This is a genomic window from Sulfitobacter aestuarii, from assembly GCF_042685005.1.
Taxonomy (GTDB): domain Bacteria; phylum Pseudomonadota; class Alphaproteobacteria; order Rhodobacterales; family Rhodobacteraceae; genus Sulfitobacter; species Sulfitobacter aestuarii.
In genome coordinates this window covers 1-114,562 of sequence record NZ_JBHUMP010000012.1, presented here as the reverse complement: position 1 = coordinate 114,562, position 114,562 = coordinate 1, and the positions used below count along the sequence as shown (strand labels likewise).

Sequence of the window (114,562 nt, the reverse complement as noted above, 5' to 3'; positions counted from 1 at the left end):
AATGTGGTCGGCACCGGCGTCATTACCATCCCGTTGATCAAGAAGCGCGGATTCTCCGGCCGGTTCGCCGGGGCGGTCGAGGCGGCGGCGTCGAGCGGCGGCCAGATCACGCCGCCGATCATGGGCGCGGTCGCCTTCATCATGGCCGACGTGACCGGGGTGCCCTACCTCACCATCTGCGCCGCCGCCGCCGTGCCGGCCATTCTCTATTACGGCGGGCTGTTCATGGCGATCTCCAGCTCCGCGCGCCGCATGGAGCTGGTGCAGGAGCCGCAGAAGCGGATCGCCTTCGACTGGCGCGAGATGGCGCAGGTCGCTGTCTTCCTGCTGTCGCTCGCCGCGATCGTCGGCATGATGATCGGCGGCGCCTCACCGGCCTATGCCGGTTTCGTCGGCGTTGCCGTGGCGGCGCTGCTCGGCTTCGCGCTGCGGCCCGAATTGCTGGTCAACGTGGCGGCCTGGCTCAAGTTCATCCGCTCGGCCGGGTTGATCTCGGCGCAGCTCATCGTCATCGTCGGCGCGGTCGGGATCGTGATCGGTGTGCTCAACCTCACCGGCGTCGGGCTGCGCTTCGCCTCGCTGCTGTCCGGCCTTGCCGAAGGCCAGCTGGCGCTGTCGCTGCTGCTGATGGCGCTGGCCTGCCTGTTGCTCGGCATGGGGATGCCGACGGTGCCGGCCTATCTGATCATCGTGCTGGTCATGGGCCCGTCGCTGCAGCAGCTCGGCGTGCCGATCGTCCATACGCATATGTTCGTGCTCTATTTCGGTGTCCTGTCTTCGATCACCCCGCCGGTCGCGCTGGCCGCCTTCGCGGCGGCGCCGATCGCCGGGTCGCGGCCCATGGCGACGGCGCTCGAGGCATCGCGGCTGGCGCTGCCGGGTTTCGTGATCCCCTTCGCCTTCGTCTATCAGCCCGCGCTGCTGCTCGGCACCGGCTACGGCTTCTGGGCCTCGATGCAGGCGATGCTCTTCGTCTTGCTGGCGGTGCTGCTGATCTCGCGGGCCTGTTACCCGGATCGCGGGCGGCTCTACATGACACCCGTTGCGCTGGCGCTGGCCGCGGCGCTGCTTTTCTTCGGTCCGCTGGTCGGCTGGGTGGCCACCGCGGCAACCGTGGCGCTGACGCTCTTCGAGCGCAGCCAGAGGGCCCCCGGCGGCCTGCCGATCGAAAAATCATGAACGAAAGGGAGAACAAGATCATGACAGACACGACATTGACCCGACGCAACCTGCTGGCCGGGACGGCCGGTGCCGCGGCGCTGGCGCTGCTGCCGCGCGCCGGCCTCGCCAAGGAGTTGCTGCGCATGTCGACGCTCGGCCCGGGGTCGAGCCCCAACCTGGTGATGACCACCTTCGCCAATATCGTGAACAAGCGGCTCGATGCCTATGAGCTGCAGATCAACGCCACCGGCGCGGCCACCCGCCATGTGCTCGAAGTGGCGGCCGGAAAGACCGATTTCTGCATGTCCTCGCCCGCGATCCATGCGCTGATGCGCGAGCAGAAGGCGATGTATGCGAAGATCAAGCAGGCGCCGGAGATGGTCGAGCGGCTGCGCACGGTGCTGAACTTCCCGATGGGTGTCTATCACATCGCGGTCTATGGCAGCTCGGGCATTACCTCGATCGACGAGGTCAAGGGCAAGCGGGTCTTCCTCGGCCCGCCGGGCGGCGCGGCCTATGCGACGATGGAGCGACTGTTCAAGGCGGTCAGCGGGCTGGAAGCCGGTACGGATTACGAGGCGGTGAAGCTTGGCTGGGACGCGGCGGCGGCGGCGTTTCAGGACGGCAATCTCGACGTCTATTGCAACCCGACCAACGCGCCGAGCCCGGTGCTGACGCAGATCGCCGTGACCAACGAGATCCGCTTCCTAGGGATTCCGCAGGAGCGGCTGGAGAGCGAGGAGGTCGGCGTGCTGGTCGGGCGTCCCGGCTTCGGCATCGCGACGCTGCCCGCGGGAACCTATGGCGACAATCAGCTCAACGAGGAGGACGTCAACACGCTCTCCGTCACGGTCGGGATCATCACCAATGAGAACGCCGACGAAACCATGGTCTACGAGATGACCAAGGCCTTCTATGCCGGGGTTGCCGAGATGGGCGAGGGCGCACCCTGGCTGCGCGAGATCACTCCGCAGGCGGCGGTCGCGGATATCAACCTGCCGCTGCATCCCGGCTCGATGCGGGCGCTCGAGGAACTGGGCGTCGATATCCCGCAGAAAGCGCGCAGCTGAACGGGCGGGCCGGGGCAGGGCGCCCCGGCCGATGCCTCCCTCTTGCAGGAAGACCTTTGATCATGTCCAAGAACGTTCTCTTCATCATGTGCGACCAGCTGCGCTGGGATTACCTGTCCTGCACGGGTCATCCGCATCTGCAGACGCCGCATATCGACCGGCTCGCCGCGCGCGGCATGTTGTTTGACCGGGCCTATGTGCAATCGCCGATCTGCGGCCCCTCGCGCATGTCCTTTTACACCGGGCGCTATGTCAGCTCGCATGGCTCGACCTGGAACAACATCCCGCTGAAGGTGGGAGAGATGACGCTCGGGGATCATCTGCGCCCGCTCGGGGTGCGCACCGCGCTGTGCGGCAAGACCCACATGACCGCCGATGCCGAGGGGATGCGGCGGCTTGGCCTGGCGCCGGACAGCGAGATCGGCGTGCTGGTCTCGGAATGCGGCTTCGAGCCCTATGAGCGTGACGACGGTCTGCATCCCGACGGCGGGCGCTATCCGCGCAACGCCGCCTATGATGCGCATATGCGGGAACGCGGCTGGAGCGACGAGAACCCCTGGGACTCGGTCGCCAACAGTGCCGAGGACGATGCGGGTAACATCCTCAGCGGCTGGTTCATGGATCACGCCGACAAGCCCGCCCGCGCCGCCGACGAGGACAGCGAGACCCCCTATATCACCGGGCGCGCGATGGATTTCATCCGCGAGGCCGGGGAGGCGCCCTGGTGTCTGCACCTGTCCTATATCAAGCCGCATTGGCCCTATATCGTGCCTGCGCCCTATCATGACATGTACGGTCCCGAGACGCATCTGCCGCTGCTGCGCAGCGAGGAGGAGCGCCGCGATCCGCATCCGGTCTATGGCGCCTTCATGCAGGAAAGGGTCTCCCAAGCCTTCACCGATGACCGGGCGCGCCGCAAGGTGATCGGCGCCTACATGGGGTTGATCAAGCAGCTCGATGACCAGATCGGCCTGCTGATGGACTTTCTCGAGGAACAGGGTCGGGTCGAGGATACGATGATCGTCTTCACCTCGGATCATGGCGATTACCTCGGCGATCACTGGATGGGCGAAAAGGAGCTGTTTCACGATCCCTCGGCCCGGATCCCGCTGATCCTGGTCGATCCGCGCCCCGAAGCCGATGCGACGCGCGGGCAGAAATCCTCCGCGCTTGTCGAGGCGATCGACGTCGCGCCGACCATTCTCGATTACTTCGGCGGCGCGGCGGTGCCGCATATCCTGGAGGGTCATTCGCTGTTGCCAATCCTGCAGGGCACGCGCGAGGCGCTGCGCGATTTCATCGTGTCGGAATACGATTATTCCATGCGCGACGTGCGGCGGCGGCTCGGGGTCTCGGTGGCGGATGCCAAGCTCACGATGGTGTTCGACGGACGCTGGAAATACATCTTCGCCGAAGGGTTCCGGCCGATGCTCTTCGATCTGCAGAACGACCCGGACGAGCTGCGCGATGTCGGCGGCGACCCGGAGTTCGCGGCTGAGGCGGCGCGGCTCGAAAAGCTGCTGTTTCATTGGAGCAGACGCACCAGCCAGCGCACCACCATCGCGGATTCCACCATCGCCGCGCGCAATGCCAGTATCGGCGAGGCCCGGGCGGGCATCCTCATCGGCTACCGCAACGAGGAGGAATTGCGCGCCGCGCTGGCCGAGGCGGTGGAACAGGGGCTTTGAGCATCGGCGGGGGGAGGGGCCTGACGCTTCCCCCGCCGAGCCTTCGATGTCAGCCGCGGCGCAGGGATTGGGCCATGCAGTGAATGCCCCCGCCGGTCTTGGAGATTTCGGCCGTGTCGACCGCGGTGACCTCGAAGCCGCGGGCGCGGAGCGCGTCGATCAGGCTGCGTGAGCGTTCGGGGGCGATCACCCGATCCTTGCCGAGGCTCATCACGTTGCAGCCGAGGTTCATCGTGTCGCGGAACGGCACGTCGATGATCTCGTGCCCCTTGCCCTCCAGCCATTCGACGATCCACGGGGCGGTGCAGTCGCGACAGACGGCCGTGAGCTTCTCGGCGATGGGGACGACCATCAGGTCGATATGCACGTAATATTCATCGATGAAGGCGAGCTTCACCTCCCAGCCCTCATCCTCGAACCAGCCCGCGACCTGTCGCGCGCCGGCTTCGTTGGTACGCGCACCGCCGCAGCCGATCAGCACGCAGCCTTCCTCGATCACGTTGAAATCGCCGCCCTCGAACGTACCGGCGGTCACCATGTCATAGATCGGGATGCCGAGCGCCTCGTATTGCCGGATCGCCGCGTAATTCTCGCCGCGGCGCCACCATTGCGCCATCGCCGTGATGATCGCGCCATAGGGGGTCATCACCGAGGAATCGCGCGCATAGACCTGCATCGGCAGTTCCGGCTCGGGGGCGAGCATATGGACCTTCACGCCGAAACTCTCATAGGCGGCGACCATCTCGGCGTGCTGGCTCTGGGCGAGCTGGATGTTGCAGGGGTTCTCGCGCAGGTGTTTGCGCGACAGGCTCGACGTCGCCAGATGTTGAAGATACGCGGGCGAGCCGAGCAGCACGTCGCTGAGCGGCGCGGTCTCGTTCGGCAGCTGCCAATGCGTCATGGGAGCGGTGCCGCCTCCCTTCCTGCGGGCCTGCAGGGTGAAGTCTTTGCGGGTCTCGTCGAGCATGGTCTGTCTCCTTGGGTCAGGCGCCGGGCATGGCCGACGGTATCCACCAGTCGCGCCCGCGCGGGGTTTCGACATATTCCGGCCAGCGGAAATCGATCGGCGGGTCGTAATCGCACAGGGGGGCGATCCAGCGATCCCCGCCCACGCCGCCACCGGTACGCTCTGCGAATTCGGCCCGCGCGGTGTTGCGGGCGTCTTCGTCTTCCAACAGGCGCAGGGCCGAGAGCGACAGGACCTTCGCGGCACAGCGCACCATGGGATCAATCGTCGCCGGGATGCCGCCAAGCGCGTTCATCACCCAGTTCGGATAGGGTCTCCCGGCCGGTTTGAGCGCCGGGCGCGCGATATAGAACCGGGCCAGCGGGGCGTGCCAGCTCATGTCGGTATAATCGTCGGAGGTGCTGTTGATCTGGCTGGGCGGCAGATCGCGGCGCAGGATCGCTTCGGCCTCGCGCGGGTCGATCAGGCGGCTCATCTCGTCGATGAACGGCGCCTGCATCGGATCGTGCCCGAGGTTCGACTGGATTTCCCGCGCGATCCGCACCGGCTCTGCGCCCCATTGCGGCGCGCCGACCCCTTGCATGGCGTGCCATACCACCTCTGCCATTGCGTGATTGGCAAGACCGGGGCGCGACTTGCAGACCCAGTGCCGTTCCCAGCGGCAGCCGGTCATGGCCGCCACCGCCGCGGCGTTGCGGTCGAGCGCCGCCGTCACCTGTTCGGCCATCGCCACTGTCGGCGTACGCATCATGTATTGCAGCTCGGCCAGCCCGGCGGGCTGGTTGTCCGCCGTGGCCTGTCCGGCGGTGAGGATCGCTTCGGAGATCGACCAGCCGCCCTGATGCGGCAGCATGGAATCGCGCAGGGATTTCGACATCTGGAACATCGCTACCAGCGCCTCGGATGCCCCGGGCGCGCGGATCGCGGAATGCGATTGCGGGATCGGCGCGCCGTCGCCTTGTCCCCAGTTTTCGGGCGCGTCGCAGATGAAGCGATAGATCATTGAATAGGCGGCGCCGCAATGGGTGTCCCAGCGCACGGTATTGCACATCGGCAGCATGTAGAACGGGTGGAAGGACAGCATCGCGGCGAGCCCGTCGTAATAGCCCTTCGCGGCATGGATCGGCTTGGAGCCGCGCACCTTCTCGGCCGGCTCGCCGGTGAAACGCAGGCCTCCCCGGATGCCCTGCGCCTGCATCGCCGCCTTGGTGGCCAGCAGCCCGCCGAGCGCGCCGATGCCGAGCCCGGAATGCGGGTCCGTATGTCCGCCGGCCTGGAACCCGAGACCCTCGCGCGGAGCGCGCCGCGTGTCGGCCGCCTGGCAATTCCCCGGGATGGCGTCGTATTCGGCATACATGCCGATCACCGGCCCGTCGCCGTTCGACCATTCGGCGCAGAATGCCGTCGGCATGCCGCCCGACCCTTCCTCGACCGTGAAGCCCTCGGCGCGCAGGCGTTTCACGTACCAATCCGCCGAACGGTACTCGCGCCAAGCCGTCTCGCCGAAATCGAAGATCGTGGCGCACCAGTCGGACAATTCGGCCATGCGGGCGTCCACATGGGCCAGGGCTTTGGTCTGCGCAGCGCTCAGGGTCACGGGGGGTCTCCTTTGTCGCTGCCAGTTAGCCAGCGAAACGCGGCGCGCCATAGTGAAACCTTTTCCCGCAGTCGGCAAAAATCGCTCACCATCCGCTGGACCGCGGGCGCGAGCGGGATAAGGTGAGGGGGCAAGGAGAAAGGCCCGGCCATGTCCCGAATCCCGTCCACCCAGGCGCTGCGCGCGCTGGAATGTTTCGCGCGACACGGGACCGTCCGCGCCGCGGCGGAAGAGCTGAGCCTGACGCGCAGCGCGGTGAGCCACCAGCTGCGCCTGCTGGAGCGCGATCTGGGCTTTGACCTTTTCAACCGCGTCGGCACCGGCATCGAGCTGACGGCGCGGGGACGCCAATATGCGCGCGATGTGCGCGCCGCGCTTGTGGCGATTTCAAGCTCCGCCGCGCGCAATGCCGGGCGGGGATTGTCGGGTCGGCTGACGGTCAGCTGCACGCCGGGCTTCGCCGCCTTCTGGCTGGCGCCGCGCATCGGGGCCTTTCGCGTCACCTGCCCGGATGTCGATCTGCGCATCGTCACACCCGGCCGACTGGACGATGTGTCGAATCCCGAGGTCGATGTTTTCATTGCCTTTGGCACAGATGCCATGGCGAATGGCGAGGTCGAGCTGTTGCGCGAGGTCACTTTCGTGCCGCTGGTCAGCCCGGGCCTGGCCAACCGGCTCGGGGGGATCAAGTCGCCCGAGGACATCCTGCGCGCCGACCTGCTGCATCTGGGCGATACAGAGGATTGGCAACGCTGGATGTGCGCGGCGGGTCGGGCTCCGCACGAGGCGAAACGGGGGCCGGTCTTTGCCGACATGAACCTTGTCTATGCCGCGACGCTCGCCGGGCAGGGCGTGTCCATGGGCGATGAATTCATCTGCACGGCGGCGATGGAAAGCGGCCAGCTGATCCGGGTCACGGAGATCGAGATCCAGTCGCACAATGCCTATTACCTCGCCATCCCGGCGCGCAGGCAGGACCTCGCGCCCGCCTCGGCCTTTCGCCGCTGGGTGCGCGACGCGATTCTCGGACAACAGGGATGAGCCCGGGATGACAAATTCCGTTTGTCGGGTTCGGTAAAAGATTTCGATTGCGCGGCCCCGGCACCCGCCTCTAGGCTCGCCCTGCAGGGAGGAGCATCCGATGACGATCAACAGCCGTGCCGCCGAGATCGGCGTTAAGGACATCGGCAAGGATTTCGGCGGCTTCACCGCGCTGCACGATATCTCCCTGACCATCGGGCGCGGCGAGTTCCTGACCCTGCTCGGGCCGTCGGGATCGGGCAAGACGACATTTCTCATGCTGCTCGCGGGGTTCGAGGATCCGAGCCGGGGGCGGATGACGCTGGATGGCACCGACATGACCCATGTGCCCGCCGAGAGACGCGGGTTCGGCATGGTCTTTCAGGGCTATGCCCTCTTCCCGCATATGACGGTCGAGCAGAACATCGCCTTTCCGCTCAAGGTCCAGAAATGGGCGGCATCGCGGATCAGGTCGCGGGTGGCGGAGATCATCGAAATGGTCGGGCTGGCCGGGCATGAGCGCAAGCGTCCCGATGCGCTTTCCGGCGGTCAGCAGCAGCGCGTGGCGCTGGCGCGCGCCCTGGCGAGCGAACCGCCGGTGATGCTGCTCGATGAGCCGTTCTCGGCGCTCGACAAGAACCTGCGCGGACAGATGCAGGACGAGGTGCGGCGGCTGCATCGCGAGACCGGCACGACCTTCGTGTTCGTGACCCATGATCAATCCGAGGCGCTGGCCCTGTCGTCGCGCGTGGCGATTTTCGAGCGTGGCCGCCTGCAGCAGATCGCCCCGCCCCGGGACGTGTACGAGCGGCCGCAAAACCGTTTCGTGGCCGAGTTCCTCGGCGACATCAACCTGCTGCCGCTGAGCGGGACCACACGCGACGGCACGATGCTGCGCGGCCGTTTCGGCGGCCGCGATCTGCGGGCCGAGGGGCGCGAGGGCGGACAGACGCTCGCCGTGCGGCCCGAATACATGGAACTGGCGCTGAGCGCGCCTCAGACGGGCAATGCGATCCCGGCGACAGTGATCGACCTGACCTATCTCGGCGCGCAGACCCGCATCGATCTGCGCGGTCCCGAGGACACGCCCCTGACGCTCAATCATATCACGGACCGGCTGCCGGCGGGATTGGCGCCCGGCAGCGACATCTGGGCCGCCTGGCCCGAACAGAAGGGTTTTCTCTTATAGGCCCCAACGACAAGGGAGACAGAATAGTGAAGAACAGAAATCATTTTGCCGAGGACCAGATCGAGATACTTGCGGAACAGGCACGGCGCGGCAGGATCTCGCGCCGGACCTTCGCGCAGCTCGGTGCGGCCCTGCTCGGCACCACGGCGCTCGGGCGCGGCACCATGGCGCTGGCGCAGAGCGGTCAGCTCGTCTTCGTCAACTGGGGCGGCGACGCGGTCGATGCCTATGACGAAGCCTATGGCCAGCCCTTCGAGGAGGAAACCGGCATCCGCGTCCGTCAGGACGGTTCGGGCCCGACCGAAGGCGCGATCAAGGCGCAGTTCGAGAGCGGCAATCCAACCTGGGACATCGTCGATGCGGATGCCTTCTCGGCCGAGGCCCTGGGCAAGCAGGGCATGATGGAACCGATCGATTACGACGTGGTTGACAAGTCCAGGATGCGCGAAGGCTTCGCATGGGAATACGCGGCGTCGAGCTATTTCTTCTCCTATATCATCGCCTATGACGCCAGGAAGTTGGGGGACAATCCGCCGACATCCATGGCGGATTTCTTCGACGTGGAGACCTATCCCGGCAAACGCGCCATGTACAAATGGGGGACGGGAATGTGGGAGGCCCTCCTGATGGGCGATGGCGTTGCGCAGGCGGACCTATACCCGCTGGATATCGAACGCGCCCACAACAAGCTCAAGGATTTCAAGGAACATGTAATCAGCTTCTGGGGCAACGGGGCGGAGAGCCAGACGCTGATGCTGGACGGCGAGGCGTCGATGGCGCTGATCTGGTCAACCCGGGCGCGGCTGCTCGAACAGGATACCGACGGCGAGGTGAGCTTCACCTGGCAGGACGGGGTGTTGTCGCCCGGCGCGATGGCGGTGCTGAAGGGCAATCCCGGCGGTGCCGAGGCCGCGATGAAATTCATCGCCTCGGCGCAGGACCCGGAACGGCAGAAGGTGATGTTCGACATGCTTTACCAGGGGCCGGCCAACCCCGAGGCGGATGCCCTGATCCCCGAGGACCAGCGCCGCTTCAACCCGGTGGCCGAAGGCAATTTCGAGAAACAGGTGCCGCTGGACGTGGGCTGGTACGAGGAAAACTACGGGGCCGCGCTCGATGCCTATCTGGGCATCGTCTCGTCCTGAGCCCTGCCGCTGCTCCGCGCCACGGGCCGGAGCAGCCTTCCCCCGATTGAGGACAGCCATGCCCAGACGTCTTCGTCCCCTGATCCTTCTGGCGCCGTTGCTGGGCTTTCTGGCGCTGGCCTATGCGCTGCCCTTTCTCGGCGTCGTGGGGTGGAGCGTGACGCGACCCGAACCGGGGTTGCAGAATTATCATGCGGCCCTGGCGGACCCGCTGGTCCTGTCGGTCTTCTGGCGCACGCTGCGCATCTGCCTGCTCGTCACGCTGATCTCGGTGACGATGGCGTATCTGCTTGCCCTGCTCTGGGTGCGGGGCACGCCGCTGGTGCGGATGCTGACCGAACTCTGCATCCTCATTCCCTTCTGGATTTCCGTGCTGACCCGGGCCTTCGGCTGGCTAGCCCTGCTGTCCAACCGCGGCATCATCAACGAATGGCTGACGGCCGCGGGCCTGCTGGAGGATCCGTTGCGACTGGTGCGCAACGAATTCGGGGTGACGGTCGGGATGATCCATTTCATGGTGCCCTTCGCCGTGTTCCCGCTCGCCTCGGCGATGCGCATGGTCGATGAGCGCGTGTTGCTGGCGGCGCGCGGCATGGGGGCGAGCCGCGCGCGGGTGTTCTGGCAGGTCTTCGTGCCGATGACGTCGGCAGGGCTGATGGGCGCGGCGCTTCTGGTGTTTGTCTTCGCCCTCGGCTTCTTCATCACCCCCGCGATCCTCGGTGGCGGACGCAGCGTGATGGTGGCCGAGCTGATCTATCTGCGCATCTTCCAGAGCCCCGACTGGGGCCTGGCCGCCGCGATCAGCGTCATCCTGATGCTCGCCGTTTCCGCGCTTCTGGCGCTGCTGTTGAAACAGCTCCGCCCCGGGGGCGAAAGGTGATGCGTCTGCGGCCCGGGCCGCTCGCCATATTCCTGACGGTGCTGATCGGGATCTTCATGCTGATGCCGCTGTTGGCGGTGGTGCCGGTGTCCTTCACGCCCAAGCGGTTTCTTTCGGTCCCCACGGACACGCTGTCGCTGCGCCATTACCGCACGCTGATCGAGGACCGCGAATGGATCGAAAGCATCTCGCTGTCGCTGCGCATCGGGGTGCTGAGCGCCGCCTTCGCTACGGCGCTGGCGACCTTCTTCAGCCTCGGCATGTGGATGTTCCGGCCGCGTTTCGCCGGGCTGCTGATGGGGATCGCGCTCCTGCCCATGGTGGCGCCGCCAGTGGTCTCGGCGCTCACGCTCTATTTCTTCCTGATTACGCTGTCGGATCTTAACGAGATCGTCGCCTATGACACCTTGTTCGGCGTGGCGCTGGCCCATTCGGTCATGATCGTGCCCTTCGCAGTGGTGTTGGTGAGCGTGTCCCTGGCACAGGTTGACCGGCGCATGGACCTGGCGGCACGGGCGATGGGGGCGGGGCTGGGGACACGGGTGTTCAGGGTGATCCTGCCCAATATCAAGTTCGGCGTGATCGCGGCCTTCATGCTGACCTTCGTCCTTTCCTGGGAGGAGATCGCGGTGACGATCTTCATCACGTCGGTCGATGCGGTGACTCTCCCGCGGCTGATGTGGCAGGGTCTGCGCGACAATATCGATCCGGCGATCGCCGCCATTTCTGTGGTGCTGATCCTGATCGTCATCACCATCGTCCTCGGGAAGACCTTCGTGCAACATGTGTTGAAGAAGCGCCGGGCCGCATCGCAGGGCTAGGATTGCCTTGCGGCGCTCCGTTTTGTCCGCCGGGCTGGGCGGTCGCCGCGGCGTCTCGCGCCCGCGAAATTTCCGGGTCCCTCCGTTTGCAGCTTGAACCCGGGCGGGATCTGCGCAATTATGCATATGTATAATTTCTCCAACCTCACGCAGAAAGCGGTCCGTCCCGATGAGTTCCGATCAGCCCAAGTTCACCCGCGAACAGCCCGAGCAGCGCCGCGAGCAGCTTGTTCTCGCGGCGCTGTCGCTGATCGCGCGCACGGGCGTGCGGGCGGCGACGGTGCGCGACATCGCGCAGGAGGCCGGGGTCACACAGGGATTGATCCGGCATTACTTCGGATCCAAGGAAAGCCTGATCGCCGCCGCCTATGATTATCACATGAACCGCATGACCGACGCGGTCTGGCAGGCGAGCGCCGCGCCCGATCCGCGCGCGCGTCTGGCTGCTTTCGTGGTGTTGTCCCTGTCGCCCCCGGTGATGAACCGCGATTGGGTCTCGCTATGGGCGGCGTTCCTCGGGCGGGCGATGCATGATCCGCAGCTGGTGGAGACCCATGAGCGAACCTATTGCCATTTCCGCGACCGGCTCGAGACGCTTATCGAGGCCGCGCTGCAACACGCCGGGCGACCGTGCCCGCGGGAGGAGACACGCCAGCTCGCCATCGCCTGCAACGGGCTCATCGACGGGCTGTGGATCGAGGGCGGCGCGCTGCCGCAGACCTTCGCCGATGACGAATTGATTGCGATCGGTCTGCGCTCAATCGGGGCGCTGATCGGTCTGCCCCTGGAAGATACAAAGGAAACATGAAGATGAAATATGCTGGAATTGTCGACCGCCTCGCCGGTCTGGGAGGGGCCAAATGGGATGTTCATTTCCGCGCCCGCCAACTCGCCGAGGAAGGCCGCGATATCATCGAGCTGACCATCGGCGAGCCGGACGTTCCGGCGCCCGAAGCGCTGACCGAGGTGGCCATCGATGCCCTGCGGCGCGGGCGTACCGGCTATTCCAACGGCCCGGGCGAGGACAATTTGCGCGCGGCGCTGGCACAGAGATATGCGCAAAGCACGAACACCCCGGTCACGCCTGAGCAGATCCTGTGTTTTCCCGGCACCCAGACCGCGCTTTTCGCGGTGCTGATGGGGGTGGCCGAGGCCGGCGACGAAGTGCTGGTCGGCGATCCCATGTATGCCACCTATGAAGGCGTCATCCGGGCAAGCGGTGCCGCGATGGTGCCGGTGCCGCTGTCGCCCGCCCATGGGTTCCGCATCCGGGCCGAGGATATCGCGACGCGGATCACGCCGCGCAGCCGGGCCATCCTGCTGAACACGCCCCATAATCCGACCGGCGCGCTGCTGACCCGCGACGATCTGGCGGCAATCGGTGAGCTGGCGCGACAGCACGATCTGTGGATCATCTCGGACGAGGTCTACGAGGAGATGGTGTTTGACGGCGAGACCTTCCAGTCGCCTTTGTCGATCCCCGGATTGGCGGACCGGGTGGTCGTCGTGTCCTCGATCTCAAAATCACATGCCGCGCCGGGGTTCCGCAGCGGCTGGGCCGTGGGTCCGGCGGAATTCGCCGCGCGGCTGCTGCCCCTGTCGGAAACCATGCTGTTCGGCAACCAGCCCTTCATCGCCGATATGACAGCGGTCGCCGTCAGCGAAAGATCCGAGGTCGCCCGGGGGATGCGCAAACGCTTCGCATCCCGGGCTGCGCTGCTGAAATCCCGTCTGGGCGATGAAGAGGGTCTGGAGGTTCACCAACCCAAGGCGGGGATGTTCGCCTTGATCAATGTTGCCGGGACCGGGATGACCGGGGATGAATATGCCAACCATCTGTTGCTGAAGGAGGGCGTGGCGGTGATGCCGGGCAGCGCCTTCGGGGCGGGGCTGGAGAACTGGGTCCGCGTCGCGCTGACGGTCGATGACGCGCGTTTCGATAGGGCCTGCGAGCGGATCATCGCACATGCCCGCCGCTACGCAGGAGAACCCGCATGAGCCGCACGACAGGAGAGACGCTGATACGTCGGCTCGAGGCGCAGGGCGTCGATACGGTTTTCGGTATCCCCGGGGTGCATACCGTCGAGCTTTACCGGGGGCTGGCTGCCTCGCCCATTCGCCATGTCACGCCGCGACATGAACAGGGCGCTGGCTTCATGGCCGACGGCTATGCGCGCGCCTCCGGCAAGCCGGGCGTGGCGCTGGTGATCACCGGGCCGGGGCTGACCAATACGCTGACCCCGATGGCGCAGGCGCGGGCGGACAGCGTTCCGATGCTGGTCGTCTCGGGCGTCAATGTTCTGCCCAGCCTCGGCAAGGGACTCGGGCATCTGCACGAATTGCCGGATCAATCGGCGCTGGCCGCCGGGGTGGCGCTGGACAGCGCCCGGGTGACGGCGCCTGAGGAACTGATCCCGGCCGTGGACGCGGCCTTCGCCCGCATGGCCGAGGGCCGCCCCGGTCCGACCCATATCGAAGTGCCGCTGGACATCGCCGGTCGGGAACATGACGGCCCGTTGCCCGCCCCGCCGGGCCCTGTCGTGCCGACACCGTCCGACGCGCAGATCGCCGCGGCCGCCGAGCGCCTGCGCCGGGCGGAGCGGCCTGTCATCCTGGCGGGCGGCGGCGCCACCGCGGCGGCGGAGGGCATCCGCGCGTTGGCCGAGCGGCTCGACGCGCCCGTCGTGCTGACCACCAACGCCCGCGGCATCATGCATGGCCATCCCCTCGTGATACCGGCCAGCCCCAGCCTGGATCCCGTGAGGGAGCTGATCGGCGCGGCGGATTGCGTTCTGGCCATCGGCACCGAGCTCGGCCAGACCGATTATGACATGTATTGCACCGGCGCCATGCCGGACTTCCCCGGGCTCATACGCCTTGATATCTGCGCCGGGCAACTGGCCCGGCATCCGGCGGAGCTGAAACTGCAGGGCGCCGCGGCCCCCGGGGTGGCGGCCCTGCTCGCGGCGCTCGCGGATCACACGGCGTCGCCGCGACAGAATGCCGAATGTGCGCGGCTGACCCGCGAACGGGCCTATGCCAGCCTCACCGGCGATCAACAGGCGCAGATCGCCTTCCTGAACGCCGCCCGCGACGCGCTGCCCGGCGCCTTGATGGTCGGCGATTCCACGCAGCTGATCTATGCCGGCAATCTCTATTACGATCACGACCGTGCCGGAGGCTGGTTCAACGCCGCCACCGGCTATGGCGCTCTGGGCTATGGCATCCCGGCCGCCATCGGCGCGGCGCTGGCCTGTCCGGACGCGCCGGTTCTGTGCATCACCGGCGATGGCGGCGCGCAATTCGTGCTGCCGGAACTGATGACCGCGGTCGACGAGAACCTGCCGGTGATCTTCCTCGTCTGGAACAACAGCGGCTATGGCGAGATCGCCGTCTCGATGGAGGATGTCGGGATCGAGGTCGTCGGATGCAGCCCGACCCCGCCGGATTTCGAGAAGGTCGCGGACTCCTGCGGCATGCCCTATGCGCTCTGTCCGCACGACTCCGCCGCATTGGGCCAAGCGCTGCGCAATGCCGCCGGTCGCAAGGGGCCGTCGATGATCGAGATCCGCACCGCCCGGATGACCCGCAAGACGGAGGCCGACCGATGAGCGACGGGTGCGGTCTGCTCCGCCATGCAACGCCCCGCTGACCTGCGGCCGATGCACGTGTCCCCGGTGGCCCGGTCCGCGTCCGGTCCGGGCGCGGGTCGGCCGACAGGAAAATCCGTCCAAACAACCGCCGACCGCGCTGCTTACGGCCTTGCAGCGCACGAAAGGATAGGCTAGCAACGCCCCACCACGGCTGGCGAGTTGGCGGAGTGGTTACGCAGCGGATTGCAAATCCGTGTACACCGGTTCGATTCCGGTACTCGCCTCCATTTCATTCTAAATCATAGGGTTAGCGGCTGAACGGTCGAGTGTGACACAAAGTGGGACACACGCCCTATGATGCTGTCATCCTATCTAAGCCCCTCAAGACATGGGATTTACTACTTCCGCTGGCCTATCCCCTCATCCTTAGAGGGAAAGCGGACTACGGTTCGCATCTCACTGCGGACACGTTGCCCGGATCGGGCTGGTGATTTGGCCCGCTATCTTGCATCCTGCGGACGAATACTACGCGAGAACAATGCATTGGTGGGACTGAGGCAGAGCGAGATACGCGAGAAGGTGCAAGCCTACTTCAAGGCGCAACTGGATCAGTACCTTGATTGGCTGGACCGTCGTGGCTTGTCACAGGGCGCACTATCGCATGCTCGCGAAGAAATGCTGGACCATGAAAGCTACATGGAGATTGACAGCGCCAGTGGACAATGGCTGCCGGTGCAACGCTTCAAGAGCAAGATGGATGTATCAGACGCGGAATGGGATGCCAGCCTGCCCCGGATTGCGACTGAGTTGAGAAAGGGCCGCCGGGACATGCTCAGGCGCGTTCTGGAAGCCGCTGAGCGCCTTGAGCATTATTCCTATGACGACGCCCCGACCATTGCTCCTGCCGCTCATGCGCCCGCTCTGCCAGCCTCGTCGCCCTTGGGCGCGGCGGTGGATGATTTCATTGCAGAGCATTCGCGCCAATGGGCGGGCAAAACCATCGGCCAGAACCGGGCCTACCTGAACATCCTTGTCGAATACTTCGGTCCTGACCGGCTGCTTGCCACGATCACCAAGCAGGATGCGAGCGAGGTCAAGAAGGTCTTGCAGGCGCTACCGTCCAGCCGGAATACTAAGCCGAAGTTGAAGGTCATGCCGCTGATGCAAGTCATCAAGGAACCCGGTCACAAGAAGATCGCGGCCAAGACGATCAACAGCCATATCCAAATGTTCAAGATGTTCTTCGACTGGGCGGAACGGCACGGACATGCGCCGCACACGCTCTTTGAAGGCATGAAAGTACGGAAGGACAAGGCCAGCGAGAGTGAGCGCAAGCCCTTCACACCGGATCAGGCGCGGTTGATCTACACCGAGTTGACGGAGAACCCGTCCGGGCTGGTGCGCAAAGACAGCCACAAGTGGGGGATGCTCTTGGGCATGTTCACCGGGGCGCGTCTGAACGAGATTTGCCAACTCGACATTGCCGATGTGAAGCAGGACGGCGATACATGGCTGCTAAACATCACCGACGAAGGCGACGACACCAAGAGCGTCAAATCGAAAGCAGGACGGCGCAAGGTACCGCTGCATTCCGAGTTGATCCACCTTGGCTTTCTCGACTTCGTGGACAGTCGCAGAAACCGCAAACGCCTGTTCCCAGACTACAGCTACAGCACCAATGGCGGCTACGGTCGCAACTTGGGCCGCTGGTGCAATGAGAGTTTCTTGCCCAAGCTGGGCATCAAGCAGCCGGGCCTTGTCTTCCACAGCCTGCGGCACACGGTGGTAACGCGACTGGGGCAAGCAAACGTGCCAGAGCCGATCATCCAGTGCATCGTCGGCCACGCCCGGTCAGGCGTGACACAGGAAGTCTATCTGAGGGAAGGCTACACGCTCGAACAACTCAGCGACGCCATCGGACGGTTCAAGATTTGAACCGGCCCGGCGCTCCTTATCGTTATCAGTATTGAGGGAGCGCCTTCAGGTGTGACCTCAGGTGTATAATCCCATTAATCCCTATAAGCCTTGATACCAAGACACTGATATTAAGATGATGTCTTCTAATCCCTCATACTTAGAGGAGGAGTGATGTGGGTGTTTCTGGCCTTGCTCCGCGCGTCCCAAAACGCCTGTAGTCGTGCTTCATATCCCACCGAGTTAAGCAACTGGTCTGGGTCTGGTTCGATTGGCTGGCCACTGTTTTCCGCCATTTCACCAATGCCGATATCGACACCCACCTTGCCGCTCAGACCGAACTCCGCTTCGAATGCCTCTCGCATGATCCGGTCTAACTCGTCCTGTAATCCGTGATGCACGATGAAGCTGTCGTGCACCGGCAAGCAGGCATAGCGCATGGCCGCGAACCTAAGCATGACCTTTTCCGCCAAGTCGCTATCCTTCCGTTGCAGGTGCAGCCCGACACCTGAGCCGAAGTGTGGCCTGAACTCTGGGTACTTGCTGACTATGTGCCATTTGAAATCATACCAACTTCGCCCGGTGATCTCTGGCGAGTAGTCTTCAATCTCGCTTATCCGGTTCACGTTGTCTGCGTTCAGGAGTGCGTTGAAAGTCCGCTTGACCAACTTTCGTTCGGCCTTGTTGTCCTTCTTCGTCAAGCACCGCTCATAGGGGTCATCGGGGATGGCTTGGCCATCTTGGGCATAGAGCATGGCCGCGTGCAGGCCCGAATAGTCCACTTCGACTGTGCGCTTACCATTTATTAGGATGTGCGGCCTCAACCGGCTCGGGCAACTGATCCACCATGCCCCATAGAACCTTCCTCCCTGTTCCCAGTCTTCGTTGTTGAAAACCCGGTAGACCGTGCGTGCGGCAAAGTCGAATGACTGAGCGGCTTCATCGTCTCGTGTCCCGCCTATGCGCCTCAACTCTTGGGCCAGTTGTTCGTCCGTCAGTGCCAGGTCTGCCCAATGGCTTTCCAGCATGTCGTTGATGATCCGCAGTCGATCCCGCGCCCCGTTGGCGAAGGCGTCATCGCCATACTCGACAAGCCGCTTCTTGCTGTCTTTCAGGCGGATACCTTCGGCGTTCGGGTGTCGTCTCAGATCGAGCACCGACGCACTGACCCGTTCAAACCCTGCCATTAAGGAAGGGGTCGCCATGTGGCGGGCCACGCGGCTGTTCTTCTTCGCGGGATCATCCCAGTGCGGGGTGCTTATCACGATCAACCCTTCGCGTTTCAGCGCCTCCATCGCATCAATGAAAGTCCGGGCAGATATGAAGCTGGCACCGTAGCGCGACTTGCTTTTCCTCTGTAGCGCGGTTGTGCCGGTCCCAATGCCGACTTCAAGCGTGGGGTCGCTTTTGTGTGCCCGGTACAGGTCGAGCACGATAGCCTTGATAGCAGCTTCGAAGTTGGCCTGTGCCGCTTCCTTGCGCTTCCTGCCGCGTGTTTCAGCTTCGCTGATCGTGCGGCATAGCTCATCCAGATAAGCCGTTAATGACGGCAGGTCCGTTGTCCAATGGGGATCGAAAGGGCGGGACTTCACAGGCGCGTATCTGTTTGCTTTGCGATCAAGGCTACTGGCTCCCCTAGCTGGATTTTGCGGCTGACCTACTTCTGACTTTTTCACAAGACATGGGGCTGCATAGCTCTTGTCTGTCAAGTCGCTGATTGAAGTGAGCCGCGCAATCCGAGAAGACGCGCGGCTCTTGAGGCGGTGGCGAGATTATTGTCCGAAGTGCCTAGCGAGAGGCGCGTGTGATCGCCCCGATCTTAGTCTTAGCAAGCGCCAGAGCATTCAACGCTTGATCAAGGGCTGCTTGCGCTTCAGCTGCTTGCTTGCCGGTTGGGTATGGCCCCGGGGGCGGCAAGTCTCCCTGCGCCTGATGCACCCAGCCAAACGTAGCACCTGTGGCAATCTCTGCTATGCGGCCCCCGTTTACTCCGAACCAAGCCGCGATGTCATGCTGGCGATCACCTCTCGCAAGCATTCCTTTGACGAGTGCAGCGTCATACTCGGTGAGGCGGACCCCGCTCGTTTTTGCTCTGCTACCCATTACTCTGCTGCCTCCGAGACTTGTTCCTCCGGTGGGGTCAAAGACCTAACTTCAGCATCAGTCAGAGAGAGGCCAAGCGCGCGCTTCACGAACGCCTTCGTAGCCTGCCTGGATTGCCGGTTCGAAGACACGGAGCCTGCGATGATGCAAACGCCATTCCACTCCGGGTTTGATTTTTTCCAATCAATCAGGGTCAGTGCATGGAGGCGATCCTGCCAGTCTTCAGGGTGCTCGCGCATCAGCTCAGCCCCTGCCCCACCGATAGCGCGCATAACCGTCGCATGCGATGCAAGGCTCTCTTGGCGCAGCTCCATCGCCCGCAGGTGCTGCGATTTGACCTCCCCCCACTCCGGCATATTATCCGCAACAGCTCTCCAAAACTTCACAGCGACCGCAGTAATCTCGTGATGACCCTCTTCGTCATCCTCGCTCTCACCGGCCACATCGTGAAACTTCAGGAGCTCTTTGTTCGCATCGTACATTGTCGAAAGTGTGAACAGCTTTGGCGAACGAATGCCTATAGAAATGGCATCACGGTCAACCATGCCATCAAAAACATCGACCAGCTTGATCACTTCCAAAGTCAGCCGCGAGAACGGGTCTCGCTTGTCGTAAAGGATATCAAGCGATTTCGAGGTCTTCTGCACGAACCTGTTGAGGTCGGAGAACATCTGCTGCATCCGGTCGCGGTTCTCGTACTCGAAGAGAAGAACGGAGATCGTCTCATCACCGAGGGCGGGGTTCTCCTTCAAAGCATGGGCGATGGCTGCGCAGCGGTGTTGCCCATCATTGATGACAAACTCTGCTTCATCGAAGTCCATCGCCACGGTGCCAAGGCTCTCTTCGCTAGACAGCGACGAGAACTCGACGTGGCACTTATAAGATGCCGTAATAGACGCGAAAAGGTACCCGTCTTCGTTTTCAGTGATGTATTTCGAGATGTGGGGGACCCGTTTTTGGTTCAAGACCCTTTGTTCGCGCTCTTCAGGCGAAAACTCTGCCCAATCCCTAAAAGTAAACATCTTGGGCACGACGCGCAGCGGCATCATGCATGAGTAGTACGTGCGGCCACCGATGGTGCCCTTCATTGCGGGAAAAGTAACTTTCATAGCTCAACTCCTTGTTAGAGCTCACAGGAAACCGAGGGGTAGATGCTGATACAGCTCAGCCCACGGCGTGAGTACAGCTCACACCACGATTATGCCGAGCTCTCGCAGCAAGGTCAAGAGCTGTATCGCCTCATGAATAGAGCTCTAAGCTCAACTTGGCCGAGCTCTATTTCGCGCATGCCAAGACGCCGCTTTCAGGAAAGGCCCAGCTCCCATCTTTGGGCACTGCTTGACCGGCAGGAGAGCCTATCGCGAGGATTGCAACTGGGTTGGGTGTTGTGTGCCTCGCACAGGCTTTTTCTTGAGCACGAAGTGAGCCTAGGATTTGTGGCACATTTTTTTGTGCCCCCATCTACTACTGTTCAGGCTCAGACTTCCCCCATGCCGCCCTCGCTTAGCCCCGCCCGCTGAAGCGGCAACCCGGCCTCACTATAGGACAGAAGAAGCACCGTGGGTCGGCATCCGGGCCACCTATAAGGATAAAGAAACGCGGGGCCGTAAGCCACTCCCACTATTGGACAGAAGAACCGCCGCGACCTGAGCAACCCAACCTATAGAAGACTAAGAAGGCCACCTTTGACGCACGAGCCGATTGACAGAAACACAACCCAGACAGCATAAGTGTGACACGCAGTGCGACACACAACTCAACCTCGCACTCGATTGTTCAAGCCTTCCAGTGGCTTAGAAATATGGTAGCGGGTCCGGTACTCGCCTCCAATATTCTTTCGAAAATCGCGAATTTCTGGGCGGCCTCCCGAGAGGGCTGGAAGGTCCGGTTTACAATTCTGCTTCGCAGCACGGGCCCCTGGATCTCGCGGATCTTCTGCCAGAGGTTGGGCTTGCCGGATTTGCAGATTTCAGACTCACCGCATTTCGGCGTGTAGAGCGGGATGACGTGATCGCGCGTCCTGGGCATAAAGCCGTCTGATTGCCGGGCTGGTGGCCCCGAAGTCTAGAGATCGCTCATCCTGGAGTGGCACAGCAGATATTCGCCCCGGGCCGTATCGAAGCCCGCGACGATCAGCCCGCCCGCGAAGGCTGTCACGAGCTCTGAACGGACCCGCAGGCGCTCGGCGAGGGCGGTTTCGAGGTCGTTGGCGAGGAGGGCCGGGAAATCGGCGGGGATGGCGACGCGCGCGACGATGTTGTCCGGCTGCGGTGCGGGCGCCTGCGGGTCGACGGCGCGCTGAGCAATCTCAGCCGTGTCGAGATGCCATTCGGCCAGCAGGCGATCCGAGGGCACCCCGGCGTTGATCCCGACCATTTCGCCGTAATAATCCTCGTGATAGCGCCGCGCGATGGCGCCGAGCCGGGCGATGTTGAGCCCGGCGTTGATCCGGCGCAACGGGTCATAGGTCCAGCGGGCCATAGTGATGCCACGGGCGAGACACCAGTCGCGCTGATACCATTTCAGCTTCACCCCGAGCCCCATCCCGCGGCTGTCGGGATGCACGGCCAGCCGGTGCGAATGCTGGATCGTCGGGTCGCTGGTCGGAAAGCCGAAGAGGAAGCCGAGCATCCGCCCGTCCTTGAACGCCCCTGCCACCAGACCGCCCTCGTGCTGGATCGCCAGCATGATATCGGAATTGTCCGGCGGATCGTCCTCGCCCCAGACCTCGCGCTGGAAACTTTCGGCCTGTTTCAGCTCCGCCACCGAGGTGAGCTCGCGCAGGGTGACGCCGTTCTCCTGTGCATTCATGGCGTCAGTTCCTCGACGTGATCAGTGACATTTTCGAGATAGGCTCGATCCAGCGTCACCCCGATCCCCGATCCATTGCCGGGCACCGGCATTTCGCCGTTCTCGGCTTCCAGTGCCTCGTTGATGATGTCGCGCCTGAAATAGCGGCTGGCGCTGGACGTATCGCCCGGCTTGGTGAAGTTTGCCAAGGTCGCGAGGTGGATGTTATGCGCCCTGCCGATCCCGGCCTCCAGCATCCCGCCGCACCAGACCGGCGCGCCGAAGGCGGCGCTGACGTCATGGATCGCACGCGCCGCCGCAAAACCGCCGACCCGGCCGACCTTGATGTTGATCACCCGCGCCGCGCGCAGTTCCAGCGCCTTGCGGGCGTCACTGGCGCTGCGGATGCTTTCATCGAGGCAGATCGCCGTCTTCAGCGCCGCCTGCACCTGCGCGTGATCGTGGATATCGTCAAAGGCCAGCGGCTGCTCGATGTAATCGAGGTCGAAGTCATCGAGCGCGCGCAGCACCGGCAGGTCGATGAGGCCGTAATCGGTATTGGCATCGACGGTCAGCTTGATGTCGGGATGGCGCGCGCGCACCGCTGCCACGAGCTTCACGTCATGGCCCTGCGCGATCTTCAGCTTGGTACGTTTGTAGCCAGCCGCCAGCGCTGTCTCGACCCGCTCCAGCGTGGTGTCGATCGACGCGATGCCGATGCTGACGCCGACATCGACACGCTCGCGCACCCCGCCGAGAGCCGCCTTGAGCGGAATACCGAGGCTCTTGCTCCACAGATCCCAGAACGCCATTTCGACGACCGCCTTGGCCATGCGATGCCCGCGCCAGGGTGCGAGATAGGGTTCCAGCTCGTAGGGATTGGCGAAACTCTTGCCGAGCAGCGAGGGCAGCAGCACCTCGCGCAGGAAGGCCATGGTCGCCGGGATCGTCTCTTCGAGGTAATCGGGTGCCGGATCCATCACCGCTTCGGCGATGCCTTCCAGCCCTTCGCCCTTCAGCACCAGCAGCGGGAAGGTTTTGCAGGTCATTGTCCCGCTGGAAATCTTGAACGGCGTGATCAGCGGCAGGCTGACAATGCGCAGCTCGGCGGCTTCGATGCGGATGGCACCGCGCATCGCGGGCTTCTGGTCGGTGGTGGACATGCTGGCTACTCGATTGAAATTGCGGGGCAGGGCAGGGGATGGCGTTACTTCACCTTGGCGATGAAACGTTCGAAAACCTCGGTGCGCGGATTGGTGAACATCTGCTCCGGCGGGCCCTGCTCGGCGATGCGGCCCTTGTGCAGGAACACCACCTCGGAGGAAACCTCGCGGGCGAAACCCATCTCATGGGTGACGACGATCATCGTGGTGCCCTCGGCGGCGAGCGATTGCATGACTTTCAGCACCTCGCCCACCAGTTCCGGGTCGAGCGCCGATGTCGGCTCGTCGAACAGGATCGCATCGGGCTCCATCGCCAGCGCCCGGGCAATTGCCACGCGCTGCTGCTGGCCGCCGGAAAGCTGCGAGGGGTACATCGCCATGCGATCCTCCAGACCGACCCTGATCAGCAGCGCTTCGGCCTTGGCACGGGCCTCGGCCTTGGCCACGCCCTTGACCTGCACCGGGCCCTCCATGACGTTTTCCAGCACCGTGCGGTGGGTCCAGAGGTTGAATTGCTGGAACACCATGCCGAGGCGGCTGCGGATCCTCTCGATATGGCGCACGTTCTGCGGCTTGCCGTTGCGCACCAGCACCTCTTCGCCATGCACCGTGACCTTGCCGGAAGTCGGGGTTTCGAGGAAGTTCAGGCAGCGCAGGAACGTCGATTTCCCCGAACCGGACGAGCCGAGGATCGAGATCACGTCATGCTGGCGCGCCTCCAGCGAGATCCCCTTGAGCACCTCGACATTGCCGAAGGATTTGGTGATATCCTCGGCCTTGAGGATGATCTGCGGATCGCTCATGCCTGCGTTTCCGTGAATGTCGCTGCGGGTTTGCCGACCGGTTGCGTCGGCGCGATGTGGCGGCTCAGGCGGCGCTCGGCGAGGCGCCAGAGCAGCACGAAGATCGCCGTGATGCAGAGATAGATCAGCGCCGCCCAGAGGTAGATCGAGAAGTCGAAGCTGCGCGAAAAAATCTGTCTCGTGCGGCCCATGATGTCGAATACGGTGACCACCGAGGCCAGTGCGCTGGCCTTCATCAGCAGGATCACCTCATTGCCGAGCGCGGGCCAGGCGATGCGGTAGGCATGCGGGAACACCACCCGGCGCAGCACCGCAAGCCGCCCCATGCCGATGGCGCGCGCCGCTTCGATCTCGCCGCGATTGACCCCCAGAATACCGCCGCGCAGGATCTCGGTCTGATAGGCGGTTGAGTTGAGCGCGAAGGCCAGCAGCGCGCAGTTGAACGGGTCGCGAAAAAATCCCCAAAGGCCCCATTCCTGCAGGAACGGGCGAAACTGCCCGGAACCGTAGAAGATCAGGAACAATTGCGCGAGGATCGGCGTGCCGCGCATGAAGGAGATATAGAGCCGCAACGGCGCCTGGGCCGTCATCGGCGCCTGTACCCGGATCAGCGCCAGCATCGGCGAAACCGCCGCCGCGATCAGCGCGCCCATCAGCGTCAGCTTGATGGTCATCAGTGTGCCATCGAGCAGCCGGGGCCAATATTGCAGGAGGATTTCCATCGGGTTCATCTCAGGCCCTCCGAATGCCGCGGTTGGCGCGGCGTTCCATCCAGGCCAGCATTAGCTCGGAGGCGACACAGAGCCCCCAGTAGATCAGGCAGGCGGCGAGATAGAAGGTGAAGGGTTGCTTGGTGACCCCGACGGCGACCTTGGTCATGCGCATCAGATCGCTCAGCGCGATGATCGAGACGAGTGCGGTATCCTTGAGCATGTTGATCCACAGATTGCCCAGACCGGGCAGGGCGAAGCGCCAGAGCTGCGGCAGCTGGATGCGAAAAAATATCTTGCGCTGGCTCATCCCGATCGCGCGCCCGGCCTCGGCCTGACCGCCATCGAGCGAATTGAACGCGCCGCGCAGCACTTCTCCGGCGAAAGCGCCGAACACCATGCCAAGCGCGATCACCCCGGCGGCGAAAGGGCTGAACTCGATCCCGCCGCCCTCCGGGTCCCACCATTGCGCCAGAGCGTTCAGCAGCAGCCCCACGCCGTTGTAAACCACGAACAGCGTCAGGATCTCGGGCAGGCCGCGCAGGATGGTGGTGTAGCCGAACCCGAGAAACCGCAATGCGCGCAGCCTCGAGAGTGACGCGCCCGCGGCAAGAAAGCCGATGAGCAGCCCCACCGGCAGGGTCACCAGCGCCAGCTGCACCGTGACCGCGAGCCCCTGCAGGATCTCGTCCCCCCAACCGGTATCGCCGAATGCGAAAAGCTCAAGCACGGGTCAACCTTTCGGATAGGGGGACGGTTCGGCTCATTTCATCGTATAGACGTCAACGGTGAAATACTTGTCGTTGATCTTCTTGTAGGTGCCGTCGGCGCGGATCTCGGCCAGCGCGGCATTGAGCTTCTCGCGCAGCTCGTCGTCCTCCTGACGCACCGCAATGCCGACGCCATCACCGACGAAGGCCGGATCGGTGATCGGCTCGCCGGCCAGCTCACAGCAGGCGCCATCCTCGGATTTCGTGGTCCAGTCGAGCATCGGCAGCATGTCCCCGACCTGCATGTCGATCCGGCCGCTGGCCATGTCGAGATTGACCTCGTCCTGCGTCGGGTAGAGGCGGATATCCGCATCCGGGTAGGTGGCTTCGATGAAATCGGCCTGGGTGGTGCCCGATTGCGCGCCGATCACCACGTCGGCCAGCGCCTCGTTGGTGAATTCGGTGATGTCGGAATCCTTCGGCACCACATGGGTCATCGCGGCAAGGTAATAGGGGTCGGAGAAATCCACCTGTTTCTTGCGCTCTTCGGTGATGAACATCGACGCGATGATGAAATCGTATTTCTTGGCCAGAAGGCCGGGGATGATCCCGTCCCAATCCTGTGCGACGACCTCGCATTCGGTCTCCATGCGCCTGCACAATTCCTGGCCGATCTCGACGTCGAACCCCGCGATCTCGCCGTTGGCTTCGATATAATTGAACGGCGGGTAGGCGCCCTCGGTGCCGAGCTTCAGCGTCTCGGCGCCGACGCCCGTCGCCAGAACAGCGGTCATCGCGGCGCCGGCCGTCATGGTCAGCAATCTGGTGGTGATCTTCATTGTCTTCTCCCGTTGGGTTGCAGTTTCTTCATTTTCTGATCGGGGCAACCGGATCACCGACATGGCCGGTAAAACGCCCGAACAATTTTGCGATACCGTTGAGCCGCTCGCTGACGCCGGGGCCGAGCTCCAGGAAGACGCCGTTGATCAGCAGGTTCCCGAGACTGGCCATCGCGGCGGTCGAATCCCAGAACTGGTTGACCTGTGTCGGCACGGCGAGCACCTCATCCGCGACACCGGCACCCCAGTCGCAGAACAGGTCGGTGACGAGCGTGACGGGGATACCGGCGTCGCGCGCCTCCTCCGCCAGCACCTTGGCCTGGCGCGAATAATGCCGCGCCTCGAAGATCACCAGACAGGAATCGCGATCCGACAGCAGCGCCTCGGCGAAATTGCCGCTCGACAGGTCGAGCAGAGCGACGCCGTCGCGGACATATTGCAGCTGATGGGCGAAATACTGGGCGATCCCGCGCTCGGTCTGAAACCCGGCGACATGGACCCGCTCGACATGGGCGAGGCGCTTGACGACGCGGCGCCAGCTCTGGCCCGTGGACATTTCATAGATCGAGACGAGCCCGGCGATCTCCATCTCCAGCCCGCGCAGGAAATGTGTCTCGTCATCCGCCGAATTCTTGCGCAATTCGCTCAGCCGGTCGCTCATCAGCCAGGGGTAGTCGCCGATATGGCCTTTCAGCTGCTCCTTGAGATCCCTGAAACTTTCATAGCCGAGCGAGCGACAGAACCGGCCCACCGTCGCCTCGCTGACCTTTACCTTCACCGCGATGCTCGCCGCCGTCTCGAACGGCAGTTCGGTGAGGCTGGCTCCCATGTAGCTGGCGAGCGCCTTGTCGGCTTTGCTGCCGCTGCGCATCGCGTTGGAGAGCCGATCCTCGATGGGCAGGGACAAGTGGGGTTTCCTCGGTTGACGGAGCCTATAGAGGAATGTGAAAGATATATTTCATTCTGTCAACGGACTTACTTTTCTGTCATGCACCCCGATTGCGTTTGATGTGAAAGATCAGGTTTCTCTCCTATCCCCTTGATCGGTAGGTCAATCATGGCCTCACCGGATGAACCTGTTCCAGTCGCCGAAGCTGCTGTTCACCGTGCCGCGCGGACTGCCGAGCGCGATCAACCCCAGCCCCGCGCCGAAAAGGCAAGCGCGCTCCAGTCGGCCCCCGGCTACGATGATAATCCGACGAGAGTCTTTCGGTCAGCTCGCTGCCGATGTTCCCTGCCGCCACGGTGATCACGATGATTGGCTTGCCTTGGGTCATTCCGCTCCTCCTGCCTGTCGAAGGTGAAAGGCCCGAAGCGACATCTGTTTCCTGCGAGGAAGCTGGCGCCCCTTCTTGCGCTCGGGGGTGAGCTCGCGACCCGAGAAGCCTCGGCAACAGTTCATCCAGTTGTTCAACCACGATATTTAAGTCACTGGAAATACATCCACTATCTCGCCAAAGCGAGGAATCTTCGCGGCTATTCGCCCTCCTGACCTGGTGTCGCAGAATCGTCGGGTTCCGGAAGCACCGCCGGGGCGATCTCGGTCTGTGCGGGTGTTGACGCGGGCTCTGCCTGATCCGCGTCTTGCTCCTCCGCCTCGATCGGTCCCGCCTCCTCCTCCGCGGCCGCGGCCTCTCTCGGACCTGCCGTTATCTGATCGCTGCCGATGGGTTCGGGCAGGATCGTGCCATCGGCGGCGGCGACGCGCCACACCGTGTTTCCCGCGTCATCAGCGATGAGCAGCGCCCCGGTGCCGTCGATGCCGAGACCGACAGGACGGCCGCGGGCCTTGTCGCTGAGCAGGAAATCGGTCACCACATCGACCTTCGGACCGTTCGGTTTACCGTTTTCGAAGGCGATATAGGACACCTTGTAGCCGTTGAAATGATCCCGGTTCCAACTGCCGCGTTCCCCCACGAAAGCGCCGCGGTCATAGGGCTCGGGCAGCGCCGAATTTTGGGTGAACACCATGCCGAGCGGGGCAACATGGCTTGAAAGCGCGTAATCGGGCTTGATCGCCTTTTCGACCATGTCGGGCCGTTGCGGATGCACCCGCGCGTCGAGATGATCACCGTAATAGCTCCAGGGCCAGCCGTAGAACCCGCCCTCAACAACCGAGGTCATGTAATCGGGCACGAGGTTCGGGCCGAGCTCGTCGCGTTCGTTGATCACCGCCCAAAGCGTCTGGGTTTCCGGCTCGAAGGTCAGCCCGTTGGGATTGCGCAGCCCCGAGGCGAAGACCTTGCTGGCGCCGGTCTCGCGGTCGACCTGCCAGATCGCGGCGCGTCCCTTTTCGGCCTCGAGCCCGCGTTCCGCGATATTGGAATTCGACCCGACGGAGGCATAGAGCATCCTGCCATCTGGGCTCAGCGCCAGATCCTTGGTCCAGTGATGGTTGATCGGTCCGCCGGGCAGCGGGGTCAGCACCTCGGGTTCTGCGGTGATCTCCGTCTGGCCAAGTTCATATGGATAGGCGAGGATCGCGTCGCTGGCCGCGACATAGAGTGTGTCGTCGATCCAGGCGACGCCGAAGGGCGAGTTGAGCCCGGTCAGCAGATCGCTGCGCGCATCGACCTGGCCGTCACGGTCGCTGTCCTGAAGCAGGGTGATCAGGTTGCTGTCCTTCTCCGGTCCACCGCCGCCGCCACTGCCCAGCGACATGATCCATCCGCGGATGTAATCCTTGGGTCGCGACTTCGGTTTACCCGGCGGCTTGCGCCCCTGCACGACCAGCACATCGCCGTTCGGGAGGGTATGAACGGTGCGGGGATTGACCAGGTCCTTGGCATAGAGCGAGATGGTCAGCCCCTCCGCCACGCTCGGCGTCTCGCCCTCCTGCCAGCCGACGACCTCGGCGATCTTCATGTCCGGCAGCAGCGACATCCGGGGCTCCGGCAGGACGGGGTCCGGTCCGACCTGACTCGAGATATCGAAATCGTCCTGCGCGAAAGCGGACGTGGCCAGCGCGGCGAGGGCTGCGCCGATCAGCAGCGGCGATTTGCGGGCAGGTCGGATGTTACTCATGATGGCTCACCCCCACACGATGTTTGTAGATCATGCTCGCGCCGAGCCAGCCGGTGACCAGCATGATCGCGACGGTCACGGCGGACAGCGTCAGCCCCCAGGGCACCACCGCGGTCCATCCGTCCCCGGCATGAACCAGGCTGTTGACCAGCGCCAGACCGAGCACGACGACATTGCCGAGTGCGTGAAACCACACGAGCTTCAGCGACCTGATCCGCTTGCTGGCGATCACGTCGATGACACCGGCCAGCGCGGCCAGCCCTCCTATGATCAGACCGGCAAAGAGCAGCCATTCGCTGAAATGCTGCCACATCAGGTTGGAGGTCCGCCAATAGGCGATATCGGTCAGGAGGGTCAGGGTGAAACAGACGATCGGGAAGCTGACCAGCATCGGGTGCAGCGGGTGCCCGGCAATGGCGACGACGGATCTCGGATTGGATCTTGCCAACGGAATAATCCCTTTGAGGAAATTCAACCTCGGGTTAAACGCCGGAGCCGCTGGAATGTTCCGCACCTCGCAGCGCCGACGCGCCCTTCACCCGCAGCCGCGCGGCGGCTAGGCTGGCATCATCGCAGGGGTGACGGAGGCTGGATGATGACCGACAAGACGTTTCTGGAGGAAGCCGTGGCGCTGGCGCAGGAGAATGTAAAATCGGGCGGCCGTCCGTTCGGCGCGGTACTGGTCCGGGAGGGCCGGGTCATCGCGCGGGCGGTGAACCGGATGGTGGAGGACAACGATCCGACCGCCCATGCGGAATTGCTGGCCCTGCGGCGCGCGGGCGAGGCGCTGAGGAGCGATCGGCTCGACGGTTGCACGGTCTATGCCAGCGGCCAACCCTGTCCGATGTGCCTTGCGGCGATGCGGATGGCGGGGATCAGCGAGGTCGTCTATGCCTATTCCAACGAGACGGCAGCGCCCTATGGCCTGTCGACCGCCGCGATCGGCGATGAACTGGCCCAACCGCTTGAAAAGCAGGACTGGGCCCGCATCCGGCACCAGCCGCCGCAGGGGGAGGACGCGCCCGCGCTCTACGAGGCCTGGACGGCACGGAAGAAGCGATAGGGCGTTACTGGGCAATCCGCGCCTTGTGCATGACCCGTCGAATTGCCAGGGGCAATGGGCGAACCCGAGCGCGGACCTTGACCCGGTACAGGGGGCGGTATATTTCTGTGGTATATCCTATCGGGGGCCGCCATGGGTTTAAGCACGAAACGCAAGACATCCCTGACGCTCGATGCCGAGGCGCTCGATGCGGCGCGGCGGCTCGGTGTGAACGTATCCGCCGTCGCCGACGAGGCCCTGCGCACCGCGGTCGCGAAGGCACGTCAACAGCAATGGCGCACGGACAATGCCGCGGCTTTCGCGGCGCAGGCAGCCTGGCATGAGCAGCACGGTCATCCGCTTGCCGATATTCTGGCGGGCCCGGGAGCTTCCATGTGGAAGCGCTGAGCCGCTTTGACATCGCGGTTCATGGCGACGCCGCCATGGTCGTCGTGGAGAGCGACCTGCTGCCGCCCGATCCGGCCATCGTGGTGATCCCGCTGCTGCGGGATTATCCGGCGGTACCCCAGCTCAACCCCCATATCCGCTGCGCGGGCGGACCGCTGGTTCTCGCGACGCGGCTGATCGGTGCCGTCAGGCGCAACGGCCTGCGCCGCATCGGCAGCGCGGCGCAACAGGGAGACGAGATCACCCGCGCCATCGACGTGCTGATGAGCGGCGTCTGAGAAAGGTTTCGGTCCGTCAAGCGGATATAGGCAGAAGCTAATCAATGCTGCGCAAGATCGTAATGTCGCGCGGCGTCGATCCCGGCTAGGCTCGCCGAGGATCCGTCCGCGCGGCGGGTGAAACTCACGCCGAAGACAGGTTGCCGAGCACCGGCACCAAAGAGCAGACAACATGATGACCGCAATGACCGCAGAACCCCACGCCCGGACCCTCGACATTCTCGCCCGCCTGATCGCCTTTCCCACGATCAGCGCCGACAGCAATCTCGCGCTGATCGATCATGCCGAGACGCTGCTCGTCGAGGCGGGTTTCGAGACCCATCGCATGATGGATCCGGAACAGCCCAAATGTGGACTCTTCGCACGGATCGGCGGCGCGGGGCCGGGGGGCGTGCTGTTGTCGGCCCATAGCGATGTGGTGCCGGTCGCAGGTCAGGACTGGACCAGACCACCTTTCACGCTGACCCGCGAGGGCGGGCGACTCTACGGACGCGGCAGCACCGACATGAAAGGCTTCCTCGCCGCGATGCTGTCACTGGCGACGCGCGCCTCGGCGCAAAGGCTGCGAGAACCGCTGATGCTGGCGATCTCCTATGACGAGGAAATCGGCTGTCAGGGCATCCGCAAGATGCTGCCAGGGTTCAGAAAACTCGGCTGGCGTCCCGACCTCTGCATCGTCGGAGAGCCGACATCCATGCGCCCGGCCATCGGTCACAAGGGCAAGGCGGCGTTCCGCGCGCTCTGTCATGGCAGCGCCGGCCATTCGGCACTGGCGCCGCGCCATGTCAACGCGCTGCATCTGGCCGGGGATTTCCTGACGCTCCTGCGCCGCCTGCAGCAAGGCTACGCCTCCGGCGGCGCGCAGGACACGGCCTATGATATCCCCTTTTCGACGATCCATGCCGGAAGGCTGCAGGGCGGCACCGCGCTCAATATCGTACCCGATCGGGCCGAGATCGACTTCGAGCTGCGCCATCTCGCCGCCGACGGGCTCGAGGATTTCCAGCGGCATCTCGAAGCGGAGGTCGAAACGCTGCTGGCCCCGTGGCGCGCGGAACATCCGGCGGCCGGGATCGAGGTCGCGCTGACCAATACCTATCCGGGCCTTGACGTCAAAGCGGAGGATCGGGCCGTGCAGAGGGTCGCGGCGCTATGCGGGGAGCCGGATCCCGTGAAGGTGGCCTTCGGCACCGAAGCGGGTTTCTTCGCCGGGCTCGGGATTCCGACAATCGTCTGCGGACCGGGGGACATGGCGGGGCAGGGGCACAAGGCCGATGAATATCTCGAGCGCACCCAACTCGCCGCCTGCGACCGCATGTTGGACCGCATCCTCGACCAGCTCGTCTGAGCCTCCCAGCGTCATTGTTGACCGGGCAGCCCGCGATCCCCTTGCGACACTATCACGACAACACCGGCAATTCCGGCGCGGCGCGGCGGGTGAGCAACCTGGCGCCGTCCGCTGTGATGACAATGTTTTCCTCATGCACCATCATCAGCCCGTCGCCGTAGCTCAGCGAAGGTTCCAGCGTCAGCACCATGCCTTCCCGCAGGACCGTCGCCTCGCCCGCCATGAGCGACGGCTGTTCGGTAAGCTGCATGCCCAGACCATGGCCGAGCCGCCCGACGTCGCCGCCGCTCGTGTCGATCTCGGCGATGACCTGTGACATCGCCCTGAACAGATCGCGGCAGGTATTGCCGGGACGGGCGGCGGCAAGTCCGGCTTCGGTGGCACGCCACAGCACGTCATAGGCGCGGCGGGCAGCGTCGCCGGCCTTTCCGATGGCCCAGTTGCGATCGAAGTCGCAGTAATACCCGTCCCAGACGCAGCCGGTGTCGAGCATCAGCACATCGCGTCGGCTGAGCGGGCGGCGGTCTGGCGGCGAGATGCAATCGGCATAGCCGCCCCGATCGGCGGCGCCCACCAGATAGGGCACATCATCGGCCCCCTGCGCCAGCGCCTCGCGGCGGAAGGCGCGGAACACGTCTTCCAGCGGCTGACCCTCGACGACGAACTCCGGCACCCGGGCGAAACTGGCCGAGCCGATGGCGCAGATATGCACCAGCTTCTCGATCTCGGCGGCGGATTTGACCATGCGCAGGCCCTGAACCAGCCCGGTCGCATCGCCGATCTGCAACCCCGGCAGCGCCGCGACCAGCCTCTCCCAATCCCCCAGCGGCATCCGCAGCGAGGTTTCATGGCCCTTCAATACGCCCAGCCGCGCGCCCTGCGTGGCCAGCGGTGACAGCAATTCGGTCAGCAGGCCGATGCCGTCGTCCTCCGGCCTCGGCGCGCTCCAGCATCGGATATCATCGAGCCAGGAACGCCGCATCAGCGCCGCGCCGATTTCGGGGATCACCGCGACAGGCTTGCCCTCGGCCGGAACGAAGAGAAACCAGGGCCGCGTCGGGCTTTGCCAGAACGGGGTCTGGAAACCGGTGAAATAGCGCACTTCCGGCTCGTTCATCAGCAACAGGCCGGCGAAGTTCTGCTCCGCCATCAGGGCCTGCGCCCGGGCGGTGCGGCTCTCGAACTCGGCGTTCGGGAAGCCGCGCCGCGGCGCGTCAGGCAGCATCGCTGCCCCCCATGATCCGCTCGAAGATCGCCGGATCGGTGACGCCTTCGGAACCGATCAGCAGCACCCGCGCATCGCCATCGAGCCCGAGCTGGGCAGAGAGGTCCTCATCCTGCCGCGCCGCGATCAGCGCCGCCAGCCCGGCCACCGCGCTTTCGCCCGCCTCGACGGCTGGATCACCCGGCAGGGGCCGCGCCAGCAGGCGGACGCCGGGCGCGACCAGCGCTTCGGGGATGGTCAGGAAATCGCTGGCCTCCTCGACGAGAATTTCCCAGGCCAGCTCGGACGGCTCGCCACAGGACAGCCCCGCCATCAGTGTTTCCTCCTCGATCGCGACATTGGTGGCGATGCCGGTCTTGCCGCTTTCGAACAGGCAGGCAGCCAGTTCCGGTTCGACGATCACCACCCTTGGGGCGTCCTCACTCCAATATTGCCGCAGACCGGCCACGACACCGGCCGCCAGCCCGCCGACGCCGCCTTGCAGGAAGACATGGGTGGGGGGAGTCTCCAGCGCCTCGCAAATCTCCTGCGTCATCACCCCGTAACCCGCCATCACGTCGCGCGGTGGCAGCGCATATCCCGGCCAGGAGGTGTCGGAGACCACGAACCAGCCGTTCGCCTCGGCCTCGGATTTGGCAAGATCGACGGAATCGTCGTAATCGCCGTCGATGCGGATCACCTCGGCTCCGAGATCGCGCATCGCCTGCGCGCGGCCCTCGCTGACTTCGGCATGGATATAGATCCGGCAGGGCGCGCCGAAACGCTGGCAGCCCCAGGCGAGCGAGCGGCCATGATTGCCGTCGGTGGCGGAAACCAGCGTGATCGCGGCACATTCGGCCGCATGTTCGCCGTTGCGGATCTCCGCCAGCGGCACGTCGCGCCCGAGACTGCGGGAGATCTCGCGCTGCAGCACCCGCAACCCGGCATAGGACCCGCCAAGCGCCTTGAAACTGCCAAGACCGAAGCGGGGGCCCTCATCCTTGTAGAGGATCTCCCCGACACCGATCTCGCGCGCGAGCGCTGCCAGATGCAGCAGCGGTGTCGGCGTGTAGCCCGGCCATTGCATGATCTCGGCGCGGGCGGTGGCGAAATCCTCCGCGGACAGGACGCGCCGGGCGGCATCGCCCTCCTTGCGGCTGGCGGCGACGTGGTCGAGGCGCACGGCGGGAGGCAGGTCAGTCATCGTTCATCCTTTCGTATCGGGAGGCGGTCGCGCACCAGATCGGCCCAGAAGGCGGCGCCGATCGGCAGGAGCGCGTCGTTGAAATCATAATCCGCGGCATGCAGCGGCTGACCATGCGGCCGGCTCTCGCCGTTGCCGAGCAGCAGGAAACAGCCGGGCACCGCGGCGCAGAAATGCGCGAAATCCTCGGAAAAGCTCATCGGCGGGCGGTCCGGGAGCGTTTCGAGCCCGGCGGCCCGGGCCACCCTGACCACGGCCTCGGTGGGCTCGGGGGCGTTGAGGGTTTCGATGAACTCGGTCTCAAAGCTCATCCGCGCCGTGACAGCGTGGGTCGCCGCGATACCTTCGACAATCTGGCGCATCAGCCGCTCCACCACCGCGCGGTCTTCGGGCAGGCGCGCGCGCACATCGCCCTTGAGCGTGGCGTGACCGGGCAGGACATTCCGCTGCCCGTCGGTGAGAAACTCGGTGACGGAGACAACCGCCCCGGCACCGGGGGCCAGCTTGCGCGACACGATGGTCTGCAGCGCCGTGACCATCTCGGCCCCCACCGTGATCGCGTCCACGCCGACATGGGGCATCGAGGCATGGCCGCCCTGACCCGATATCTCGATTTCGAACAGGCTTTCACTGGCGCAGATCTGCCCCGTCCTCGTCGAGACCTGACCTGTCGGGGCGCCGGGCAGATTGTGGATCGCATAGACCTCGTCGATCGGGAACCGCACGAGCAGCCCCTCGTCGATCATCGCCCGCGCGCCGAGACCGTGCTCCTCGTTGGGCTGGAAGATGAATATCACCGTGCCGTCGAAATCGGGGTCGCTGGACAGAAGCTCGGCGGCGCCCAGCAGCATGGCCATGTGACCGTCATGGCCGCAGGCATGCATCAGTCCGGGGTTCCGCGAGACGTAATCGTGACAACTGGCCTCGGAGATCGGCAGCGCGTCCATGTCGGCGCGTAGTCCGATGGCGCGATTGCCACTGCCGTGTTTCAAGACGCCGATCACCCCGGCGCCCTCATGCACTTCGATCCCGAGATCGCGCAGGACCGCAGCCACCTTCGCCTTCGTCTGGACTTCCTGAAAGCCGAGCTCCGGGTTGCGGTGAAACGCACGGCGCAGCGCGGTCAGCTTCTGATCGAATGGCGCCATGTTTCCTCCCCGGACCTTCGAGGAAGGACCATGGGGCAGGGGCCATTCGACGTCAATCCGGGCTCTGGGCCGAATACCGGCCGCGCGGTTGAGGGCACCGCAAGCTGCACGGCCGCGGCAGGATCGGCGCATGTCAGCCTATGGCGATCCTGTCTGGCCGCGCGGTTAACCCACTTTAATGTGACGGCGGGTCAAAGGGCCGAGGCTGGGCGGGCCCTCCGGGGAGTCGGGAGGATTTTCCGTGAGACGGCACAACCCAGAATGGAGGAATTGATGATGGCCCAGCGGAGTAATCACCAAGAGCGTTCGCAAGGGTATGAAGGAAGGGACCAGTCGCAGGACAGGGAAAACCGGCAGAGCTGGCAAGGGCAGGGCCAGCAATCGCAGGGTGGCTATCAGGATCGCAGCAATCAGCAGCAGGGCCAGACATACGGCCAGCAGCAGGGCTATCAGAACCGCGGCGCCCAACAGGATTTCCAGCAGGGCTATGGCGGACAGGACTGGCAGGGTCAGGATTACGGCAGCCAGCAAGGTCAATATGGCGCCGACTGGCAAGGCCGCGACCAGGGCCAGCATCAGCTTGGAAATCAGGGCGGCTACCAGGGCGGCGGCTACCAGCAGCAGAACCCGCAGGGCAGTTACCAAGGCGGCGACTATCAGGGACAGCAGGGAGGCTATCAGGGCGGCGGCTATCAGTCGCAGGGCTGGCAGGGTGGCAACCGGCAACAGGGTCAGCAGGGTGGATATCAGGGACAGGGCCAGCAGGGTAGCTACCAGGGCGGCGGCTACCAGCAGCAGGGGCAACAAGGGAATTTCCAGGGCGGCGGCTACCAGGGCGGCAATTTCGATCAGGGCAGCGATCAATATCGCTCCGGTTCGGGCGGCCAGGGTGAGCAGCGCGGCGGATTCTCGGGCTGGTCCTGGGGTCAGGGCGGATCCGGAGGCGGCGATTTCGGCGGCTCGGGGCAGACGCACCGGGGCCGGGGTCCGAAGAACTACCAGCGTTCGGACGACCGGATCATGGAGGATGTCAACGACCGTCTCTCGGATGATCACGACGTGGATGCCTCGGATATCGAAGTCTCGGTCTCCAATCGCGAGGTCACGCTGTCCGGTCATGTCGATTCCAAACAGGCCAAACGCTGCGCGGAGGATTGCGCGGATTCCGTCTCAGGCGTGCAGCATGTGCAGAATAATCTGCGGGTGAAGAATGAGCATTCGGGCGAACACTCTCAGCAGGCCGGAAAGTCCGGTGGCAAATCCTGATGGGGCGTTGAGCTGACTTCGTGACGCGGGAACGGCCGGGCCAATGGTCTGGCCGTTTCCCGTCCGGGGCCTGTTTGTCAGATCGTCACGGTTTCCGGTCGCGGGACAGGGCATCGCGGACCTTCCCGATCATCGGCGCGGCGAAGCGGCGATTTCCGCGGCTGCGCCGAGCATTTTGGTCGGGTTCGATAATGATATCGGCAGGCAGCACACTCGGCTCCTGACCGATCATCCGGCGTAATTCGGCAGGCCGAAGCAGCGCGATACGGTTGCCGCGGCGGGCAATGAACCCCTGTTCGGCGAGTTGACACAGGGCCTTGCTGACCGTGACATTGGTGAGGCCGAGCAGGTCGCCGATCTCCGACTGGTTGAGCGGTATCTCGAGCGTATCCTCGATATTCTGTTCCCCGTGCAGGCGGTGGTGCAGCGTCAGGATCAGCCAGACGATCCGCTGGCGCGCGTCCATCTGTCCCACCGCGACCAGCGTGCGCATCAGCCTCTGCTGGGCCTGCGCGGATTTCTGCAAAAGAAAACCCGCGACCTGCGGCGACAGGAAGGCGGGCGAGGCGAGGGCCGCGAGCGGGATCGGCTGCAACACCGAACTGCGCAGGCTGCGCAGCGAACAGGATGCCGTCTCCGCGCCCACATCCGCCAGCCCGGCAATATCCCCCGCCCGGTACAGGCCGAGGATCTGCCGCTGACCTTCAGAAAGCAGGGAATATGAAAAAAGCCAGCCAGATTCAACCAGGTAGAGCGCCTGCACCCGCTCGCCCTCATGCTGGATATCGCATCTCGGCGGGACGGAGACCGGGGCCACGTCCCAGCGTCGCAGGGCGGCGCGCAGGGCGACAGGGGACAGCGAACTTCCCGCGTCGTATTCCACATGCGGCAGACAGGACATACCCGAACCTCCCCGACGGATTGATCTGGTACTCATTAAACACGCAGGACGGGAAAGTTGTTCCGAATGTGCAGCGCCGACACCCGTGCCACCAACAGGCGCACGGGCATTGCGACTTTGCCAATGGAGACCGCGACCGCTCCGGCCGTGGCACCCGGATCAGTCGAAGCGACTGACCGGCAGTTTCAGGTAGTGGTGACCGTCATTCTCCGCCGCAGGCAGCCGCCCGCCGCGCAGGTTGATCTGCAATGCAGCAAGGATGCGGTCGGGCAAGGCGAGGGTCTTGTCGCGCTTCTGGCGCCGTTCGATCCAGTCCTCGCGGCTGGTCCCGTCCTTGACATGAATGTTTTGAGCCTTGTGCTCGGCGACGCTGGCCTCCCATTGCGGCTCCTCGCGATCCTCCGTGCCATAATCATGACCGACATAGAGCCGCGTCTCGTTGGGCAGCGCCAGGATATCCTGGATCGACTCCCAGAGTTCGCCGGTATCACCGCCCGGAAAATCGGAGCGCGAGGTGCCGGTATCGGGCTGCATCAGCGTGTCATGCACGAAAGCGGCATCGCCGCAGACATAGGTGATCGAGCCGAGCGTATGGCCGGGTGAGAGCATCACCCGGACGTCCAGTTCACCGATCATGAAACTGTCGCCCTCTTCAAAGAGCCTGTCGAAATCGCGGACCGGATCGAAGGCATCCGGCAGGTTGTAGAGCTCCGCCCAGATCCCCGCAATCTTCGGGACCAGCGCGCCGATTGCATTGGGCGCGCCGGTGCGTTCCTTGAGCCTGGCCGAGGCCATGACGTGATCGGCATGGGGATGGGTGTCGAGCACCCATTGCACCTTGAGGTCGTTCTCGCGCACCAGATCGAGCACCTGATCCATGCTCTCGCTCGAAAACTTGTAGTTCTTCGGATCGAAATTCCAGACCACGTCGATCAGCGCCGCCTGCCGCGTCGCCGGATCGGCGCAGATATACTGGATCGAGCCGGTATCCGGCTCATAGATGCCCCAGACATCGGGGCTGCCCGCGCCGGTCGAGGGGGAATGGCGCACGACTGGGCTGTTCAATGCATCGCTCATGAGGCGTCTCCTGTACGAGAGGTGAGGGAAAGATCGGGGGTATGACGGGCGAGCCACATGCCGCCCAGCATGAAGGGCACGAAGACCAGCGTGCCCGCCGCGGCGATGGGCAGCGAAGTCAGCGCCGGACCGGGGCAGAAACCGCCGAGACCCCAGCCGATGCCAAAGATCGCCGCGCCGGCCATCAGCCGGGGGTCGAGGTCGGAGCGCGTTGGGATGCGGAATTTGCTGTCATAGAAGGGGCGCTCGCGGTGGCGCGTCAGCCAGGCGAAACCGGGCGCCGCCACCAGGATCGCACCGCCCATGACAAAGGCGAGGCTGGCATCCCAGCTGCCGAAGAGGTCGAGGAAGTTCAGCACTTTGGCAGGATCGGACATGCCCGAAACGATGAGTCCCAGGCCAAAGATCACGCCGCTGAGCAAGGCGAAAAGCTGTTTCATCTCAGCCTCCGATCACATGGCGGGTAAGGGTCACGGTGACGAAAGCCGCTGCGACAAAGATCGCGGTTGCCACGATAGAGCGGCCCGAGCCGCGCGCGATACCGCAGACGCCATGCCCGGATGTGCAGCCATTGCCATAGACCGCGCCAAAGCCGACCAGCCCGCCCGCGAGGGCCATCAGCGGCAGATTCGAGGGCACCCATTGCTGCGGCCAGCCGCCCAAGAAGACGAGCCAGAGCGGTGCCGCAAGCAGCAGGCCGAGCACGAACAGCGCCGAGACACCACGCGCCTCCCCGTCGCTGTCGCGCGCGAAAATCCGTGAGGTGAGGCCGCTGATCCCGGCGATGCGACCGTTGGTGGCCATCAGCAGGACCGCCGAGGCCCCGATCGTCATGCCGCCGAGCAGCGACAGCCATGGGGTGAACTGGGTTTCCATTCCGTGCCTCCTTGATTCCGGCGGGCGTCGCCATTGCATCGCCCTCAGACAGTGATATATTCCGGTTTCCTAATATTCAATAGTGCTAATATGACCGAGACCCCTGAATTCCGCGATGGTGACATCGACCGTGCTGCGAGGCTGATGGCCATGCTCGCCTCCAAGGCGCGGCTGCAGATCCTGTGCCGCCTTGTCGAGGGCGAGCTGCCGGTGGGCGAGCTGGCGCGGGATTGCGGCCTGTCACAACCGCGCATGTCCCAGCAGCTCAAGACGCTGAAGGAGGCGGGGCTGGTTTCGAGCCGCCGCGAGGGTCAGACGATCTATTATGCGATCGAGGGCCGGGAGGCCGCCGCCGTGCTGCAGACATTGCATGAGCTCTATTGCGCGGTCTGACCGGCGCGCGGATCGCGGAACTTGACCCCGGACAGGCGGCATGGGACCACCGGGGACAAGCCCGACCGCGCCGTGCCGATGGCATCGTCCCAGAACCGAAAAGGCCCGACCATGACCGACGAGACCCTCTGCGAAATCCAGCATGACCGCGACATGGGGATCACCCTGCCGGACGGCACCCGGCTGTCGGCGCGGGTCTGGATGCCATGCGATGCCGACACCCATCCGGTGCCCGCGATCCTCGAATACCTGCCCTATCGCAAATCCGACGGCACGGCGGCGCGGGATGCCGGGATGCACCCCTGGTTCGCGGAACGCGGCTATGCCTGCCTGCGCGTCGACCGGCGCGGCTGCGGCGAGAGCGAGGGGTTGTTCGACGATGAATATTCCGAACAGGAATTGCAGGACGGCGAAGACGTAATCGCCTGGATCGCGGCGCAGCCCTGGTGCAGCGGCGCGGTGGGGATGCAGGGGATCTCCTGGGGCGGGTTCAACGGGTTGCAGATCGCCGCCCGCGCGCCCAAGGCGCTGAAGGCGGTGGTCACCATCGGCTCGACCGTCGATCGCTATGCCGATGACGTGCATTACAAGGGCGGAGTGCAGCATTCAGACAATATCAGCTGGGCCGCGACGGTGCTGTCCTGGTTCTCGATGCCGCCCGACCCGGCGCTGGTGGGCGAGGATTGGCGCGCGATCTGGCTTGAGCGGCTCGAGAACACGCCGCCGCTTGCCCGCACATGGGCCCAGCATCGCGACCGTGACGCCTATTGGAAACACGGCTCGGTCTGCGAGGACTACGCGGCGATCAAGGCGGCGGTGCTGGCCTTCGGCGGACTGCATGACGGCTATCGCAACACCATGCGCCATCTGGTCGAAAACCTCGATGCCCCGGTCAAGGGCGTGGCCGGGCCCTGGGGGCACAAATACCCGCATGTGAGCAATATCGGCCCGTCGATCGGCTATCTGCAGGAGGCGCTGCGCTGGTGGGATCGCTGGCTCAAGGGCATCGAGAACGGGGCGGAGGAGGATCCGGCCTGGCGCGCCTATGTGATGCAAAGCGCCCATCCCGACCCGGCGGCGGATCACCGCGAGGGCCGCTGGATCACGGCGCGGTCGCTGCCCGCGCCTGACGTGGCGCTGGAAGAGCTGGTCCTCGGTCGGGATCTGGCGGGCGCGCTGCCCGCGCGGATCGACCCCGATCTGCGCCATGGCGAGCAATGCGGCGAATTCTTCACCTTCGGCTTCGGACCCGGCGAACTGCCCGACGACCAGCAGCCCGACGATGCCCGCAGCGCCTGTTTCGACGGTGGACCGCTGGCAGTGGGGCGCGACATCACCGGGCGTCCGCGGCTGCGCCTGAGACTGTCGGCGGACCGACCGCGCGCCCAGCTCGTCGTGCGGCTCTGCGATCTGCGCCCCGATGGCAGTTCGATGCTGATCTCCATGGGGCTTCTCGACCTGCGCAACCGCAACGGGTTCGAGACCAAGGAGGATCTGACGCCGGGCGCAGATGTCGAGGTGACGCTGAGCCTTGACGAGACCGCCTATCACCTGCCCGCCGGGCACCGGCTGAGGCTGGCGGTGGCGGGCAGCTATTGGCCCTATGCGTGGCCCGAACCGCAGGCCGCGGCGCTGACGCTGGAGAGCGGCACGCTCGAGCTGCCGCTGCGCGCGCCGAGTGAGGGCGATGAATGGCATTTCCCGCCGCCGGTCTCCGCGCCGGCGCGCCGCAGCCGCATCCTGCGCGCGGGCCATGACGAGAAACGTCGCGAGACCGATCCCGACAGTGGCATCATCACGCTCACCATCGCCTCCGATCACGGCCGTATCGAGGATCTCGAAACCGGGTTAATTACCGAAAGCGCCGTGCGCGAGACCTGGCGCATAGACCCGGCCGATCCGGCGCAGGCAGAGGCAGAGATCGAATGGCAGCGTGGTTTCGGCCGGGGCGACTGGCTCGTCACGACGCAGGCCCATACGCGGATGACAGGCGGGCCGGAGCATTTCGACATCCAGCAGACGCTGATCGCCCGGGAAGGCAGCGAGATCCTCTTCGAGCGGACCTGGGACCATCAGGTGCCGCGTTAGGGTCGGCAAGGGCCGCAGGTTCCGATCCGCCGACCTCGGAACCTCGCCAGACCTGCCGTGTTGAGCCTGCATCCCGGCAGGTCGAAGAGCAACACGGCGGACAAGTCACATGGCGGACATTCTGAAGCGCGCATCGATCCCGCTATTCGCGCTCGCGCTTTCGCTTCTGGCCATCCTGCTGGCGATACTGGTGAGCCCGGGCTTCCTCTGGGTCCTCGCCGTGACGCTCCCGGTCATGCTGCTCGGGCTCTACGATTATCTGCAACGCAAATGGGTGATCACCCGGAACTATCCGGTGGCGGGGCGGATCCGATGGATCTTCTACGAACTGCGGCCCTATCTGCGCTCCTATATCGTCGAGGACGATCTGCACGGCACGCCCTATCCTTTCGATGCGCGCAACCTCGTGCATGCCCGTGCCCGAGGCGAGACCGACACCCATCCCTTCGGCACGGAACGTGACACCGACGATGCCAACCACCATTGGTTGCTTCATTCCATCGCCGCAGAGGAAAACCCCGAAAAGAACCCGCGGGTCTCGGTCGGCAACGCGCAGACGGCAAAGCCCTATTCGGCCTCGGTGCTCAACATCTCCGCGATGAGCTTCGGCTCCCTCAGCGCCAATGCGATCCGGGCGCTGAACTACGGTGCCCGGGAAGGGGGCTTTTATCACGATACCGGCGAAGGCGGGCTGAGCGCGCATCATCTGGCCCACGGCGGCGATATCGTCTGGGAATTGGGCAGCGGCTATTTCGGCGCGCGCGACGACAGCGGCCGGTTCGACCCCGCCGCCTTCGCCGAGACGGCGCAGCACGATGCCGTGAAGATGACCGAGATCAAGCTGAGCCAGGGCGCCAAGCCCGGCCATGGCGGGCTGCTGCCCGCGCCGAAGGTGACGCAGGAGATCGCCGAGGTCCGCAAGGTTCCGGCGCATCGCGACTGCCTGTCCCCGCGCAGCCACAGCGCTTTCTCCACCCCGGTCGAAATGCTCGAATTCGCCGCGAAGATGCGCGATCTCTCGGGCGGCAAGCCGGTGGGGCTCAAGCTCTGCGTCGGCCAGCCCTACGAGGTCTTTGCAATCATGAAGGCGATCCTCAAGACCGGGATCACCCCCGAATTCATCGTAGTGGACGGGGCCGAGGGCGGCACCGGCGCGGCACCGGTCGAATTGTCCGACTGGGTCGGCCTGCCGCTCTCCGAAGGGCTGGTGCTGATGCGTAACGCGCTGGTCGGCTGCGGGCTCAAGGACCGGATCAGGCTGGTGGCGAGCGGCAAGATCTATTCCGGCATGGGGCTGGCGCGGAATCTGGCGATGGGGGCCGATTGGTGCAACGCCGCGCGCGCCTTCATGTTCTCGATCGGCTGCATCCAGGCGCAGCGCTGCCATCTCGGCACCTGTCCGACCGGCGTGACGACCCAGGACCCGCATCGCCAGCGCGGGCTGATCCCCGAAATCCAGGGCCGCCATGCCGCGCGGTTCCATTGCAAGACCGTCGAGGCAATGGTCGATATGGTGGCCAGCGCCGGGCTGACCCATCCGCGCGATTTGCGCCCCCATCACCTGATGCACCGCGTTGGCCCGGAGAAATCCGCCCCGATGGACCGTATCCACGCCTTCCTGCCGCCAAATGCGCTGCTCGAGGCACCCGAAGACACCGCCTATGCCGATTGGTGGCGCGCCGCGCAGGCAGAGAGTTTCCAACCGGCGATCGACCTCGCGGATCGCCGCGCCTCCACCGAAGCGGAATCCCGATCCTGAAAGGAGAACGACATGGCCAGAAACGTATCAGAAATCATCGTCGAGACGATCGAACAGGCGGGCGCGAAGCGTATCTGGGGCATCGTCGGGGATACGATCAACCATTTCACCGATGCGGTGCGCACATCCTCGCTGCGCTGGATGCACGTGCGCCACGAGGAGGTGGCCGGCTTTGCCGCGGGTGGCGAAGCCTATGCCACCGGCGAACTGGCGGTCTGCGCCGGGACCTGCGGGCCGGGCAGTCTGCATTTCGTCAATGGCATCTTCGAAAGCCACCGCAACAAGGCGCCGGTGCTGCTCATCGCCTCTGACGTGGCGCGCAGCGAGGCCGGGCTCGGCTTTCCCCAGGAGGTCGATCAGCGGCGGATCTACGAGCAATGCTCGGTTTTCTGCGAATATATCTCGCATCCCGATCAGGCCCGCCGGATCACCACCATGGCGGCACAGGCGGCGCTGACACAGGGTGGGGTCGCCGTGGTGATCGTCAACGGCGACATGTTCCGCGAGACCGGCAAGGACGAGCTTGCCTGGTCGGTGCACCGTCCGGTGCCCCATGTGAGGCCCTCGAATGCGGATCTCGACCGGCTGGCGCAGATGATCGACGAGACCGACAAGGTGACGATCTATGCCGGGATCGGCGCGCGCGGGGCAGGGCGCGAGGTCGCGGCACTGGCGCAACGGCTGCAGGCACCCCTCGCCCATACCAGCCGCGCCAAGGAATTCATCGAGCCGGACAACCCCAACAACGTCGGCATGACCGGGATCCTCGGCAACAAGGCGGGTATGCAGGCAATCGACGATTGCGAGCTGATGCTCTGCCTCGGCAGCGACTTTGCCTATACCCAGTTCTGGCCGCAGCAGGCCAAGGTCGTGCAGATCGACATCGACCCGACAAGGCTCGGGCGCCGTGCCCCGGTGCATATGGGTCTGCTCGGCGATGTCCGCGCGACTGTCGAGGCGCTGCTCGACCGGGTGGCGCAGAAGCAGGACGACAGCCATCTCCAGGCCGCGCTGAAGCAATGGCAGGCGGATCAGGAGACCTACGAGGATCGGGCCTCGGAGAAGGACGAAGACCTCATGCATCCGCAATTCGTCGCGCAGATGCTCGACCGGCTCGCCGCCGACGATGCGGCCTTTACCGGCGACGGCGGCAGCCCGATGGTCTGGGGCCTGCGCCACATCCGGGCGACCGGCGCGCGCAGCTTTCTCTTCAGCCTGATGCACGGCACCATGGCCAATGCCTATCCCCAGGCGATGGGCATCGCCGCGGCGCAGCCCGACCGGCAGGTCCTCGCGCTCTGCGGCGATGGTGGGCTGACCATGCTGCTGGGCGACATCCTGACGCTCCGGCAGGAGAAACTGCCGGTCAAGCTCCTCGTCTTCAACAACGGCTCGCTGGCCTTCGTGGAGATGGAGCAGCGCGTCGAAGGGCTGGTGGACGCCTATACCGGGCTCGACAACCCGGATTTCGCCGCTTTGGCACAGGCCTGTGGCATTGCCGGGCACAAGGCGACATCGGCCGCGGATCTGGAAGCGGCCATGACCGCCTGGCTCGCCGAGGACGGTCCTGCGCTGCTCGACGTGCCGGTCAACCGGATGGAACTGGTGATGCCGCCGGAGATCGAGGCCGGTCAGGTCGCCTCCACGGCGCTCTTCGGGGCGCGGGCGGTGATGGACGGACGGATCAAGGAGGTCGTCTCGCTGCTGCGCGACAATTTCCTGCGCTGAGCCGCGCCGGGGGAGGTCAGGGCTCTGCGGCCCGGTTGCCATCGCGGCTCGACATGCCGCTTCGGAACCGCCAAGGTGAGATGAATGCCTTTCACCTCACCGGTCCTCCCGCGCCCATGTCCCGCCGCCATTACAACCTGCCCTCGCTGACCACCCTCGCCGCTTTCGAAGCGGCGGCGCGGCGTCTCAGCTTCAAGGAGGCGGCGCAGGAACTCTCGGTCACCCCCGGCGCGGTAAGCCACCAGGTGCGCGCGCTGGAGCAGGAGCTCGGCCTGCCGCTCTTCTTGCGCCGACATCGGGGCGTAGAGCTCACCGGCGAGGGCGAACAGCTTTTCCAGTCGCTCGCGAGCTCCTTCGCGCAGATCTCCCGGAGCCTGCGCTCGCTGCGTGCGCACGGGACCGGGCAGGGCGTCTCGATCGGCGCGACCTCGGCGGTCTCCTCGCTCTACCTGTCTTCGGCGGTGCTGCGGTTCTGGCGCGAGCATCCCGAAGCCAATGTCTCGCAACAGGTGCAGGACGGCGCCCTGCGCGATCTGCCGAAGATCGACATGTATATCCGCTACGGTCGCGAACGGGGCAGCGCGCTGGAACAGATCGAGCTCTACCAGGACCGGCTGGTGCCCGTCGGCAATGACGACATCGCGGCGCGGCTTCAGGGCTGCACGCTTGCGGAACTGGCGCGCGAACGGCTGATCTATCTCGACTCGGTGGACCGGTCCTGGACCGGCTGGGCGCAATGGTTTCGCGAACTCGGCTATGGCGGGCCCATCGCCAGAGGGCTGCGGGTGAACAATTATTCCGTGGTCCTGCAGGCGGCGCGCGAGGGCGCGGGGCTGGCGCTCGGCTGGCAGCGGCTGGTGACGCCGCTGCTCGGCCCCGGCAGGCTGACCCGGATCGCCCCGCACAGCCTGCGCGCCCCGCACAGCTTTTACCTGATCAGTCGCCCCGATGCCGAACTCTGTACATCGGGACAGGCGCTCAAATCCTTCATCATCCGCGAGATCGCCAGCGGTACGGATGAGATAAGCTCATCTGTCGGCTAAAATTTCGCCTATTGAGCGGCAAGCCTTTCCGGGCTCATCATGACGGGCACAATGCGGCGGGAGGCGTGATGATGAACCAGCAGATGTCACTCGGCGAGGTCATGACCTCCGTCAACCTGGCGCGCGGCCTGCCCAATGCACATTACATAGATCCGGCGGTCTTCGCGGAGGAGAAAAACAGCGTCCTCTTCGCCAACTGGGCCGGGATCGGTTTCGCCAAGGATGTGCCCGAACCCGGCGATGCCAGGCCCATCGAGTTTCTCGGCATGCCGCTGCTGATGGTGCGCGACCGCGATGGAGCGCTCAACGTGTTCCAGAACACCTGCCGCCACCGCGGCATGATCCTGGTCTCCGCCCCGACGAAGATCGGCGGCGCTATCCGATGCCCCTATCACAGCTGGTGCTACGCGTTGAACGGCGCGCTGCGCGCAACGCCGCATGTGGGCGGGCCGGGGCAGAACCGGCATGAGGATATCAACAGGGACGATCTCGGACTGGTCCGCATCCGTTCGTTCGTCTGGCGCGACGTGGTCTTCGTCAATATCGACGGCACCGCCCCGGAGTTCGAGGAGGTCCATGGCGACCTGATACGGCGGTGGCAGGAATTCGACCAGCCGCTGCATCACGACGGGGGGGCTTCCTCCTTCACGCTCGACGTTGCCACCAACTGGAAACTGGCGGTCGAGAATTACTGCGAGGGCTATCACCTGCCTTGGGTCCACCCCGGTCTCAACAGCTATTCCCGGCTCGAAGACCATTACAATATCGCCGAGCTCGGACGCTATTCCGGTCAGGGAACGCTGGTCTATCGCCAGCTCGAGGCCGAGAATGGCGACAGGCTGCCGGATTTCGCCGGGCTCGGTGCGCAATGGGACGAGGGGGCGGAATATGTCGCGCTCTATCCCAACGTGCTCTTCGGCGTGCAGCGCGACCATGCCTTCGCCATCGTGCTGGAGCCGGTCGAATCTGGCCGCACGATCGAGCATATCGAGCTCTATTACGCCGCCCCTGCCGAGGACATGCCGCAGCTCGACGCGCTGCGCAAGATCAATGCCCACCGCTGGAAGGAGGTCTTCGAGGAGGATATCTTCGTTGTCGAGGGCATGCAGAAAGGCCGTCAGGGCGTGCTGTTCGACGGCGGACGCTTCTCTCCGGCGATGGACGGGCCGACCCACAATTTCCATCATTGGGTAGCGGGGCAGGTCGCGCGCGGGCGCGCGCCGTGAAATGTAACGCGCGGGCGCGCGCCGTGAAATGTAACGCGCGGACGTGCGCCGTGAAAAGTAACGCGCGGGCGCGCGCCGCCAGTAGCCGCGCGAGTCGGCGCTGAACATGGACCGCGCCACGCTGGATCGGGCCTTGCTGCAGGCCCATGAACAAGCCGACAGCATCGCGCTGGTGCAGCTCTACAGCCTCGCGGCGGACCAGCAGGAAACGGCGGGCCATGTCGACGCCGCCTGTTTCTATCTCACCCATGCCTTCGTCTTCGCGCTCGAAGCGGGCCTGCCCGAAGCCGCTGTCCTCAATCGGCGGCTGGCAGCACATGGGCGGGTGGACCTCCTGCCCGAAGACACCCGGCCCGGCTGAGCGCCATCACGCGCCCCACCGCACTGCCTTTGCCGTAACCCGCGCCGCGACGCCTCAGCTTCGCAGCCGCAGGCCCGCCGCATCGAACGGCGGTTCCGCAAGGATCCGCGCCTCATGCGGCCGCCCGAGGATCATCACCTGCACGCGATCGCCCGGCCCGGCGCGCTGCGGATCCACAAATCCCAGCGCCAGCGACTTGCCGACGCAATAGCCAAACGCGCCGGAACTCACCCGCCCGAGAGGCGCACCCCCGCTGGTGAACACCGGCTCGCCGCCGCTGGCATCGGCATTGTTCACCGCATCGATCTCGAAGATCGAGAGCAATTCCCGCGGCGCCTTGTCCCTGAGTGCCAGATAGGCCTCCTTGTGCAGAAAATCCTTGTTGAGCTTGATCAGCCCGTCGAGCCCGACCTCCTGGGGCCAGTATTCCTGTAAATATTCCCGCCCCCAGGAGCCATAGCCCTTCTCGATCCGCAGGCTGCCGAGCGCGCGACCGCCCACCGGGCCGCCGCCAAGCTCATGCGCCCCGGCGAGCAGGGCGGTGTAGAGCGCGGTCTGATCCGCCGCGTCGCAATGCAGCTCCCAGCCGAGATCCCCGGTGAAGGAAACCCGGAGCGCCAGACAGGAGATCCCCGCAACCGCGATGCGCCGCGACCGCATGAAGCGGAAGGCCTCATTGGACAGGTCCGTCTCCGTAAGCCGCTGCAGCAACTCGCGCGACCGCGGCCCGGCGATGTTGAAGCCGCAGATCCGGTCGGTGGCGACCTCGCATGTCGTGGCCTCGGGCAGGGGCACCATGTTGAAGAAGCGCCGGTGATAGCGTTCGGCCATCCCCGAGCCGACCATCATGTATTCATCATCGGCCAGCTTGGTGATGGTGAAATCGCCCGCGATCCCGCCGCGCACCGAGATCAGCGGTGTCAGGCAGGAATGTCCGGTCTCGCTCGGCACCCGGTTGGCGACAAGCGCGTCGAGCCAATCCCGCGCGCCCGGTCCCTTGATCACGTAATTGGCGAAATTCGAGATGTCGATCACCCCGACATGCGCGCGCAGCATCCGCGCCTCACGGCCTACCGGCTCCCACCAGTTCTGCCGCGTGAAACTGTTGGAGTCGCTCAAGCCGGGCTGCTCGGCGAACCAAAGCGGATGTTCCCAGCCGCAGTTCATGCCAAACACCGCGCCCATCTCGCGCTGCATCGCATGGGCCGGACGCAGCCGCGCCGGACGGCCCGCCGCGCGTTCCTCGTTGGGGAAGTGGATCGCGAAACGGTGGGCATATTGGTCCTGCACCCGGGCCTTGGTGAATTTCCTGTCGGCCCAGTCGCCGAACCGGGCGAGGTCCCAGGCGAACATGTCATATTGCGGCTCGCCCTCGATCATCCATTGCGCCGAAAGCAGGCCGAGCCCGCCCGATTGCGAAAAGCCGGGAATGATCCCGCCGCAAAGGAAGTAATTCCGCAGCTCCGGCACCGGTCCCCAGAGCGCATTGGCATCCGGCGACCAGATCATCGGCCCGTTGATCACCCGTTTCACCCCGGCGGTCGCGGCACAGGGCACCCGCTCGGTCGCGCGGATCACGTTTTCCATGATCCGGTCGAGGTCGTCGGGGAACAGCTCATGGGCGAAATCGAGCGGCGTGCCGTCTTCGGCCCAGAAGCGCATGTCCCGCTCATAGGCGCCGATCAGGAAGCCGTTTCCCTCCTGCCGGAAGTAATATTCGCCGTCACGATCCGCAATCGAGGGCAGGCGACGGTCGAGCCCGGCGACCTCCGGAATCGTCTCGGTGACGAAATACTGATGCTCGGTGGGTTGCAGCGGCAGGGTCAGCCCGGCCAGTGCGGCGACCTCACGGCCCCAGAGCCCGGCGGCGTTGACCACCCATTGCGTGTGAATGTCACCCTTCTGGGTGCGCACGATCCAGCGGCCGTCGGGCTGCTGCTCGGTGCCGGTTACCGGGCAGAACCGCTCGATCTCGGCCCCGAGCGCGCGGGCTCCGGCGGCATAGGCCATGGTGACACCGGAAGGATCGACATTGCCGCCATCGGGCTCGAACATGATGCAGCGCACATCGTCGAACTGCGCCAGCGGATGCAGCTCGCGGGCCTGTTCACGGCTGACCTCGTGAAAATTCAGCCCGTAATACCTCGCCTTCGCCTCCTGCAGGCGCAGCTGGTGTTCGCGCGCCTCGGTCTGCGCCAGATAGAGCGAGCCCGGCTGGAAAACCCCGCAGCCCTGGCCGGTCTCCTGCTCGAGCTGCTTGTAGAGGTTCATCGTGTAATGCTGGATGCGGGTGATGTTGCTGTTGTCGTGCAGCCCGTGAATATTCGCCGCCGCGTGCCAGGTTGAACCGCTGGTCAGCTCGTCCCGTTCGAGCAAGACCACATCCCGCCAGCCGAGCTTGGCGAGGTGATAGAGGATCGAGCAGCCGACAATGCCGCCGCCGATCACCACGGCCTGCGCATGTGTCTTCATGTTGTTCTCCTGTGAGCTGAAGGGCGGGGGACGGATTTGCTGCGCCGGTACGGAGTGGCGGGGCGGATCATGCGCGATAGACCCCGAGCCGACGGCTGCTCGCCTCGACCGACTTGATCCGCGCCTCCGCCGCATCGCCGAGCTCCGCGGCGAGCATGCTCATCATCGCTTCGAGCAGAACCAGCGTCGTGGCATAGGAGGGGAAGAAATGCGGGCTCTCCGTGGGCAGGACGAAATACTCGCTGGCAAAGGGCAGGGCCGGGCAGGTGTGGGAATCGGTGATCAAAAGGACGAAACCGCCGCGCTCCGCCGCCAGCTGCGCGGCGCGGATCGGGGCGGCCGAGAACAGCGATTTGGAAATGAGGATATGCACGTCTCCGGCGGCCTCATCGCTTATCGCCCGGGCGGCATCCTGTTCGTCGATCAGCCGCCAGTCGTCGCAGATCCAGCCCGCCATCTCCTCGAGATATTTCGCCAGCCCCCGCGAGGTGCCTCCCGCCAGCAGTCTGACACGGCGCGCGGCCGCAAGCCGTTTCACCACCCGCTCCAGCCGAGCGACATCGAGCCCGCGGGCCAGCTCCTGCAAGTTGTCGATACTCTCGGAAGCCTGCTGGAAGAACAGCGCGCCAAGCCCGCTTGGCTGTTCCGCGGCCGAATGCAATTGCCGGGCCTTCCCCGAGAAGCTGGTCGCGGGCGGCGTCAAGCTCTGTCGGCAGAGCTGGCGGATCTCTTCATACCGCGCCAGGCCAAGGGCGCGGGCCAGCCGCGAAAAGGTCGTCGGAGACAGGCCGCTCGCCGCGGCAATCGCCCGCAGGCTGCTGGTGGCCACATCGACGGGCCGGGCGACAACGAAATCCGCCGCCTTGCGCAGCCCGTCGGGCAGCGCCCCGTAATGGGCGGCCACAAGATCCGTGATCGAGCTGGGTTCGGCCATGAGCGCAGTCTTCGAGGGTTGCTTCGGGTGAATGAGTTGCATTTGTTTTTCGATCTGTCAATCATAAGTACAAATGATACATTCAGTCGTTTGGGTGCGGTCCAGACCGATAAGCCGGATTATGTGAAGGTTTTGGATCGATGGTGAGAATGAGGGACGCTGTCCCTCAAACTCCCTGAGGTATTTGGCGTCAGAAGAAACGGGAGCGGTTTGGGTCGGGGGAACTGTGTTGACGCGCTCTTTATATTTCGATAATCGTCGATATATGGATAGAAAAAACGCCCTCGAAGCCTTCGCCGCCCTCAGCCAGCCGACCCGGCTCGACGTGTTCCGCCTGCTGATCAAGGCCGGTGAGGCAGGCATGTCGGCCGGCGAGATCAGCGAGAGGCTGGCGGTGCGGCAGAACACGATGTCGGCCAATCTCGCGATTCTCACCCGTGCCGGATTGATCCGCAATACCCGCGAGGGCCGCAGCATTCGCTATTTCGCCGACATGGACGGGATGCGCGGCCTGCTCGGCTTCCTGATGGAGGAATGTTGTGGCGGGCGCCCGGAATTGTGCCGACCGGTGATCGATGAACTCGCCTGTGCCTGCTAGCAGCCCGCCGCCTTCGCCCGATAACCGCACCGCCCCTGTCGCTCTCATTGAAACGCCCCAGATCGAAAGCATCCCATGACCGATACATCGCTTCCCGCCGCCGCGGGGCTTGGACCCTTCGAACGCTGGCTGTCGCTCTGGGTGGCGCTCGCCATCGGGGCGGGGCTGGTGCTCGGCAATCTCTTTCCGGGCCTGTTCTCGACCCTCGCCGCCCTGGAGGTCGCCTCCGTCAACCTGCCGGTGGCGGTGCTGATCTGGGCGATGGTCTATCCGATGATGGTCGGGGTCGATTTCACCGCGTTGCGCCAGGTCGGCGACCGGCCCAAGGGGCTGGTGGTGACGCTGGCGGTGAACTGGCTGGTCAAACCCTTCACCATGGCGGCGCTCGGCGTGCTGTTCTTCGAACATGTCTTCGCCGGGCTGATCCCGGCAGAGGACGCCACCGCCTATCTCGCCGGGGTGATCCTGCTCGGGGCGGCGCCCTGTACCGCGATGGTGTTCGTCTGGTCGAACCTGACCCGCGGGGATGCGACCTATACGCTAGTGCAGGTCAGCGTCAACGACGTGGTCATGGTCTTCGCCTTCGCGCCCATCGTGGCGTTCCTGCTCGGCGTGACGGATATCACCGTGCCCTGGGACACATTGCTGCTTTCCGTTGCCCTATATGTCATGCTGCCGCTGCTGGCGGGCTACCTGACCCGCGAGCGGCTCGTCCGGCAGGGCGGCGTGCGGGCGGTCGACGGGTTCCGCGCCAGGGTCCAGCCCTTCTCGATCATCGGCCTGCTGGTGACCGTGGTCCTGCTCTTCGGGTTCCAGGGCGAGGTCATTCTCGAGCGGCCCCTGGTCATCGCGCTGATCGCGGTGCCGCTGCTGATCCAGAGCTACGGCATCTTCTTTCTCGCCTATGGCGCGGCGCGGGCCTGGGGCATACCGTTCAATGTCGCGGCCCCCTGCGCGCTGATCGGCACGTCGAATTTCTTCGAACTGGCCGTCGCCGTCGCCATCAGCCTCTTCGGGCTCGGCTCCGGCGCGGCGCTGGCCACCGTGGTCGGCGTGCTGGTGGAAGTGCCGGTGATGCTTTCGCTGGTGGCCTTCGCCAACCGCACCCAACATTGGTTCACCAAACAGGGAGACGCGCGATGACCGTGCTCATTCATCACAACCCCGATTGCGGTACCTCGCGCAATGTCCTGTCGATCATCAGGGCCGCGGGGGAGAACCCGGTGATCATCGAGTATCTCGACACCGGCTGGACGCGGCCGCAGCTTCTCGGGCTCTTTGCCGCCGCCGACCTGACGCCGCGCAGCGCGTTGCGGGTGTCGAACTCCCCGGCCGAGGCGCTGGGTCTGCTCGATCCGGCGACAAGCGAGGAGACATTGATCGAGGCGATGCTGGCGCATCCGGTGTTGGTCAACCGCCCCATCGTCTGCACGCCGCGGGGCACCCGGCTCTGTCGGCCGAGCGAGACGGTGCTCGATCTTCTCGACACGCTGCCGCCCGGCCCGTTTGCACGCGAGGACGGCAGCCTGCTGATCGATGCCGAAGGAAATCGCTGTGTCTAACACACCCAATCTCGAAGAACGCCATTTCGTCCCGATCGACGCGGAGATTCTGCTGCCGCGGCAGCGCTCCGCCCATCCGCCGCGGATCCTGCTGCTCTATGGTTCGCTGAGGGAACGTTCCTTCAGCCGGTTGATGACCGAGGAGGCGGCCCGCGTTCTGAGCCGGTTCGGCGCCGAGACCCGCAGCTATTCCCCTTCGGGCCTGCCGCTGCCGGATGACGCGGATGTGTCGCATCCCAAGGTGCAGGAGCTGCGCGATCTCGTGGCCTGGAGCGAGGGTATGGTCTGGTGCTCGCCGGAACGTCACGGTGCGATGACCGGTATCATGAAGACCCAGATCGACTGGATCCCGCTGTCGTTGGGCAGCGTGCGCCCGACCCAAGGCAAGACGCTGGCGGTGATGCAGGTCAGCGGCGGGTCGCAGAGTTTCAACGCGGTCAACCAGCTGCGCATTCTTGGCCGCTGGATGCGCCTGCTGACCATCCCGAACCAATCCTCCACGCCCAAAGCGTTCCTGGAATTCGACGAGGCGGGCCGGATGAAACCCTCGCCTTTCTATGACCGGATGGTCGATGTCATGGAAGAGCTGGTGAAATTCACCCTGCTGACCCGCGACAGCAATGCCTCTCTGCTCGACCGCTACAGCGAGCGCAAGGAAAGCGCCGAGGAGGTCTCGCGACGGGTGAACCAGAAGTCGATCTGAGGTTCTGGATGGCACAGATCCCGCCTCTTGGAGGGGCGGGATCTGTCGGGACCGGACCGCGCCCCCGAGAGGCGCGGTCGATGATCGCGGTTCAGGCCGATTGCAGCCCTTCGTCCTTCAGACCGATGGGCTCGGGCTGACGCGTTCCGACACGCCCGGCGTCGGTATCGGCATGGGTCACCACGTCGGGTTCGAGATCCCAGAGCTTGATGTCCAGCCCGTTGACCTGATCCTCCTCGCTCACCCGCAGACCGATGGTCCGCTCAAGGATGAAGGCCAGCACGAAGGCGGTGACGACACCCGCGCCGATGCAGACGGCCGTCCCGACGAGCTGCATCACCAGCGAGATCTCGCCATGCTGGAAGGCATAGGCCCCCTCCTCGATCCCGAGATAGCCGCCGCGCGGCGTCCCGGCCTTGAAGATACCCAGCATCACCAGGCCGAAAGTGCCGCTGCCCAGGAACAACGGGAAGAGCTTGTGCTCGTCGATGCCGCGCTTCAGCGTGAACTCATAGACCGCATAGGCCGCGAAAGGTGCCAGCAGGCCGACGACGAAGGATTGCCAGGGCAGGTAGACGTCGAAACCCGACGCGCCGGCGACATAGCCGGCGAGCGGCCCGAGCAACGTATAGGCATAGTTCTTCGACGTGTAGGCCAGCAGCAGACCGGTGATCGCACCGCCCGCCCAGACCAGCGCGTAATTGTTGAGCGCAACGCCGACGCTGGTATCGGCCATGGTAACGCTGACCGCCAGCGCCTCGGGGTCGAAGAAGAAGAGACAGGACAGGATGACCATCGGCAAGCCGCCAAAGATCAGCAGCAGCCCCGGTGCGCAGAGGCCGATGCTCGGCGCCAGATAGGCCGAGACCTGCGGATGCGGCGTCATCATGCCCGGACGCGCGCCGAGCCTCGTGGTCAGCACCAGCGCCATGCCGGCCGGGAAGAGATAGACGAAACCGACGCCGAAGAAATCGTGGAAACCGGCATTGGTCAGCGGCCCGACCGAGCCCCAGGCCGCCCAGCTCAGTATCGAGGAGACGACCGCGGCGACGATGCAGGTGATGAAATAGGCCGAGGCCTTCATCCGCTCGGACACCGAGAAATGCAGCAGCACGTTGATGATCCCCGCAAAGACGGCGAGGAAGAAGATGAAGATCTGGAAGGTGTTGAGTCCCGGGAAGACCCCCGGGTCGGTATGATGCGCCAGTGAATTGGTCATCGCGCCGCCGATCCACCAATCCTTGATCGAATCCATCATGGTGGCCCCTTCCATGATGTAATATTGTCCGGCCCAGAAGCCGAACCCGATGACATAATAGGTCGCGAAACCCAGGAAGAAGCCCAGCGTCTTCTCGATGGTGGAGTTGAACAGGTTGCGGCGCCGCGCGGTACCCGCGTCGATCAGCAGCAGCCCGACGACCACCAGGATCGCGCCGACAACGCCGGATGCATACAGGATGTTCTGCACCAGTGAAGACAGCGTGACCTGTTGTGCGTAGACAGCACTCACGTCTAGTGACATCAATTATTCCCTCTTGGTCTATATGTTTTGCGCCGACTGTGTTCCGCCGACTTTGCGAGGTCGCGGTACCAAAATCCCGTGTGGGCGGTCGGCATCGGACCAGAAGTATACCGGTTCAGACCAATTTGACGGTTCCGCCCGGCGATAAGAAAATTATGGGGAAAAAATCCTGTCGCGCAACGAATTTTCTTTCGCCGGTGGAATATAATTTCACTCTATTAAGCATTTCACGGTTTTAGCAGGCGCCTCGGTGCCCCTCGAAAACACCAGTTGGACCAGAAATGGACCAGTTTCAGGGAGCAACATAGCTGCCCCTGGTCAGCGCTCCCGCGCCTTGCGCGAGATTCGAACCAGCGTCCCGAATGGCCGAACGCCTGTTTTGCCGGAGCAGGGATTAAAAGCCGACTGTTGCAATATCACAGCGCTATCTCGCAGGCGGGAACACGAGCGGCAGCGCGCGAAACTTCGGTCAGGAAGGGCTGACGCCCCACCAGCGCAGGGTGCCATCGAGATGGGTGCGGATCGCGGTGAGCGCTGCCTCGGTGTCGCGCGCCTCGATGGCGCCGATAATGGTCAGGTGCTCATCCATCGCGGACACGATGCGGTCGGCGAGGAAGGGGCGCGTGTTCTGGATCACCGCGATCCGGTCGCGGTTCTCGGCATAGAGCCGTTCGGCCAGCGGCGAGGCGAGTCCGGCCGACAGTGCGTCATGCAGGGAGAGATCGGTCTCGATCGCCCGCCGCGTCAGATCCGGATCGCTCTGGCCAAGAACCGCCTCGCGCAGCTCCTCATGCACCGTCCGCAGGGCGCCGAGCTCGATCCGGTCCACATTCTGGATCAAACGCCGGGCCCCTTCGCAATCGAAAATGGCCCGCAGTTCGAGACATTCGCGGGTCATATCGGCACCCGCATCCATGACCATCACCCCGCGTTTGGGCAGCACCGTAACCAGCCCGCCGGCCTCGGCCCGCTTGACCGCATCGCGCACTGCCGCGATCGGACAGGCGAGCCGCTCGACCAGCACCGGCATGGACAGAAACGCGCCGCTCATCAGCGAACCGCTGCGCAGCTGGCCCATGAGCTCGGCATAGGCCTGATCCGCCAACAGGTTGAGCGAGCCGTTCGATGACCTGCCGTTTGTCCGGGAAGCCTCCGTCACAGGAGGCTGCCTTCTCGGATCGCGATCGGATTTGCCTGCATTGCCAAAAAGTCCCTCGCGTTTATCCGAATAAACAGCATATAAGATAGCTGCTAACATTTTAGATACAATAGCAGATGGATCAATAGCGTCAGTTACGGCAGGGAAAGGGACCCACCTCGCTGGCGGCGTCAATGGGAGAGAGCATATGCAAAGCATGACGATCGAGGAAACCGCGGCACCGGGAGACGGCGACACGCTGAACCCGGTGACCAGCGAGGAAAAGACCTGGGGATGGTTCGCCATCTTCAACGTCTGGGCAAACGACATCCAGTCGCTGTTCGGCTATTCGCTGGTCGCCTCGCTGTTCATCTCTTACGGGGTCAGCGGCTGGACCGCCTTCGCCGCGCTGATCACCGCGGCGCTGTTGGTCATGGTCTTCGTCAACCTGTCAGGGGCGGCGGGTTAACGCTACGGCATCCCCTACCCGGTCTTCGCACGCGCCAGCATGGGCACCGCGGGGGCCAATCTGCCCGCTGTCCTGCGCGCCACGGTGGCTGTCTTCTGGTACGGTGTGCAGGTCTATTTCGCCTCGACCGCGCTGGCGCTGCTGATCCGCTCGATCACCGGCATGGAACCGGGCGCCGAGATGCTCGGCCTCGACACGGTGGACTGGATCTCCTTCGTCATCGTCTGGGGCTTCCATATCTGGATCTTCTGGCAGGGCATGGAATGGGTCGAGACATTCCTGAACATCGCGGGCCCGTTCGTCTATGCGGTGATGATCGCGCTGGTCATCTTCCTCTGGGTGAAGTCCGACGGTCAGCTGCTCGCGCAGGCCCAGACGATCTTCGCGCAGCCCGACGCGACCTGGAGCACAGAGTTCGCCGGCTTCGTGGCGATCATCGGCACCATGGTCGCCTATTTTGCCGCCGTGATGATCAACTTCAGCGATTTCTCGCGCTACGCCCGGGACAAGAAGGCGATGGTGCGCGGCAATATCGCCGGCCTGCCTTTCAACATGATCCTGTTCTCGGCACTGGCTCTGCTCACCACCGCCGGCGCCGCCGTGGTCTATGGCGAGGCGATCATCAACCCCGCCGAAATCGTGGAGCGCACCGACAGCGTCGTGCTCGGCGTGATCGCCGCCATCACCTTCTTCGCGGCGACGGTCGGCATCAACCTGGTGGCGAACTTCATTCCCGCGGTGAACGGGATCGCCAACCTGTCCCCCGCGCGGATCGGCTTCCGCAAGGCCGGGCTGATCACCTCGGGCTTCGCGCTGGTCATCGGCGGGCTCTGGACCAGCTTCATCAGCCAATTCGGCATCAGCGGCTTCGTCAACACGCTCGGCGCGACTCTCGCGCCGCTCTACGGGATCCTGATCGTCGATTACTACCTGCTGCGCAAACAGAAGCTGAAGGTCGACGACCTCTACAACATGGAGGGCGGCACCTATCATTTCGGCAATGGCTGGAACGACAATGCCCTCGTCGCCTTCGCGATCGGCGCGGTCTTCTCCATCGCCACCGTCTGGGTGCCGGTGCTCGGCCAGCTGGCCGGCTATGCCTGGATCATCGGCGCGCTGCTGGGCGGGATTGTCTACTACCTGCGCTGCCGACGCTCGCACGTCGTCTGATCAAGACCACGCTCCGCCGGACATCCGGCGGGGCGCTTTTTTTTATGGGCTCTGCATCCCTTTTGGGAGGCCGCGGGCGCGACCTCTCCCTTCCTACCCGCCGACCAGTGTCCCGCCATTCGGGTGCAGCACCTGCCCGGTCATGTAGGAGGAATCCGAACAGGCCAGGAACAGCAGCGAGGGCGCGACCTCGTTGGGCTGTCCGGGGCGGCCCAGAGGGGAGTTCTTGCCGAAATCCTTCACCGCGTCCTCGGGGAAGGACGCCGGAATCAGCGGCGTCCAGATCGGTCCCGGCGCGACACCGTTCACCAGTATCCCCTTCGGCGCGAGCTTGCTCGCCATGGCGCGCAGGAAGGCGAGGATCGCCCCCTTGGTGGAGGCATAATCGATCAGCAGGTCCTGACCCTTGTAGGCGGTGATCGACGTCACGCAGATGATCCGCGCGCCCTCCTGCAGATGCGGTAGCGCGGCCTGGGTCATGAACATCGTGCCGAAGATATTGGTGCGGAAGGTCCGTTCGATCTGCGCTTCCTCGATATCCTCCGGTGCGCCCTGTGCATGTTGCTCTCCGGCGTTGTTGACCAGGATATCGAGCCCGCCGAACTTCTCGCGCGTTTGCGCGACGGCTTTTTCGCAGAAGTCCTTGTCCCCGACATCGCCGCGGATGAGCAGCGCCTCGCTGCCTTCCGCCTCGATCACATCCCGGGTCTTCTCCGCATCGCGGTCCTCGTCGCGATAGACAATCCCGATCCTCGCCCCCTCCCGCGCATAGAGCACGGCCGTCGCCCGACCGATCCCGGAATCGCCGCCGGTAATCAGCGCGACCTTGCCCTTGAGCCGCTCCGACCCGACATGGCGCGGCATGTATTCCGGTTCGGGGTCCATCTCGTGTTCCAGCCCGGGCTGGCGCTGCGGGCTGTCCATGGAATCGAATTTCTTATCGGTCATTTCGTGCTCCTCCGCGCTGCAATCTGTCGTTTCAAAACCCTGGCTGGGCGCCCCGGTTCCCCGCGGGTAACCGCCTCCCATTCGCTCGGGCGGGTGATCGCCTGTCACCCGGCGCTTCGGTTTCGGAACAAAACGACCCCGCCGAGCATATATTCCAGACAGGGCCGGATCTCCCCGGCCCGCCCGTCGGCATTCACAGCCGAAACCCCGCCAGCTCTGCATTGGAGGGCATGTCATGGCACCGCGCGCACTTTGGAAGGGGCAGTTGCGCCTCTCGCTGGTCTCGATCCCGGTGGAGATCTATTCCGCGAGCAAGACCGGCGCGCGCGTGTCCTTCCGCCAGATCCACAAACCCTCGGGCAAGCGCATCCGCTACGAGAAATCCGTTCCCGGTATCGGCCCGGTGGACCCGGACGATATCGTCAAGGGATACGAGGTCGGGGATGACGAATATATCCTGCTCGATCCCGAGGAGATCGACGCGATCAAGCTCGAGACCAAGAAGACCTTCGAACTGGTGCAATTCGTCGATGCCTGCGAGATCTCGCCGCTCTATTTCGACAAGCCCTACTACATCACCGCCTCCGACGATCTGGCTCAGGACGCCTATCGCGTGGTGCGCGATGCGCTGCGTCAGGCCGGCAAGGTCGGGATCGGTCAGGTCACCATGCGCGGCAAGGAATATCTCGCCGCCGTCAAACCCTGCGGCGACGGGCTGTTGATGGAGACGCTGCACTACGAGGACGAGCTGCGCGAGGCCGACGAGATCTTCACCGGGATCGAGGATGCCGAGGCCGATGCGGAATTGCTCGAGATTGCGACCTCGCTGATCGAACGCAAATCCGCCCCCTTCGATGCGGCCGCCTATAGCGACAAATATGCCGAAGCCATGCAGGAGCTGCTGCAGGCCAAACGCAAGAACAAGAAGACCAAGCGGGTGCACGCCGGGGAGGGTAAGTCCGAACAGGGCGAGAATGTCATCGACCTGATGTCGGCGCTGAAGGAAAGCCTCAAGGAAGCCAAGGGCAGCAAGAAGAAACCGCGCAAGAAGGCTTCCTAGATGACCCGCGCGCCCGATCGTCTTGCCGTTTACAACGAGAAGCGCGATTTCGAGCGCACCGCGGAGCCTGCCGGGAAGCTCGGTCCGGCCAGGGGCGGGCGGCGGTTCATTGTGCAGAAACACGCGGCATCGCGGCTGCATTACGATTTCCGTCTCGAATGGGAGGGTGTGTTGCTGAGCTGGGCGGTGACCAAGGGCCCGTCCCCCGATCCCGGCGAAAAGCGGCTGGCGGTGCGTACCGAGGACCATCCCCTGTCCTATGGCGATTTCGAGGGCACGATCCCCAAGGGGCAATATGGCGGCGGCACGGTGATGCTCTGGGACGACGGCACCTGGGCGCCGCAGGAGGATTTTGCGGACGGGCTAGAGGCGGGCAAGATCAAGATCACCCTGCAGGGCGAGAGGATGCGCGGCGGCTGGGCGCTGGTGCGCATGCGCCCGCGCAGGCGCGAGAAGCGCGAGAACTGGCTGCTGATCAAGGAGCGCGACGATTACGCGGAGGAGACGCCCGATGCGCTGACCGCGCCGGAGGCGTTTTCGGTCAAGACCGGGCGGAGGATGGGAGAGATCGCGGACGGAGTCGAACCGTCGAAAAAGACCGCCGCCCGTGCCGAGACAGACGCGCCGAAACGCAGCCGCAAACGTCCGGCTTTTCGCAAGCCGCAGCTCGCGACGCTGGTCGCCGAAGCGCCGGACGGTGAGGAATGGCTGCACGAGACAAAATTCGACGGCTACCGCTGCCTTGCCGCACTCGGCAAGGGCGGCACGCGGCTTTTCACGCGGTCGGGCAAGGACTGGAGCGAGAAATTCGCGCCGCTGGCGGAGGCCTTCGCCCCCCTGCCCTGCGACGCCGCATTGATTGACGGCGAGGTGATGGCGGCGAAGATCGAGGGCTCGGCGTTTTCCTCGTTGCAGAAGGCGCTGAAACAGGGCGGCGGGCTGGTTTTTTTCGCATTCGACCTGCTGTCGATCGACGGCGAGGACCTGACCGGCACGCCGCAGCTTGAACGGCGCGAAAGGCTGGCCAGGCTGCTCTCCGGCCTGCCGCAAGACGGGCCGTTGCGGCTCACCGAACATGTCATCGGCCACGGGCCGCAGATCTTCGCCGCCGCCTGTGACAGCGGGGCGGAGGGGATCATCAGCAAGCGTGTCGATGCCCCCTATCGCGGGGCGCGCAGCCGGTCCTGGCTGAAGGTGAAATGCACGCGGCGGCAGGAATTCGTCGTCGTCGGCTATTCTCCCTCGGACAAGAAGGGTCGGCCCTTCGCCTCCCTGCTGATCGCGAGTCACGAGGGCGACAGGCTGCGTTACAAGGGAAGGGTCGGCACCGGGTTTTCCGGCGAGGTGATGGATGACCTCGCCCGCCGCTGGCATGCGCGCAAGACCGCGCCGCTCGACGATGTGCCCGGCGATGTCACGCGCGACGCGCGGTGGGTGCGCCCGGAGCTGGTGGCCGAGGTCGAGTTTACCGAATTCACCGCCGACGGTTACGTGCGTCACGGCGCCTTCCTCGGCCTGCGCGAGGACAAGGCGGCTGAAGACGTGAAGCTCGAAGCACCACGGGAGGTCGAGATGGATACCGAGATCGGCGGGATCAGGATCAGCAGCGCGGAGCGCAAGGTCTTTCCCGAGGCGGGCTGCACCAAGGGTGATGTGGCGCGCCATTACGAGCGCGTCGGCGCGCGTATGATGGCATTGATGTCGCACCGGCCCCTGTCGCTGTTCCGCTGTCCGTCGGGGATCGAGGGGCAATGTTTCTTCCAGAAACACGACAGCGGCGGCATGCCCGATGAATTGTCGCGGGTGAGCATCGCGGAGAGTGATGGCGAGGACGCCGAATATCTCTATGCAACCCGCCTCGAAAGCCTGATCGCGGCGGCGCAGATGGGCAGTATCGAATTTCATATCTGGGGCGCGAAGGTGGACCGGCTGGAAAGACCTGACCGGCTGGTCTTCGATCTCGACCCCGATGAGGGGCTGGGTTTTTCGCAACTGCGCGAAGCCGCCTTCGAGGTGCGCGACCGGTTGGGCGATCTCGGGCTCACCTCCGGCGCCATCGTGACCGGCGGCAAGGGTGTGCATGTCTGGCTGCCGCTGCGCCGCACCCGCGGCTGGGACAGCGTCAAGCTCTTTGCCAAGACCTTCGCGCATGTGATGGAGGCACGGGAGCCGGATCGCTATGTCGCCACCATGTCCAAGAGCAAGCGCAAGGGGCGGATCTTCATTGATTATCTGCGCAACGAGCGCGGCGCCACGGCGATTGCGCCCTATTCCCTGCGCGCCCGCCCCGGCGCGCCGGTGGCGGTGCCGGTGCATTGGGACGAGCTGCGAAAGCTCGACGCGGCCAATGTTTTTCGCATGAGCGATATGGCGGCGCGGTTGAAGAAGGATTGTCCGGCGCTGGCCTTGCAGGAGGATCTGCAGGTCTTGAGCAACGGGGTGATCGAGAAGTTGCAGGGCTGGGCCGAAAGCTGACTTTTTCGCAACCTCGCGCGGGTCCGCGCCGGAGGTTCAGACGCTGCCCTCCGTCGGGATGTGGATCGTTGTGCCACAATGTTTGCAATGCACCGCGTCCACGTCATGCAGCAGCAGCCCGCATTTTTCGCATTCCTGTTTCACCTTCGGCGGGCGGAACAGGACCTGCAGCAGCCGCAGGAACAGGGTGACTCCGAAGATCATCACCGCGACCGCCAGCATCCGGCCCCAGGTGCCGTCGAGCGTGATGTCACCGAAGCCCGTGGTGGTCAGCGTTGTCACGGTGAAATAGAGCGCATCGGCGTAATTGGTGATCTGCGGATTGCTGCGGGCCTGGGTGGCGTAGATCAGCCCGGTCATGATGAACAGGAAGACGGTGAGGTTGAGCGAGGCGAGGATGATCGCCTCGTTCTCGCGGAAATAGCGGAAATCGGTGCGCATCCGGTGGAGCAGCTGATAGGTATGCAAGAGCCGCAGGGTGCGCAGGATGCGCAGGAAGCCGAGCCCCTCGCCCGCGACCGGCGCGAGGAAGGAGCCGATGGCGACGATATCGGCCCAGGTCGAGAGCCTCAGGAACATCCGCTGCTTCTGCCGTTCCAGCGCCAGCCTGACGAGGAAATCCGCGAGGATCAGCAGGCCGAAAACCGCGTCGGCGATCTCGATCGCGAGCGAGCGCTGGAAGAAGGACGTGGCGATGACGAAGAGCACCGTGACGATGTCGAAGGTCAGCAACAGATAGCGGAACCTGTGGGCTTCCGTGCTGTGACCCTCGTAGAGCTTTCGTAACTTGGCGATCATCGAGGGGCCTTCTGTACCGGGGTCACTTCATTTCGCATAGCAGAAATTCATGCCCTGTCAGAGCGTTATCTCCGCAGGCAGTAGCTAGGGCGCAGCGCGCGCGGGGAAAGTCCGCGCGCTGAACGCGCGCAGAAGGGCGCGTGAATCCCGGGTCGCGGTGCGTTTCGCTTGTCCTCGGGTAAGGCAGGCGCTATCCCGTCGCCGTGTCTGCGGCCCCGACGGGCGGCGGCGCATCTTGACGGGGAGCAGGACATGAACGCAGCCGAAAACCCAACAGCGAGGGCCGCAGAGCTCGCGGCGAGCTACGCGCTGGCGCCGGACCCGGATCTGGCGGCCTCGATGCAGGAGCTCTACAGCCGCATGGAGCGGGTCGTCTCACCGCCCGACTGGGCGATTCACGCGCCCTATGTCGCGGCGATCAACAAGCTCAAGAAAGAGCGCAACGCGGTCATCCTCGCGCATAATTACATGACGCCCGACATCTATCACGGCATTGCGGATTTCGTTGGCGACAGCCTGCAGCTGGCGATCAAGGCGACCGAGGTCGAAGCCGATGTGATCGTGCAATGCGGCGTGCATTTCATGGCCGAAACCTCGAAGATACTGAGCCCGGAAAAGACCGTGCTGATGCCGGATATGGAGGCCGGCTGCTCGCTGGCCGAGAGCATCACCGCCGAGGGCGTGGCGCAGATGCGCGCGCAATATCCCGGTGCGCCGGTCGTGACCTATGTCAACACGACTGCGGAGGTCAAAGCCGCCTCGGACATCTGCTGCACCTCCTCCAACGCGGCGCAGATCGTGGCGGCGATGGAGAGCGATACGGTGATCATGACGCCGGACAAGTATCTGGCGCAGAATGTCGCCAAACAGGTGCCGCAGAAGCGCATCGTCTGGTGGGACGGGGCCTGTATCGTGCATGAGCGTTTCACCCCGCAGGACCTGCGCGATTTCCGCGAGTACAACCCGGAAACACGGATCATCACCCATCCCGAATGCCCGCCCGACGTGGTGGCGGAGGCGGATTTCTCCGGCTCGACCAGCGGTATTCTCGAATATGTGCACCGCGAGAAGCCGAAACAGGCGATGCTGGTGACCGAATGTTCGATGGCCTCCAACATTGCCGACGAACTGCCGGAAGTCGATTTCGTCGGCCCCTGCAACATGTGTCCCTTCATGAAGAAGATCACCCTCGAGAAGGTGCTGTGGTCGCTGCATACGATGAGCACGCCGGTCGAGGTCGATGGCGCCGTCGCCGGGCGGGCGCGCGTGGCGGTCGAGAGGATGATCGACCTGTCGCGGCAACTGGCGCGCTGAGGTTTTCCGGCCGATGGAGATCATCGATACCGAGCGGGTGATCATCATCGGCGCCGGGCTCGGGGCGCTTTACGCGGCGCTGAGCCTTGCGCCGCGCCTGGTATTGCTGATCTCGCCGGAGGCATTGGGCAGTGGGGCCAGCTCGGCCTGGGCGCAGGGCGGGGTTGCGGCGGCGATGGCGGCGCCGGACAGTGCCGCGCGCCATGCCGAGGACACGATGCGCGCCGGGGCCGGGTTGGTCGATCCGCAGGTCGCGGCCGAGGTCACCGGCGAGGCGCGCGCGCATATCCTGCAGCTGACCGAGCTTGGCACGCCTTTCGACCGGACGGCCGAGGGCGGCTATGTGCTGTCGCGCGAGGCTGCGCATAGTTTCGCCCGGGTGGTGCGGGTGCGCGGCGATCAGGTAGGGGCCGAGATCATGCGCGCGCTGGTTACGCTGGTCCGCCAGACCCCGTCGATCCAGATCCTCGAAGGGGTGATGGCGGTGGCGCTCGCGACGCGGGATAATGTTGTCGGTGGCGTCGAGCTGCAATCGGCCGGGCCCGAGGGCTCGGCCTCCGTGCTGGTGCGCGGGGCGGCCTGCCTGCTTGCCGGGGGTGGCTGCGGCGGGCTCTATGCGCTCAGCACCAATCCGCCACGGATCCGCGGGCAGGTCACCGGCATGGCGGCACGCGCCGGGGCGGTGATCGCGGATGCGGAATTCGTCCAGTTTCATCCGACAGCAATCGATTGCGGGCTCGACCCCGCGCCGCTGGCGACGGAGGCCCTGCGCGGCGCCGGGGCGCATCTGGTCAACCGGCAGGGCGAGCGGTTCATGGTGTCGCTGCATGTCGATGCGGAGCTGGCGCCGCGCGATGTGGTGGCGCGGGCCATCTATGGCCAGAGCCGGGCCGGGCTGCGGCCGATGCTCGATCTGCGCCCGTTGGCGGCGCGCGGCGGGCTTGCGGATTATCCTGCCGTGACGGGTGCCTGCGCCAGCGTCGGGATTGATCCGGCGCGCGTGGCGATCCCGGTGGCGGCCGCCGCGCATTATCATATGGGCGGGGTGGTGACGGATCGTCATGGGCGCAGCAGTCTCGGCGGGCTCTGGGCCTGCGGCGAAGTCTCCGCGACCGGGCTGCACGGCGCCAATCGGTTGGCCTCGAACGGTCTGCTCGAAGCGCTGGTCTATGCCCGCCGCGCGGCCAGTGATATTGCCGCGATCCTGCCGATGCCTGCGCGCGAGGTGCCGGAGCTGGAGCTGCCCGATTTGGGGCGTGGGGAGGTGCCGAAGGCCGATCTCGTCGCGCGTCTGCGCGTGGCGATGAGCGAAGGTGTCGGGGTCATCCGCGATCACGCCGGGCTCACGCGGGCGCTGCGCGAGATCGCGCGGATCGAAGCCGCACAACCCGATTGCGCCAGCCTGCGCAACATGACCGCCTGCGCCACGCTGATCGCCGCCGCCGCGCTGCGCCGCGAAGAGAGCCGTGGTGCCCATTGCCGTTCCGATTTTCCCGACACCGACGCAACCGCGCGCCGCAGCCGTCTGACGCTGCGCGAGGCGCTGTCGCTGCGTCACGAGACAGAGACCTGCTAGACATGGACAATCCGATGCTGCCGCCCCTGCCCGACATGATCCTCGAACCGCTGGTGCGTGCCGCGCTGATGGAGGATCTTGGCACGTGTGGCGACATCACCACGCGCAGCGTCATCCCGGCGGATCGGCGCTATGCCGCGCAGCTGCGCGCGCGCGAGGACGGCGTTATCTCGGGGTTGCAGATTGCCGAACTGGCTTTCCGCCTGATCGATCCGGGCCTGCAGATCCGCAGCCTGAGCCGTGACGGCGATGCGATCGGCGCCGGTGCGGTGCTGATGGAGATCGAAGGTGCCGCCGCCGCGATCCTGTCAGCCGAGCGCGTGGCGCTGAATTTTGCCGGGCGGCTCAGCGGCATCGCCACGCTGACGGCGGCCTTCGTGGCGCGGACCGAGGGCACGCGGACGCGGATCACCTGCACCCGCAAGACGACGCCGGGGCTGCGGCTGGTGGAGAAACAGGCGGTGCTGCATGGCGGCGGCCACAATCACCGTTTCTCGCTGTCCGACGCGATCCTGATCAAGGACAACCACATCGCCGCGGTCGGCGGCATCCGCCCGGCCCTGCGCGCGGTCAAATCCCGTGCCTCGCATATGATCCGCGTCGAGATCGAGGTGGACCGGCTCGACCAGCTTGCCGAGGTGCTTAACGAGGGGGGCGCCGATGTGGTGCTGCTCGACAATATGGACAGCGCGACCCTGTGCGAGGCGGTGGCGATGAATGGCGGCGCTCTGGTGCTGGAGGCGTCGGGCAACATGACGCTGGAACGGATCGGCGAGGTCGCCGCGACCGGGGTGGATTACATCTCTTCCGGCGCGCTCACCCATTCGGCGCACACGCTCGATCTCGGGCTGGATTTCTAGCGCGCCTGCCGCGTCGTCCCGGCAATGCGCGGGTATCCGAGTGATCGGACCGGGCCGCGTCCCGGCGCGGCGGTATGGCCGCTTGACACTCACGGTGCGTTCATACTTTTTGCGCCGCACAGGACAATGAGGACGACGGGGCGACGCGGGAATGGTAATTTGCCGCGCGGCGCAGGTCGATCTTGAAGGAGCGAAGACTGCCATGTGTTCCGAGCATAACGAAACGGGCGGGGTCCGTGCGCCGGTCATTCCAAGCGGTGCGGCCTATTACGAGATCAAGACCGATACGGCGACACGCGAATTCGCCTTCCTGCTGCTGCCGCGCTTCACCCTGCTGGCCTTCAGCTCGGCGCTCGATCCGCTGCGCATCGCCAATCAACTGGCGCAGAAGCCGCTCTATTCCTGGACCGTCTATGCCGAGGACGCGGGGCCGGTGATCAGCTCTTCCAGCATCTCGGTCAATGCCGATCAGACGCTGAAGCGCTTTCCGCCGCGCAGCGAGGTCTTCGTCTGTTCCGGAACGGTGAATGCGGACCCGGCCCATGCCTCGACGCTCGCGGCGCTGCGCGATCATGTCCGCTTTGGCGGCAGCGTCGGGGGGATCTGCACCGGGGCCTTCGCGCTGGCCCAGGCGGGGCTGCTGAATGACCGTAAGGTCTCGCTGCACTGGGAGAACGCGCCGGTCTTTCGCGAGCGGTTTCCCGAGCTCGACGTGAGCGAGGAGATCTATGTCATCGACGGCAAGGTGCGGACCTGCGGCGGTGGCGCCGCCGCGACCGATCTGATGCTGAAGCTGATCGAAGAGGACCATGGCCGCGATTTCGCCGAGCTGGTTGCCGACATGTGCCTGACCGGCGGTGTGCGCCAGTCGATGACGCGGCAGCGGGCCTCGCTCAGCCACACGATCGGCACCCGCAACCCGATCCTGACGGCGGTGCTCTCCGAGATGCAGAACAATCTGGAAAACCCCCTGACCATGGAGGTCATGGCGCAGGAAGTCGGCGCCTCGGTGCGACAGATCGAACGGCTGTTCCGCAAGTATCTCAACACTTCGCCGCATAAATATTGCCAGAACCTGCGGCTCGATCATGCGCATGGGCTGCTGCGGGGGACCGATCTTTCGATCACGGAGATCGCCATGGCCGCCGGGTTTTCCTCGCGCACCCTGTTCTCGCGGCGCTACAAGGAGCGTTTCGGCACCTCGCCGCGCAACATGCGCTAGCTCCGCTTTTCAATCTCCCCAATCGCAGGCGCTTTGCGGCGCCGACCCCCGCTTGCGCAGCGGCGTTATTGCCTGCGCGCGTGAGGTGATCCGGATTATGGATCACGATCAGCACAAACAGACTACCGGCTATCACCTGATGGTGTGAACATGGTGGCGAGGGGGAATTGCCATGTCTGTTCGAAACATACTTTTCATCATGTGCGACCAGCTGCGCTGGGATTATCTCTCATGTTACGGGCATCCGCATCTTCACACTCCTAATATCGACGCGCTGGCGGCGCGCGGCGTGCGTTATGAGCGCGCCTATGTGCAGTCGCCGGTTTGCGGTCCCTCGCGGATGTCGACCTATACCGGCCGTTACGTGCATGCCCATGGGGCGAGCTGGAATTTCGTGCCGCTCAAGGCCGGGGAAATGACCATCGGCGATCACCTGCGCCCCTATGGCGTCAAATCCGTGCTGATCGGGAAGACCCATATGCGCGCCGACACTTCCGGCATGGCGCGGCTGGGGATCGATCCGGAGAGTTCGATCGGGGTGCGGATCTCCGAATGCGGTTTCGAGCCGTTCGAGCGGGATGACGGTATCCATCCCTATTCCGGGCATGATCCGGCGCCGCCCTATAACGATTATCTGCGCAAGGCCGATTGTCCGGGCGAGAACCCCTGGGAGGAATGGGCCAATGCCGCGGAAGGCCCGGACGGGGAGCTGCTCTCCGGCTGGTTCCTGAAATACGCCAACCGCCCTGCCCGTGTGCCGGATGAACATTCCGAAACCCCCTATATCACCTCGCGTGCCATGGATTTCATCGACGCGGCGGGCGATCAGCCCTGGGTCGCGCATGTCAGCTATATCAAGCCGCACTGGCCCTATATCGTGCCGGAACCCTATGCCAGCATGTACGGGCCGGAACATCTGCTGCCGGTGAAACGGCACGAGGACGAGCGCAGGGATCCGCATCCGGTCTACGCGGCGATGCAGGATCACCGGGTGTCGAAATCCTTTGCGCGGGACGAGGTGCGCGAGCGGGTGATCCCGGCCTATATGGGGTTGATCAAGCAGATCGACGACCAGATGGGGCGGCTCTTCGCGCATCTGGAAAAACGCGGCATTGCCGATGAAACGATGATCGTCTTCACTTCCGATCACGGTGATTATCTCGGCGATCACTGGATGGGCGACAAGGACCTGTTTCACGAACAGGCGATCCGCGTGCCGCTGATCGTGCATGACCCGGATCCCCGCGCCGACGCCACGCGCGGCAGCGTGAACACCGATCTGGTGGAGATGATCGACCTCGCCCCCACTTTCCTCGATGTCTATGGCGGCGCGCCGGTGCCGCATGTCATGGACGGGATCTCGCTGCGCCCCGGTCTCTTCGGAGAGGCGACGGCGAAGCGGGATCATGTGATCTGCGAGTATGATTATTCCTTCCAGGACGCGCGGGTGACCCTGCAGACCAAGGCGCGGGATGCCTGGCTGCGGATGATCAGCGACGGGCGCTGGAAATATGTCATCGCGGAAGGCTTCCGGCCGATGCTGTTCGATCTGGAGAACGACCCGGACGAATATCACGATCTCGGCGGTCAACCGGGGCATGAAGAGACGATCGCGCGCCTGCATGAGGCGCTGTTTTGCTGGGCGCGCCAGCCGCGGCAACGGGTGACCGTGCCGGATGGTGCGATCGAATCGACATTCGTGCAGGAAAAGATCGCCGAGGGCGGTATCCTGATCGGCTATTGGGACGAGGCGGAGCTGGAGGAGGCGATCCGCAAGGAATGGCACCCCCGCTTTGCCGCCGCCAACCCGCTGATCGGCCCGACCCTGAAAAAGCTGCTGAGAAAAACCGACAGACAGGAGACAGAGCAATGAGCTTCGAGCCCCGGATCACCCGCAAGAGCGAAGGCCTCGATGGGGCCCATTGGAACATTCTCGGACAGGTCTATACGCCCAAGCAGATCACCGAGGAATGTTTCTCCTGGCACGCGACCTTTCCGATAGAGACCTTCGTGCCGCCGCATATCCACCCGACACAGGACGAATATGTCCTGCTGCTCGATGGCGCGCTCGACATCGTGATCGGCGGCAAGACGGAGCACGCCGCCACCGGTGACCTGATCTGCATGCCGCGGGGGGTGGCGCATGGGTTGTTCAACAATTCCGGTCGCGACGTGCGCTGTTTTTTCTGGGTGACGCCGACCGGCAAGCTTGTCGATCTGTTCCGCCGCATCCACAACATGGCACGGCCGGACGAGGTGGTCGCGCTGTCGCCGGAATACGAGGTCGAGTTCCTGCCGCCGGTCCGTGCCGACGCGCAGCTGTGAGCGTTGAGCACCATCGCCGCGTTTGATGGCAAGCGAAAGATACGGCATCCTGCCGTGCAACAGGGGGAGATGACATGAGACTGGCAAAAGGAATGGCGGCAGCCACGGTCGCCGCGGCGATGGGGATGGCCTTGCCGAGCGCGGGCGCTGCGCGGGAAACGATATTGTTCAACTGCTTCTTTCCGCCGCAACATTACGTCTGCAAGGATTTCCTGCCCGAGCTCGGCGAACGTATCGAGACCGCCACCGAAGGGCGCGTCAAATTGCGGGTGCCGCCGAAATCGCTCGCCGCGCCGCCCGATCAATATGACGGCGTGGTCAACGGGGTGATGGACGGCGCGGTGCAGTTCAACGGCTTTCTGCGCAGCCAGGTGCCGGGGGTGCAATTCTCGATGCTGCCCTTCCTCGGCCATGCCGATTCCGAGATGACCAGCGTCGCGCTCTGGGAGACCTATCAGGAACATCTGGCTGAAAAGGACGAATATGGCGAGACCGTGCTGCTGGCGCTTTTTGCGCTGAACGGCGGTGACATATTCTCGGTGACGGACACCCCGATCACCTCGATCGCCGATCTCGCGGAACGCAAGATCTGGTCGGTTCCCGGCGTGACCGCGAATGTGATCGCCGAGACCGGCTCCTCGGTCGTATCGGGCCCCGCGGTCCAGATGCTCGAACTGGTGTCAAAGGGCGTGGTCGATGGCCATGTCGGCGTCCCGCAGAGCGAGGTGACACAGTACAAGCTGACCGACTACACCAAATCCGCCACCATCTTCGACGAGAAGATTTTCCAGGCGACCTTCTCCTTCTTCGTCTCGAAGCAGAAATGGGACGCTATTTCCGAGACCGACCGCGACGCGATCAGGGCAGCGCTCGGCAGTGATTTCGTGCGCTGGATGGGCGCGGAGCAGGATCGCATCTTCGAAGCGGCACATGCCGAGATGGTCGAAGCGGGTGTCGAATTCGTCGACGGCAGCCCGGCGTTTCTGGCCGAGCTTAAGGCGCTCGGTGAGCCCCGGGTCGCCGAATGGGTCGCTCAGATGGATGGCATGGGGATTGACGGACAGGCGGTGATCGATGATTTCGAGGCCCGCTATCAAGCCAATGTCGGCCAGTGAGGCGACAGGCGGGGTCATATCTGGTCGCGGCGGTCAGCAAGCTGCTCGCGACCCTGGCCTGCGGCGCGCTGTTTGTCATGGCGGTACTGACCTTCATTGACGTGATCGGGCGCTACGGCTTCAACAATTCGATCTTCGGCGCTTCCGAACTGGTGGAATTGCTGATGGTGGCTGTCGTCTTCGCCGGTTTCGCCTTCGTCACCGCGACGGATCAGCATATCTGCGTCACGTTTTTTGACCATTTGCTGACCGAACGTGCCCCCGCCCTGATGCGCTGGAGCAGGTTCCTGTTCTCGCTCGTCGTCTATGCCCTGTTGCTCTATATCCTCTGGGACATGGCGCTTGACGCTCTGGCCAATGCCCGGACGACCATCGTCCTCGCCTTGCCGATCTGGCTGTTCCCGGGTATCGCGGCGGCCCTTTCCTCGCTTGGGTTCATCCTGTTCCTGCTGTCCTATCCGCTGCGTGAGGATGATCCCCATGGCTGAGGCCCTGCTCGGTTTTGCCGCCGTCCTGTTGCTCAGCTTCATCGGCCTGCCGCTGGCCTTCGTCACGCTGGTCGTCGGTCTGGTCGGCTTTGCCTGGCTGCGCGGCTGGAACTGGTCCGGGGCGCTGGCGATGACCGGCCAGCAGGTGATGGAGGCCGCGGCCAGCTACGGGCTTTCCGTGATCCCGCTCTTCATCCTCATGGGCATTTTCATTCACCGCTCGAACATCTCCGAAGACCTGTTCAACGCCGCCTATGCCGCCGTCGGCCGCCGCCGCGGCGGGCTGGCCCAGGCAAGCGTGCTGGCCTGTGCCGGTTTTTCCGCCGTGTCCGGCTCGTCGCTGGCGACCGCCGCGACCATGACCAAAGTGGCTATGCCGCATATGCGCCGCTACCGCTATGACGACCGGCTCTCCTCGGGGGTCGTCGCGGCAGGCGGCACGCTCGGCATCATGATACCGCCCTCGGTTCCCCTCGTGGTCTATGGGCTGGTGGCGGAACAGGACATCGGCAAGTTGTTCATCGCGGGGACCCTGCCCGGCCTGCTGCTCGTCCTGCTCTTCATGGGCGCCGTCTGGCTCACGGTCTGGCGCAACCCGCAGCTCGGCCCCGCCGGAAAGCCGCTCTCGGCGGCGGAGCGCAATCTCGCGCTGATCCGGGTCTGGCCCATCCTGCTGTTGTTCATCGTCGTGCTCGGCGGCATCTACCTCGGCGTTTTCACCCCGACAGAGGCGGCCGGCATCGGCGCGACCGGGGCCGGGCTATTCGCGCTGTGGCGGGGCGGTATCCGGACATTTGGCGCGCTGGCGGAAATGTTGCTCGAAGCGGTGAAAACCACGGCGATCCTGTTCGCGGTCATATTCGGCACGCTGGTCTTTGCGAATTTCATCAACCTCAGCGGGCTGCCCTATGACCTGCTCGATCTGGTCGAGATGCTCGAACTCGGCCCGCTCGGACTCGTTCTGGCCATCTGCGTGATCTGCGTGCTTCTCGGGATGGTGTTCGAGACCATCGGCCTGCTCTTGCTGATCGTGCCGGTTTTCCTGCCGACCCTCTACGGGCTCGGGGTCGACATGATCTGGTTCGGCATCGTGATGGTCGTGGTCATCGAGCTCGGGCTTATCACGCCGCCGATCGGGATGAATGTCTTCACGGTCAAATCGGTGATGCCGGATATCGCCCTCTCCCGGATATTCCGCGGCGTTCTGCCCTTCGTCGCGGCGGATCTCGTCGCGCTGGCGCTGATCCTGCTGTTCCCGGTCATCGCGACCGGCCTCGTCGCCTTCATGTAGCGCTTGCCCCCCGCCGAGGCGGCGGCATAGTTGCGTGATGCAGATAATACAACTTCAGGCCATCGTGGAAATCGAACGCGCGGGGAGCTTTCGCAAGGCGGCACTCCGTCTGGGACGCAGCCAACCGTCTCTGACCCGGCTGATCCTGCAGTTCGAGGAAGAGCTCGGCCTGCCCATATTCGACCGCTCCCCGACCGGGGTGAAGCTCACCGATCATGGCAAACGGGTGCATGCCCGTGCGCTCAGTGTGCTCGCCGAGGTGGCGCGGCTGGAGGATGAGGCCGACCAGCTCAGGATGGAGCAGCTCGGCACCGTCAAGCTTGCCCTGTCACCGGTGGGCGGCACTGCGCTGCTGCCCCGGGCGCTGGCGAAGTTCCGGCGGACCTGGCCGCTGGTCGATGTCGAGGTGTTCGATTCGCTTTACCCCGATGCGATCAACCTGTTGCGCAATGGCGAGATCGAAATGGCCATCGGCCCGACGCCGGAGAGCTTTTCCGATCCTGCGATCATCGTGGAGAAGCTGATCAGCATGCAGATCGTCCTCGTCACCCACAAGAGCAACCCCGGGCGCGACACCCGGCAACTGGCCGATCTTCCCGATGGTCCCTGGTTCATTCACGGCCCCGATTTCGGGCCGGGCGGACTCTTTGCGCCGAACCACGATTTCCTGCGCTCGGTCTCCGTCACGCGCTGCCATTCCCTGACCACGCTCCTTGCCTCCGTGGTCGAGAACCGGGGGTTTTCGTTCCTGTCGGACGGTCTGTTCCGGCAATTGGCCAGCCGCTATGACCTCGTCAAGGTTCCGGTCACGGATCCGCTCCCGCAGCTGAACCTGTCCGTTGCCACCAAGCGGCAGATCTTCCTCACGCCGGCGGCCAAATTGCTGCTGGCGCAGCTGAAGCGTCAGGTGAAGGCGCTCGGGGAGCCGGGGGCGACCTGAAACGATCGCCCCGCGGCAGGCTTGCGATATCGGACGGCGCGTGCCTCAGGCCCAGAGCGGCAGTTTCTGCCAGATCGTGCCGATCTCCCGCTCCAGCCTTTCGGCCACGTCGAGCACGAAGTAATCGTCATGCATCGGGGCCACGATCTGCACCCCGACCGGGACACCCTCGGCGAGATGGGTCGGCAGGGCGGCAGCGGGCAGGCCGAGCAGGTTGATTGCATGCAGTGGCAGCTGGGCGTCGATGATTTCGGGGATGCGCTCGGGCGATCTGAAATCGAGATCGTTCTCGAACGGGCGCAGCAGCGATGTCGGCATCATGAACAGGTCGATGTCATCGAACATCAGCGACCAGGCGCGCTGAAGCATGATCCGCCGCGACATCGCGTCGAGCAGCGCGCCGGTGTCGAGGGGCGGGAACCGGTCGAGATAGGATTCCAGCAGCCGCTTCATCTCCTGCGAGCCATGCGCGTTGATGGTGTCCTGCGCGGCATGGGCGGTCTCGGTGAACAGGATATCGCCCCAGAGCCGGGCGGTCGCGTCCGGTTCCGGCGGGGTCATCTCGCGCAGTGCGAAACCGGCGTCCCGCAAGCCCCGCACCGCGATGTCCATGCCTGCCTGCACCGCCGGGTCGAGCGGCGCGCTGAACGGGTTGGCGCAATAGCCGATGGTGATCTTCTCGCCACGCGCGCGGCCGCTATCCGGTGCGAGCACCTGCAGCGGATCGCGGCTGTCACGCATCGACATGACCTGCAACGCGGCGCGTACATCCGCGATGCTGCGCGCGATCGGACCCTGCACGGACATGGTCTGGGTCAGCGGCGGGCGTTCCCCGCCGATGGGGTTCATTGCCGGGACGCGTCCGAAGGAGGGCCGGATGGTCGCGACGCCGCAGCAGAACGCCGGATAGCGCAGAGAGCCGCCCAGATCATTGCCATGCGCAATCGCCCCGATGCCGGAGGCCACCGCCGCCGCGGCAGCGCCGCTCGATCCGCCCGGGGTCACGGTCGCGTCCCACGGGTTGAGCGATACGCCGTGCAGCGGGTTCGACGTGCACCAGCGCATCGAGAACTCGGGCGTATTGGTGCGCCCGATGATGACGCTGCCCGCTTTTCTCAGATTGGAGACGACGGGCGAATCCCCGGGGCCGACCATGTCCTTGAAGGCCGGGATCCCGTTCGAATTGGCATAGCCCGCCTGATCGACATTGATCTTCGTGGTGACCGGAACGCCAAACAGCGGCGCGGGATCTTCGGGGTTGCCGCTCTCGTCAAGAGCGCGCGCCACGTCCAGCGCTTCGCTCACCGGCGTGGTGATCACGTTGAGCGACGGGTTCAGCGCTTCCATGCGCGAGATATGCGCCTGCGTCACCTCGACCACGGAGACCTCCTTGCGGCGGATCTTCGTTGCGGTCTCGATCGCGGACCAGGATGCGATATCGGTCATGGCAGTTCCTTTGCACATGTGGGGAGGAGGATAATGGCATATCCTATCGTGAATATCTGGTTTTCGAGCGTGGGCTCCTCGACACTCACCGGCCCGGAGCTGAACACCACCGAATGGGTGAGCAGGCCGAGGACCACCTGCATCATGCGGTGGATGGCGGCGTCGGGCTCTGCAACGCCGCGCGCGCGCAGGCTGTCTGAGAGCTCCGCCCGCATCCGGGTTTCGAATTCCTTGCGCAGCTCGCGCAGAGGCACCCAGATGTCGGGCATCGCCTTCACCCGTTCGGACATCGAGCGGTAGAGCTCGGGGTTGTTGCGAAACTGGGCGCAGGTCAGGTCGAGCAGCCGACGCAGCCGCGCGTCGAAGTCGAGCTCGGCGAGGTCGAGCGCCTGGAGGTCGGCCACGGCCTGATCGGCGAATTCCTCGATCAGTCGGGTGAAGATGCCCTCCTTGGAGCCGAAGTGATGATAGAGGCTGCCGGTCGAGACCCCCGATTCCCTCGAAACCTGGGACAATTGCGCGGCATCAAAGCCACCCTTGGCGATCAGCCGACGCGCCGCATCCAAGACCCGTCGCGTGGTTTTTTCCCCGCGTTTCTGCTGCTTGCGCTGGTCGCCTGGTTGTTCCTGCAAATCGAACGTCCCCCTCGCGAAACAAAATACTAGAATTAACATTCTAATTCAAGTATTCTTGCCGGGACGCCTCTTAGGGAGGGGCAGATTCAGGGAGGCAATATGACCAGAACATCCTTTATCGCAGTCGTTGTCAGCGCCATCGTCGGTGCCGCCGCGGCGCAGGCCGAAACGTTGAAAGTGGCGACCGCCGCGCCGAACGGAACCCCGTGGGTCGCGCATCTTGAGAAATCCGCCGCCAATCTGGCCGAGATTTCCGGTGGCGCCATGACCATGGAGGTCTTTGCGGCCAACCAGCTCGGTGCCGAGACTGACACGATCAAGCAGACCGCGCGCGGCCGTCTTGACGCCGGTATCTTCTCGATCACCGCCGTCGCCAGCGTGGTTCCTGAAGTCGCCATGCTGGTGACGCCGTTCTTCTGGGACAATTTCGAACAGGCCGATTGCGCGCTCGACGAACATCTCTCCGATACCTATGACGAGTTGTTCCAGGCCCGGGGCCTGCGACTGGTACAATGGCAGGAGCTGGGCTGGCAGAACCTCTTCACCGACGAGCCGATCAGCGGGCCGAAGGATGTCGATGGGCTGAAGATGCGGGTGGGCACCTCGCTCAACCATGATCTCTACTGGCGTGCCGCCGGTGTTTCGGGCGTGCCGCTGCCGTTTTCGGAGACCGCGACCGGCCTGCAAACCGGCCTGATCGACGGCGGTGAGCTTCCGACCATTTCCTATGTTGCCGGAGGTGTGGGCAAGCTCTCTCCCCATCTGACCCGCACGCGGCATATCTATCAGCCCTCCATCATGCTGATGTCGACGAAGGTCTGGGACCGGCTTTCCGAGGAACAGCAGGCACAGTTCAACGAGGCGATGGAACCGGCGCAGGCGCTGCGCGGTGCCGTGCGGGATGCGATCGATTTCTTCAGTGCCAAGCATGTCGAGGAAGGCGGAACGATCAACGAGCTCGACGAGGCGCAGCGTGCCGAATGGGCCGCCCTGTGGACCGAAGAGAAGACCCAGGAGCTGATCGACGCGACCGGCGGCGAGTCTCAGCGCGTCTATGACGCGGTGGTCAAGGCACGCGAAGCCTGCACCGCCAGCTAGACCGGGGATGCGACGTTTCCTCTCAGCCTTGCTGATGATCGAGACCCTGGCCGCGGGGGCATTCTACGCGATTGCCGCCGCGATCCTGTTCGCGGACGTCATCTCTCGCGAGCTCTTCGCCTCCCCGATCTGGGGAGGCCAACGTATCGCGGTCCTGCTGGCCAACGGCTCCGCGCTTATCGGCATCGCCCTTGCGGTCGCCCTGAACCGTCATATCCGCCCCTCTGTTCTGGATGGTGCGATCCCGGCGCGGTTCGATCCCATCACCACGCGGGTGGGGCATCTGGTCGGCGCTGCGGTGATGTTTGCCGGGGCCTATTACGGTGCCCTTCTGGTGCTGGACAACCGCGCGATGGGTTTCACCACGCCGCCGCTGTCGCTGGAGATCTGGATCGCCCAGCTCGCGCTGCCCTATGGCCTGGCCTCTGCCGGGCTCCGTTACCTGTTTTTCGCGATCGACCCGGATCTGCAGCCGCGGCATGAGGAACGAATTTGATGTCAGCCTCCGTCATCCTGTTGCTGATCGTGATCGCCCTGCTGGCGCTGCGTCAGAACATCGTCATCATCCTCGCGGTCACGGTCGCCTATCTGCATCTGACCTGGGGCGACGGCGATCTGCTCTACATGGTCGAGGACGCCTGGATCGCGATCGACAAGGAAGCGCTGTTGTCGATTCCGATGTTCATTCTCGTCGGGGCGGTCATGACCCGCGGTTCCATCGCGGCGCGGCTGATCGACGTGGCGGTCGCCTTTACCCAGGATCTGCGCGGCGGGCTGGGGGCGGCGGCGATCCTGAGCTGCGCGGTCTTCTCGGCGATCTCGGGATCCTCGCCGGTGACCCTGCTGGCGGTCGGGGCAGTGCTCTATCCGGCGCTTCTGCGCGAGAATTACCCCAAGCGCTTCGCCCTCGGCGCGCTGACCTCGGGCGGGACGCTCGGCATCATCATCCCGCCGTCCATTCCGCTGATCATCTACGGCATCGCCACCGAGACCTCGATTGTCGATCTGTTCCTGGCCGGCCTGCTGCCGGGGCTTCTGCTGACCGGGGTGATGGTGGTCTATGCATTGTGGATGAACCGCTCAATGCCGACGCCGACGCCCGAAACGCGCAAGTCGCGGCGCGCGGCGCTCAGGCGCGGTGGCCCGGCCCTGTTCATGCCGATCCTGCTTCTGGGCGGCATCTATTCCGGCTATTTCACCCCGACGGAATCCGCCGCGGTGGCGCTCGTCTATGCGCTGCTGGTGGAGATGTTCATCCACCGCGAGGTCGGGCTGCGCGATCTCTACCAGATCGTTCAGGATACCGTCGCGCTGCTGGGGTCGATCATTCCGATCATCGCCATCGCGATGAGCGTCAACGTGTTCCTGGCAACAGAAGGCGTGCCCAATGCGCTGGGGGGCTGGCTGCAGGCCAATATCGGCAATGTCATCCTGTTCATTCTGGCGATGAACTTGCTGTTGCTGCTCGTCGGCATGTTCATGGACACGATCTCAGCCCTGCTCATTTTCGGGCCGCTGCTGCTGCCGGTCGCTGCCGGTTTCGGGATCGACCCGGTGCATCTCGGGATCATTATGGTGCTGAACCTGGAAATTGGCCTGCTGACGCCGCCGATGGGGCTGAACCTGCTGGTCGCTTCGACGGCGTTCAAGGAGAATTTCACCCTTGTCACCGCCTCGGTGCTGCCGTTCATCGCGCTGATGCTGTTCGTGCTGATGCTGGTCAGCTTCGTGCCCTGGCTGTCGCTGTTCCTGGTCTAGCGGCAGGTCCTGTGCTGTCGCCTTGGCACCGCGTCAGGGCGACAGCGGCTCGTCAAGCACATGCGCGTTCTTCGGCTCCCAACTCAGCCAGACCCGGGCATCGCTGCCCAGTTCCAGCTTGTCGAGATGGCGTTCCTGCATCTGCACCTTGAATTCGTGGCCATCGCCGCTTTCGAGGAACAGGGTGACCATCGAGCCGACGAATTCCTCGGAGATCAGCGTCGCCGCCACGCGGTTGGGCGTCTGCGGCGGCGCGGTGCCGAGCGTGACCAGATCGGCGGACACGACAAAGCTCGCCGCCTGCCCGATGCCGCGCCCGCCGGCAGGCGCATTGGCGGTGAAGCGGCCCGTCGGCGTGTCGATGATCAGAAGATCGCCCTCTATCGCGGCGACATTGCCGCTCAGGATATTGTTGCGGCCGACGAATTCCGCGACGAAACGGTTGGCCGGGGCGCGGTAGATGTCCTTCGGCGTGCCGACCTGGGCCAGATCGCCCTGGCTCATGATGACCACCCGATCGGCCATGGCGAAGGCCTCCGATTGCGAATGGGTGACATAGACGAAGGTGATGCCGAGCTCCTTCTGCAGCCGGGTCAGCACCGCCTGCATGCGGATTACGAGGTTGGCATCGAGCGCGGAAAGCGGCTCGTCCAGCAGCAGCATTCGCGGCTCCATCACCAGCGCCCGGGCCAGCGCCACCCGCTGTTTCTGCCCGCCTGACAGGGTGGCGACATTGCGCTCGGCGAATTCGCCGATCTGCATCCGTTCGAGCCAGTCGAGCGCCCGGCGCTTGCGCGCGGCCGCGCCGACGCCGCGCATCTTCAGGCCGAATTCGACATTCTCGCGCGCGGTGAGGAACGGGAAGAGCGCCAGCGATTGCCAGACCAGCGGCGTGTCGCGGGCATGGGGCGGCACTTCGTTCATCAGCTTGCCGCCGATGCGGATCTCGCCCGAACTGGGGCTGTCGAGCCCGGCGAGCATCCGCAGCGTCGTGGTCTTGCCGCAGCCCGAGGAGCCCATGATCGCGAGGAATTCGCCCTCATGGATGTCCAGCGTCAGGTCGCGCACCGCAACGAAGCTGCCGAAGCGTTTCTGGACATTGCGGAAGGTCACGAGGGGCTGGTTCATGAGGTCGGGCTTCTTGTCTGGCGGCTGATGAGGAACACCTGGGCGAGGATCACCAGCGTCATGGAAATAAGGAAGACGAATGTGCCGATGGCGTTGACCTGCGGGTCGATATTGCCTTGCACGATCTCGAGGATGACCACCGGAATGGTCTTGTTGAGCCCGGAAACGAACCAGGCGATGGCGAATTCGTCGAAGGACACGGCCGCAGTCAGGCACAGGGCCGAGACGATGGCAGGGCGGCAATAGGGCAGGATCACATGGCGCATCGTCTGCCATTCGCTGCCCCCGAGGTTCCAGGCCGCCGCCTCCAGATCCGGGTCCATCTGGTGCAGCCGCAGGCGGATCACCGCCATGGCGAAAGGCGCGGTCAGCACCGTATGCGCGAGGATGATCGACCAAAGCTGCCCGGACAGGCCGAGCTTGCTGAGCCAGGCCAGCATCGCCAGCGCCATGATGATCAGCGGGATCGTCGGCGGCAGCAGGATCAGCGCCAGATAGGGCGCCTTCCAGCGGAAATTATAGCGGAAATCGGAATAGGCGGTGCAGAAGCCGAGAAAGGTCGCGATCACCGCGGTGGAGAGCGAGACGATCAGCGAATTCAGCGCCGCCTGCCAGATGTCCGGATCGCTCAGTACCTTCACATACCATTCGGTCGAGAATTCGCCGAGCGGGATGGTCGGAAACCGTTGCGAATTCAGCGAGAACACCAGGCTGAACCCGATCGGGGCGAAGATGAACAGGAAGACCAGCGCCACATAGAGCGCCAGGATCAGGTTCAGACCGTTGCTGCGCAGCCTGCTCATCGCGCACCGCTCCCCTTGCGATAGGCCAGCGCGATGGCGGCGAAGGCGGTGACGAAGAGCGTCAACATCATCACGATCGCCACCACGGCCGCGCGCGGCCATTGCTGCCCGGACTTGGTGGTGTCGAGGATCAGGATCGGCAGCGTCGGTTCCTGCGAGCCGCCGAGATAGAAGGGCGCGACGAAATCCCCGAAGGAGAGAATGAAACAGAACAGCGCCGCCACGATCAGTCCGGTCTTGGAGAGCGGCAGCACCACGCGCCAGATCGTCGCCAGCGGACGGCAGCCGAGATTGCGCGCCGCTTCGACGAGGGTCCTGTCGATATTGGCCATGCTCACCGTCTGCAGGATCACCACCAGCGGCAAGGTCAGGGTCAGATAGCCGACGATGGTGCCGAAGCTGGTGTTCAGCATCCGGAACGGGCCGAGCCCGATATAGCCCAGCATCGCATTGAGCACGCCGCTTTCCGCGAGGATTACATACCAAGCGAAGGTGCGTACCAGATAGGAGGTGAAGAACGGGATGATCAGCAGGAAGATCGCCCATCGCCGCAGCCCTTCGGAAGCGCGGAAGGCCAGCGCATAGGCCGCCGGAAACGCCAGGAGCATTGCCACGCTGGCGCTCAGCGCCGCGATGAACAGGGTGTACCAATAGCTGTCCCAGAAGTAGTTCCGGCTCAGCATCTTCTGCCAGTTCACCAGCTCGAAAGCTTCGGTCATGCGGTAGTTCTTCACCACGAAGAACGAGATCGCGACCATGAACAGCAACGGCCCGACGAAGAACAGCAGCTGCCAGAAGATGATCGGCAACCGCCAGGTCAGAGCATAGAGATTCAACGTGCGTTTCAACAGATCAACCAGCGCTCGAAAGCCTCGGGGAGCGGGCCGCCCCAGGGCCGCCCGCCGCGAAGATGCGCCGTTCAGGCGTTCTTGTATTCGGACCAGAAATCGTTCCAGTCCTCCAGCGATTGCTGGGTGGGAATGTCGCGATACTGGATCCGGCCCTCGTTGATCAGCGCGATCGGGTCATTGGGCATGCCGTCGATCTGGTGGCTGCGCTCCGCCTCCTTCGGATCGACCTCCTGCAACAGGTCGCGCCCGCCCCGCGTCACCGCGAAACAGGGATAGGCCGCCATCTGCGCGAGCTTCACCTGGCCTTCGGGAGAGGTCATGTATTTGATGAACGTGGTCACCAGCTCGGCCTTCTGGCTGCCCTTGCCGATCGAATAGCTCTCCGTGAACTGGATGCCGCCCTCTTTCGGAATGGTCGAGGCAACCGGCGCGCCGTCGCGTTCCAGCACCCCGGTGATCCAGTCGCCAATGCCGCACATGGCGTGCATCTCGCCGTTCTTGAGGCTGTTGAACGTGCCGCCGTAGTCAAAGAAGCCGCCGACCTGCGGGCGCAGGCTCATCGTGGTGTCCTGCACCGCCTGCCATTCCTCCTCGCTGAGATCCCAAAGCTCCGCGCCATTGCCATTCTTGAGGCTCATCATGCCCAGCGTCGGCAGGTGCCAGTCGAAATGCCCGACCTTGCCCTTGACCTCGGGTTTCCAGAACGCGTCGTAGCTCTGCGCCTCCTCGGGGCTGATCGCAGTGGTGTTGTAGGAGACCCCGAGATGCCCGCCGCGCACGATCATCGAATAGAGCGTATCGCCCTCCCAATGGCCGGGGAATTTCTGGAAATCCTCGTGAAGCATGTCGTCGAACGGATAGTCATTCTGATCGAGCGCCTCGATATAGCCCGCGGCGTTGAGCTGCTGGACGAATTCCGCATCCGACAGGATCACGTCATAGGTGCCGGGCGGCGATTGCGCGATCAGCGCCAGCATGTTGTCGCCCCCGGCATAGTATTTCGGCACGAACTTGACGTTATGGGCCTCCTCGAAGGCGCCGACCACGTCGGCTTCGCCATGCCCGTACCAGGCCAGCATGTTGATGTCGGTGGTCTGCGCCCAGGCCCGACCCACGAAGGGCGCCGACAGCGCCACGCCGGCCCCGAGCCGCATCACGTCACGTCGCCGCAAACCCGGGCCGCCCGGTTTGATTATCTCGGTCATATTCTTCCCTCCGCTGTCATCTGGCGCCGTCTTTTGCGGCATGTTCTTCGGAAATTTCCTGATCCGTTGCAGCGAGTGTAGAGAAGATTCTGACCTGAGAGAAATTTATCGAACATATGGAGCCATAACGTTTCGCAATGGTCACTCCACCGCGGGCGGCACCGAGAGCAGGACCTTCTCGATGGTTTCGATCAGACATTCGGTGACCCGGTTGCCGCTGCCGCGCAGCCGCGTCTGCCGGTAGAACAGCCCGATCTGCAAGGGTTCCAGCACCGGCAGCCCCTCGTCCTCGCCGATCCGCCGCATGCCCTCGCGCAGGGTCAGCGCGGTCAAGCTGGAAAAGCCCAGCCCGTCGCGCACCGCCTGCTGCACCGCGTCGATATCGGGGCTGGAGAACACCACCTCCCAGCCGCGGCGGCTGCGTTTGAGCGCCTCGCGCATCCGTTGCAGATAGACGCAGCCCGTCGGATGCGCGACCAGCGGCAGGTCGCTGAAATCGCCGGGGCTGAGCCCGTCGGCGCCGACCCAGAAGGGATTTTCCTGCCAATAGCGCACGAGAAATTGCGGATCGCCGCCCTGATAGAGCGCCAGCGCGATGTCGATCTCGTCGCGGATCAACGCGTCGAGCAGATGCTGTGACAGGTCGCAGGTCACACGCAGATGTGTCTGCGGCGTCTCCTTCATCAACGCGGTCAGGCTGCGCTGCAGTTCACGCACGCCGTAATCAAGCGGCAGGCCGATGCGCAGCGTGTCATCCCCTGCCCTGTTGTCGAACAGCCCGACTGCCTGATCGTTGAGCCGCAGGATCTGGCGCGCATGCATGGCCAGCGCTTCGCCCTTGTCGCTGACCTGCATGTTGCGGCCCTTCTGGTGGATCAGCTTGTAGCCGACCAGTTCTTCCAGACGTTTGACCTGCAGGGAGACGGCAGGCTGCGAACGGCCCAGCAGATCTGCCGCACGGGTGAAATTCTGCACCTCGATCACCGTGACGAAGGTGCGCAGCAGGTCGGTGGGGAGGTTCAGCACGCGCATCCGAGAAATTTGCGAAGCTAATGGAACGATTGCAACAATAAATTTAGTAAATCCCCAATCGGCGGCTAGCGTTCCTCCATGAACCGAGATCAATTCCATAAACACTTCAAATCGCCGGGGCCGGTCGTGCTGCCGGTGATCCATGTGCTCGACACGCAGCGCACCCTTGCCAATATCCGCGCGCTGGTCGGGGCCGGCGCGCCGGGCTGCTTCCTGATCAACCATGATTTCGAACCGGAACGCTTCCTGCCGATCATCCGCGATGCGCGGGCGCAATTTCCGTCACTGTGGATCGGGGTGAATTTCCTCGCCGTGACCGGACGGGAGGCCTTTCCCCGGCTCGGGCAACTGGCGGCCGAGGGCTGCGTTGTCGATGCCTATTGGGCCGATGACGCCTGTATCGACGAACATGGCAAGGACCGCGAGGCCGAGGAGATCGCCGCGATCCGCGCGGATAGCGGCTGGGACGGCATGTATTTCGGCGGCACCTGTTTCAAGAAGCAGCGCGAGGTCGATCCCGCGCATTACGGCGCCGCCGCCGCCTCGGCCCGCAACTACATGGATGTGGTCACGACCTCGGGCGTGGCGACCGGGCAGCGCGCCGATCTGGGCAAGATCAGGACGTTCCGCGAGGCGATCGGTGACACTGCGCTGGCGCTGGCCTCCGGTATCACGCCGCAGAACGCCGAAGAATACAGTGATGTCGATTGCTTCATGGTGGCCACGGGCATCAATCGGCCCGGTAATTTCTATGACATCGACCCCGATCGTCTGCACGCGTTGATGCAGATCAGTCGCAAAATAGGACAGGGAGACAGCCAATGAGCGACCAAGACAAAGGCCCGCGCGATGACCGCTGGTATCTGAACATCATGGCCCCGAACACCAAGGGGGAGAAATTCGCCTGGCTCGATCCGACCTCGATCTACATCAACGCCCGGGCGTTCAACGACCTGCTCGACGATCTTATGGCCGATCTCGACGGCGTCGAATATGACGTGGTGGCCGGGCTCGATGCGATGGGCTTCGTGCTCGGGGCGGCGCTGGCGGCACGTTCGCAGGTGGGATTCCTGCCGATCCGCAAGGCGGGCAAGCTCTGTGTCGAGACCGACAAGGTCAGTTTCGGCAATTATTCAGGCAAGACCCAGGACATGGAAATGCGCAAGCCTGCCTTTGCCGAGGGCACGCGGGTGCTGCTGGCCGATCAATGGGTCGAAACCGGCGGCACGATGGACGGCGCGATCCGGCTGGTCGAGCGGCAGGGCGGTGTCGTGGCCGGCATGGTGGCGATCGCCATCGAGGAGAACGAGCGCACCGACGGCTATCGCGCCACCTATCCCTGTGTTTCCGCGGTGTCCAAGGGATCGCGCTGGCAGACGGAATGCAATGCCCAGACATTGTCGAGCTTCGCCAGCTACAAGCCGGAACTGGCCTTTCCGCGCTGAGGCCTGCGGTCAGGCGTTGCCTTCCAGACGATCGAGCGCGCGCTTCAGCGCGCTCACCATGCCCGATTGCCGCAGGTCTTCGCGTAGTCGCTGGTTGAACCCGCCGGGCGTGTCGAGTGCGGCGAGCAGCGGCCTGCTTTCCGTGCCGAGCAGGCTCGATCCGACGAGCAGCCGCAGAAACGCCTCGCCCTGATCCCGCTCGGCGACCCTCTCCCCCAGCCAATCCGCCGCCTCGGCCACCAGGAGCGCGGCCGGTGACAGGACCGCCTGCGCGCAGATATAGGCGGCAAGCTCCGCCTCGGTGGACAATTCATAGAGCGTGTTCCGGTCGCCGAACAGCGCGTGCAGCAGATCTACCTGTCCCAGCGCCAGCACCGGCGATCCGCCCCTGGCAATGCCCGGAAAGGGAATCATCACCGCCTCGGCCCGTGCCGGGGCAACCATTTGCGCCACCTCGTCCAGCACCGGCCCCGCCATCAGCGATACGACACGGTGATCCGCGCGAAAGGCAAGCGCGTTCAAAACATCGGCCGCGGCATTCGCCATCAGGCCGATGAAGATCACTTCGCTGTCATCCAGAACCGATTGGTTGGGCGCGATGGTGACCTCGTCAAACTGCGCCGCCAGCCGGGTGGCATGGGTGGCGCTGCGTTCGGAGACGGTGATCCTGTGGCCCTGCCCCGCGAGACCTTCGACCAGCGCCGAGGCGATGGTGCCGGTGCCGATGACGCCGATCTTCATGGGAAGTCCTTACGCGGCCGGGAGAGCCGGGCACGGGTCGTGACGGGGCGGGTATCGCGGAAGTCCTGCATTCAGATATCCTTCATCAGCCGCAGGGCATCATAGATCGCGGCATGGGTGTTGCGGGCGCTTACCGCGTCGCCGATGCGGAAGAGCTGGAAACCGCCCGACGCGTTGCGCTGCACCTGTTGCGGTTGTCCGGCAATCAGCGCGTCATGATCGAGCTCCCCGGCGTTGGAGGACAGCGGCTTCAGCTCGAAATAAAGCTCATCAAGCGGCATGGTGCCGTAGTTCACCACGACCTGATCATACTGCGCCTGATGGCTATGGTCGCTGTAATCGGTGCCGATCGTCGCACTCAGCCGGTTGCCCTCGCGCGCCACGTCGAGCAGGCGGCGGGTGACGGTGAAGGTCACGTCCTTGTCCTGCAGCGCGCGCATGTAGGGCACGAGGTTCATCGCCATGATCTCCGGCGAAAAGACCCTGTCGGGGGTCATCACTTCGACCCTGGCCCCGGCATGGGCGGCAACCTCGGCGGCCTGCAGCGCCGGGTGATCGCCGCTTTCGTCATAGATCAGCACATGTCCCGCCGGTTTCACATCGCCCGAGATGATGTCCCAGGCCGAGATCACGTTGTCCTGTTCATGGCCGCTTTCGAACAGCTCCAGGTTGGGCAGGCCGCCGGTCGCGACGATCACCACGTCGGGGTCGAGCGCCGTGACATCCTCGGCCTCGGCCCAGGTGGCGAAGCGGAATTCGACGCCGCGTGCGGCGCATTGCGCCATGCGCCAGTCGATGATGCCGATCATCTCGCGACGGCGCGGGCTTTGCGCGGTCAGGCGGACCTGGCCGCCCGGGTCCGGTGCCGCCTCGAAGACCACCACTTCGTGGCCGCGTTCGGCCGCGACGCGGGCGGCTTCCAGACCGGCGGGGCCGGCGCCGATCACCACCACCTTACGGCGGGTTCCGGCGGGCGGAATGGTATGCGGCATGGTGAGTTCGCGCCCGGTGGCGGCGTTGTGGATGCAGAGCGCATCCCCGGCCTGGTAGATCCGGTCGAGACAATAGGTGGCGCCGACGCAGGGGCGGATGTCATCCTCACGGCCTTCGACGATCTTCTGCACGATGTGCGGATCGGCCATATGGGCGCGGGTCATGCCGACCATGTCGAGCAGCCCTTCGGCCACCGCATGACGCGCCGTGGCCACATCGGGAATGCGCGCGGCATGGAAGGTCGGCATGCCGGTGGCCTTCTTCACCGCGCCCGCGAAATCGAGATGCGGGGCGGATTTCATGCCCTGCACGGGGATCACGTCGGTCATCGCCGGGTCGGTATGGATGCGTCCCCGGATCACGTTGAGGAAATCGACCTGCCCGGTCGCGGCGAGCCGTTTGGAGATCTCCAGCCCTTCCTCGGGGGTGATGCCGCCCTTCTGTGCTTCATCGGCCGTATAGCGCAGACCGACGATGAAGTCTGCGCCGACGCGCTTGCGGATCGCCTCGAGCACATCCATCGGGAAACGCATTCGGTTTTCCAGCGTATCGGCGCCGTAGGGGCCGGTGAGATCATTGGTCAGCGGGGACCAGAACTGGTCGAGCAGGTGGCCGTAGACCTGCAGCTCGATCCCGTCCATGCCCCCGGCCTGCATCCGCTCGGCGGCATCGGCGAAATCGGAGATGATGCGGGCGATGTCCCAATCCTCGACAAGCTTGGGAAAGGCCCGATGCGCCGGTTCGCGGTGGCGCGAGGAGGACAGCGAGGGCAGCCAGTCGCCCTTGTTCCAGGTGGTGCGACGGCCGAGATGGGTGAGCTGGATCATCACCGCGCAGCCATGTTCATGGCAGCGGTCGGTGAGCTGGCGGATCCACGGCACGACCTCGTCCTTGTAGGCCAGCACATTGTTGAACACCGGCGGGCTGTCGCGGCTGACGGCGGCCGACCCGGCGGTCATCGCCAGCGCCACACCGGCCCTGGCGCGCTCTGCGTGATAGGCGGCATAGCGTTCCTTGGGCATCCCGTCCTCGGGATAGGCGGGCTCATGGCTGGTCGTCATGATCCGGTTTCTGAGCGTCAGATGCTTGAGCTGGAACGGTTGCAGCAGCGGATCTTTCGACATGGAGCCTCCCGGGCGAGCAAATTTTTCAAAGCGCTGACACAGGTGTCAGGTCGATTGACATTTCTGTCAATAATTTTCATCAAGACCCATGGGGATTGCAAACCAGAGCCGCGCGAACAATGCCGAGGACGCCTGGCTCGACGCCGCCTACGCGGTGCTGACCGAAAGCGGGGTCGAGGCGGTCAAGATCATGCCGCTGGCTAAACGGCTGGGCCTGACCCGCAGCGGTTTCTACTGGCATTTCAGAGACCGCGACGCGCTGCTCGAGGCGATGATCCGCCGCTGGGAGGATAGGAACACCGGCAATCTCGTCGCGCGCTGCGAAGCCTACGCCGAGAATATCTGCGAGGCCCTGTTCAACCTGTTCGACTGCTGGCTCGATGACGAGATGTTCGATTCCCGGCTCGATCTGGCGATCCGCAACTGGGCGCGCAACGATCCGGCGCTGCAGGCGCGGCTGGATCGGGCCGATCAGCGGCGCAAGGACGGGGTGAAGGGCCTGTTCCTGCGCTTCGGTTTCGAGCCGTCCGAGGCAGAGGTGCGCGCCCTGACGGTGATCTATACCCAGATCGGCTATATCTCGATGCAGGAACCCGACAGCCGCGCGGAGCGTTTCGCCCGTGTGCCCGGTTATATCGAGGTGTTCACCGGCCGGAAACCGGCGCGCTCGGACATCGCGCGTTTCATGACCCGCTACCGTGACATGGCGAGCTGAGACACGGCTCGGCCGCCGACAGGATGCGCTTTGCAGGCTCTGATCCTGATCTCAATCGAAGCAGCCCATGCTCTGACCACACGTCACGAGGCGCCCAACGCTTGAAATCGCGCCCTATCGGACTTGTTCCTCCACGATGCGGTATGATCAAAGCAGGGCGCGGCGCGGCCACAAGGACCTGACAGATGAGCGATGACACCGAGCGACTGAGCTTTGACGACGACAAGGGCGCCTCCCGCGCGATATGGATTGCCGCGGCGCTGGTCGTGGCGATCATCGCCTGGATGGGCAGCGGCTATGTCTTTCCCTCCGAAGACCCGCAGGAGACCGAGGTCGCCGCAAGCGGTGTCGCACCCGTGGCGGTGACGATCGAACGATCGCGGGCGCAACCGGTGACGCTATGGTTCCAGGCCGAAGGTCAGGCGCAGCCTGACCGGGACACGTCGATGCGCGCCGAAAGCTCCGGCGATGTGGCCGAGGTGCTGGTCTCGAAAGGCGAGGATGTCGCGGCCGGTACTGTGATCGCGCGGCTTTCGACAACAAGGGCGGATGCCGACCTTGCCCGTGCCCGTGAGGAACGCGCCAGCGCGCAGCGCGAATTCGACAATGCCAGCCGCCTGCTTGAACGCGGCGTCGCCACCGCCGACCGGGTGAGCGCGGCGCGGGCCGCTCTCGCGGCTGCCGAAGCGGCGGTGACCAGCGCCGAACAGGCGCTGCAATCCCTCGAGATCACCGCGCCTTTCGCCGGGCGGATCGAGACGCTGTCGCTCGATCCCGGCGAGTTCGTTCAGGCGGGCGCCGAAGTCGGGCGGATTGTCGACAACCGCCCCCTGACGGTAGCCATCCAGGTGCCTCAACAGGCGCTGCGCCGACTTGACAACGGCCAGACCGCCACCGTGCGTTTCATCACCGGAGAGGAGCGCGAGGGCGTCGTGAGCTTCGTAGGCACCTCCGCCAGTGCCGAGACACGGACCTTCCTGGCCGAGATCGACGTGGCCAACGAGGATGGCGCAATTCCCGCCGGCATCTCGGCGGAGATCCGCATCCCGACCGGGGAGGCCGAGGCGCATTTCGTCCAGCCCTCCACCGTGTCGCTCAGCCCCGAGGGCCTGCTGGGCGTCAAGACCGTGACCGAGGAGGAGAAGGTCGCCTTCAATCCGATCGAGATCGTGCGGGCCGAGATCGACGGCGTCTGGGTCACCGGCCTGCCGGACACGGCACGTATCATCACGGTCGGTCAGGGCTTCGTGAACGCGGGCGAAATCGTCGCCCCCTCCCTCGCGCCGGAGACGGCCGGCGCGGTCGCGGAGGGAACGGAGCAATGAACACCCTGATCGAGGCGGCATTCTCGCGCGCCCGGGTCGTGCTCATGGCGCTGCTGCTGATCCTCGGGGTCGGTGCCTATGCCTATGTCTCGATCCCGAAGGAGGCCAATCCGGAAGTGCCGCTGCCGCTGGTCTATGTCTCGACCGGGCTCGAAGGGATCAGCCCCGCCGACGCCGAGCGGCTGCTGATCGAACCGATGGAAACCGAGTTCGCGGCGATCACCGGGCTGGAGAAGATGGAGAGCCATGCTTCGGAAGGCTTCGCCAGCGTCCAGCTCGAATTCACGCCGGGCGGCGACATCGACGAGGCGCTCGACAAGGTGCGCGAGGCCGTCGACCGGGTCGAGGGCGATCTGCCGGAAGACGCCTATGACCTGACGATCACCGAGATCAACACGGCGCTGTTTCCAATCATCACGGCAATCATCTCCGGCCCGGTTCCCGAACGCACGCTGAACGCGCTGGCCGATGAGGCGCAGGAGGCGATCGAAGGGCTGGCCGGGGTTCTGGAGGTCGATATCGGGGGCGAGCGGGAGGAATTCCTCGAAGTGCTGATCGACCCGACGGTGTTCCAGACCTATAATCTCAGCTTTGATGAATTGATCAGCCAGTTGCAGCGCAACAACCGTCTGATCGCCGCCGGGGCCATCGAGACGGGCGGCGGACGGATCGTTCTGAAAGTGCCGGGGCTGATCGAGGATCTCGAAGACGTCATGGAAATCCCGGTCAAGGTGCGCGGCGATGCGGTCGTGACCTTCGAGGATGTCGCGACCATCCGGCGCGCGTTCCAGGATCCGACCGGTTTCGCCCGCATCGACAGGCAGCCCGCGCTGGCGCTCGAGGTCAAGAAACGCTCGGGTGCGAATATCATCGATACGGTGGCGGCGACCAAGGATGCGCTGGAGGCGCTGCGCGCGGACTGGCCCGACAGTGTCGAGATCACCTATCTGCAGGACCAGTCCGAGCAGGTCGAAACGCTGCTGTCAGATCTTGAGGCCAATGTCATCGCAGCGGTGGTCCTGGTGATGATCGTGATCGTCGCCGCCCTCGGGATCCGCTCGGCGGTCCTGGTCGGTCTGGCCATTCCCGGTGCATTCCTGGCGGGGGTGACGGCGCTTTGGGCGATGGGTCACACGATGAACATCGTCGTGTTGTTCTCGCTGATCCTCGTCGTCGGCATGTTGGTGGACGGCGCGATCGTCACGACAGAGCTTGCCGACCGGCGCCTGCAGGAAGGCGCCCCGCCGCGCCGGGCCTATGCCGATGCGGCCAAGCGCATGGCCTGGCCCCTTATCGCCTCGACGGCGACGACGCTCAGCGTCTTTTTCCCGCTGCTGTTCTGGACCGGCATGGTCGGCGAGTTCATGAAATTCCTGCCGATCACTGTCATCCTGACGCTCTTTGCATCGCTGTTCATGGCGCTGATCTTCATCCCGGTTCTCGGCGGTCTGATCGGCAAGCGCCCGCCGCAGAAAGCCGCCGCCAAACGCGCGTTGCACGATGCCGAAAAGGGCGATCCGCGGCGCATCGGCGGGCTGACCGGGGTCTATGTCCGGCTGCTTGAATGGGCGATCCTGCGTCCCGGTGCCACGGCGCTGCTGGCGCTGGCGCTGCTGCTCGGTGCCTTCGGACTCTACGGCCAGTTCGGCAAGGGGCTGACCTTCTTCCCCTCGGTCGAGCCCGAATTCATGCAGGTGCAGGTGCGCGCGCGGGACAATTTCTCGATCTACGAGCGCGATGCGCTGGTGCGCCGGGTAGAGACGCGGTTGCACGGATATGACGAGATCGCCACCGTCTATGCCCGCTCGACGATGAGCGCCGGACAGGGCGACGAGGAAACCATCGGCGTTCTGCAACTGGAACTGACGGACTGGGACGAACGCCGCCCGGCGGCGCAGATCGGTGCCGAGATCCGCGCGGACGTCGGCGATATCGCCGGTATCGACGTGCAGGTACAGACAGAAAGCGGCGGTCCGACCAGCGGCAAGCCGATCAACCTCCAGATCGCGGCGCGCAACCCGGCCATGCAGGATGAGGCCGTCACGCAGGTCCTGTCCTTCATGGACAAGATCGGCGGTTTCACCGATGTGACCGACACCCGCCCCCTGCCCGGTGTCGAGGTCTCGATCCTTGTCGACCGGGCCGAGGCGGCGCGCTACGGGGCCGATGTCAGCCTGCTGGGCCAGGCGGTGCAGCTGTTGACGCAGGGCATCGCCGTGGCCGATTACCGTCCCGAGGATGCGGACGGCGAGCTTGACATCCGCATCCGCTTCCCGGCCGAAGAGCGCTCGCTCTCGGAGCTGGGAAATCTGCGGGTTCCGACCTCGGCCGGGCTGGTGCCGATCTCCAACTTCGTCACCTTCGCGCCCTCCGAGCGGACCGGCACGATCACCCGCATCGACGAGCAGCGCGTCGTGTCGATCGAGGCCAACGTCGTGCCGGGCGTGCTGGTGAACGATCAGATCACGGCGCTCCAGAGCGCGCTCGAAGAGGCGGATCTGCCTGAGGGTGTCAGCTACAGCTTTGCCGGGGAGGCCGAAGATCAGGCCGAGACGATGACCTTCCTCGCAGCTGCTTTCGTGGCGGCGATCTTCCTGATGCTCGTCATCCTCGTTTTGCAGTTCAACAATTTCTACCAGGCTTTCGTGGTGATGAGCGCGATCGTCTTTTCGGTCGCTGGTGTGCTGCTCGGTCTGATCATCACGGGACGGCCCTTCGGCATCGTCATGGGCGGCATCGGCGTCATCGCTCTGGCGGGGATCGTGGTGAACAACAACATCGTGCTGATCGACACCTATAACGACCTCAAACGCCTCGGTCTGCCGCCGCGCGAAGCCGCCTTGCGGACCGGCGCTCAGCGTCTGCGCCCGGTGATGCTGACCTCGGTGACCACGGCGCTCGGGCTCATGCCGATGGTGCTCGGTGCGAACCTCAATTTCTTCACCCGGGAAATCGTGTTCGGCGCGCCATCGACGCAATATTGGACCGAGCTTTCCAGCGCCATCGTCGGCGGACTCGCGGTGGCGACGCTGCTGACGCTGATCCTGACCCCGGCGATGCTGATGCTCGGCGAGAAGTTTTCCCGTCGCAAAGTGGCTGACGGGATCGGGGAAGACCGCGATGCGGGCAAACCCGGACCGCTCTCGATCAGAGATTGACCGTCACGCTACAGACCAGCCCGTTTTCCGCCATCGTCCAGTCAACGTCGAAATGCGGCTGGGCGCCGATGGCTTTCAACAGCATCGTGCCGCTCCCTGCGCGGGTCTGGGGATCCTGCGCCCGGGGGTGGCGCTCGCGCCATTCGAACCGGACGCGGTTTTGCTGCTGGCTGCCGTCATCCAGAGTGATGGTAACCTCGCCCTCATCTCCCGCCAGCGCCCCGTGCTTTATGGCATTGGTCACCAGCTCATGGACGATCATCGACATATCGATGGCGACATCCGGCGGCAGGCGGCAGGCGCTGCGGCCCCGGACCGTGACGCGTTCCTCGTTCGGATCATAGGGTTCGATCTGGATGCGCACCAGTTCGGCGAGATCGACAACGTCGTCATTGCGCCGGAAGTTGAGATCATGGGCCAGTGCCAAGGTCTGGATCCGGTTGGTCAGCCGCTCCTTCACCTCCGGGTCCAGCCCGGCACCGCGCAGGGTGAGCGAGGTCACCGATTGCACCGTCGCGAGCATGTTCTTGACCCGGTGGCGCAGTTCGTCGAGCAGCAATTGCTTCTGCCGGTCGGCGGCGGTGCGGCGCAGGGTGGCGGCCAGAACATTCGACACGGATTGAAGGAAGCTGCGGTCATCATCGGAGAAGGCCCGGGCCGTTGCCGTATGGACGCCGAGCACGCCGAGCGGTTCGTCGGGATCGCCGATGATCACGCTCAATCCGCTGACGACACCGGCGTCGCGCAACAATGGCGGGCCGTTGAACCGCGTTTCGGTGCTCAGATCCTCCACGGTGACCGGTTCGCGCATGGTCAAGGTATATCTGGCCTGGCTCTGCGCCCCGGTGCCCACACGGGTGCCGGGCGGCACGTCGAACCCATGGCTCGACGCGAGTTCGAGCTCGTCCTGTCCGGGCAGGCAGAGCAGGACCTTGGCGAAATCGACCGACAGCAACTCGGCGAGCCTGTCCGGCAGTTCGGCGATCATCTGCTCGGCCGATATGTCGGCGATGCTCTGCTTGCCGAGCTGGGCCACATAGGCGTGATGCCTGGCCCGGCTTTCCGCATCCTCGCGCGCCGCGACCAGCGGTGTGATATCGTTGATGACCCCGATGACCCGCCGGATCTCCCCTTCGACATCGTGGACCGGGGAGGCCGACATCAGCAATTCGAAACGGTGATCGCCCGGCCCGACGAACTGTCCGCGGAAATCATGCAGCGCCTTGCCGGTTTTCCACACCTGCTGCAGCGGCAGATCCTCGGGCGCGATAGGGCGGCCGTCCTGCTCGATCACGTAGCTCGGATCGGCATTGACCGGTGTCGTGGTGAATTCCGGCAGGCCCGTCAGGCTGCAGCCATATTCGTTCAGCTCGAGACTGCGACACTCGGGATCGTCGCTGAACACGATGCCGATGGGCGCGAGTTCGAGCAGCGCGGTGAGGTCATCGACCTGGGCGAGCAATTGACGGTTTAGCTCGTCGATCTTCGCCTGCGCCTGTTTGAGCTGGGAAGATCTGGATGCGTCGGCAATGTTCGGAAGAGCCGGACTTCTCATGCAGCAGCATTGCCAGTGAAAACGCCTCCTCCCCGGTGGCGCAGCCCGCCACCCAGACACGGACGGCATTGTCCGCCGGTTTGCGCTGGAGCATCTGGTCGACCGCGACCTCCAATGCCTCGAAGGCGCCGGGATCGCGGAAGAAGGCGGTGACGCTGATCAGCAATTCGCGGAACAACTGCCGCGCCTCCGCCCGGTCGTCGCGCAATCTCTCGGCATAGGCTCTCAGCGTGTCGATCTGCAACACCTGCATACGGCGCTGGACCCGGCGCAGCAGGGTCGGTTCCTTGTATTGCCGGAAATCATGCCCGGTCGCCAATTTCAGATGCTGGCAGATCTGCGCGAGATGGGGGCGCGCCGTGCCGGGATCCATGCTGTCGGTCGGATCACCGTCGCGCAGATGACGCAGATATTTCGCAATCGCCTTCGGCATCTCCGCCGGCGGCAGCACCAGGTCGATCAGCCCGGTGGCGATCGCGTTGCGCGGCATGCTGTCATAGACGGCGTTGCACGGATCCTGCACGATGGTGTAGCCGCCCGACTCTTTCAGCAGCTTGATCCCCTGGGTGCCGTCACTGCCGGTGCCGGAGAGAACGATGGCGATGCCAGATTCGCCCAGCGACTTGGCAAGCGAGGAGAAGAAAGTGTCGATCGGCGTGCGGATCGGACGCGGCGGTGCGGGCTGTTCGAGATGGATATGCCCGTCCTGCAGCGTCAGCGTCGCGTCCTCGGGGATGACCAGTACATGATCCGGCCGCAGCGCGCCGCCATGGGTCGCCACTTCGACGGGCAGGCTGGTCGCGCGGTTCAGAAGCTCCGTCAGCATGCTCTTGTGGGTCGGATCGAGATGCTGGACGATCACGAAACAGGCGCCGGTCTTTTCCGGCAGCGCGGTCAGGAAGGATTTCAACGCCTCCAGCCCGCCAGCCGAAGCACCGATTGCCACTACCGGGACGGAATCCATGTCCGGCTGCCGTGCCGCCTCGTAATTCCTGTCGTCCATCCCCGCTCCGATCACAACGCCCAAGACCAGAGGAATAGCCCTTCGTGGCGTTTTGTTCCAGCATACATTACCGCTGTCTGCGGAACTGCAATCCTCGACGGGGGTTTGGTCATATGAGCCGAGAATTATCCAGAAAACGCCGGAACATAATCGTGATCGGCGGCTCGGCGGGAAGCCTCGAGCCCCTGCGCCGGATACTGACCGATCTTACGCCGGATCTGGACGCGGCCATCTTCATCACCCAGCATATGGGCAGTCGTCACGCAACGAAGCTTCATGAGATCCTCGGGACCGACTCCGGCCTGCCCGTGCTCCCGGCGGAGGATGGCGGGCGGATCTGCGAAGGCGAGGTGCGGATCGCGCAGCCCGACCAGCATCTGGTGCTGGACAGCGAGACCGTTCACCTCACCCGCGGCCCGCGTGAGAACCAGGCGCGTCCGGCCATCGACCCGCTGTTCCGCACCGCCGCCGCCCATCATCAGGCGCGGGTGATCGCGGTGCTGCTGTCGGGCTATCTTTCCGACGGGGTCGCGGGGTTGAGCGCGGTGCAGAAGTGCGGTGGCCTGACCATCGTGCAGGACCCCGACGCCGCGCTGGTGCGCGATATGCCGCAGAACGCGCTTCACCATGTCGCGCCGGATTTCACCGGAGACGCGGGACGGATCGCGGAACTCCTCAACCAGCTCGCCGGTCAGCACACGGCCGATCCCGGGCCGGTCCCCGAAACCATCCTGGCCGAAGCGCGCATGGCGCTCGGGCGCGGGCTGTCGATCCCCGCCGAGGACCGGATGGGCAAGCGCAGCCCCTTCGCCTGCCCGAGCTGCAACGGTAACCTCTGGGAAATCGACGACGAGATCCTGCGCTACCGCTGCCACGTGGGTCATGCCTATACCGCAGATGCCCTCAGCGAGGCGCAGGCCGGACGGCTCGACGAGGCGCTATGGGCGGCGCTGCGCGGTCTGCGAGAACGCACCGAGCTGTTGCGGCGACTGGCCCGCGAAGGGCGCGAGGCGGGGCGCGGATCGAGTGTGCAGGGCTTCGAGACCTCCGCCCATGAGATCGAGGCGCAGGCCGCCGTTCTCGAAAATTTCATTCTGACGAGAGCGCGGGAGCAGGACTGAGAGATGGCAAATCGGGTAAAGAGCATATTGATTGTCGAAGACGAGGTTCTCGTTGGGCTCGATCTGACCATGCAGCTCGAAGAAGAGGGCTATGAGATCATCGGCCCGGCCACGACGCTCTCCGCCGCCGCTGATATGCTGCGCGGCCAGACACCGGATTTCGCCATTCTGGACGCCAATCTCAACGGCGAATGTCCCAACGCGATCGCCTCGGATCTGCAGGAGCGTGGGATTCCTTTCGTCTATGTCTCGGGCTACGGGCCGGATTACATCGCCCAACATCTGCCAATCGCGCCGTTGCTTCAGAAGCCGGTTCGAATTCCGCTGCTCCTGTCGCAGATCGAAACGGCATTGGCACAATAGCTTGCCGGGGTCCTGCGTTCAGATGATACGGATGTGATCGCCAATAGATGGCATATTGCAAAGGTCAGCGCGCCGTCTGCGCATGTTCCTTTCACGCTGCGAAATACTGCCCAGTGATCCATGCAATATCATCAGCGCTCTATGCGGAAACGTCGGGGGGAGTATTGCCGCAGGGACCGGCGCAACCTTACCGATGCGGGGAATTGGCATTGACACTCCTTTGCGCAATTGGCTTACGTACGGCAGTTCAATGTACTGGGGTTACACATGCCGCAATCCGCGACGGCTAATATTCTATCAATCCTCGAAACCGATTTTTCCGGTATCATCGAGGAATGGCTCGGCACACAGGTGAAAGAGGGCGTCAAGCGTTCCGACCTGTTCTCGGATTCAGAAAGCCGTGCGCAGAACCGCGAGCTTCTGCAGGCCTTCGCGAAGGGCATCCGGGCCGGAGTCGCCGACGACAAGTTCAGCCTGGAAGACGAATCCTGGGAAGACCTGCGGGCGGTGCTCGCGGATGTCAGCAAGGAACGCGTCAGCCGCGGCGTCACGCCGACCGAAATGGCGACCTTCATTCTCGCGCTGAAGGAGCCGCTCTTCAAGCGCCTCGAAGTGAAGCTGAGCTCGGATCATGGCGGTCTGATCCGCGATGTCCTGCTGGTCACCCGGCTGGTCGACGCCTTCGCGATCTATACCAACGAGATCTTCATCAGCGAGCGCGACCAGATCATCGAACGTCAGCGTCAGGAAATGCTGGAACTGTCGACACCGGTCGTGGAGCTCTGGGACCGCGTGCTGACCCTGCCGTTGATCGGAACGCTGGATTCCGCCCGCGCGCAGGAGGTCATGGAGAACCTTCTGGAAACCATCCTCGAACGACAGGCCGAAGTGGTGATCATGGACATCACCGGTGTCGGCACCGTGGACACGCAGGTCGCGCAGCATCTTCTGCGCGCGGCGGCGGCGGTACGGCTCATGGGCGCAGAATGCATAATCAGCGGCATCAGCCCGATGATTGCCCAGACCATGGTCCAGCTCGGCATCGATGTCGGCACCGTTTCGACCCGTTCCAGCATCCGCACGGCGCTGTCCGACGCACTGCTGAAGGTCGGCTACGTCATCAAGACCACCGAGGCGGCCTGACTTGTCCGGTGTGACCTCCATAAATCTTGTCGAGAAGGCGTTGCTCGTCTCGATCCAGGACGATGTCACCGATACCGAGATCATGGAGCTTCAGGATACGCTGTCGAACCGGATCGCCAGGAACGATGTGCGCGGCGTGATCCTCGATATCAGTGCGCTGGAGATCGTGGACACTTTCGTCGGGCGCGTCATCGCCCAATTGGCGGGGATTTCGCGGCTGCTCGCGGCGGAAACCTATGTCGTGGGGATGCGCCCCACCGTCGCGGTCACCCTTGTCGAGCTCGGCATGTATCTGCCGGAGATCCGCACCGCGCTCAGCCTTACCCATGCCCTGTCACAGTTGCGGCGTGAGTGAGGAAGGGCGGCCGGCTTCCCATGCACCGCTTGCGACGGTCAAGCTGGAGACAAATCGCGATGTGGTGGCGGCAAGGCAGGCCGTCGCGCGTTTCATGAAGGAACGCAATGCCTCGGCGCTGCGTGTGACCCGTTTCGCGACCGCGGTGAGCGAAATCGCCCGCAATGCCATCGTGCATGGCGGCGGCGGCGAGATCTCGATCTATCTCGACGCGACCAAGACATATCTGCATATCGAATGCCGGGATTCAGGTCCGGGTATCGAGGATGTGACGCTCGCCCTTTCCGAGGGCTATACGACCGCCGGCGGCCTCGGGCGCGGTCTCGGCGGCGCCAAGCGGCTGTCGCACGATTTCGAGATCCGCCCCGCCCCCGGCAAGGGAACCATCGTCTCCATGGGTGTGAAGCTATGAATCAGTGGATCGAGATTGACGACCGGAGCGCTGTCGCCGTCGTGCGCAGGCTCGCCCGCCGGCTCGGCAGCGACATCGGCCTCTCCGAGGTTCGCCTTGACGAGCTGGCGATCGTCGCCTCCGAAGCGACCACCAATATCCTGCGCTACGCGACCCGCGGCCGCGCCCTCATCGACGTGACCCGAACGGCGGATGCGGTGCGCGTGGTGATGATCTTTACCGACCGGGGGCCGGGCATCGGCGATGTCGATCGCATGTTCCAGGATGGGGAGAGCAGCACCGATTCCGCCGGGCTGGGCCTGGGCGCGATCCGGCGGCTGTCCGATACGTTCGACATCTTCAGTTCTGCGGAGAACGGCACCACCATCGCCTGCTCCTTCATGGCGGAAGGTGCCGCGCTCGACTGCGGTGTCGATGCGGTCGGGCTCCGGGTCTGTCATCCGAACGAAACCGTCTGCGGCGATGATTACCTGTTGCAGCAATCGCGGCGCGCGACTCATATTCTGCTTTGTGACGGGCTCGGGCACGGGGCCGAAGCGGCGAAGGCTTCGGACGAAGTCATGCGGGCGGCAGGCGAGGCCGGGATCTCGGCCGCGCCCGGGGGAATCATGGAGCAGGTGACCGAAGCGCTTGTCGGCAAGCGCGGCGCAGTCGCCGCGATCCTGCAAATTGCGCAACCAGAGATGGTGATGAGCTATGCCGGGCTGGGCAATATCTCGACGCTCTGGATCAGCGCGGAGAGCACCAAACGCATGGCCGTGCGGGATGGCCGCATCGGCGCAAGAACTACGCGCGGCTATGAAGAGACGGGCGAGCTTTCAGCGGGCGATATGATAATCATGCACAGCGATGGCCTCAAAACCCTGCGCGAGGCCCATATTCCCCCGGGATTGTTGAAGAAGACACCGCTGCTGATTGCCGGTTTCTTCCTTGATCGCGCCTTTCGCGGTCGGGACGATGCCAGCATCGTCGTGGCGCGGATCACGCGGGAACCGGAAAGATGAAGACAGCGAAGCTGACCACGGTAAAGCTCGAGCAGACCGGCGATGTCGCGACGCTGCGCGAGACGGCGCTGGTACTCGCGGAGGTTCTGCACTTCGGCTCCTTTGAAAAGACCCGCGCGGTGACCGCCGTGGTCGAACTCGGGCGCAACGCGATCGAACATGGTCAGAGGGGAAGGGCGACATTCACGCTGACCGCGGTCAGGGGCAAGCCGGCGCTGGGGTTGACCGTGATCGACCAGGGGCGGGGTATTTCCAAGGAGATGCTCGACCCGACGCGCGATGTCGTTTCCGCCACCGGCATGGGGCTCGGTCTGCGGGGGGTGCAGCGAATCGCGGAGAGTTTCGATGTCGAGACCGGCCACGAGGGCACGCGGATCTCGGCGGTCTTTCTCCCCTCCGTGCCGCCGCCCCATGACGGGCAGCTCATGGAACGAGCGATGCAGGCGCTGGACGACTTGCGCGCCAGGGACGGGACCGCGGCGCTGACCGAGGAGAACCGCCGACTCGCCGAGGGGCTGGCCGACCGGGATCTGCTCATGCAGGAGCTGCATCACCGCACCGGCAACAATCTCGCCCTGATCGTGGCGCTGATCCGCATGAGCAAGTCGCAGGCCGAGGCGGAGGAGACCCGACGGGTGCTGGGCGAGCTGGAGATTAGAGTCGGTTCGCTGGCAAAGGCGCATGAGCTGATGCAACGGGAAAGCGCCGGGGGCGATATCGAGCTGTCCGAGATGCTCGACGAGGTGGCCCGCAACGCCGAACGCGCATTCAGCGGCGAGAGCCGACAGGTCAGGATCGACGTGTCCTGTGCAAGGCTCGAACTGCCCAACAAGCTCGCCATCGACATCGGTCTGATCGTCGGTGAGCTGATCACCAATGCCTATAAACACGCCTTCGTCGGACGGGAACAGGGGCGTATCGCGGTGCAGGTTTCGGGCGATTTCGAACAGGGTCTGGCCCTCGACATATCCGACGATGGTGTCGGCCTGCCTGCCGATGCGGAGCGGCCCGAACGGTCGAACTCGCTCGGCTGGCGGATGATCCGCACCCTGACCTTCCAGCATGACGCGACCCTCACGGTCGAAGGATCACAGGGGCTGAACGTTCAGCTCAGGTTCCCGCCGCAAAGCTGAATATTTCCAGAGGCCAGAATCCCCTGCCAATTCCCGGCACCGCGGGCATTTTGCACGGCGATCACATGCAAACCGCATGAACCCATTCCCCGGTAACATGCGTCTTTTTCTATATGAGGCGCCGCATTCGGCAAAGCTTCCAAACAGTTAACGACCCTGCTAAGGTCAAAGCATTAAGAAGATTCGAACTTTACGCGACCTGTTCAGGCGATACCCGATTTCACGGATTACCGCCTGATTATTTGAACCGAATTATATTTTGCGAGGATTCCCTGTGAGCAGGCTTATTCGCCGATCCATCAAGCGCCTCCCCTGTCTGTTGAACCTGCATCGCTGGCGCGACAGCCGATCGATGCCCGAACAGGTTTGCCGCGTCTGTTACAAGCGCCGGTTCAATCGGCTCTGAAGTCACCCGTCGAGATCCGGTGCAGCGGTAGCTGATCATTCGGCCTCGCATCCGGTTTCATTCTTCGTGCCGCGGCAAACCGCGCGCCGCCGATCAGCGTTCCAGCGCGTTGGCGGCCCGCGTCGCGATTTCCAGATCCGCGCCTTCAAGCTCCGGCGGTTCAAACGGACTGACCTGGTGGCAAAGCTCGACCACGACCGGGTAATGATCCGAGCCGAAACCGGGCAGGACATCCATCCGCAGGGACGAAAATTCGCGTTGGTGAAACAGATGATCAAGCGGCCAGTACATCCACCAGGAATGGGCATCGTAAGTGGCGTGATAGCCGAAGACCTGCCGCGGATCGAGAAACGCCCCTACCCGTTGCAGACGCTCCGCCACGACTTCCCACGGCGTGGAGTTCAGATCCCCCGCGAGCACGACCGGCAGGTCGGATGACCGCGCTTCAAGCGCCGCCCACATCAACTGCGCATCGCGGGCCTGCGCCGATTGCGACGGATGCGGCGGCCGCGGGTGCAGACCGATGAAACGGATCATACGATCCGGCCCGAGAGCGACCTCGGTCGAAATGGCCGGAGTGTCCGTTCCCGCAGGTCGCATGACCTCGGATGCGCTCAGGGGCAGTCGGGAGAGCAGGTGGATACCGTAATATCCGTCTGTGACTTCCTGCCGACGATGGGGAAATTGCCCGTTCAGTCTCTGTAATTGCTCGTCCCACCAGGGATCGGTTTCCATGGCGAGAAAGAGATCGGGTTCGGTATGCTCCACCGCCGCAAGAAGCCCTTCCGCTTCCTCTCGGCTCGCCTGAAGATTGGCGATCATCACGGTGAAGCGGCGGTCCTGCGAACAGCTCTCCGCCGCCCCTGCCTGCGTGATGGCATAGGGCCAGAGCTTCCAGACGTTGAACAGGAGGGCTGCAACGGCCAGCGCCGTGCACAGGACACCGAGGGTGCGGCTCTTCGGACGCAGCAGGATCAGCAGCACCAGCAGGACGAGCAGCGCGATGACGTAGTGGAGGCGCGGGAAGTCGGTCATCCGCACCCACCAGGTATCCGCCTCCCAAAGGCCGAGGAAGGTCAGCGCCGCAAGTGCCAGAATGGCGCAAGCGAGGGCAAGGACGAGGGCGCGGCGCATGATGGTCTCCTTTGAAGGAAAGAAGCACTGGCACGCGTGATCGTTCCGAAATGAATCTACCAAGACGATCCTGCCGCCCTGCCGGGCCCGTCGGAATGAGGCAGGGGTCAAGAAAATGCAACTTCCTGTGCCCGCCTGAATGACATTGCGCCTCCCTGCTCTAGATACATGTCACGTCGTCTCAGGGAGGAACGGAAATGGCCGAGAACGAACAGCAGCCGCAATCTGGTCGAGATAGGGAATCCAGCGCCAACCGCACCGGTTTGCTCGTCCTGGCCGTGATCGCGGCAATCGGATGGGTCTGGGCGATCTATCAGGCTACGGGTCGTTCCGCGCTGGAAACGGAGATGGCCGAGCGGATCGAGGCCGCGACACTCGAACGTGACGAAGTGGCCTCCGCGCTGGCGGCGCTGGAGACGGCGTCGGGCGAGCTTGGCGAGGTTCAGTCGCGGATCGAGGCGACAGGCGGCGAATTAACAGATCTGGAAACACGGCGCGCTGAGGCGACGCGTGAATTCGATGCCGAACTTGCAAGGCTTGCCGACCGCAAGGCGGGGGTCGAGACCGAATTGTCCGCAGAGGTCGAGCGCATGACCGTGGAAATCGAAACCGCGCGGCAGGATTTCGAGGCCGAACTCGCCGCCTTGGCCGAGCGGCGTGACGCGGCGCTTGGCGAGACGGATACGGTTGAGACGGCTTTGGAAGATGTACGAGGCGAGCTCGAACAGGAGACGGCGACGTTGGAAAGCCATCGCTCCGAACTCAAGCGCATCACCGATCAGATCGCACAGGGCGAGAAAACCCGCGAGGAAACACGGGCTGCGCTCACCGGCGTCAAGCAGGAGCTTGATTCCGTCGGCGCCCGGCTTGCCGAAGCTCGGCAACAGGAGAGTGCGCTGCGCAAGACGCTGAGCGCCCTGCAGGAGGAAGCCGCGTCGCTGACCGAAGAGCTGGCCGAGGCCGAGAAACGAAGCCAGGAGGCGCGCAGCGCCGAGGCCGAGTTGCAGGAGATGTCGACCCGCATCACCGATGAGGTCGCGAAACTGCGCGATCGGCGCGAACAGTTGAGCAACGAGATCACCGGTCTCACCAGCCGCCGTAAAACGCTGCAATCCGATATCGCCACGGCCGAGGAACAGCGCGCGCAGGTGCAGTCCGAAGTGAGGGATTTGACCGAACTGCTTACGAACCGGTCGGATGAAATGCTGGAAGTCGAGCGCCGTATCGCGGAACTGCAGTCCGATGGTTCGCAGGCGGGGTCGGAGGCCGCTGCGGCGTCCGAAGCTGGTACGGCAAGCAAGGAAACCGAACCGCAGAACCAAAACCGCGACGCCGACATAGAGCCTGGCACCTATCGCGCGGATGATATCGAAGCGCGTTTTGCCGACGACGGCACATTCCGCATGAGCAATGCCGAAAAAGGCGCAACAGCCTCAGGCAAATATGCAATCGAAAACGGTGTGATAACCTTGTCGGAGCCTGAAGGCGACCTGCGCCAGGGTGTGAAATTCCCCCTGCGCTGCGCGATCGAGCGGGACGGGAAGGCATTCACGCTGGCTGCAATCGAAGGAGACCGTCTCTCCTGTGGACCGCTGACCGACACGGCGTTTCAGGCGGCGCGTTGAACCGAACGCCGCGCGTCGTCCGATTGGCTGAAACGCCGCGAAAACGTCAAGAGCCTGCTCTCTCCGGCGAGAGCAGGCTCTTGACGTCGCCCGATGAAGACCAAGTGTCAGCCACGGCGTGACGTCAGGCGATATCGCGCTGCCGCCCCCGCAGGACAACCAGCAGACCACCGAACACGATCAGCAAGGCACCGGGGAAGAGATCCTCTATCGGCGCTTCGTCGAAGAACACCCACCCGAAAACGAACGCCATGGGGATCCCGAAAAAGCTGAACGGCGCGAGATTGCTCTGTTCCGTCATCCTGAATGAGATGATGAGCAGCAGCACGGCAATCCCGCCGGAACTGCCCATCGCGGCGATCCAGACGAGATCCGATGCGCTTTGAACCGGGGAGAACCCGCCGAGGAACAGGGCAATGGCCAGCGAGCCGATCACCGCGAAGCCCGTCGAATAGAGGTTGACCAGAGCGCTGGGAACATCCTCGTCGATGAGCCGGGCGGTCACGCCTGTCAGAGCATAGAGCGCGGCGGCCGCGAGCGGCAGCGCGGAGGCCAGGGTGAATGTCTCCCGGCCCGGCCCCATCACCATGATCACGCCGATGAAGCCGACGACCACCGCCGTCCAGCGGATGGGTCCTACCCGTTCGCGAAGCAGGATCACAGCGAATGCTTTCATGAACAATCCGCCGGAATAAGAGATCGTGGTCGCGCTGGCGAAGGGCAGCAGGCCCAGCGACAGATAGAACATCAGCTGCGCGAGCGCGACGATCAGTCCCCGTCCGCAGATGAGCCCCCATTGCCGCACGCGCAACTGCCGCCCCGCGCGATGCCAGCTGCGCGAAGACCACAGCACGATCACGCCGGGGATCATGCCGAAGAGGTTGCGATAGGCGGAGAGTTCCGCCGCGCTGTAGTCGGTGGAGAGGCGCTTGATCATCAGCCCCATCAGGTCAAAGAAGACGAGGGAAACGAGGCTGATCGCAATCGCCGCCCCGGCCGACCCGGTACCGGGCGCCCGACCTTTCGGCATATCGCTTACCTGTCGTTCCAATGCGCCCGGTGGGGCCATATCGCTGTTCCCGCAATATCTACATCAACTGGATATGGCAGAGACTATGATCGCTCGGTGTTGGGCCGGGCAACGGCAATCAGCCTCCCACGTCTCCTATTCCTGCAGCGTCTTGATCGCCTTGATCAGATCGAAATCGCTGAATGGTTTGGTCAGCCGATGGGCCTGCAGCGTCGCGCCCTCGGGCAGATCGACATAGCCGGAAACCACCAACACCTTGAGATCGGGCTGGAGCGCGCGGGCATGGTCGATCAGTTCTGCGCCGGTCATTTTCGGCATGGCGAAATCGGTGATCAGCAGATCGACCTTTTCCTGCTTCAGGATTTCGACAGCTTCCGGACCGGAATAGGCTTCGAGAACCTCATGCCCCAGATCGGACAGGATCATCGCCGTATTCAGCAGGATGATCGCCTCGTCATCGACAACGAGTATCCGCAGGGCCGTTTCTTCTGCCTTGGCGGCATTTTCAGTCACGGGAACCGGCGCGACAGCGCGCGCCGCGACCGGCAGCAGGATTTCCGCCGTCGTTCCCTCACCTGGCTGGCTATGCAGGAACAGCCGACCACCCGATTGCTCGACCATGCCCTTGACCATCGGCAGACCGAGTCCGGTGCCCTTGCCCCGTTCCTTGGTGGTGAAGAAGGGCTCAAAGGCGCGGTCGAGCGTCGCCTTGTCCATCCCCTGCCCCTGATCCTCGATCGCCAGCCGCACGAAGCGCTCTTCGCTCTCGGGCATGTCGACCATATCGACCCGGAGCGTGATCTCGCCCCCCTCCGGCATCGCATCACGGGCATTGACCACGAGGTTCATCACGGCGAGTTCCAGCTGCGTCGGATCGGTCATCACCGGGGCGAGCGCGGCGGGAAACTCGGTCCTGATTGTCAGATTGCTGCCGATCGTGTGCTGGAGCAGTTCGATCATGTCGCTCAGCGACGCGACGATGTCGGTGGGTGCGAGCTTCAGCTCCTGTTTGCGCGCGAAGGCCAGCAGCCGCTGGGTGAGCGTGGCACCGCGCTCGGCCGCTTCAATGGCATTGTCGAGGAAGATATCGACGTCCTCCCCCTTCTTCAGACGTTTCTGCGCGATCCGCAGACTGCCGATGACGGCAGAGAGCAGATTGTTGAAATCATGCGCCACGCCGCCGGTAAGTTGACCGATCGCTTCCATCTTCTGGGCCTGGTGCAGCTGCTCCTGCGATTGCTCCAACGCCTCGGCCGCCCTTTTGCGCTCGGTCAGATCCCGGGTGATCTTGGTATAACCGAGCAACAGCCCGTCATCGTTGTAAATTGGATCGATCACCACATGGGCCCAGAAGCGCTCGCCGTCCTTGCGCAGCCGCCAGCCTTCGGCCTCGAAGCGCCCTTCCTCCGCAGCGGTCGCCAGGGCGCGCTGCGGCACGCCCGCCTCGCGATCTTCGGGAGGATAGAAACGGCTGAAATGCGCGCCGAGGATCTCGTCCTCGGTATAGCCCTTGAATCGTTCCGCCCCGGCGTTCCAGCTTGAAACCCTCCCTTTCGGATCGAGCATGTAGATCGCGTAGTCAGTCACCCCTTTCACCAGCAGCCGGAAACGCTCCTCGCTTTTGCGCAGGGCCTCCTCGGTCCTGCGCTGTTCATTGAAATCACGGGTGATCTTGACGAAACCGTCATGAACCTCGTTCGCGTCAAATGTGGGTTCGACGACGATATTGGCCCAGAACCGCGAGCCATCCTTGCGCAGCCGCCATCCCTGCGCTTGGAACGATCCCTCGCCGAGTGCGGTGGCGAGTACCGTTTCGGGCAGACCGGCCGCGCGGTCTTCTGGCAGGTAGAAGCAGGAGAAATGCTGACCGATGATCTCTTCGGGCGTATAGCCCTTCAGCCGCTCCGCGCCGGTATTCCAGCTTGCGACATGACCCTCGGTATCGAGCATGAAAATCGCATAATCCGTCACGCTCCGAATAAGCAATTCTGCGCGCTTGGGGGTGAGCGACATCGTCTTCATGATCAGAGCAGCTTTTCTTGCAGCGGTACGGAAAGGTCCGACTCTCGAATTAACATAGATTGAAATGAAGAAGATAGCCTGCCCGTGGCTGACTGCAAGATAGCCCTGTATGCCAGATGCGCTTTGGTTCTTCCGCCCTGCTCTGCGTGGAATGGAAATTCACCGGCGGATTTGGCAGATCGTACGAAAACGACTTTCGAAGCGTCGCTGCTTCGTTTCTCAACCCAAAAGGGAATGTGACATGTTTGTCTCCTGTGCAACCACGCGACGGAGCTTGCCACATGAAAGTTGGATTCATCGGTCTCGGGAATGTCGGCGGCAAACTGGCCGGAAGCCTCTTGCGCAATGACGTCGATGTCACCGTGCTGGATCAGAAACCGGAATTGGTCGCCGCCTTCGTTGAACGCGGTGCCGGTTCGGCAGCATCTGCAGTGGAGCTGATGCGGGCGTGTGATGCCGTCATCACCTGCCTGTCCTCACCCGCGGCATCCGCCGCCGTCATGGCCGAGATGCTGCCCGAGGTTGGCCCCGGGAAGGTCTGGCTCGAAATGTCCACCACCGATGAAGCCGAGATCCGCCGCCTTGCCGTTCTGGTCGAAGAGCGTGGCGGCAAAGCCGTCGATTGCCCGGTGTCGGGCGGTTGTCACCGGGCCGATACAGGCAATATCTCCATCTTCGCGGGCTGCGATCGGGAGACGTTCGAGCGGGTCCTGCCGCTCCTGCAGCGGCTTGGCCGTCGCATTCTGCATACCGGTCCGATCGGCACCGCTTCGGTCCTGAAGGTCGTGACCAATTATCTCGCGACGGCGAACCTGATCTCGGTTTGCGAGGCTCTGGTGACGTCGAAGGCCGCCGGAATGGATCTGAACATCGCCTATGAGGCAATCAAGATTTCCTCCGGCACTTCCTTTGTTCATGAGACCGAAGGCCAGGTTATCCTCAACGGCTCGCGCGATATTTCCTTCACCCTCGACCTGGTGGCCAAGGATATCGGCCTCTTCCAGGCAATCGCCGAGCGCGCTGGTTTGCCGCTGGAACTTTCGCCGCTCCTCAACGAGATCATCCGCGACGGACAGGCGCGTTACGGGCCGCGTGAATTGTCGCCCAACATCATCCGTCGGCTCGAGGATGCCACCGGGCTCGAAATCCGGGCACCGGGTTTTCCCGCCGAGATGACCGACGATGAACCCGAGGCGCCAGGCTATGAAGTTGTGCCCGGCGGGACGCGGTCCGATTTGGTCGGCTAGGCATCTGCGCGGGTTCGCAAACCCGGCCGGTGGCGCTGCTTGGCGGCAGCGCAACCGGTTGGGTTCAGGCCACCCGTCGTTCTGGCGCGGCCCGACAGAAGAACATGTGATCGGTTGGAAATTTCCGATCCAGGAACGCACGGTCCAATTCCGCACAGGCGTCGCCAATCGTGCTTTCCGGCAATAGAACGGCTTCATCCAGCGTATGCAAGTCGCATAGCCGACGGATGATTTGAAGCAGACCTTCGGAGCTCGTATTGCTCATCTGACAGGCGAGGTGCAACGGGGTGTTTTCGGTGATGTCCGCCGCGCGATCCGGGTTTCGGGACCGCAGAGCCTTGATGAGATTTTGTTGGAGGGACAGAGACGGGATTACGAATTCATTAAAAAGAAACATGGAAACTCCGATTGTTTGACAAAACACGTTTTTAACTAATTACAAACAACAGAGGCGCCCCAAAAACGGGAACAAGAAGGAACAATTCTCTCGATGCGGGAGTTTTATGTTCGAGCCCGTCCGAGATTCCTTCAAAAGCATGACACATTAGAGCCACCTTTCGGGGTACCGTCAACGTTGATTAACGTCTCCAATAGGAAAGACGTTCCGAAGAATACTGCACCAATTTTGAAATGATCGCCTGCAGCGGGGCCGGACGGTGTTTGCTGAGGGCAGCTTATTGAGAATGTCCCTCACCGCCGTCAACTGGCCCTATAGTCCCCGCTCCACCATGACGAGAGGCCCCGGACAGGGTTTCGTGCCCGGGGCCGCATTTGGTCGTGATCAGAGGACCGCGCGACCCGACGTCGCCGCCGGATCGGATACGCGCAAGTTGTTCTGCACATGCCGCACGCCGGATACGGAATCCGCGCAATCCTCGGCGCGACGCTTGGCATGGCGCGACTCCACCGTGCCGGTCAACGTGACCTCGCATTCCGCGCAGGTAACTTCGACATCGCTGGCATCGACCAGATGATCATGCGTCAATGCCTCGTTTACCTCTTCCAGGATTCGGTCATCGGACCGGCGATAACCTTTCGGCCCCTTGCCCCGGTGATCCTGCTCGCGTCGCCGCTCCGCGGCCTCGTCGCCGAACCAGGACTGAACCTCGTCCGAGGCTCGGTCGAAAAATCTACGTTCGTGGTCGCGGCCCGACCCGGCAGGGCCGCGTGGCCCGGCGAGGTAATTCGGCTGTTCGCGATAGCCTGACCTGTCGCGATAGGCGGGTTCGCCGCGTCCCGCAGGGTCATGCCACCTGTCTTGGTAGGGCTCGCGTTCGTCAAAGGGGCGGTCAGCACTCGGCACCATCCCCCCGGCGGCCGCTCCCCAGGGCGCGAGCATCTCGCCATGCTCCCGGTGATCCGCATATCCTCGGCCTTCGCGATAGGCGCGTTCTTCCTGATAGCTACGTTCCCCATCCCGGTCGAGCTCGGGATGATAGCGATCTCTTCTGTCGGGAGATTTCATGTCATTTCCTTTCTCGCTGTGAAGCCGCACCGCGATCCGGCGCGACCGGTTTGCAATCGCGGCGCTACTTCCGTTGCGAAGCCGCGCCGCCGCTCTTGCCGGAATCTGCGCCAGCTTCTTTGGGCGTTGGGTCTGCCATCGGGTCACGGACGCGCAGGTTGTTCTGCACATGGCTCACCCCGCTGACCGATTCCGCACAATCCTCGGACTGTCGCTTAGCCCGTTTCGAGCTCACAAGTCCTGACAGGGTCACCTCGCGCTCCGCCACCGTCACTTCGATCTCCGAAGCGTCGACATGCCGGTCCTCCGTCAGACGGTCCGAAACGTCTTCATAGATCCGCGTGTCGGAGCGCCGGTAGTTCTTCGGACCGCGACCCTGATGCGACCGGCCTGCCGCGGAAGCATTGCTGTCATCGTCCGGATGCCAAGCACCAAGCGTGCCCACGCGTCCCTCATAACCTTGGTAACCGCCGCCCTGGAAACCCTCGGGGCGCCCCTCATAGGCGCGGCCGCGACTGCCCTGATATCCTTCCGGTCGATATCCCCATTGCCGGTCCGGTTCGACAAGATCGCGGGGCGGCTGCGCGGCCTGATATGCGCCGTCCCGCCGCTGCGAGCCGGGGTCATAGGAGCCGCGCCCGTAAGCATCGCGGCCGCGGTCGAAAACGGGTTGCTGACTGTCGCCGCCGCGCACCCGGCTGTCCGGACTGGACGTCTGTCGGCTGCGCTGGTTCCGGGCGGATTCCGGGTTGTCGTCACGCTCGGGCATGTCTGTCTCCCCTTCATTGGCTTGCGTATGACGGACCAACACAAGCCTCACGGAGAGGTTCCGCCCCGCGGTCATGCCCAGCGACAAGCCGCTCCCCTGTCCGAGCGCTCGGACAGGCATGTGTCCGGCGTAAATGTGCGTTCAATCGCGCTCCACACCAATATTCCGCGTGAAACCATGCGGCGGGAGGTTAAGTTGTTGGTCGCTGACGGTTGGCTGGATCGCGACAAGAGCGGGAACCTGAAAACGACAGCGCAGGCAAAGGAATGAAGGGGGACACTGATGTCGGAAGCCATTGACCAGAACCAGCGCCGCAACCCGGCGAGCAAGGTCGCAATCGGCGTGATCCTGACGCTTCTCGTCCTGGTCGTTTTATATGCGGTGACGGACCGTCTGACACCGGCTTCCTCCCGGGGCATCGTCTCGGCGCATGTCGTCCAGATCGCCCCCCGCGTTTCCGGACAGGTGGTGGAGGTACATATCAAGGATGACGCGGTGGTGCAGGCGGGCGATCCGCTCTTTTCCATCGACTCCCGGCCTTTCGAACTGGCCGTGCGGCAGGCGGAAGCGAAGCTGAAAACCGCGTTGCAGAATATCGACGCCTCGAGCGCCTCGCTCGTAGCGGCGCAGGCGGCGGTGACACAGGCGCGCACGGCTCTGGAAAATACCCGGGCCGAAGCGGCGCGGACCTTCCGGCTGGAGGAACGTGGCATCGCCTCGACGGCGCAGGGCGATCAGGCGCGCGCAGGCGTCGCCCAGGCCGAGGCGCAGCTTGAAAGTGCGCAGGCCAATCTGGAAAGCGCGCGTGCGCAGCTCGGTCCGCGGGGCGCGGACAATCCGGCCATACAGGCGGCCGAGGCGGAGCTTGAACAGGCGCAATACGATCTCGCTTCCGCGACGGTGGTGGCGCCGCACTTCGGCGTGGTGACCAATGTCACGCTTGGCGAAGGCCAGTTCATCGACGCCGGCAATCCTGCGTTGACCTTCATCGATGCCGGGGCGGCATGGGTCACGCTCGATCTGCGCGAGAACCAGCTGCAGCAGGTCGATCCCGGCGATCCGGTCCATCTCCTCTTCGACGCCCTGCCCGGCCGCATCTTCAAGGGCAGCGTCGAGAGCATCGCCTGGGGCATCAATCCGGGGCGCAACGTGCAGGGTGGGCTGGTGGTCAGCCAACCGTCGAACCGCTGGTTCGAACCGGCGCGCCGCATCCCCGTTCGGATCGAACTGGCAGGCGGTATGGAGGCCTGGCCCAATTCGGTTCGGGTCGGCGGCAAGGTCCATGCGGTCGTCTTTGCCAGTGGCGACGCCAGCGGGCCTGTCGCATGGCTCGCCAGAGGGTTGCAGCGGCTGCGTTCCTGGACGAGTTTCCTGCACTGATATGTATGTCACCCCAAGACCCGACGCGAGCGAGGATCCGCATTACGGCATCCGGCTCGGTCTGACCGGGGCGCTGGCCTATGCCGCGATCCCGCTTATCAATCCGGTGTTGCCGCCGATCATCGCGGCGTTGCCGGTGGGACTGATTGCCGCGCAGCGCAAGGCGCTCGATCCGGCCAAGCTGATCGGCGGCGTCATCGCGATGATCGTGCTGCCATGGGTCATGACCTGGGTCGTCGAATGGCTGCGGCCCATGCCGATGGTCTATGTGACGGCGATGTGGGGGCTGTACTTCATGGGCTTTATGCTGATCCTGCGGTCGGGGGCGCAGGCGGGTATGTTGATCGTGGTGATCACTGTGCTGATCTCGGTGATGGGTATGCACGGCAGCGCGACGGTCGAGACCCTGCGCGACGGGTTC

The 114,562-nt window shown here is 64.2% G+C and carries 101 protein-coding genes, 1 tRNA gene and 2 pseudogenes (1 of these 104 cut by a window edge); 61 read left to right on the top strand and 43 right to left on the bottom strand.

The features are described 5' to 3' along the window. From ACFSUD_RS13950 to ACFSUD_RS13940, 3 genes are all read left to right on the top strand, one after another. Positions 1–1,179, top strand: partial view of a TRAP transporter permease gene (locus tag ACFSUD_RS13950; protein WP_386375221.1) — the 3' portion only. It extends 693 nt beyond the left edge of the window; only the last 1,179 of its 1,872 coding nucleotides appear in the window; its start codon lies beyond the left edge, outside the window; it ends in the stop codon at positions 1,177–1,179. Positions 1,180–1,199: 20 nt separating this feature from the next. Next, on the top strand, positions 1,200–2,231 hold the full coding sequence (locus ACFSUD_RS13945) for a TAXI family TRAP transporter solute-binding subunit (protein WP_386375220.1): 1,032 nt from the start codon (positions 1,200–1,202) through the stop codon (positions 2,229–2,231). Between the two features lie 62 nt (positions 2,232–2,293). Beyond that, entirely contained in the window at positions 2,294–3,919 is a 1,626-nt protein-coding gene (locus tag ACFSUD_RS13940) for an alkaline phosphatase family protein (protein WP_386375219.1), read from the top strand. Between the two features lie 49 nt (positions 3,920–3,968). On the opposite strand, the gene ACFSUD_RS13935 is transcribed toward ACFSUD_RS13940, so the two are convergent. Together ACFSUD_RS13935 and ACFSUD_RS13930 are read right to left on the bottom strand one after the other, a co-directional pair. After that, a complete protein-coding gene (locus ACFSUD_RS13935; protein WP_386375218.1) occupies positions 3,969–4,886 on the bottom strand; it encodes a dimethylarginine dimethylaminohydrolase family protein in 918 nt (305 codons plus the stop codon). 16 nt (positions 4,887–4,902) lie between these two features. Continuing rightward, positions 4,903–6,483 carry an amidohydrolase gene (locus ACFSUD_RS13930; RefSeq protein ID WP_386375217.1) on the bottom strand — a complete coding sequence of 527 codons (1,581 nt, stop codon included), beginning with the start codon at positions 6,481–6,483 and terminating at the stop codon, positions 4,903–4,905. A gap of 150 nt (positions 6,484–6,633) precedes the next feature. Between ACFSUD_RS13930 and ACFSUD_RS13925 the strand changes: the two genes are divergently transcribed. The 10 genes from ACFSUD_RS13925 (at position 6,634) to ACFSUD_RS13880 (ending at position 17,066) form a co-directional block, all read left to right on the top strand. Continuing rightward, positions 6,634–7,524: a LysR substrate-binding domain-containing protein gene (locus tag ACFSUD_RS13925; protein ID WP_386375216.1), complete on the top strand. Its 891-nt coding sequence runs from the start codon at positions 6,634–6,636 to the stop codon at positions 7,522–7,524. 100 nt (positions 7,525–7,624) lie between these two features. Next, positions 7,625–8,692, top strand: coding sequence for an ABC transporter ATP-binding protein (locus ACFSUD_RS13920; protein ID WP_386375215.1), 1,068 nt, complete (start codon positions 7,625–7,627; stop codon positions 8,690–8,692). Positions 8,693–8,718: 26 nt separating this feature from the next. Further along, complete coding sequence (locus ACFSUD_RS13915) at positions 8,719–9,837, top strand: ABC transporter substrate-binding protein (protein ID WP_386375214.1); 1,119 nt, start codon at positions 8,719–8,721, stop codon at positions 9,835–9,837. Between the two features lie 58 nt (positions 9,838–9,895). Then, the gene (locus tag ACFSUD_RS13910) at positions 9,896–10,717 is read left to right on the top strand and encodes an ABC transporter permease (protein ID WP_386375213.1); all 822 of its coding nucleotides are present in this window, start codon (positions 9,896–9,898) and stop codon (positions 10,715–10,717) included. Continuing rightward, entirely contained in the window at positions 10,717–11,538 is an 822-nt protein-coding gene (locus ACFSUD_RS13905) for an ABC transporter permease (RefSeq protein ID WP_386375212.1), read from the top strand. The genes ACFSUD_RS13910 and ACFSUD_RS13905 overlap by 1 nt, the downstream gene beginning before the upstream one ends. A 169-nt stretch (positions 11,539–11,707) precedes the next feature. After that, the gene (locus ACFSUD_RS13900) at positions 11,708–12,346 is read left to right on the top strand and encodes a TetR family transcriptional regulator C-terminal domain-containing protein (RefSeq protein WP_386375211.1); all 639 of its coding nucleotides are present in this window, start codon (positions 11,708–11,710) and stop codon (positions 12,344–12,346) included. Between the two features lie 2 nt (positions 12,347–12,348). Next, positions 12,349–13,536, top strand: a complete 1,188-nt coding sequence (locus tag ACFSUD_RS13895) for a pyridoxal phosphate-dependent aminotransferase (protein ID WP_386375210.1) — start codon at positions 12,349–12,351, stop codon at positions 13,534–13,536. After that, on the top strand, positions 13,533–15,149 hold the full coding sequence (locus ACFSUD_RS13890) for a 5-guanidino-2-oxopentanoate decarboxylase (RefSeq protein WP_386375209.1): 1,617 nt from the start codon (positions 13,533–13,535) through the stop codon (positions 15,147–15,149). The genes ACFSUD_RS13895 and ACFSUD_RS13890 overlap by 4 nt, the downstream gene beginning before the upstream one ends. Positions 15,150–15,344: 195 nt before the next feature. Next, positions 15,345–15,418 (top strand) — tRNA-Cys (locus tag ACFSUD_RS13885). A 67-nt stretch (positions 15,419–15,485) separates the two neighbouring features. Next, positions 15,486–17,066, top strand: a complete 1,581-nt coding sequence (locus ACFSUD_RS13880; protein ID WP_386375208.1) for a tyrosine-type recombinase/integrase — start codon at positions 15,486–15,488, stop codon at positions 17,064–17,066. A 125-nt stretch (positions 17,067–17,191) separates the two neighbouring features. On the opposite strand, the gene ACFSUD_RS13875 is transcribed toward ACFSUD_RS13880, so the two are convergent. The 11 genes from ACFSUD_RS13875 to ACFSUD_RS13825 all read right to left on the bottom strand — a co-directional run bounded on the left by ACFSUD_RS13875 (position 17,192) and on the right by ACFSUD_RS13825 (position 29,635). Then, a complete protein-coding gene (locus tag ACFSUD_RS13875; RefSeq protein ID WP_386375207.1) occupies positions 17,192–18,637 on the bottom strand; it encodes a hypothetical protein in 1,446 nt (481 codons plus the stop codon). A gap of 510 nt (positions 18,638–19,147) precedes the next feature. Continuing rightward, positions 19,148–20,257, bottom strand: coding sequence for a DNA sulfur modification protein DndB (gene dndB / locus ACFSUD_RS13870; RefSeq protein WP_386375206.1), 1,110 nt, complete (start codon positions 20,255–20,257; stop codon positions 19,148–19,150). Positions 20,258–21,212: 955 nt separating this feature from the next. After that, positions 21,213–21,959 carry a GNAT family N-acetyltransferase gene (locus tag ACFSUD_RS13865; protein ID WP_386375205.1) on the bottom strand — a complete coding sequence of 249 codons (747 nt, stop codon included), beginning with the start codon at positions 21,957–21,959 and terminating at the stop codon, positions 21,213–21,215. Continuing rightward, positions 21,956–23,101 carry an o-succinylbenzoate synthase gene (menC, locus tag ACFSUD_RS13860; RefSeq protein WP_386375204.1) on the bottom strand — a complete coding sequence of 382 codons (1,146 nt, stop codon included), beginning with the start codon at positions 23,099–23,101 and terminating at the stop codon, positions 21,956–21,958. The genes ACFSUD_RS13865 and menC overlap by 4 nt, the downstream gene beginning before the upstream one ends. Positions 23,102–23,145: 44 nt before the next feature. Further along, positions 23,146–23,904, bottom strand: coding sequence for an ABC transporter ATP-binding protein (locus ACFSUD_RS13855; protein ID WP_386375203.1), 759 nt, complete (start codon positions 23,902–23,904; stop codon positions 23,146–23,148). Then, positions 23,901–24,635 carry an ABC transporter permease gene (locus ACFSUD_RS13850; RefSeq protein WP_386375202.1) on the bottom strand — a complete coding sequence of 245 codons (735 nt, stop codon included), beginning with the start codon at positions 24,633–24,635 and terminating at the stop codon, positions 23,901–23,903. The genes ACFSUD_RS13855 and ACFSUD_RS13850 overlap by 4 nt, the downstream gene beginning before the upstream one ends. 1 nt (position 24,636) lies before the next feature. Then, positions 24,637–25,344, bottom strand: coding sequence for an ABC transporter permease (locus tag ACFSUD_RS13845; protein ID WP_386375201.1), 708 nt, complete (start codon positions 25,342–25,344; stop codon positions 24,637–24,639). A 33-nt stretch (positions 25,345–25,377) separates the two neighbouring features. Then, entirely contained in the window at positions 25,378–26,163 is a 786-nt protein-coding gene (locus tag ACFSUD_RS13840; protein ID WP_386375200.1) for an ABC transporter substrate-binding protein, read from the bottom strand. 28 nt (positions 26,164–26,191) lie between these two features. Further along, positions 26,192–27,070 carry a MurR/RpiR family transcriptional regulator gene (locus tag ACFSUD_RS13835; protein ID WP_386375199.1) on the bottom strand — a complete coding sequence of 293 codons (879 nt, stop codon included), beginning with the start codon at positions 27,068–27,070 and terminating at the stop codon, positions 26,192–26,194. Between the two features lie 569 nt (positions 27,071–27,639). Further along, a complete protein-coding gene (locus ACFSUD_RS13830; protein ID WP_386375198.1) occupies positions 27,640–29,187 on the bottom strand; it encodes a PQQ-dependent sugar dehydrogenase in 1,548 nt (515 codons plus the stop codon). Then, positions 29,180–29,635, bottom strand: a complete 456-nt coding sequence (locus ACFSUD_RS13825; protein WP_386375197.1) for a DUF2231 domain-containing protein — start codon at positions 29,633–29,635, stop codon at positions 29,180–29,182. The genes ACFSUD_RS13830 and ACFSUD_RS13825 overlap by 8 nt, the downstream gene beginning before the upstream one ends. Before the next feature lie 147 nt (positions 29,636–29,782). Between ACFSUD_RS13825 and ACFSUD_RS13820 the strand changes: the two genes are divergently transcribed. The 4 genes from ACFSUD_RS13820 to argE all read left to right on the top strand — a co-directional run bounded on the left by ACFSUD_RS13820 (position 29,783) and on the right by argE (position 32,263). Continuing rightward, a complete protein-coding gene (locus tag ACFSUD_RS13820; RefSeq protein ID WP_386375196.1) occupies positions 29,783–30,250 on the top strand; it encodes a nucleoside deaminase in 468 nt (155 codons plus the stop codon). Between the two features lie 132 nt (positions 30,251–30,382). Beyond that, positions 30,383–30,637, top strand: coding sequence for a type II toxin-antitoxin system CcdA family antitoxin (locus ACFSUD_RS13815; protein ID WP_386375195.1), 255 nt, complete (start codon positions 30,383–30,385; stop codon positions 30,635–30,637). Further along, complete coding sequence (locus ACFSUD_RS13810; protein ID WP_386375194.1) at positions 30,625–30,915, top strand: CcdB family protein; 291 nt, start codon at positions 30,625–30,627, stop codon at positions 30,913–30,915. Before ACFSUD_RS13815 ends, ACFSUD_RS13810 begins: the two co-directional genes overlap by 13 nt. Before the next feature lie 184 nt (positions 30,916–31,099). After that, a complete protein-coding gene (argE, locus tag ACFSUD_RS13805) occupies positions 31,100–32,263 on the top strand; it encodes an acetylornithine deacetylase (protein ID WP_386375193.1) in 1,164 nt (387 codons plus the stop codon). A 52-nt stretch (positions 32,264–32,315) separates the two neighbouring features. Here the strand turns inward: argE and ACFSUD_RS13800 are convergent, their stop codons facing one another. Genes ACFSUD_RS13800 through ACFSUD_RS13790 form a run of 3 tightly spaced genes read right to left on the bottom strand, consistent with a single transcriptional unit; the run spans position 32,316 to position 35,819 of the window. Next, on the bottom strand, positions 32,316–33,488 hold the full coding sequence (locus tag ACFSUD_RS13800; protein WP_386375192.1) for a M24 family metallopeptidase: 1,173 nt from the start codon (positions 33,486–33,488) through the stop codon (positions 32,316–32,318). Then, positions 33,478–34,671 (bottom strand): diaminopropionate ammonia-lyase, encoded by a 1,194-nt coding sequence (locus ACFSUD_RS13795; protein WP_386375191.1) that lies wholly within the window; start codon positions 34,669–34,671, stop codon positions 33,478–33,480. The genes ACFSUD_RS13800 and ACFSUD_RS13795 overlap by 11 nt, the downstream gene beginning before the upstream one ends. Then, positions 34,668–35,819: an amidohydrolase gene (locus tag ACFSUD_RS13790; protein WP_386375190.1), complete on the bottom strand. Its 1,152-nt coding sequence runs from the start codon at positions 35,817–35,819 to the stop codon at positions 34,668–34,670. The genes ACFSUD_RS13795 and ACFSUD_RS13790 overlap by 4 nt, the downstream gene beginning before the upstream one ends. Before the next feature lie 276 nt (positions 35,820–36,095). On the opposite strand from ACFSUD_RS13790, the gene ACFSUD_RS13785 reads away from it, so the two are divergent. Then, on the top strand, positions 36,096–37,085 hold the full coding sequence (locus tag ACFSUD_RS13785) for a BON domain-containing protein (protein WP_386375189.1): 990 nt from the start codon (positions 36,096–36,098) through the stop codon (positions 37,083–37,085). A gap of 85 nt (positions 37,086–37,170) precedes the next feature. Here the strand turns inward: ACFSUD_RS13785 and ACFSUD_RS13780 are convergent, their stop codons facing one another. The 4 genes from ACFSUD_RS13780 to ACFSUD_RS13765 all read right to left on the bottom strand — a co-directional run bounded on the left by ACFSUD_RS13780 (position 37,171) and on the right by ACFSUD_RS13765 (position 39,939). Next, complete coding sequence (locus tag ACFSUD_RS13780; RefSeq protein WP_386375188.1) at positions 37,171–37,986, bottom strand: Crp/Fnr family transcriptional regulator; 816 nt, start codon at positions 37,984–37,986, stop codon at positions 37,171–37,173. A 159-nt stretch (positions 37,987–38,145) separates the two neighbouring features. After that, positions 38,146–39,063, bottom strand: a complete 918-nt coding sequence (locus tag ACFSUD_RS13775) for an MBL fold metallo-hydrolase (protein WP_386375187.1) — start codon at positions 39,061–39,063, stop codon at positions 38,146–38,148. Next, entirely contained in the window at positions 39,060–39,503 is a 444-nt protein-coding gene (locus ACFSUD_RS13770) for a DUF6691 family protein (RefSeq protein ID WP_386375186.1), read from the bottom strand. Before ACFSUD_RS13770 ends, ACFSUD_RS13775 begins: the two co-directional genes overlap by 4 nt. Before the next feature lies 1 nt (position 39,504). Then, complete coding sequence (locus tag ACFSUD_RS13765) at positions 39,505–39,939, bottom strand: YeeE/YedE family protein (protein ID WP_449343064.1); 435 nt, start codon at positions 39,937–39,939, stop codon at positions 39,505–39,507. A gap of 90 nt (positions 39,940–40,029) precedes the next feature. Between ACFSUD_RS13765 and ACFSUD_RS13760 the strand changes: the two genes are divergently transcribed. The 7 genes from ACFSUD_RS13760 (at position 40,030) to ACFSUD_RS13730 (ending at position 48,537) form a co-directional block, all read left to right on the top strand. After that, complete coding sequence (locus tag ACFSUD_RS13760) at positions 40,030–40,332, top strand: ArsR/SmtB family transcription factor (RefSeq protein WP_386375184.1); 303 nt, start codon at positions 40,030–40,032, stop codon at positions 40,330–40,332. Between the two features lie 111 nt (positions 40,333–40,443). Further along, on the top strand, positions 40,444–42,420 hold the full coding sequence (locus ACFSUD_RS13755) for a CocE/NonD family hydrolase (RefSeq protein ID WP_386375183.1): 1,977 nt from the start codon (positions 40,444–40,446) through the stop codon (positions 42,418–42,420). A 109-nt stretch (positions 42,421–42,529) separates the two neighbouring features. Next, a complete protein-coding gene (locus ACFSUD_RS13750) occupies positions 42,530–44,179 on the top strand; it encodes an FMN-binding glutamate synthase family protein (RefSeq protein WP_386375182.1) in 1,650 nt (549 codons plus the stop codon). Between the two features lie 12 nt (positions 44,180–44,191). Then, the gene (locus ACFSUD_RS13745; RefSeq protein ID WP_386375181.1) at positions 44,192–45,907 is read left to right on the top strand and encodes a thiamine pyrophosphate-dependent enzyme; all 1,716 of its coding nucleotides are present in this window, start codon (positions 44,192–44,194) and stop codon (positions 45,905–45,907) included. 116 nt (positions 45,908–46,023) lie between these two features. Beyond that, the gene (locus tag ACFSUD_RS13740) at positions 46,024–46,950 is read left to right on the top strand and encodes a LysR substrate-binding domain-containing protein (protein ID WP_386375180.1); all 927 of its coding nucleotides are present in this window, start codon (positions 46,024–46,026) and stop codon (positions 46,948–46,950) included. A 71-nt stretch (positions 46,951–47,021) separates the two neighbouring features. After that, positions 47,022–48,176 carry an aromatic ring-hydroxylating oxygenase subunit alpha gene (locus tag ACFSUD_RS13735; RefSeq protein WP_386375229.1) on the top strand — a complete coding sequence of 385 codons (1,155 nt, stop codon included), beginning with the start codon at positions 47,022–47,024 and terminating at the stop codon, positions 48,174–48,176. Between the two features lie 106 nt (positions 48,177–48,282). Continuing rightward, complete coding sequence (locus ACFSUD_RS13730) at positions 48,283–48,537, top strand: hypothetical protein (protein ID WP_386375179.1); 255 nt, start codon at positions 48,283–48,285, stop codon at positions 48,535–48,537. Between the two features lie 54 nt (positions 48,538–48,591). On the opposite strand, the gene ACFSUD_RS13725 is transcribed toward ACFSUD_RS13730, so the two are convergent. Continuing rightward, positions 48,592–51,009, bottom strand: coding sequence for a GcvT family protein (locus ACFSUD_RS13725; protein WP_386375178.1), 2,418 nt, complete (start codon positions 51,007–51,009; stop codon positions 48,592–48,594). A 67-nt stretch (positions 51,010–51,076) separates the two neighbouring features. Continuing rightward, entirely contained in the window at positions 51,077–51,943 is an 867-nt protein-coding gene (locus ACFSUD_RS13720; protein WP_386375177.1) for a MurR/RpiR family transcriptional regulator, read from the bottom strand. 265 nt (positions 51,944–52,208) lie between these two features. Here ACFSUD_RS13720 and ACFSUD_RS13715 point away from each other — a divergent pair, with 265 nt between their 5' ends. The 4 genes from ACFSUD_RS13715 to arsH all read left to right on the top strand — a co-directional run bounded on the left by ACFSUD_RS13715 (position 52,209) and on the right by arsH (position 54,806). After that, positions 52,209–52,541, top strand: coding sequence for an ArsR/SmtB family transcription factor (locus ACFSUD_RS13715; protein ID WP_386375176.1), 333 nt, complete (start codon positions 52,209–52,211; stop codon positions 52,539–52,541). A 75-nt stretch (positions 52,542–52,616) separates the two neighbouring features. Continuing rightward, complete coding sequence (arsB, locus tag ACFSUD_RS13710; protein ID WP_386375175.1) at positions 52,617–53,684, top strand: ACR3 family arsenite efflux transporter; 1,068 nt, start codon at positions 52,617–52,619, stop codon at positions 53,682–53,684. After that, positions 53,681–54,103, top strand: coding sequence for an arsenate reductase (glutaredoxin) (gene arsC / locus ACFSUD_RS13705; protein ID WP_386375174.1), 423 nt, complete (start codon positions 53,681–53,683; stop codon positions 54,101–54,103). The genes arsB and arsC overlap by 4 nt, the downstream gene beginning before the upstream one ends. After that, complete coding sequence (gene arsH / locus ACFSUD_RS13700) at positions 54,096–54,806, top strand: arsenical resistance protein ArsH (protein ID WP_386375173.1); 711 nt, start codon at positions 54,096–54,098, stop codon at positions 54,804–54,806. Before arsC ends, arsH begins: the two co-directional genes overlap by 8 nt. Positions 54,807–54,897: 91 nt before the next feature. Here arsH and ACFSUD_RS13695 read toward each other — a convergent pair whose 3' ends face one another. Then, positions 54,898–56,328, bottom strand: coding sequence for an ammonium transporter (locus ACFSUD_RS13695; protein ID WP_386375172.1), 1,431 nt, complete (start codon positions 56,326–56,328; stop codon positions 54,898–54,900). A gap of 469 nt (positions 56,329–56,797) precedes the next feature. Then, on the bottom strand, positions 56,798–57,487 hold the full coding sequence (locus tag ACFSUD_RS13690) for a GntR family transcriptional regulator (protein WP_386375171.1): 690 nt from the start codon (positions 57,485–57,487) through the stop codon (positions 56,798–56,800). A 187-nt stretch (positions 57,488–57,674) separates the two neighbouring features. Here ACFSUD_RS13690 and ACFSUD_RS13685 point away from each other — a divergent pair. Further along, a pseudogene (locus ACFSUD_RS13685) lies at positions 57,675–59,105 on the top strand (NCS1 family nucleobase:cation symporter-1). A gap of 93 nt (positions 59,106–59,198) precedes the next feature. Here ACFSUD_RS13685 and ACFSUD_RS13680 read toward each other — a convergent pair. Further along, positions 59,199–60,053 carry an SDR family oxidoreductase gene (locus ACFSUD_RS13680; RefSeq protein WP_386375170.1) on the bottom strand — a complete coding sequence of 285 codons (855 nt, stop codon included), beginning with the start codon at positions 60,051–60,053 and terminating at the stop codon, positions 59,199–59,201. 235 nt (positions 60,054–60,288) lie between these two features. Between ACFSUD_RS13680 and ku the strand changes: the two genes are divergently transcribed. Further along, positions 60,289–61,113: a non-homologous end joining protein Ku gene (ku, locus tag ACFSUD_RS13675; RefSeq protein ID WP_386375169.1), complete on the top strand. Its 825-nt coding sequence runs from the start codon at positions 60,289–60,291 to the stop codon at positions 61,111–61,113. Beyond that, a complete protein-coding gene (gene ligD, locus ACFSUD_RS13670; RefSeq protein WP_386375168.1) occupies positions 61,114–63,588 on the top strand; it encodes a DNA ligase D in 2,475 nt (824 codons plus the stop codon). A gap of 36 nt (positions 63,589–63,624) precedes the next feature. Here ligD and ACFSUD_RS13665 read toward each other — a convergent pair whose 3' ends face one another. Continuing rightward, complete coding sequence (locus tag ACFSUD_RS13665) at positions 63,625–64,386, bottom strand: ion channel (RefSeq protein ID WP_386375167.1); 762 nt, start codon at positions 64,384–64,386, stop codon at positions 63,625–63,627. A gap of 252 nt (positions 64,387–64,638) precedes the next feature. Between ACFSUD_RS13665 and nadA the strand changes: the two genes are divergently transcribed. The 10 genes from nadA (at position 64,639) to ACFSUD_RS13615 (ending at position 75,517) form a co-directional block, all read left to right on the top strand. After that, on the top strand, positions 64,639–65,700 hold the full coding sequence (gene nadA / locus ACFSUD_RS13660; RefSeq protein ID WP_386375166.1) for a quinolinate synthase NadA: 1,062 nt from the start codon (positions 64,639–64,641) through the stop codon (positions 65,698–65,700). Positions 65,701–65,713: 13 nt separating this feature from the next. Beyond that, the gene (locus ACFSUD_RS13655) at positions 65,714–67,276 is read left to right on the top strand and encodes an L-aspartate oxidase (protein WP_386375165.1); all 1,563 of its coding nucleotides are present in this window, start codon (positions 65,714–65,716) and stop codon (positions 67,274–67,276) included. A gap of 2 nt (positions 67,277–67,278) precedes the next feature. Then, positions 67,279–68,136 (top strand): carboxylating nicotinate-nucleotide diphosphorylase, encoded by an 858-nt coding sequence (gene nadC / locus ACFSUD_RS13650; protein ID WP_386375164.1) that lies wholly within the window; start codon positions 67,279–67,281, stop codon positions 68,134–68,136. A 151-nt stretch (positions 68,137–68,287) separates the two neighbouring features. Then, positions 68,288–69,358, top strand: a complete 1,071-nt coding sequence (locus ACFSUD_RS13645) for a GlxA family transcriptional regulator (RefSeq protein ID WP_386375163.1) — start codon at positions 68,288–68,290, stop codon at positions 69,356–69,358. Positions 69,359–69,530: 172 nt separating this feature from the next. Then, complete coding sequence (locus ACFSUD_RS13640; RefSeq protein ID WP_386375162.1) at positions 69,531–71,231, top strand: sulfatase-like hydrolase/transferase; 1,701 nt, start codon at positions 69,531–69,533, stop codon at positions 71,229–71,231. Continuing rightward, entirely contained in the window at positions 71,228–71,683 is a 456-nt protein-coding gene (locus ACFSUD_RS13635) for a cupin domain-containing protein (RefSeq protein WP_386375161.1), read from the top strand. The genes ACFSUD_RS13640 and ACFSUD_RS13635 overlap by 4 nt, the downstream gene beginning before the upstream one ends. A 74-nt stretch (positions 71,684–71,757) precedes the next feature. Further along, the gene (dctP, locus tag ACFSUD_RS13630; RefSeq protein ID WP_386375160.1) at positions 71,758–72,798 is read left to right on the top strand and encodes a TRAP transporter substrate-binding protein DctP; all 1,041 of its coding nucleotides are present in this window, start codon (positions 71,758–71,760) and stop codon (positions 72,796–72,798) included. Continuing rightward, positions 72,795–73,286 carry a TRAP transporter small permease gene (locus tag ACFSUD_RS13625; protein WP_386375159.1) on the top strand — a complete coding sequence of 164 codons (492 nt, stop codon included), beginning with the start codon at positions 72,795–72,797 and terminating at the stop codon, positions 73,284–73,286. Before dctP (ACFSUD_RS13630) ends, ACFSUD_RS13625 begins: the two co-directional genes overlap by 4 nt. Next, positions 73,279–74,577, top strand: a complete 1,299-nt coding sequence (locus tag ACFSUD_RS13620; RefSeq protein ID WP_386375158.1) for a TRAP transporter large permease — start codon at positions 73,279–73,281, stop codon at positions 74,575–74,577. Before ACFSUD_RS13625 ends, ACFSUD_RS13620 begins: the two co-directional genes overlap by 8 nt. A 37-nt stretch (positions 74,578–74,614) precedes the next feature. Beyond that, positions 74,615–75,517, top strand: coding sequence for a LysR family transcriptional regulator (locus tag ACFSUD_RS13615; RefSeq protein ID WP_386375157.1), 903 nt, complete (start codon positions 74,615–74,617; stop codon positions 75,515–75,517). Positions 75,518–75,562: 45 nt separating this feature from the next. Here ACFSUD_RS13615 and ACFSUD_RS13610 read toward each other — a convergent pair whose 3' ends face one another. Then, entirely contained in the window at positions 75,563–76,963 is a 1,401-nt protein-coding gene (locus ACFSUD_RS13610) for an amidase (protein ID WP_386375156.1), read from the bottom strand. Next, positions 76,960–77,595: a TetR/AcrR family transcriptional regulator gene (locus tag ACFSUD_RS13605; RefSeq protein ID WP_386375155.1), complete on the bottom strand. Its 636-nt coding sequence runs from the start codon at positions 77,593–77,595 to the stop codon at positions 76,960–76,962. Before ACFSUD_RS13605 ends, ACFSUD_RS13610 begins: the two co-directional genes overlap by 4 nt. A gap of 102 nt (positions 77,596–77,697) precedes the next feature. On the opposite strand from ACFSUD_RS13605, the gene dctP (ACFSUD_RS13600) reads away from it, so the two are divergent. The 3 genes from dctP (ACFSUD_RS13600) to ACFSUD_RS13590 are packed head-to-tail and all read left to right on the top strand — an operon-like array spanning position 77,698 to position 80,454. After that, positions 77,698–78,696, top strand: a complete 999-nt coding sequence (dctP, locus tag ACFSUD_RS13600) for a TRAP transporter substrate-binding protein DctP (RefSeq protein WP_386375154.1) — start codon at positions 77,698–77,700, stop codon at positions 78,694–78,696. A gap of 7 nt (positions 78,697–78,703) precedes the next feature. Continuing rightward, entirely contained in the window at positions 78,704–79,192 is a 489-nt protein-coding gene (locus ACFSUD_RS13595; RefSeq protein ID WP_386375153.1) for a TRAP transporter small permease, read from the top strand. After that, positions 79,192–80,454 carry a TRAP transporter large permease gene (locus ACFSUD_RS13590; protein ID WP_386375152.1) on the top strand — a complete coding sequence of 421 codons (1,263 nt, stop codon included), beginning with the start codon at positions 79,192–79,194 and terminating at the stop codon, positions 80,452–80,454. The genes ACFSUD_RS13595 and ACFSUD_RS13590 overlap by 1 nt, the downstream gene beginning before the upstream one ends. Before the next feature lie 33 nt (positions 80,455–80,487). Here the strand turns inward: ACFSUD_RS13590 and ACFSUD_RS13585 are convergent, their stop codons facing one another. The 5 genes from ACFSUD_RS13585 to ACFSUD_RS13565 all read right to left on the bottom strand — a co-directional run bounded on the left by ACFSUD_RS13585 (position 80,488) and on the right by ACFSUD_RS13565 (position 85,473). After that, entirely contained in the window at positions 80,488–81,582 is a 1,095-nt protein-coding gene (locus ACFSUD_RS13585) for an ABC transporter ATP-binding protein (RefSeq protein ID WP_386375151.1), read from the bottom strand. Continuing rightward, positions 81,579–82,385 (bottom strand): ABC transporter permease, encoded by an 807-nt coding sequence (locus ACFSUD_RS13580; protein ID WP_386375150.1) that lies wholly within the window; start codon positions 82,383–82,385, stop codon positions 81,579–81,581. Before ACFSUD_RS13580 ends, ACFSUD_RS13585 begins: the two co-directional genes overlap by 4 nt. Next, positions 82,382–83,233: an ABC transporter permease gene (locus tag ACFSUD_RS13575; protein ID WP_386375149.1), complete on the bottom strand. Its 852-nt coding sequence runs from the start codon at positions 83,231–83,233 to the stop codon at positions 82,382–82,384. Before ACFSUD_RS13575 ends, ACFSUD_RS13580 begins: the two co-directional genes overlap by 4 nt. A 71-nt stretch (positions 83,234–83,304) precedes the next feature. Next, positions 83,305–84,441, bottom strand: coding sequence for a polyamine ABC transporter substrate-binding protein (locus tag ACFSUD_RS13570; protein ID WP_386375148.1), 1,137 nt, complete (start codon positions 84,439–84,441; stop codon positions 83,305–83,307). A gap of 141 nt (positions 84,442–84,582) precedes the next feature. Then, a complete protein-coding gene (locus tag ACFSUD_RS13565; RefSeq protein WP_386375147.1) occupies positions 84,583–85,473 on the bottom strand; it encodes a LysR family transcriptional regulator in 891 nt (296 codons plus the stop codon). Between the two features lie 78 nt (positions 85,474–85,551). On the opposite strand from ACFSUD_RS13565, the gene ACFSUD_RS13560 reads away from it, so the two are divergent. Beyond that, the gene (locus ACFSUD_RS13560) at positions 85,552–86,298 is read left to right on the top strand and encodes a BtpA/SgcQ family protein (RefSeq protein WP_386375146.1); all 747 of its coding nucleotides are present in this window, start codon (positions 85,552–85,554) and stop codon (positions 86,296–86,298) included. Continuing rightward, positions 86,295–86,918: a phosphoribosyltransferase family protein gene (locus tag ACFSUD_RS13555; protein WP_386375145.1), complete on the top strand. Its 624-nt coding sequence runs from the start codon at positions 86,295–86,297 to the stop codon at positions 86,916–86,918. The genes ACFSUD_RS13560 and ACFSUD_RS13555 overlap by 4 nt, the downstream gene beginning before the upstream one ends. 9 nt (positions 86,919–86,927) lie before the next feature. Here the strand turns inward: ACFSUD_RS13555 and ACFSUD_RS13550 are convergent, their stop codons facing one another. After that, complete coding sequence (locus ACFSUD_RS13550) at positions 86,928–87,659, bottom strand: NAD(P)-binding domain-containing protein (RefSeq protein ID WP_386375144.1); 732 nt, start codon at positions 87,657–87,659, stop codon at positions 86,928–86,930. Positions 87,660–87,730: 71 nt separating this feature from the next. Then, positions 87,731–89,776 (bottom strand): FAD-dependent oxidoreductase, encoded by a 2,046-nt coding sequence (locus ACFSUD_RS13545; protein ID WP_386375143.1) that lies wholly within the window; start codon positions 89,774–89,776, stop codon positions 87,731–87,733. 88 nt (positions 89,777–89,864) lie between these two features. Here ACFSUD_RS13545 and ACFSUD_RS13540 point away from each other — a divergent pair, with 88 nt between their 5' ends. The 3 genes from ACFSUD_RS13540 (at position 89,865) to ACFSUD_RS13530 (ending at position 94,974) form a co-directional block, all read left to right on the top strand. Beyond that, positions 89,865–90,491: a TetR/AcrR family transcriptional regulator gene (locus ACFSUD_RS13540; protein ID WP_386375142.1), complete on the top strand. Its 627-nt coding sequence runs from the start codon at positions 89,865–89,867 to the stop codon at positions 90,489–90,491. A gap of 185 nt (positions 90,492–90,676) precedes the next feature. Beyond that, entirely contained in the window at positions 90,677–91,816 is a 1,140-nt protein-coding gene (locus tag ACFSUD_RS13535) for an efflux RND transporter periplasmic adaptor subunit (RefSeq protein WP_386375141.1), read from the top strand. Then, positions 91,813–94,974, top strand: coding sequence for an efflux RND transporter permease subunit (locus tag ACFSUD_RS13530; RefSeq protein ID WP_386375140.1), 3,162 nt, complete (start codon positions 91,813–91,815; stop codon positions 94,972–94,974). Before ACFSUD_RS13535 ends, ACFSUD_RS13530 begins: the two co-directional genes overlap by 4 nt. Here ACFSUD_RS13530 and ACFSUD_RS13525 read toward each other — a convergent pair. Together ACFSUD_RS13525 and ACFSUD_RS13520 are read right to left on the bottom strand one after the other, a co-directional pair. After that, positions 94,964–96,529, bottom strand: a complete 1,566-nt coding sequence (locus ACFSUD_RS13525) for a sensor histidine kinase (protein ID WP_386375139.1) — start codon at positions 96,527–96,529, stop codon at positions 94,964–94,966. The genes ACFSUD_RS13530 and ACFSUD_RS13525 overlap by 11 nt on opposite strands. Continuing rightward, positions 96,417–97,532 (bottom strand): chemotaxis protein CheB, encoded by a 1,116-nt coding sequence (locus tag ACFSUD_RS13520; protein WP_386375138.1) that lies wholly within the window; start codon positions 97,530–97,532, stop codon positions 96,417–96,419. The genes ACFSUD_RS13525 and ACFSUD_RS13520 overlap by 113 nt, the downstream gene beginning before the upstream one ends. A gap of 113 nt (positions 97,533–97,645) precedes the next feature. On the opposite strand from ACFSUD_RS13520, the gene ACFSUD_RS13515 reads away from it, so the two are divergent. The 7 genes from ACFSUD_RS13515 (at position 97,646) to ACFSUD_RS13485 (ending at position 103,063) form a co-directional block, all read left to right on the top strand. Then, a complete protein-coding gene (locus tag ACFSUD_RS13515) occupies positions 97,646–98,653 on the top strand; it encodes a chemotaxis protein CheB (protein ID WP_386375137.1) in 1,008 nt (335 codons plus the stop codon). 3 nt (positions 98,654–98,656) lie between these two features. Continuing rightward, complete coding sequence (locus tag ACFSUD_RS13510; RefSeq protein ID WP_386375136.1) at positions 98,657–99,016, top strand: response regulator; 360 nt, start codon at positions 98,657–98,659, stop codon at positions 99,014–99,016. Positions 99,017–99,283: 267 nt separating this feature from the next. Next, positions 99,284–100,159 (top strand): STAS domain-containing protein, encoded by an 876-nt coding sequence (locus tag ACFSUD_RS13505; protein WP_386375135.1) that lies wholly within the window; start codon positions 99,284–99,286, stop codon positions 100,157–100,159. Between the two features lie 10 nt (positions 100,160–100,169). Then, positions 100,170–100,514 (top strand): STAS domain-containing protein, encoded by a 345-nt coding sequence (locus ACFSUD_RS13500; protein WP_386375228.1) that lies wholly within the window; start codon positions 100,170–100,172, stop codon positions 100,512–100,514. Then, entirely contained in the window at positions 100,507–100,926 is a 420-nt protein-coding gene (locus ACFSUD_RS13495; protein WP_386375134.1) for an ATP-binding protein, read from the top strand. The genes ACFSUD_RS13500 and ACFSUD_RS13495 overlap by 8 nt, the downstream gene beginning before the upstream one ends. Beyond that, positions 100,923–101,930 carry an ATP-binding protein gene (locus ACFSUD_RS13490; RefSeq protein ID WP_386375133.1) on the top strand — a complete coding sequence of 336 codons (1,008 nt, stop codon included), beginning with the start codon at positions 100,923–100,925 and terminating at the stop codon, positions 101,928–101,930. The genes ACFSUD_RS13495 and ACFSUD_RS13490 overlap by 4 nt, the downstream gene beginning before the upstream one ends. After that, positions 101,927–103,063: an ATP-binding protein gene (locus tag ACFSUD_RS13485; protein WP_386375132.1), complete on the top strand. Its 1,137-nt coding sequence runs from the start codon at positions 101,927–101,929 to the stop codon at positions 103,061–103,063. The genes ACFSUD_RS13490 and ACFSUD_RS13485 overlap by 4 nt, the downstream gene beginning before the upstream one ends. Before the next feature lie 499 nt (positions 103,064–103,562). Here ACFSUD_RS13485 and ACFSUD_RS13480 read toward each other — a convergent pair whose 3' ends face one another. Then, entirely contained in the window at positions 103,563–104,603 is a 1,041-nt protein-coding gene (locus ACFSUD_RS13480) for an endonuclease/exonuclease/phosphatase family protein (RefSeq protein WP_386375131.1), read from the bottom strand. Positions 104,604–104,800: 197 nt separating this feature from the next. Here ACFSUD_RS13480 and ACFSUD_RS13475 point away from each other — a divergent pair, with 197 nt between their 5' ends. Further along, positions 104,801–106,228, top strand: a complete 1,428-nt coding sequence (locus tag ACFSUD_RS13475; protein ID WP_386375130.1) for a hypothetical protein — start codon at positions 104,801–104,803, stop codon at positions 106,226–106,228. Positions 106,229–106,352: 124 nt separating this feature from the next. Here the strand turns inward: ACFSUD_RS13475 and ACFSUD_RS13470 are convergent, their stop codons facing one another. Together ACFSUD_RS13470 and ACFSUD_RS13465 are read right to left on the bottom strand one after the other, a co-directional pair. Then, positions 106,353–107,297 (bottom strand): DMT family transporter, encoded by a 945-nt coding sequence (locus ACFSUD_RS13470; protein WP_386375129.1) that lies wholly within the window; start codon positions 107,295–107,297, stop codon positions 106,353–106,355. A 96-nt stretch (positions 107,298–107,393) separates the two neighbouring features. Further along, positions 107,394–109,271: a hybrid sensor histidine kinase/response regulator gene (locus tag ACFSUD_RS13465; RefSeq protein WP_386375227.1), complete on the bottom strand. Its 1,878-nt coding sequence runs from the start codon at positions 109,269–109,271 to the stop codon at positions 107,394–107,396. A 290-nt stretch (positions 109,272–109,561) separates the two neighbouring features. Here ACFSUD_RS13465 and ACFSUD_RS13460 point away from each other — a divergent pair, with 290 nt between their 5' ends. After that, positions 109,562–110,527 carry an NAD(P)-dependent oxidoreductase gene (locus ACFSUD_RS13460; protein WP_386375128.1) on the top strand — a complete coding sequence of 322 codons (966 nt, stop codon included), beginning with the start codon at positions 109,562–109,564 and terminating at the stop codon, positions 110,525–110,527. Positions 110,528–110,591: 64 nt separating this feature from the next. Here the strand turns inward: ACFSUD_RS13460 and ACFSUD_RS13455 are convergent, their stop codons facing one another. The 3 genes from ACFSUD_RS13455 to ACFSUD_RS13445 form a co-directional block, all read right to left on the bottom strand. Then, positions 110,592–110,924: a hypothetical protein gene (locus tag ACFSUD_RS13455; RefSeq protein WP_386375127.1), complete on the bottom strand. Its 333-nt coding sequence runs from the start codon at positions 110,922–110,924 to the stop codon at positions 110,592–110,594. A 384-nt stretch (positions 110,925–111,308) separates the two neighbouring features. Continuing rightward, a complete protein-coding gene (locus ACFSUD_RS13450; RefSeq protein WP_386375126.1) occupies positions 111,309–111,992 on the bottom strand; it encodes a BON domain-containing protein in 684 nt (227 codons plus the stop codon). 64 nt (positions 111,993–112,056) lie between these two features. Then, on the bottom strand, positions 112,057–112,761 hold the full coding sequence (locus ACFSUD_RS13445) for a BON domain-containing protein (protein ID WP_386375125.1): 705 nt from the start codon (positions 112,759–112,761) through the stop codon (positions 112,057–112,059). A 282-nt stretch (positions 112,762–113,043) separates the two neighbouring features. Between ACFSUD_RS13445 and ACFSUD_RS13440 the strand changes: the two genes are divergently transcribed. Both ACFSUD_RS13440 and ACFSUD_RS13435 read left to right on the top strand, forming a co-directional pair. After that, positions 113,044–114,141, top strand: coding sequence for an HlyD family secretion protein (locus ACFSUD_RS13440; RefSeq protein WP_386375124.1), 1,098 nt, complete (start codon positions 113,044–113,046; stop codon positions 114,139–114,141). 1 nt (position 114,142) lies between these two features. Further along, positions 114,143–114,562: pseudogene (locus ACFSUD_RS13435) on the top strand (FUSC family protein); the annotation flags it as partial.

Coding starts and splice junctions, on each gene's coding strand:
- ACFSUD_RS13945 (WP_386375220.1), top strand. CDS start 1,200: ATGACAGACACGACATTGACCCGACGCAACCTGCTGGCCGGGACGGCC.
- ACFSUD_RS13940 (WP_386375219.1), top strand. CDS start 2,294: ATGTCCAAGAACGTTCTCTTCATCATGTGCGACCAGCTGCGCTGGGAT.
- ACFSUD_RS13935 (WP_386375218.1), bottom strand. CDS start 4,886: ATGCTCGACGAGACCCGCAAAGACTTCACCCTGCAGGCCCGCAGGAAG.
- ACFSUD_RS13925 (WP_386375216.1), top strand. CDS start 6,634: ATGTCCCGAATCCCGTCCACCCAGGCGCTGCGCGCGCTGGAATGTTTC.
- ACFSUD_RS13920 (WP_386375215.1), top strand. CDS start 7,625: ATGACGATCAACAGCCGTGCCGCCGAGATCGGCGTTAAGGACATCGGC.
- ACFSUD_RS13910 (WP_386375213.1), top strand. CDS start 9,896: ATGCCCAGACGTCTTCGTCCCCTGATCCTTCTGGCGCCGTTGCTGGGC.
- ACFSUD_RS13905 (WP_386375212.1), top strand. CDS start 10,717: ATGCGTCTGCGGCCCGGGCCGCTCGCCATATTCCTGACGGTGCTGATC.
- ACFSUD_RS13900 (WP_386375211.1), top strand. CDS start 11,708: ATGAGTTCCGATCAGCCCAAGTTCACCCGCGAACAGCCCGAGCAGCGC.
- ACFSUD_RS13895 (WP_386375210.1), top strand. CDS start 12,349: ATGAAATATGCTGGAATTGTCGACCGCCTCGCCGGTCTGGGAGGGGCC.
- ACFSUD_RS13890 (WP_386375209.1), top strand. CDS start 13,533: ATGAGCCGCACGACAGGAGAGACGCTGATACGTCGGCTCGAGGCGCAG.
- ACFSUD_RS13880 (WP_386375208.1), top strand. CDS start 15,486: ATGATGCTGTCATCCTATCTAAGCCCCTCAAGACATGGGATTTACTAC.
- dndB (WP_386375206.1), bottom strand. CDS start 20,257: ATGAAAGTTACTTTTCCCGCAATGAAGGGCACCATCGGTGGCCGCACG.
- ACFSUD_RS13865 (WP_386375205.1), bottom strand. CDS start 21,959: ATGAATGCACAGGAGAACGGCGTCACCCTGCGCGAGCTCACCTCGGTG.
- menC (WP_386375204.1), bottom strand. CDS start 23,101: ATGTCCACCACCGACCAGAAGCCCGCGATGCGCGGTGCCATCCGCATC.
- ACFSUD_RS13855 (WP_386375203.1), bottom strand. CDS start 23,904: ATGAGCGATCCGCAGATCATCCTCAAGGCCGAGGATATCACCAAATCC.
- ACFSUD_RS13850 (WP_386375202.1), bottom strand. CDS start 24,635: ATGAACCCGATGGAAATCCTCCTGCAATATTGGCCCCGGCTGCTCGAT.
- ACFSUD_RS13840 (WP_386375200.1), bottom strand. CDS start 26,163: ATGAAGATCACCACCAGATTGCTGACCATGACGGCCGGCGCCGCGATG.
- ACFSUD_RS13830 (WP_386375198.1), bottom strand. CDS start 29,187: ATGAGTAACATCCGACCTGCCCGCAAATCGCCGCTGCTGATCGGCGCA.
- ACFSUD_RS13820 (WP_386375196.1), top strand. CDS start 29,783: ATGACCGACAAGACGTTTCTGGAGGAAGCCGTGGCGCTGGCGCAGGAG.
- ACFSUD_RS13815 (WP_386375195.1), top strand. CDS start 30,383: ATGGGTTTAAGCACGAAACGCAAGACATCCCTGACGCTCGATGCCGAG.
- argE (WP_386375193.1), top strand. CDS start 31,100: ATGACCGCAGAACCCCACGCCCGGACCCTCGACATTCTCGCCCGCCTG.
- ACFSUD_RS13800 (WP_386375192.1), bottom strand. CDS start 33,488: ATGCTGCCTGACGCGCCGCGGCGCGGCTTCCCGAACGCCGAGTTCGAG.
- ACFSUD_RS13795 (WP_386375191.1), bottom strand. CDS start 34,671: ATGACTGACCTGCCTCCCGCCGTGCGCCTCGACCACGTCGCCGCCAGC.
- ACFSUD_RS13790 (WP_386375190.1), bottom strand. CDS start 35,819: ATGGCGCCATTCGATCAGAAGCTGACCGCGCTGCGCCGTGCGTTTCAC.
- ACFSUD_RS13785 (WP_386375189.1), top strand. CDS start 36,096: ATGGCCCAGCGGAGTAATCACCAAGAGCGTTCGCAAGGGTATGAAGGA.
- ACFSUD_RS13780 (WP_386375188.1), bottom strand. CDS start 37,986: ATGTCCTGTCTGCCGCATGTGGAATACGACGCGGGAAGTTCGCTGTCC.
- ACFSUD_RS13775 (WP_386375187.1), bottom strand. CDS start 39,063: ATGAGCGATGCATTGAACAGCCCAGTCGTGCGCCATTCCCCCTCGACC.
- ACFSUD_RS13770 (WP_386375186.1), bottom strand. CDS start 39,503: ATGAAACAGCTTTTCGCCTTGCTCAGCGGCGTGATCTTTGGCCTGGGA.
- ACFSUD_RS13765 (WP_449343064.1), bottom strand. CDS start 39,939: ATGGAAACCCAGTTCACCCCATGGCTGTCGCTGCTCGGCGGCATGACG.
- ACFSUD_RS13760 (WP_386375184.1), top strand. CDS start 40,030: ATGACCGAGACCCCTGAATTCCGCGATGGTGACATCGACCGTGCTGCG.
- ACFSUD_RS13755 (WP_386375183.1), top strand. CDS start 40,444: ATGACCGACGAGACCCTCTGCGAAATCCAGCATGACCGCGACATGGGG.
- ACFSUD_RS13750 (WP_386375182.1), top strand. CDS start 42,530: ATGGCGGACATTCTGAAGCGCGCATCGATCCCGCTATTCGCGCTCGCG.
- ACFSUD_RS13745 (WP_386375181.1), top strand. CDS start 44,192: ATGGCCAGAAACGTATCAGAAATCATCGTCGAGACGATCGAACAGGCG.
- ACFSUD_RS13740 (WP_386375180.1), top strand. CDS start 46,024: ATGTCCCGCCGCCATTACAACCTGCCCTCGCTGACCACCCTCGCCGCT.
- ACFSUD_RS13735 (WP_386375229.1), top strand. CDS start 47,022: ATGAACCAGCAGATGTCACTCGGCGAGGTCATGACCTCCGTCAACCTG.
- ACFSUD_RS13730 (WP_386375179.1), top strand. CDS start 48,283: ATGGACCGCGCCACGCTGGATCGGGCCTTGCTGCAGGCCCATGAACAA.
- ACFSUD_RS13725 (WP_386375178.1), bottom strand. CDS start 51,009: ATGAAGACACATGCGCAGGCCGTGGTGATCGGCGGCGGCATTGTCGGC.
- ACFSUD_RS13720 (WP_386375177.1), bottom strand. CDS start 51,943: ATGGCCGAACCCAGCTCGATCACGGATCTTGTGGCCGCCCATTACGGG.
- ACFSUD_RS13715 (WP_386375176.1), top strand. CDS start 52,209: ATGGATAGAAAAAACGCCCTCGAAGCCTTCGCCGCCCTCAGCCAGCCG.
- arsB (WP_386375175.1), top strand. CDS start 52,617: ATGACCGATACATCGCTTCCCGCCGCCGCGGGGCTTGGACCCTTCGAA.
- arsC (WP_386375174.1), top strand. CDS start 53,681: ATGACCGTGCTCATTCATCACAACCCCGATTGCGGTACCTCGCGCAAT.
- ACFSUD_RS13695 (WP_386375172.1), bottom strand. CDS start 56,328: ATGTCACTAGACGTGAGTGCTGTCTACGCACAACAGGTCACGCTGTCT.
- ACFSUD_RS13680 (WP_386375170.1), bottom strand. CDS start 60,053: ATGACCGATAAGAAATTCGATTCCATGGACAGCCCGCAGCGCCAGCCC.
- ku (WP_386375169.1), top strand. CDS start 60,289: ATGGCACCGCGCGCACTTTGGAAGGGGCAGTTGCGCCTCTCGCTGGTC.
- ligD (WP_386375168.1), top strand. CDS start 61,114: ATGACCCGCGCGCCCGATCGTCTTGCCGTTTACAACGAGAAGCGCGAT.
- ACFSUD_RS13665 (WP_386375167.1), bottom strand. CDS start 64,386: ATGATCGCCAAGTTACGAAAGCTCTACGAGGGTCACAGCACGGAAGCC.
- nadA (WP_386375166.1), top strand. CDS start 64,639: ATGAACGCAGCCGAAAACCCAACAGCGAGGGCCGCAGAGCTCGCGGCG.
- ACFSUD_RS13655 (WP_386375165.1), top strand. CDS start 65,714: ATGGAGATCATCGATACCGAGCGGGTGATCATCATCGGCGCCGGGCTC.
- nadC (WP_386375164.1), top strand. CDS start 67,279: ATGGACAATCCGATGCTGCCGCCCCTGCCCGACATGATCCTCGAACCG.
- ACFSUD_RS13645 (WP_386375163.1), top strand. CDS start 68,288: ATGGTAATTTGCCGCGCGGCGCAGGTCGATCTTGAAGGAGCGAAGACT.
- ACFSUD_RS13640 (WP_386375162.1), top strand. CDS start 69,531: ATGTCTGTTCGAAACATACTTTTCATCATGTGCGACCAGCTGCGCTGG.
- ACFSUD_RS13635 (WP_386375161.1), top strand. CDS start 71,228: ATGAGCTTCGAGCCCCGGATCACCCGCAAGAGCGAAGGCCTCGATGGG.
- dctP (WP_386375160.1), top strand. CDS start 71,758: ATGAGACTGGCAAAAGGAATGGCGGCAGCCACGGTCGCCGCGGCGATG.
- ACFSUD_RS13620 (WP_386375158.1), top strand. CDS start 73,279: ATGGCTGAGGCCCTGCTCGGTTTTGCCGCCGTCCTGTTGCTCAGCTTC.
- ACFSUD_RS13615 (WP_386375157.1), top strand. CDS start 74,615: ATGCAGATAATACAACTTCAGGCCATCGTGGAAATCGAACGCGCGGGG.
- ACFSUD_RS13610 (WP_386375156.1), bottom strand. CDS start 76,963: ATGACCGATATCGCATCCTGGTCCGCGATCGAGACCGCAACGAAGATC.
- dctP (WP_386375154.1), top strand. CDS start 77,698: ATGACCAGAACATCCTTTATCGCAGTCGTTGTCAGCGCCATCGTCGGT.
- ACFSUD_RS13595 (WP_386375153.1), top strand. CDS start 78,704: ATGCGACGTTTCCTCTCAGCCTTGCTGATGATCGAGACCCTGGCCGCG.
- ACFSUD_RS13590 (WP_386375152.1), top strand. CDS start 79,192: ATGTCAGCCTCCGTCATCCTGTTGCTGATCGTGATCGCCCTGCTGGCG.
- ACFSUD_RS13585 (WP_386375151.1), bottom strand. CDS start 81,582: ATGAACCAGCCCCTCGTGACCTTCCGCAATGTCCAGAAACGCTTCGGC.
- ACFSUD_RS13580 (WP_386375150.1), bottom strand. CDS start 82,385: ATGAGCAGGCTGCGCAGCAACGGTCTGAACCTGATCCTGGCGCTCTAT.
- ACFSUD_RS13570 (WP_386375148.1), bottom strand. CDS start 84,441: ATGACCGAGATAATCAAACCGGGCGGCCCGGGTTTGCGGCGACGTGAC.
- ACFSUD_RS13565 (WP_386375147.1), bottom strand. CDS start 85,473: ATGCGCGTGCTGAACCTCCCCACCGACCTGCTGCGCACCTTCGTCACG.
- ACFSUD_RS13560 (WP_386375146.1), top strand. CDS start 85,552: ATGAACCGAGATCAATTCCATAAACACTTCAAATCGCCGGGGCCGGTC.
- ACFSUD_RS13555 (WP_386375145.1), top strand. CDS start 86,295: ATGAGCGACCAAGACAAAGGCCCGCGCGATGACCGCTGGTATCTGAAC.
- ACFSUD_RS13550 (WP_386375144.1), bottom strand. CDS start 87,659: ATGAAGATCGGCGTCATCGGCACCGGCACCATCGCCTCGGCGCTGGTC.
- ACFSUD_RS13545 (WP_386375143.1), bottom strand. CDS start 89,776: ATGTCGAAAGATCCGCTGCTGCAACCGTTCCAGCTCAAGCATCTGACG.
- ACFSUD_RS13540 (WP_386375142.1), top strand. CDS start 89,865: ATGGGGATTGCAAACCAGAGCCGCGCGAACAATGCCGAGGACGCCTGG.
- ACFSUD_RS13535 (WP_386375141.1), top strand. CDS start 90,677: ATGAGCGATGACACCGAGCGACTGAGCTTTGACGACGACAAGGGCGCC.
- ACFSUD_RS13530 (WP_386375140.1), top strand. CDS start 91,813: ATGAACACCCTGATCGAGGCGGCATTCTCGCGCGCCCGGGTCGTGCTC.
- ACFSUD_RS13525 (WP_386375139.1), bottom strand. CDS start 96,529: ATGAGAAGTCCGGCTCTTCCGAACATTGCCGACGCATCCAGATCTTCC.
- ACFSUD_RS13520 (WP_386375138.1), bottom strand. CDS start 97,532: ATGGACGACAGGAATTACGAGGCGGCACGGCAGCCGGACATGGATTCC.
- ACFSUD_RS13515 (WP_386375137.1), top strand. CDS start 97,646: ATGAGCCGAGAATTATCCAGAAAACGCCGGAACATAATCGTGATCGGC.
- ACFSUD_RS13510 (WP_386375136.1), top strand. CDS start 98,657: ATGGCAAATCGGGTAAAGAGCATATTGATTGTCGAAGACGAGGTTCTC.
- ACFSUD_RS13505 (WP_386375135.1), top strand. CDS start 99,284: ATGCCGCAATCCGCGACGGCTAATATTCTATCAATCCTCGAAACCGAT.
- ACFSUD_RS13490 (WP_386375133.1), top strand. CDS start 100,923: ATGAATCAGTGGATCGAGATTGACGACCGGAGCGCTGTCGCCGTCGTG.
- ACFSUD_RS13485 (WP_386375132.1), top strand. CDS start 101,927: ATGAAGACAGCGAAGCTGACCACGGTAAAGCTCGAGCAGACCGGCGAT.
- ACFSUD_RS13480 (WP_386375131.1), bottom strand. CDS start 104,603: ATGCGCCGCGCCCTCGTCCTTGCCCTCGCTTGCGCCATTCTGGCACTT.
- ACFSUD_RS13475 (WP_386375130.1), top strand. CDS start 104,801: ATGGCCGAGAACGAACAGCAGCCGCAATCTGGTCGAGATAGGGAATCC.
- ACFSUD_RS13470 (WP_386375129.1), bottom strand. CDS start 107,297: ATGGCCCCACCGGGCGCATTGGAACGACAGGTAAGCGATATGCCGAAA.
- ACFSUD_RS13465 (WP_386375227.1), bottom strand. CDS start 109,271: ATGTCGCTCACCCCCAAGCGCGCAGAATTGCTTATTCGGAGCGTGACG.
- ACFSUD_RS13460 (WP_386375128.1), top strand. CDS start 109,562: ATGAAAGTTGGATTCATCGGTCTCGGGAATGTCGGCGGCAAACTGGCC.
- ACFSUD_RS13455 (WP_386375127.1), bottom strand. CDS start 110,924: ATGTTTCTTTTTAATGAATTCGTAATCCCGTCTCTGTCCCTCCAACAA.
- ACFSUD_RS13450 (WP_386375126.1), bottom strand. CDS start 111,992: ATGAAATCTCCCGACAGAAGAGATCGCTATCATCCCGAGCTCGACCGG.
- ACFSUD_RS13445 (WP_386375125.1), bottom strand. CDS start 112,761: ATGCCCGAGCGTGACGACAACCCGGAATCCGCCCGGAACCAGCGCAGC.
- ACFSUD_RS13440 (WP_386375124.1), top strand. CDS start 113,044: ATGTCGGAAGCCATTGACCAGAACCAGCGCCGCAACCCGGCGAGCAAG.